This window comes from Streptomyces sp. NPDC020422, assembly GCF_044386705.1.
GTDB lineage: Bacteria > Actinomycetota > Actinomycetes > Streptomycetales > Streptomycetaceae > Streptomyces.
This window is the reverse complement of record NZ_JBIRVJ010000001.1, coordinates 167,190-278,164: the sequence shown is the minus strand read 5'-3', so window position 1 is coordinate 278,164 and position 110,975 is coordinate 167,190. Positions and strand designations below refer to the sequence as shown.

106 protein-coding genes, 1 tRNA gene and 1 pseudogene (2 of these 108 cut by a window edge) are annotated in these 110,975 nt (G+C 73.4%); 61 read left to right on the top strand and 47 right to left on the bottom strand.

The features are described 5' to 3' along the window. The 5 genes from ACH414_RS01305 to ACH414_RS01285 form a co-directional block, all read right to left on the bottom strand. A protein-coding gene (locus ACH414_RS01305; RefSeq protein ID WP_382544673.1) for a dihydrodipicolinate synthase family protein crosses the window boundary here: on the bottom strand, positions 1–504 show its 5' portion. The gene continues 408 nt to the left of window position 1, outside the view; only the first 504 of its 912 coding nucleotides appear in the window; its start codon is at positions 502–504; the stop codon falls past the left edge of the window. Between the two features lie 73 nt (positions 505–577). Further along, positions 578–1,972, bottom strand: a complete 1,395-nt coding sequence (locus ACH414_RS01300; RefSeq protein ID WP_391768087.1) for an NAD(P)/FAD-dependent oxidoreductase — start codon at positions 1,970–1,972, stop codon at positions 578–580. Next, the gene (locus ACH414_RS01295; protein WP_382544678.1) at positions 1,953–2,282 is read right to left on the bottom strand and encodes a (2Fe-2S)-binding protein; all 330 of its coding nucleotides are present in this window, start codon (positions 2,280–2,282) and stop codon (positions 1,953–1,955) included. Before ACH414_RS01295 ends, ACH414_RS01300 begins: the two co-directional genes overlap by 20 nt. A gap of 11 nt (positions 2,283–2,293) precedes the next feature. Continuing rightward, positions 2,294–3,448, bottom strand: coding sequence for an NAD(P)/FAD-dependent oxidoreductase (locus tag ACH414_RS01290; RefSeq protein WP_382544681.1), 1,155 nt, complete (start codon positions 3,446–3,448; stop codon positions 2,294–2,296). 71 nt (positions 3,449–3,519) lie between these two features. Beyond that, positions 3,520–5,886, bottom strand: a complete 2,367-nt coding sequence (locus ACH414_RS01285) for a collagenase (protein WP_391768086.1) — start codon at positions 5,884–5,886, stop codon at positions 3,520–3,522. A 208-nt stretch (positions 5,887–6,094) separates the two neighbouring features. Here ACH414_RS01285 and ACH414_RS01280 point away from each other — a divergent pair, with 208 nt between their 5' ends. The 3 genes from ACH414_RS01280 to ACH414_RS01270 all read left to right on the top strand — a co-directional run bounded on the left by ACH414_RS01280 (position 6,095) and on the right by ACH414_RS01270 (position 9,764). Further along, the gene (locus tag ACH414_RS01280; RefSeq protein ID WP_386561783.1) at positions 6,095–6,841 is read left to right on the top strand and encodes a hypothetical protein; all 747 of its coding nucleotides are present in this window, start codon (positions 6,095–6,097) and stop codon (positions 6,839–6,841) included. Positions 6,842–6,901: 60 nt separating this feature from the next. Continuing rightward, complete coding sequence (locus ACH414_RS01275; RefSeq protein WP_382544689.1) at positions 6,902–7,495, top strand: TetR/AcrR family transcriptional regulator; 594 nt, start codon at positions 6,902–6,904, stop codon at positions 7,493–7,495. Positions 7,496–7,694: 199 nt separating this feature from the next. After that, positions 7,695–9,764, top strand: a complete 2,070-nt coding sequence (locus ACH414_RS01270; RefSeq protein WP_382544692.1) for a discoidin domain-containing protein — start codon at positions 7,695–7,697, stop codon at positions 9,762–9,764. A gap of 62 nt (positions 9,765–9,826) precedes the next feature. Here the strand turns inward: ACH414_RS01270 and ACH414_RS01265 are convergent, their stop codons facing one another. Then, on the bottom strand, positions 9,827–11,110 hold the full coding sequence (locus ACH414_RS01265) for a YncE family protein (protein ID WP_382544695.1): 1,284 nt from the start codon (positions 11,108–11,110) through the stop codon (positions 9,827–9,829). Positions 11,111–11,373: 263 nt separating this feature from the next. Between ACH414_RS01265 and ACH414_RS01260 the strand changes: the two genes are divergently transcribed. The 3 genes from ACH414_RS01260 (at position 11,374) to ACH414_RS01250 (ending at position 16,310) form a co-directional block, all read left to right on the top strand. Next, the gene (locus tag ACH414_RS01260) at positions 11,374–12,600 is read left to right on the top strand and encodes a sensor histidine kinase (protein WP_382544698.1); all 1,227 of its coding nucleotides are present in this window, start codon (positions 11,374–11,376) and stop codon (positions 12,598–12,600) included. Then, positions 12,588–13,229, top strand: a complete 642-nt coding sequence (locus ACH414_RS01255; RefSeq protein ID WP_382544701.1) for a response regulator — start codon at positions 12,588–12,590, stop codon at positions 13,227–13,229. The genes ACH414_RS01260 and ACH414_RS01255 overlap by 13 nt, the downstream gene beginning before the upstream one ends. Positions 13,230–13,379: 150 nt before the next feature. After that, the gene (locus ACH414_RS01250) at positions 13,380–16,310 is read left to right on the top strand and encodes an AAA family ATPase (protein ID WP_398940519.1); all 2,931 of its coding nucleotides are present in this window, start codon (positions 13,380–13,382) and stop codon (positions 16,308–16,310) included. A gap of 58 nt (positions 16,311–16,368) precedes the next feature. Here the strand turns inward: ACH414_RS01250 and ACH414_RS01245 are convergent, their stop codons facing one another. The 4 genes from ACH414_RS01245 to ACH414_RS01230 form a co-directional block, all read right to left on the bottom strand. Next, the gene (locus ACH414_RS01245) at positions 16,369–17,937 is read right to left on the bottom strand and encodes an ATP-binding cassette domain-containing protein (protein WP_398940518.1); all 1,569 of its coding nucleotides are present in this window, start codon (positions 17,935–17,937) and stop codon (positions 16,369–16,371) included. Next, entirely contained in the window at positions 17,934–20,648 is a 2,715-nt protein-coding gene (gene lanKC / locus ACH414_RS01240; RefSeq protein ID WP_382544708.1) for a class III lanthionine synthetase LanKC, read from the bottom strand. The genes ACH414_RS01245 and lanKC overlap by 4 nt, the downstream gene beginning before the upstream one ends. A gap of 113 nt (positions 20,649–20,761) precedes the next feature. Continuing rightward, positions 20,762–20,872, bottom strand: coding sequence for a class III lanthipeptide (locus ACH414_RS01235; protein ID WP_382544711.1), 111 nt, complete (start codon positions 20,870–20,872; stop codon positions 20,762–20,764). A 55-nt stretch (positions 20,873–20,927) separates the two neighbouring features. After that, complete coding sequence (locus ACH414_RS01230) at positions 20,928–21,038, bottom strand: class III lanthipeptide (protein WP_382544714.1); 111 nt, start codon at positions 21,036–21,038, stop codon at positions 20,928–20,930. 213 nt (positions 21,039–21,251) lie between these two features. On the opposite strand from ACH414_RS01230, the gene ACH414_RS01225 reads away from it, so the two are divergent. Both ACH414_RS01225 and ACH414_RS01220 read left to right on the top strand, forming a co-directional pair. Beyond that, entirely contained in the window at positions 21,252–21,746 is a 495-nt protein-coding gene (locus tag ACH414_RS01225) for a GNAT family N-acetyltransferase (RefSeq protein WP_398940517.1), read from the top strand. Positions 21,747–22,083: 337 nt separating this feature from the next. Then, a pseudogene (locus tag ACH414_RS01220) lies at positions 22,084–22,845 on the top strand (collagenase); the annotation flags it as partial. A gap of 45 nt (positions 22,846–22,890) precedes the next feature. Here the strand turns inward: ACH414_RS01220 and ACH414_RS01215 are convergent. Next, on the bottom strand, positions 22,891–23,616 hold the full coding sequence (locus tag ACH414_RS01215; protein ID WP_398940516.1) for a DUF1524 domain-containing protein: 726 nt from the start codon (positions 23,614–23,616) through the stop codon (positions 22,891–22,893). A 92-nt stretch (positions 23,617–23,708) separates the two neighbouring features. On the opposite strand from ACH414_RS01215, the gene ACH414_RS01210 reads away from it, so the two are divergent. After that, complete coding sequence (locus ACH414_RS01210; RefSeq protein WP_382544723.1) at positions 23,709–24,659, top strand: aminoglycoside phosphotransferase family protein; 951 nt, start codon at positions 23,709–23,711, stop codon at positions 24,657–24,659. Positions 24,660–24,796: 137 nt separating this feature from the next. On the opposite strand, the gene ACH414_RS01205 is transcribed toward ACH414_RS01210, so the two are convergent. Together ACH414_RS01205 and ACH414_RS01200 are read right to left on the bottom strand one after the other, a co-directional pair. After that, the gene (locus ACH414_RS01205; RefSeq protein WP_398940515.1) at positions 24,797–25,567 is read right to left on the bottom strand and encodes a DUF2071 domain-containing protein; all 771 of its coding nucleotides are present in this window, start codon (positions 25,565–25,567) and stop codon (positions 24,797–24,799) included. Next, positions 25,564–25,893, bottom strand: coding sequence for a metalloregulator ArsR/SmtB family transcription factor (locus tag ACH414_RS01200; RefSeq protein ID WP_398940514.1), 330 nt, complete (start codon positions 25,891–25,893; stop codon positions 25,564–25,566). The genes ACH414_RS01205 and ACH414_RS01200 overlap by 4 nt, the downstream gene beginning before the upstream one ends. Before the next feature lie 175 nt (positions 25,894–26,068). Here ACH414_RS01200 and ACH414_RS01195 point away from each other — a divergent pair, with 175 nt between their 5' ends. After that, positions 26,069–26,659, top strand: coding sequence for a cysteine hydrolase family protein (locus ACH414_RS01195; RefSeq protein ID WP_382544731.1), 591 nt, complete (start codon positions 26,069–26,071; stop codon positions 26,657–26,659). Between the two features lie 69 nt (positions 26,660–26,728). Here ACH414_RS01195 and ACH414_RS01190 read toward each other — a convergent pair whose 3' ends face one another. Continuing rightward, on the bottom strand, positions 26,729–27,910 hold the full coding sequence (locus ACH414_RS01190; RefSeq protein WP_398940513.1) for an alpha/beta hydrolase family protein: 1,182 nt from the start codon (positions 27,908–27,910) through the stop codon (positions 26,729–26,731). Positions 27,911–28,045: 135 nt separating this feature from the next. On the opposite strand from ACH414_RS01190, the gene ACH414_RS01185 reads away from it, so the two are divergent. After that, on the top strand, positions 28,046–28,786 hold the full coding sequence (locus ACH414_RS01185) for a hypothetical protein (protein WP_398940512.1): 741 nt from the start codon (positions 28,046–28,048) through the stop codon (positions 28,784–28,786). Positions 28,787–28,821: 35 nt separating this feature from the next. On the opposite strand, the gene ACH414_RS01180 is transcribed toward ACH414_RS01185, so the two are convergent. Then, positions 28,822–28,909: transfer RNA gene (locus ACH414_RS01180), tRNA-Leu, on the bottom strand. A 257-nt stretch (positions 28,910–29,166) separates the two neighbouring features. Here ACH414_RS01180 and ACH414_RS01175 point away from each other — a divergent pair. The 10 genes from ACH414_RS01175 (at position 29,167) to ACH414_RS01130 (ending at position 40,978) form a co-directional block, all read left to right on the top strand. Beyond that, entirely contained in the window at positions 29,167–29,370 is a 204-nt protein-coding gene (locus ACH414_RS01175) for a cold-shock protein (protein ID WP_382544740.1), read from the top strand. 86 nt (positions 29,371–29,456) lie between these two features. Continuing rightward, on the top strand, positions 29,457–31,142 hold the full coding sequence (locus tag ACH414_RS01170; protein WP_398940511.1) for a DEAD/DEAH box helicase: 1,686 nt from the start codon (positions 29,457–29,459) through the stop codon (positions 31,140–31,142). A gap of 212 nt (positions 31,143–31,354) precedes the next feature. After that, the gene (locus ACH414_RS01165) at positions 31,355–33,820 is read left to right on the top strand and encodes a GMC family oxidoreductase (protein WP_398940510.1); all 2,466 of its coding nucleotides are present in this window, start codon (positions 31,355–31,357) and stop codon (positions 33,818–33,820) included. Further along, positions 33,817–35,703 (top strand): hypothetical protein, encoded by a 1,887-nt coding sequence (locus ACH414_RS01160; RefSeq protein ID WP_391768070.1) that lies wholly within the window; start codon positions 33,817–33,819, stop codon positions 35,701–35,703. Before ACH414_RS01165 ends, ACH414_RS01160 begins: the two co-directional genes overlap by 4 nt. Before the next feature lie 5 nt (positions 35,704–35,708). Continuing rightward, the gene (locus ACH414_RS01155) at positions 35,709–36,773 is read left to right on the top strand and encodes an esterase/lipase family protein (protein WP_398940509.1); all 1,065 of its coding nucleotides are present in this window, start codon (positions 35,709–35,711) and stop codon (positions 36,771–36,773) included. Then, a complete protein-coding gene (locus ACH414_RS01150) occupies positions 36,770–37,699 on the top strand; it encodes an acetoacetate decarboxylase family protein (protein WP_382544754.1) in 930 nt (309 codons plus the stop codon). The genes ACH414_RS01155 and ACH414_RS01150 overlap by 4 nt, the downstream gene beginning before the upstream one ends. After that, positions 37,696–38,181, top strand: a complete 486-nt coding sequence (locus ACH414_RS01145; protein ID WP_382544757.1) for a hypothetical protein — start codon at positions 37,696–37,698, stop codon at positions 38,179–38,181. The genes ACH414_RS01150 and ACH414_RS01145 overlap by 4 nt, the downstream gene beginning before the upstream one ends. Continuing rightward, positions 38,178–38,591, top strand: a complete 414-nt coding sequence (locus ACH414_RS01140; protein WP_382544760.1) for a hypothetical protein — start codon at positions 38,178–38,180, stop codon at positions 38,589–38,591. Before ACH414_RS01145 ends, ACH414_RS01140 begins: the two co-directional genes overlap by 4 nt. Then, positions 38,588–39,937 (top strand): patatin-like phospholipase family protein, encoded by a 1,350-nt coding sequence (locus tag ACH414_RS01135; protein ID WP_382544763.1) that lies wholly within the window; start codon positions 38,588–38,590, stop codon positions 39,935–39,937. The genes ACH414_RS01140 and ACH414_RS01135 overlap by 4 nt, the downstream gene beginning before the upstream one ends. Positions 39,938–40,075: 138 nt before the next feature. Then, a complete protein-coding gene (locus tag ACH414_RS01130) occupies positions 40,076–40,978 on the top strand; it encodes a hypothetical protein (protein ID WP_382544766.1) in 903 nt (300 codons plus the stop codon). On the opposite strand, the gene ACH414_RS01125 is transcribed toward ACH414_RS01130, so the two are convergent. From ACH414_RS01125 to ACH414_RS01115, 3 genes are all read right to left on the bottom strand, one after another. Further along, positions 40,953–41,411: a hypothetical protein gene (locus ACH414_RS01125; protein WP_398940508.1), complete on the bottom strand. Its 459-nt coding sequence runs from the start codon at positions 41,409–41,411 to the stop codon at positions 40,953–40,955. The genes ACH414_RS01130 and ACH414_RS01125 overlap by 26 nt on opposite strands. A 73-nt stretch (positions 41,412–41,484) precedes the next feature. Further along, the gene (locus ACH414_RS01120; protein WP_386561744.1) at positions 41,485–42,336 is read right to left on the bottom strand and encodes a serine protease; all 852 of its coding nucleotides are present in this window, start codon (positions 42,334–42,336) and stop codon (positions 41,485–41,487) included. 129 nt (positions 42,337–42,465) lie between these two features. Continuing rightward, a complete protein-coding gene (locus tag ACH414_RS01115; RefSeq protein ID WP_398940507.1) occupies positions 42,466–43,020 on the bottom strand; it encodes a helix-turn-helix domain-containing protein in 555 nt (184 codons plus the stop codon). A gap of 193 nt (positions 43,021–43,213) precedes the next feature. Between ACH414_RS01115 and ACH414_RS01110 the strand changes: the two genes are divergently transcribed. Both ACH414_RS01110 and ACH414_RS01105 read left to right on the top strand, forming a co-directional pair. Continuing rightward, the gene (locus ACH414_RS01110; protein WP_398940506.1) at positions 43,214–44,338 is read left to right on the top strand and encodes an aryl-sulfate sulfotransferase; all 1,125 of its coding nucleotides are present in this window, start codon (positions 43,214–43,216) and stop codon (positions 44,336–44,338) included. Further along, on the top strand, positions 44,335–45,681 hold the full coding sequence (locus tag ACH414_RS01105) for a uracil-xanthine permease family protein (protein WP_398940505.1): 1,347 nt from the start codon (positions 44,335–44,337) through the stop codon (positions 45,679–45,681). Before ACH414_RS01110 ends, ACH414_RS01105 begins: the two co-directional genes overlap by 4 nt. A 93-nt stretch (positions 45,682–45,774) precedes the next feature. Here the strand turns inward: ACH414_RS01105 and ACH414_RS01100 are convergent, their stop codons facing one another. Continuing rightward, positions 45,775–47,202, bottom strand: a complete 1,428-nt coding sequence (locus tag ACH414_RS01100; RefSeq protein ID WP_398940504.1) for an APC family permease — start codon at positions 47,200–47,202, stop codon at positions 45,775–45,777. Positions 47,203–47,613: 411 nt separating this feature from the next. Here ACH414_RS01100 and htpX point away from each other — a divergent pair, with 411 nt between their 5' ends. Beyond that, entirely contained in the window at positions 47,614–48,528 is a 915-nt protein-coding gene (gene htpX / locus ACH414_RS01095; protein ID WP_398940503.1) for a zinc metalloprotease HtpX, read from the top strand. An 18-nt stretch (positions 48,529–48,546) separates the two neighbouring features. Continuing rightward, complete coding sequence (locus ACH414_RS01090) at positions 48,547–49,182, top strand: hypothetical protein (RefSeq protein ID WP_398940502.1); 636 nt, start codon at positions 48,547–48,549, stop codon at positions 49,180–49,182. 99 nt (positions 49,183–49,281) lie between these two features. Here ACH414_RS01090 and ACH414_RS01085 read toward each other — a convergent pair whose 3' ends face one another. Continuing rightward, positions 49,282–50,148 (bottom strand): YhjD/YihY/BrkB family envelope integrity protein, encoded by an 867-nt coding sequence (locus tag ACH414_RS01085; protein WP_382544789.1) that lies wholly within the window; start codon positions 50,146–50,148, stop codon positions 49,282–49,284. Between the two features lie 130 nt (positions 50,149–50,278). Between ACH414_RS01085 and ACH414_RS01080 the strand changes: the two genes are divergently transcribed. After that, entirely contained in the window at positions 50,279–50,536 is a 258-nt protein-coding gene (locus ACH414_RS01080) for a lipopolysaccharide assembly protein LapA domain-containing protein (RefSeq protein ID WP_398940501.1), read from the top strand. A 4-nt stretch (positions 50,537–50,540) separates the two neighbouring features. Here ACH414_RS01080 and ACH414_RS01075 read toward each other — a convergent pair whose 3' ends face one another. The 8 genes from ACH414_RS01075 to ACH414_RS01040 all read right to left on the bottom strand — a co-directional run bounded on the left by ACH414_RS01075 (position 50,541) and on the right by ACH414_RS01040 (position 60,090). Beyond that, a complete protein-coding gene (locus tag ACH414_RS01075; RefSeq protein WP_386561734.1) occupies positions 50,541–51,824 on the bottom strand; it encodes a geranylgeranyl reductase family protein in 1,284 nt (427 codons plus the stop codon). 46 nt (positions 51,825–51,870) lie between these two features. Further along, the gene (locus ACH414_RS01070) at positions 51,871–53,322 is read right to left on the bottom strand and encodes a carboxylesterase/lipase family protein (RefSeq protein ID WP_398940500.1); all 1,452 of its coding nucleotides are present in this window, start codon (positions 53,320–53,322) and stop codon (positions 51,871–51,873) included. Further along, entirely contained in the window at positions 53,319–54,344 is a 1,026-nt protein-coding gene (locus ACH414_RS01065) for an alpha/beta hydrolase (RefSeq protein WP_398940499.1), read from the bottom strand. Before ACH414_RS01065 ends, ACH414_RS01070 begins: the two co-directional genes overlap by 4 nt. A gap of 14 nt (positions 54,345–54,358) precedes the next feature. Further along, positions 54,359–55,672, bottom strand: a complete 1,314-nt coding sequence (locus ACH414_RS01060; RefSeq protein WP_398940498.1) for an esterase/lipase family protein — start codon at positions 55,670–55,672, stop codon at positions 54,359–54,361. A 166-nt stretch (positions 55,673–55,838) separates the two neighbouring features. Then, positions 55,839–56,666 carry a hypothetical protein gene (locus ACH414_RS01055; RefSeq protein WP_398940497.1) on the bottom strand — a complete coding sequence of 276 codons (828 nt, stop codon included), beginning with the start codon at positions 56,664–56,666 and terminating at the stop codon, positions 55,839–55,841. 84 nt (positions 56,667–56,750) lie between these two features. Beyond that, entirely contained in the window at positions 56,751–57,428 is a 678-nt protein-coding gene (locus ACH414_RS01050; RefSeq protein ID WP_382544812.1) for a beta-glucanase, read from the bottom strand. A 118-nt stretch (positions 57,429–57,546) separates the two neighbouring features. Then, entirely contained in the window at positions 57,547–58,428 is an 882-nt protein-coding gene (locus tag ACH414_RS01045) for a diacylglycerol/lipid kinase family protein (protein ID WP_382544815.1), read from the bottom strand. Between the two features lie 66 nt (positions 58,429–58,494). Beyond that, positions 58,495–60,090, bottom strand: a complete 1,596-nt coding sequence (locus ACH414_RS01040; protein WP_382544817.1) for an FAD-binding oxidoreductase — start codon at positions 60,088–60,090, stop codon at positions 58,495–58,497. Between the two features lie 74 nt (positions 60,091–60,164). Between ACH414_RS01040 and ACH414_RS01035 the strand changes: the two genes are divergently transcribed. Further along, a complete protein-coding gene (locus ACH414_RS01035) occupies positions 60,165–60,764 on the top strand; it encodes a TetR/AcrR family transcriptional regulator (RefSeq protein ID WP_382544820.1) in 600 nt (199 codons plus the stop codon). Further along, positions 60,761–62,335 (top strand): glycerol-3-phosphate dehydrogenase/oxidase, encoded by a 1,575-nt coding sequence (locus ACH414_RS01030; RefSeq protein ID WP_398940496.1) that lies wholly within the window; start codon positions 60,761–60,763, stop codon positions 62,333–62,335. Before ACH414_RS01035 ends, ACH414_RS01030 begins: the two co-directional genes overlap by 4 nt. Before the next feature lie 4 nt (positions 62,336–62,339). Here ACH414_RS01030 and ACH414_RS01025 read toward each other — a convergent pair whose 3' ends face one another. Continuing rightward, positions 62,340–63,509 carry an alanine--tRNA ligase-related protein gene (locus ACH414_RS01025; RefSeq protein ID WP_398940495.1) on the bottom strand — a complete coding sequence of 390 codons (1,170 nt, stop codon included), beginning with the start codon at positions 63,507–63,509 and terminating at the stop codon, positions 62,340–62,342. A 278-nt stretch (positions 63,510–63,787) separates the two neighbouring features. On the opposite strand from ACH414_RS01025, the gene ACH414_RS01020 reads away from it, so the two are divergent. Beyond that, positions 63,788–64,579: a TIGR01458 family HAD-type hydrolase gene (locus ACH414_RS01020; RefSeq protein WP_398940494.1), complete on the top strand. Its 792-nt coding sequence runs from the start codon at positions 63,788–63,790 to the stop codon at positions 64,577–64,579. 21 nt (positions 64,580–64,600) lie between these two features. On the opposite strand, the gene ACH414_RS01015 is transcribed toward ACH414_RS01020, so the two are convergent. Then, a complete protein-coding gene (locus tag ACH414_RS01015; protein ID WP_398940493.1) occupies positions 64,601–65,806 on the bottom strand; it encodes an aromatic amino acid transaminase in 1,206 nt (401 codons plus the stop codon). Further along, positions 65,799–66,695 carry a DMT family transporter gene (locus ACH414_RS01010; RefSeq protein ID WP_398940492.1) on the bottom strand — a complete coding sequence of 299 codons (897 nt, stop codon included), beginning with the start codon at positions 66,693–66,695 and terminating at the stop codon, positions 65,799–65,801. The genes ACH414_RS01015 and ACH414_RS01010 overlap by 8 nt, the downstream gene beginning before the upstream one ends. A gap of 257 nt (positions 66,696–66,952) precedes the next feature. Here ACH414_RS01010 and ACH414_RS01005 point away from each other — a divergent pair, with 257 nt between their 5' ends. Both ACH414_RS01005 and ACH414_RS01000 read left to right on the top strand, forming a co-directional pair. Beyond that, entirely contained in the window at positions 66,953–67,447 is a 495-nt protein-coding gene (locus tag ACH414_RS01005) for an Lrp/AsnC family transcriptional regulator (protein WP_382544838.1), read from the top strand. Between the two features lie 167 nt (positions 67,448–67,614). Beyond that, positions 67,615–69,366 (top strand): glycoside hydrolase family 35 protein, encoded by a 1,752-nt coding sequence (locus ACH414_RS01000; protein ID WP_398940491.1) that lies wholly within the window; start codon positions 67,615–67,617, stop codon positions 69,364–69,366. 234 nt (positions 69,367–69,600) lie between these two features. Here the strand turns inward: ACH414_RS01000 and ACH414_RS00995 are convergent, their stop codons facing one another. Further along, positions 69,601–70,599: a LacI family DNA-binding transcriptional regulator gene (locus ACH414_RS00995; protein ID WP_398940749.1), complete on the bottom strand. Its 999-nt coding sequence runs from the start codon at positions 70,597–70,599 to the stop codon at positions 69,601–69,603. A 277-nt stretch (positions 70,600–70,876) separates the two neighbouring features. Here ACH414_RS00995 and ACH414_RS00990 point away from each other — a divergent pair, with 277 nt between their 5' ends. The 3 genes from ACH414_RS00990 (at position 70,877) to ACH414_RS00980 (ending at position 74,249) form a co-directional block, all read left to right on the top strand. Beyond that, positions 70,877–71,803 (top strand): carbohydrate ABC transporter permease, encoded by a 927-nt coding sequence (locus ACH414_RS00990; RefSeq protein WP_382544843.1) that lies wholly within the window; start codon positions 70,877–70,879, stop codon positions 71,801–71,803. Positions 71,804–71,807: 4 nt separating this feature from the next. Further along, positions 71,808–72,761: a carbohydrate ABC transporter permease gene (locus tag ACH414_RS00985; RefSeq protein WP_398940490.1), complete on the top strand. Its 954-nt coding sequence runs from the start codon at positions 71,808–71,810 to the stop codon at positions 72,759–72,761. A 147-nt stretch (positions 72,762–72,908) separates the two neighbouring features. Further along, positions 72,909–74,249, top strand: a complete 1,341-nt coding sequence (locus ACH414_RS00980) for an ABC transporter substrate-binding protein (protein WP_398940489.1) — start codon at positions 72,909–72,911, stop codon at positions 74,247–74,249. A 4-nt stretch (positions 74,250–74,253) separates the two neighbouring features. Here ACH414_RS00980 and ACH414_RS00975 read toward each other — a convergent pair whose 3' ends face one another. Next, positions 74,254–74,952, bottom strand: coding sequence for a substrate-binding domain-containing protein (locus ACH414_RS00975; RefSeq protein ID WP_398940488.1), 699 nt, complete (start codon positions 74,950–74,952; stop codon positions 74,254–74,256). A 97-nt stretch (positions 74,953–75,049) separates the two neighbouring features. On the opposite strand from ACH414_RS00975, the gene ACH414_RS00970 reads away from it, so the two are divergent. From ACH414_RS00970 to ACH414_RS00935, 8 genes are all read left to right on the top strand, one after another. Next, positions 75,050–75,817, top strand: coding sequence for an IclR family transcriptional regulator (locus tag ACH414_RS00970; protein ID WP_382544855.1), 768 nt, complete (start codon positions 75,050–75,052; stop codon positions 75,815–75,817). 115 nt (positions 75,818–75,932) lie between these two features. After that, positions 75,933–77,147, top strand: a complete 1,215-nt coding sequence (locus ACH414_RS00965) for a 4-hydroxybenzoate 3-monooxygenase (RefSeq protein ID WP_382544858.1) — start codon at positions 75,933–75,935, stop codon at positions 77,145–77,147. A 24-nt stretch (positions 77,148–77,171) separates the two neighbouring features. Beyond that, entirely contained in the window at positions 77,172–78,197 is a 1,026-nt protein-coding gene (locus ACH414_RS00960) for an amidohydrolase family protein (protein ID WP_398940487.1), read from the top strand. Positions 78,198–78,214: 17 nt separating this feature from the next. Then, the gene (gene ligK, locus ACH414_RS00955) at positions 78,215–78,904 is read left to right on the top strand and encodes a 4-carboxy-4-hydroxy-2-oxoadipate aldolase/oxaloacetate decarboxylase (protein ID WP_382544864.1); all 690 of its coding nucleotides are present in this window, start codon (positions 78,215–78,217) and stop codon (positions 78,902–78,904) included. 17 nt (positions 78,905–78,921) lie between these two features. Next, a complete protein-coding gene (locus ACH414_RS00950; RefSeq protein WP_398940486.1) occupies positions 78,922–79,842 on the top strand; it encodes an amidohydrolase family protein in 921 nt (306 codons plus the stop codon). A 25-nt stretch (positions 79,843–79,867) separates the two neighbouring features. After that, entirely contained in the window at positions 79,868–81,181 is a 1,314-nt protein-coding gene (gene ligA / locus ACH414_RS00945) for a protocatechuate 4,5-dioxygenase subunit alpha (RefSeq protein WP_398940485.1), read from the top strand. Between the two features lie 2 nt (positions 81,182–81,183). After that, entirely contained in the window at positions 81,184–82,158 is a 975-nt protein-coding gene (locus tag ACH414_RS00940; protein ID WP_398940484.1) for a Gfo/Idh/MocA family oxidoreductase, read from the top strand. Continuing rightward, a complete protein-coding gene (locus ACH414_RS00935) occupies positions 82,155–83,168 on the top strand; it encodes an aldo/keto reductase (RefSeq protein ID WP_382544876.1) in 1,014 nt (337 codons plus the stop codon). Before ACH414_RS00940 ends, ACH414_RS00935 begins: the two co-directional genes overlap by 4 nt. Here the strand turns inward: ACH414_RS00935 and ACH414_RS00930 are convergent. The 3 genes from ACH414_RS00930 to ACH414_RS00920 form a co-directional block, all read right to left on the bottom strand. Beyond that, complete coding sequence (locus ACH414_RS00930) at positions 83,111–85,096, bottom strand: helix-turn-helix domain-containing protein (protein WP_398940483.1); 1,986 nt, start codon at positions 85,094–85,096, stop codon at positions 83,111–83,113. The two genes, ACH414_RS00935 and ACH414_RS00930, sit on opposite strands and share 58 nt — an antisense overlap. A 117-nt stretch (positions 85,097–85,213) precedes the next feature. Continuing rightward, complete coding sequence (locus ACH414_RS00925; protein WP_382544882.1) at positions 85,214–86,587, bottom strand: MFS transporter; 1,374 nt, start codon at positions 86,585–86,587, stop codon at positions 85,214–85,216. Between the two features lie 347 nt (positions 86,588–86,934). Beyond that, positions 86,935–87,642, bottom strand: coding sequence for a transferase (locus ACH414_RS00920; protein WP_398940482.1), 708 nt, complete (start codon positions 87,640–87,642; stop codon positions 86,935–86,937). An 88-nt stretch (positions 87,643–87,730) separates the two neighbouring features. Here ACH414_RS00920 and ACH414_RS00915 point away from each other — a divergent pair, with 88 nt between their 5' ends. Then, on the top strand, positions 87,731–88,609 hold the full coding sequence (locus ACH414_RS00915; RefSeq protein WP_386561689.1) for a glycosyltransferase family 2 protein: 879 nt from the start codon (positions 87,731–87,733) through the stop codon (positions 88,607–88,609). Here the strand turns inward: ACH414_RS00915 and ACH414_RS00910 are convergent. Beyond that, the gene (locus ACH414_RS00910) at positions 88,602–89,504 is read right to left on the bottom strand and encodes an NAD-dependent epimerase/dehydratase family protein (protein ID WP_398940481.1); all 903 of its coding nucleotides are present in this window, start codon (positions 89,502–89,504) and stop codon (positions 88,602–88,604) included. The genes ACH414_RS00915 and ACH414_RS00910 overlap by 8 nt on opposite strands. 463 nt (positions 89,505–89,967) lie before the next feature. Continuing rightward, positions 89,968–90,507, bottom strand: coding sequence for a hypothetical protein (locus ACH414_RS00905; protein WP_398940480.1), 540 nt, complete (start codon positions 90,505–90,507; stop codon positions 89,968–89,970). A gap of 139 nt (positions 90,508–90,646) precedes the next feature. Here ACH414_RS00905 and ACH414_RS00900 point away from each other — a divergent pair, with 139 nt between their 5' ends. Continuing rightward, complete coding sequence (locus ACH414_RS00900; protein WP_398940479.1) at positions 90,647–92,014, top strand: helix-turn-helix domain-containing protein; 1,368 nt, start codon at positions 90,647–90,649, stop codon at positions 92,012–92,014. On the opposite strand, the gene ACH414_RS00895 is transcribed toward ACH414_RS00900, so the two are convergent. Beyond that, complete coding sequence (locus ACH414_RS00895) at positions 91,974–92,513, bottom strand: NUDIX hydrolase (protein ID WP_398940478.1); 540 nt, start codon at positions 92,511–92,513, stop codon at positions 91,974–91,976. The two genes, ACH414_RS00900 and ACH414_RS00895, sit on opposite strands and share 41 nt — an antisense overlap. 673 nt (positions 92,514–93,186) lie before the next feature. Between ACH414_RS00895 and ACH414_RS00890 the strand changes: the two genes are divergently transcribed. Next, entirely contained in the window at positions 93,187–94,938 is a 1,752-nt protein-coding gene (locus ACH414_RS00890; RefSeq protein WP_398940477.1) for a choice-of-anchor A family protein, read from the top strand. A gap of 51 nt (positions 94,939–94,989) precedes the next feature. On the opposite strand, the gene ACH414_RS00885 is transcribed toward ACH414_RS00890, so the two are convergent. Continuing rightward, positions 94,990–95,586, bottom strand: a complete 597-nt coding sequence (locus ACH414_RS00885; RefSeq protein WP_398940476.1) for a DM13 domain-containing protein — start codon at positions 95,584–95,586, stop codon at positions 94,990–94,992. A 127-nt stretch (positions 95,587–95,713) separates the two neighbouring features. Then, positions 95,714–97,123, bottom strand: a complete 1,410-nt coding sequence (locus tag ACH414_RS00880; RefSeq protein ID WP_386561677.1) for a vanadium-dependent haloperoxidase — start codon at positions 97,121–97,123, stop codon at positions 95,714–95,716. A gap of 228 nt (positions 97,124–97,351) precedes the next feature. Here ACH414_RS00880 and ACH414_RS00875 point away from each other — a divergent pair, with 228 nt between their 5' ends. Then, positions 97,352–97,525 (top strand): CsbD family protein, encoded by a 174-nt coding sequence (locus ACH414_RS00875; RefSeq protein ID WP_382544896.1) that lies wholly within the window; start codon positions 97,352–97,354, stop codon positions 97,523–97,525. Between the two features lie 98 nt (positions 97,526–97,623). Here the strand turns inward: ACH414_RS00875 and ACH414_RS00870 are convergent, their stop codons facing one another. Beyond that, entirely contained in the window at positions 97,624–98,664 is a 1,041-nt protein-coding gene (locus ACH414_RS00870) for an SRPBCC family protein (protein WP_398940475.1), read from the bottom strand. Between the two features lie 3 nt (positions 98,665–98,667). Continuing rightward, positions 98,668–99,723: a histone protein gene (locus ACH414_RS00865; RefSeq protein ID WP_398940474.1), complete on the bottom strand. Its 1,056-nt coding sequence runs from the start codon at positions 99,721–99,723 to the stop codon at positions 98,668–98,670. Positions 99,724–99,925: 202 nt separating this feature from the next. Between ACH414_RS00865 and ACH414_RS00860 the strand changes: the two genes are divergently transcribed. The 8 genes from ACH414_RS00860 to ACH414_RS00825 are packed head-to-tail and all read left to right on the top strand — an operon-like array spanning position 99,926 to position 103,731. Then, positions 99,926–100,234, top strand: coding sequence for a gas vesicle protein (locus tag ACH414_RS00860; protein WP_382544905.1), 309 nt, complete (start codon positions 99,926–99,928; stop codon positions 100,232–100,234). Between the two features lie 29 nt (positions 100,235–100,263). Further along, the gene (locus tag ACH414_RS00855) at positions 100,264–100,737 is read left to right on the top strand and encodes a gas vesicle structural protein GvpA (RefSeq protein WP_391768040.1); all 474 of its coding nucleotides are present in this window, start codon (positions 100,264–100,266) and stop codon (positions 100,735–100,737) included. 3 nt (positions 100,738–100,740) lie between these two features. Beyond that, positions 100,741–101,451, top strand: coding sequence for a GvpL/GvpF family gas vesicle protein (locus ACH414_RS00850; RefSeq protein ID WP_383162128.1), 711 nt, complete (start codon positions 100,741–100,743; stop codon positions 101,449–101,451). A gap of 45 nt (positions 101,452–101,496) precedes the next feature. After that, entirely contained in the window at positions 101,497–101,745 is a 249-nt protein-coding gene (locus ACH414_RS00845) for a gas vesicle protein GvpG (protein ID WP_382544914.1), read from the top strand. An 18-nt stretch (positions 101,746–101,763) separates the two neighbouring features. Then, complete coding sequence (locus ACH414_RS00840; RefSeq protein WP_386561667.1) at positions 101,764–102,204, top strand: gas vesicle protein; 441 nt, start codon at positions 101,764–101,766, stop codon at positions 102,202–102,204. Further along, a complete protein-coding gene (locus ACH414_RS00835) occupies positions 102,201–103,049 on the top strand; it encodes a GvpL/GvpF family gas vesicle protein (RefSeq protein ID WP_398940473.1) in 849 nt (282 codons plus the stop codon). The genes ACH414_RS00840 and ACH414_RS00835 overlap by 4 nt, the downstream gene beginning before the upstream one ends. Then, positions 103,046–103,255 carry a gas vesicle protein gene (locus tag ACH414_RS00830; protein WP_386561663.1) on the top strand — a complete coding sequence of 70 codons (210 nt, stop codon included), beginning with the start codon at positions 103,046–103,048 and terminating at the stop codon, positions 103,253–103,255. The genes ACH414_RS00835 and ACH414_RS00830 overlap by 4 nt, the downstream gene beginning before the upstream one ends. Beyond that, the gene (locus ACH414_RS00825) at positions 103,252–103,731 is read left to right on the top strand and encodes a gas vesicle protein K (protein ID WP_398940472.1); all 480 of its coding nucleotides are present in this window, start codon (positions 103,252–103,254) and stop codon (positions 103,729–103,731) included. Before ACH414_RS00830 ends, ACH414_RS00825 begins: the two co-directional genes overlap by 4 nt. Before the next feature lie 15 nt (positions 103,732–103,746). On the opposite strand, the gene ACH414_RS00820 is transcribed toward ACH414_RS00825, so the two are convergent. The 4 genes from ACH414_RS00820 to ACH414_RS00805 all read right to left on the bottom strand — a co-directional run bounded on the left by ACH414_RS00820 (position 103,747) and on the right by ACH414_RS00805 (position 105,741). After that, complete coding sequence (locus ACH414_RS00820) at positions 103,747–104,007, bottom strand: GlsB/YeaQ/YmgE family stress response membrane protein (RefSeq protein ID WP_382544923.1); 261 nt, start codon at positions 104,005–104,007, stop codon at positions 103,747–103,749. 49 nt (positions 104,008–104,056) lie between these two features. After that, complete coding sequence (locus tag ACH414_RS00815; protein ID WP_382544926.1) at positions 104,057–104,227, bottom strand: hypothetical protein; 171 nt, start codon at positions 104,225–104,227, stop codon at positions 104,057–104,059. A gap of 315 nt (positions 104,228–104,542) precedes the next feature. Further along, positions 104,543–105,382, bottom strand: coding sequence for an STAS domain-containing protein (locus ACH414_RS00810; RefSeq protein WP_398940471.1), 840 nt, complete (start codon positions 105,380–105,382; stop codon positions 104,543–104,545). Then, positions 105,379–105,741 carry an AsnC family transcriptional regulator gene (locus tag ACH414_RS00805; RefSeq protein WP_382544932.1) on the bottom strand — a complete coding sequence of 121 codons (363 nt, stop codon included), beginning with the start codon at positions 105,739–105,741 and terminating at the stop codon, positions 105,379–105,381. Before ACH414_RS00805 ends, ACH414_RS00810 begins: the two co-directional genes overlap by 4 nt. A 199-nt stretch (positions 105,742–105,940) precedes the next feature. Here ACH414_RS00805 and ACH414_RS00800 point away from each other — a divergent pair, with 199 nt between their 5' ends. From ACH414_RS00800 to ACH414_RS00770, 7 genes are all read left to right on the top strand, one after another. Next, positions 105,941–106,117: a hypothetical protein gene (locus tag ACH414_RS00800; RefSeq protein ID WP_382544935.1), complete on the top strand. Its 177-nt coding sequence runs from the start codon at positions 105,941–105,943 to the stop codon at positions 106,115–106,117. A gap of 8 nt (positions 106,118–106,125) precedes the next feature. Continuing rightward, complete coding sequence (locus ACH414_RS00795) at positions 106,126–107,247, top strand: glycosyltransferase family 1 protein (protein WP_398940470.1); 1,122 nt, start codon at positions 106,126–106,128, stop codon at positions 107,245–107,247. Next, entirely contained in the window at positions 107,244–108,317 is a 1,074-nt protein-coding gene (locus ACH414_RS00790) for a glycosyltransferase family 4 protein (protein ID WP_382544941.1), read from the top strand. The genes ACH414_RS00795 and ACH414_RS00790 overlap by 4 nt, the downstream gene beginning before the upstream one ends. Next, the gene (locus ACH414_RS00785) at positions 108,314–109,312 is read left to right on the top strand and encodes a glycosyltransferase (RefSeq protein WP_391768034.1); all 999 of its coding nucleotides are present in this window, start codon (positions 108,314–108,316) and stop codon (positions 109,310–109,312) included. Before ACH414_RS00790 ends, ACH414_RS00785 begins: the two co-directional genes overlap by 4 nt. Beyond that, positions 109,309–110,181 (top strand): galactosyltransferase-related protein, encoded by an 873-nt coding sequence (locus ACH414_RS00780; RefSeq protein ID WP_398940469.1) that lies wholly within the window; start codon positions 109,309–109,311, stop codon positions 110,179–110,181. Before ACH414_RS00785 ends, ACH414_RS00780 begins: the two co-directional genes overlap by 4 nt. 63 nt (positions 110,182–110,244) lie before the next feature. Continuing rightward, on the top strand, positions 110,245–110,874 hold the full coding sequence (locus ACH414_RS00775) for a flavodoxin family protein (RefSeq protein ID WP_382544950.1): 630 nt from the start codon (positions 110,245–110,247) through the stop codon (positions 110,872–110,874). Positions 110,875–110,910: 36 nt separating this feature from the next. Next, positions 110,911–110,975, top strand: partial view of an SDR family oxidoreductase gene (locus ACH414_RS00770; protein WP_382544953.1) — the 5' end (the start) only. Its footprint extends 829 nt past the window's final position; the window shows 65 of its 894 coding nt (coding positions 1–65); the start codon lies at positions 110,911–110,913; the stop codon falls past the right edge of the window.

Here is a 110,975-nt window from a genome sequence, read left to right as displayed (position 1 = left end):
CACGATGTCGCCGTCGGCGTGCAGCCGGGCGAGCAGTCGGGGGGTCAGGTCGACCTTGGTGTCGATGGGGTTGTTGTACGCCACGATCGGCAGTCCCGCCCTGGCGACCTCGGCGTAGTGGGCCCGTACGGCCGCCTCGTCGGCGCGGAAGGCGTTCGGCGGGAGCAGCAGCACCGAGCCGGCGCCGGCCTCGGCCGCCTGCTCCGCCCAGCGCCGCGACTCGGCGCTGCCGTACGCGGCGACGCCGGGCATCACCCGGGCCCCGTCGCCGGCGGCCTCGACGGCGGTGCGGACCACACGGGCGCGCTCCTCGTCGGTCAGGGTCTGGTACTCGCCCAGGGAGCCGTTGGGGACGACACCGTCGCAGCCGTTGTCGATGAGCCAGCGGACGTGGGCGGCGTAGGCGTCGTGGTCGACGGACAGGTCCTCGCGCAGCGGCAGGGCGGTGGCGACCATGATGCCGCGCCAGGGGCGGGCGGGGGTCCAGGCGGTGCTGTTGGTCATCAGGGGCTCCTTTGTAGTGTGTGACATTTTACTGACTGGTGCGGGGCGGCCACAAGGGGGCCGCGGCACGGGATCAGGCGTTCTCGGAAGGAAGTTCGGCGAGCTGCCGCAGCGGGACCGGGCAGGCCAGCGGTCTGCGGTCCGGGGTCGCGCCCGTACCGCACAGGGCCGCCACCCCCGGTCCGCACATCCGGCCCTGGCACCAGCCCATGCCGGCCCGGGTCAGCAGCTTGACCGTGCGCGGGTCGCGGGCGCCCAGCTCGTCCACGGCCTCGCGGATGTGGTGCGCCGTGACCTCCTCGCAGCGGCAGACGTCCGTGTCCTGCCGGAGCCAGGCCGTCCAGCCGGGACCGGGGCGGTGCGCCGCGCCCATCGCGTCCGCGAAGGCCCGCAGCCGGTCGCGGGTCCTGCGGTGCCGTGCCGTGGTCGCGCCCGGCACCGCCTTGCCCAGGCTCATGGCGATCGAGTGGGCCGCCAGCTCCCCCTCGGTCAGGGCGAGTTGCGCCCCGCCGATGCCGCCGGTCTCGCCGGCCGCCCAGATGCCGGGCACGGAGGTGCGCTGGTCGCGGGCGAGGGCGAGCGCCACCGTGCCGTCGGCGGCCGTGCGGGTGGCACAGCCCAGGCCGGTGGCGAGGGACAGTTCCGGGACCAGGCCGTGGCCGACGGCCACCGCGTCGCACGGGATCCGGCGGGCGGTACCGGCGACGGGGCGCCAGTCGCGGTCGAGCCGGGCGATCGTGACGGCCTCGACCCGGTCGGTTCCGTGCGCCTCGACCACGGCGTGCCGGGTGAGCGGGCGCACCTGGTGCCGGGCCAGCGCGGCCCCGTAGCGGGCGCCCTCGACCAGCTTCGCCGGGTTGCGCAGGAGCGCCCCGGCGCTGCGCGCGTACGCGCCGTACGCCCCGGCCTCGACCACCGCGGGGACGCGGGCCCCGGCGGCGGCCAGGGTGGCCGCGACGGCGAGCAGCAGCGGGCCGCTGCCCGCGACGACGACGCGGCGGCCGGGCAGCACCAGGCCGCTCTTCAGCATGGCCTGCGCTCCGCCGGCCCCCACGACCCCGGGCAGGGTCCAGCCGGGGAAGGGCAGTTGCCGCTCGTACGCGCCGGTGGCGAGGAGGACGGTGCGGGCGTGGACGACGGTCGGGGCGGCGTCGTCGCCGCGGGCGTGGAGGGTCCAGCCCGGTCCGTTCGGCAGGACCGTCCAGACCTGGGTCTGCGGACGGTGGTCGATCCGGCCGCTGCCGCGCAGGCGCTCCTCGCGGGAGGCGAAGGCCCGCCAGTCGTGGTGCAGGGCCTCCGGGCGCTCGGCGCCCAGCTCCGGGGCGGGGCTGCGGTAGAACTGGCCGCCGGGGTGCCGGCCCGCGTCCAGCAGGACGACCGAGAGGCCGAGGTCGGCGGCGGTCACGGCGGCGGCGAGCCCCGCGGGGCCCGCGCCGACGACCGCGAGATCAGCAGCCGAGTTCGGCACGGCCGGTTCCCTCCTGGGTGGTGATGGTGTCGCCCGGGCGCGCCGGGATCAGACAGGCCCGCTGGTTGGGGCTGCCGTTGACGGTGACCAGGCAGTCGAAGCACTGGCCGATGCCGCAGAAGACGCCCCTGGGTGCGCCCGTCCCGCGGGTGGTGCGCCAGGACACGATTCCCGCGGCCCACAGCACCGCCGCGACGGACTGGCCCGCCTGGGCGGGGAGTTCGCGCCCGTCGAAGGTGACGGTGTGGGTGGCGGTGGGCGCGCCGCCCACCACGTCACGCGGGGTGGCCGGGGTTCGCTCGGTGCTCATCGGGGTGCTCCTCATGCCTCCGCCTCGTCCGGGAAGTCGCGGTCCGGGCGGAACGGGGTCGGGTCCATGGCGGGCGGCTCTCCCGTGAGGGCCGCCGCGACGAGCGCGCCCGTCGCGGGGGCCAGGCCGATGCCCGCGCCCTCGTGGCCGCAGGCGTGGTGCAGGCCGGGGACGCGGGGGTCGGCGCCGATGGCCGGGAGGTGGTCGGGGAGGTAGGGGCGGAAGCCGTGGTAGACGCGCTGCACCTCGACCTCGGCGAGGACCGGGAAGAGCGCCTGGGCCTGGGCGGCGAGGCGGCGCAGGGCCTCCGTGGACAGCGAGCGGTCGAAGCCGACGCGTTCCCGGGTGGCGCCGATGAGCACGGGACCCGCCGGGGTCCCCTCGACGACGCCGGAGGACTGCAGGGCGGCGGAGTCGCTCGCCACGTCGGCCACGTAGTCGGCCGCGTAGACCTTGTGGCGCACGATGCGGGGCAGCGGCTCGGTGACGAGGACGAAGCCCCGGCGGGGCAGGACGGGCAGGTGCGCGCCGGCCAGCCGCGCGACCTCGCCGCCCCAGGTGCCCGCCGCGTTGACCACGGCACGGGTGAGGAGTTCGCGGCGGGGGGTGCGTACGCCCCGGACGGCGCCCGAGGAGTCGGTGAGGATCTCCGTGACCCGCTCGCCGAGGTGGCAGGGGACGCGGGCCGCCTGCAGCAGGCGGGCGGCGGCCTTGGCGGGCTGGACCTGGGCGTCCTGCGGGTAGTGGAAGGCGCCGGCCATGCCGGGCGCCAGGTGCGGTTCGAAGGAGGCGAGCCGGTCGGCCGGCACCTCCGTGTTCCGTACGCCCGCGGCCCGTTGGCCCTCCGCGAAGACGCGGAGGGCCTTGAGGGTGGTCTCGTCGGGCGCCACGACGAGACCGCCCTTGGGCTCGTACTCGGTGTCCGGCAGTTCGCCGGCCAGCTCGCGCCAGAGTCTTGTGGACAGCAGCGCGAGGTCGAGCTCGGGGCCCGCCTCCTTGTCGGAGACGAGCAGGTTTCCTTCCCCGGCGCCCGTGGTGCCGCCCGCGACGGGACCGCGGTCGACGACGGCGACGGAGAGGCCGGAGCGGGCCGCGTAGTAGGCGCAGGCGGCTCCGACGACGCCGGCACCGATGATCACGGCGTCCAGGGAGTGTCTCTTGGGCACGACAGTAATATGTCACATTCTTCAGGCGGTGCCCAGGCCCTCGGGGGCCCGGGCACCGGAGGGGCGATCGGCTAGCTGCGGAGCGGGCCTTCACAGGTGAAGGAGGACGTGCCCGCGACCCTCGTGGACCAGATCTCCACCGGGCCGAAGGAGCAGTTCATGTCGGCGAGGTTGTTCGAGGCGGCGCCGGCGCGGTCGAGGATGAAGTAGTCGACCGTCTCGGACATGTCCTTGAAGACCCGGTCCGGGTTGTTCGCGTCCGCCAGGTTGGCGGTGATCCGCCCCGTACAGACGAAGCGCTTCTTGCCGGGGTCGCCGTTCTCCACGCAGTCGGGGTTGTTGTAGGTGGCGGTGGCGAAGGCGGAGCGGACCGCCGCGGCGGAGCTGTCGCGGAGCTGCTCGTTGGGCGTGTAGGCGGTGTTGGGCACGTAGAGCTTGTCGACCTGGGCGATCTGGGTGTCCAGGAAGCGGTTGTAGGCCGCCTGGAGGCCGGGGTCGGCGCTCATCCGCTCGCGCCAGGCGTCGAAGCCGGCCACGTCGTTCGCGCGCAGGTTCGCGTACATCTCGCGCAGCAGGGCCGGGCGCTCGGTCCACAGGAACTCGAAGAACGTGCCCGCGTAGTTGTAGAAGCGGAAGCCGTCGCCGTCGTACGTGGCGTGCAGCAGCTGGCGGACGCTCATCCGCGGGCCGCCGCCGGCGGTGTCGTTGATGATGCCGCGGACCAGGGACTTGCGGACGGCGATGCCGTTGTCGCGGGTGGCGCCGTCGAAGAACTCCGCGGTGCCCTCGTCCATCGCCGTGGTGCGGTCGTTCTGGTACCAGGGGCCCTCGCCGAAGAAGCCGGGGACCGCCCAGCGCCCGTTGAGGTAGTGGGTGTACTCGTGCCGGAAGAGCTCTTCCAGGGTGAGGCTGGAGTCCTGCGGGACGCGGCGCTGGTAGGTGTAGAAGGTGGCGCCGTTCTCGATGTAGATGCCGCCGTTGTTGGTGCCGTACCCGGTCAGGATCGGGTGGTAGTTCTCGTAGTCGGCGCGGGAGGCGTAGAGCACGATGTTGAGCGTGCCGTTGGGGTCGCCGGCGAGCGGCTGCTCGGTGCCGAGGACGCGGTGGTACTGCGCCTTGACCTGCTTGCTCGCGTAGTAGAGCTGGTCGACGGTGGCCCGGTCGAGGGCGGTGCGGACCTTGATGCCGCCGTTGTCGTACGTGTACGTGTAGGGGAACAGCTTCTTCTCGATGTCGGCCTTGCAGACGTGGTAGGGCGCGCAGGCCTCGTAGAAGTTGAGCCAGGAGACGATCTTGGCCCACTGTTCGCTGCCGGAGCCCCAGTCGGCCTCGACGGAGCCCACCAGGCCGCCGAGGTCGGCGACGACGCCGTCCCTCAGGCCGTCGATCTGGCCGAAGCGGCCGTACTCGCCGAGCGCGTCGCGGGCCACCCAGGCGTTGGCCGTGCCCTTGAGGTGGGTGTAGCGGGCGAAGGACTTGAACACGGCGCGGTAGGCCGGGTCCGCCTTGGCGGCGGCCTGGAAGGCCGCGTCCTGGTTGCCCGGGTACACGCCCAGGTAGTTCACGGAGAGCGCGGCGAGGGCCGCGCCCGCCCAGGTGGCGTCCTTGTTGGTGGCGGTGTGCGCCGCGTCCATGGTGGCGAGCACCTTGACGATGAGGCCGAGCTGGTGCTGGCGCAGACCCGGGGCGCTGCCGGCGTAGAGGGCCTCGCGCAGCGTGCGGGCGTTGGAGGCGGTGACGTCGAAGGTGCGGGCGGCACTGCCGAAGGCGGCTATGGCCTGGCGCATCGCGTCGACGGTGGGCGCGTCGGTGACGTCGATCTCGGTGCGCGAGTAGTCGTGGTACGCCACGGCGTGCAGATAGGTGAACATCTCCTCCAGGTGGGAGGAGTTCCTGCCGTCGTGCGCCGCGGACAGGGCGGCGATGCGCCGGGACACGGCCTGGACGTGGGCGTCGGACATGACGGGGGCGAGCCGGGCGTCCCAGGTCCAGATCAGTCCGCGCAGGCAGCCGTCGGCGGTGACGGCCGGGTCGGCGAGGAAGTCGGCGAACTGCTCGGGCGACAGGCCGGTGATGCCGTCGAGGGTGCAGGGGACGCCGGAGGCGAGGGTGGGGGCCTCGGCGGCGCGGGCCGCCGACAGCCCGGCGGTCTTCGCCGTGCTCTTCGCGGGGCCCGGGACGCGGGCCTGGGCGCCGGTGCCACCGGGGGCGGGGGCCGGGGCGGGCTTGTGCGGCTTGGCGTCGGCGAGGTGGTCGACCTCGTCGAAGGGGTTCGCGCCGGTCGCGGGTCCCGCGGCGAAGGCGGCGGGCAGGGCCGCCGGGCGCCCGGGGGCGGCGGCGGGGGCCGCCTGGCCGACCGCCTGGCCGGCGGAGGCGACGAGGGCCACCGCCACGGCGGTGGAGAGAAGGGCGGAACGCACGGCTCTGTGCTGGGTCACGTGGGGGCTCCTGGTCGGGGAGGGCGTGAGGGGTCGTCGCGGCCAAGGTCCCCGGCTCACTAGGGACTTGACGGAGTACCGTCACCGCGTGAGCTGTAACATAGTAATGTGAAATTGCACTGACAAGACCTGTGCACCCATCAGTTCCCCGGCTTGCCCGGAGGTGTCGTTCGCCGGCGGGGCGCGCGCGGGCCCCTAGGCTCGCCGCGTGAGTGAGGGCGAACGGTCCGGCGCGGAGCGCGTGATGCTGATGGCGGCCCTGTTCGCCATCCCCGTCCTGAAGCTGTCCTGGACCCTCGGCGGCGGCAGCGCCGCCCGGGACGCGCTGGGCACCATGGGCCCCGAGAACTGGCTGGACGTCATGAGCGGGATGTTCCTCCTCGAACCGCTCCTGTCGACCGTGCTCGGCGTGGCCGCCGCCCGCACCTTCTACGTCTACCTCGGCGACCGCGGCCGCGGCCCCGCCCACCCCGGGCGGAGCTTCGCGGCGGCGGCCGGCGCGGCGGCGATCGTGCCGGGCGCGCTGGCGCTCGCCATCGGCTCGCTCAACGGCTGGGCGTGGGGGCTGACCGCCGGCGCCCTCGCCTACGCGCTGCGGCTCGGCGCCGTCCTCGACTTCCGCGCCGGACGGTACGCGGCCGGCCACCGGCGCCTGCGCACCCCCGGACCGCTGCGGCGGACGGCGGACGCGGCCTGGGCCGCGGGCCTCCTGCTCACCCTCGTCGTCCTGCCCTGCGCCGCCCTGGCGGCGGCGCTGGACGGCAGGTCCTGGACCGGCGTGGTGCGGTGCGACGTGAACACCGGCTCCGGCCCCGTCCGCACCCGCCTGATCGAGCTGGAGCGCGAGGGCGACGGCGTGGTCGGCTGGGCCGTCGCGGCCGGCGGCGTGGTCAACGGCGTCGACTGCGCGGGCGACGAGGACGACGTGATCCGCGAGCCCTGGTGGCGCGCCTGAGATCGCCGGGCCCGGCGGTTACCCTGTCGGCCCTGACGGGAGCCGATACGAGGAGGAACCATGGCGCGGATGCCGTCGGCCGAACGGCGCCGGCAGCTGGTCGAGGCGGCGGTGCGGGCGATGGCCAGGGACGGCGTGGCGCGTACGACGACCCGCTCCATCTGCGCCGAGGCGGGGGTGTCGCTGAGCGTCTTCCACTACTGCTTCGACTCCAAGCAGGCGCTCCTGGAGGCCACCATCGAGTCGATCACGGGCAACTTCGTCGCCCGTGTGATGTCCGCGGTGGAGCCCAAGGAGACCCTGCACGAGACGGTCCGGGGTGCGCTCGGGACGTACTGGGACCACGTCACGGCCCACCCGGCCGAGCACATGCTGACCTACGAGCTCACCCAGTACGCCCTGCGCGAGGAGGGGTTCGAGCATCTGGCCCGGGCACAGTACGAGCAGTACGTGGCCTCGGGGGCCGCCCTGATCGAGCAGGTCTGCGCGGTGTGCGGGGTCGAGCCGCGGATGCCGCTGCCCCTGCTCGCGCATCTGCTCGCGGCGATGATCGACGGCCTGACCCTGCAGTTCCTCGTGCTCGGCGACGACCGGGCCGCGGCGGCGCTGCTGGACGCGACGGCGGAGCAGCTGGTGGGGCTGCTCGGGGGCTGACCGGGGGCCGCTCGGCGGCCGGACGGGGGGCCGGGCACGGGGCCCGGCGGCCCTGACACATCATCAACAGGTCATTTGACCCGGACCCTTGACTCACTCGGCGATCCTCGCGATCCTCGGGCCGAAGCCGTTGTTACCGCAAGAAACACCCGGCGGCCCCAGCCCGGTACCCCCCTCATGACCGAAGGCATCGCTGACCATGAATCGACCAACAACGCGCAGAGCGGGCGGGCGGTTCGCCCTCGTCTCGCTCTTCATCGCCCTGGCCACCGTCGTCTTCGGTGCGGGGCCGGTCCCCGCGGCCGACGCCGGCGGTTCGTGGTGGGAACCCACCGCCCGCCCGGGCCCCGACTCCCAGATCAACGTCACCGGCGCGCCGTTCAAGGGCACCGACGCCCAGGGCAAGGTGCGCGGCTTCGTCGACGCGCACAACCACCTCATGTCCAACGAGGGCTTCGGCGGCCGCATGATCTGCGGCCGGACCTTCTCCGAGGCGGGCGTCGCCGACGCGCTCAAGGACTGTCCCGAGCACTACCCGGACGGCTCCGGCGCCCTCTTCGAGCACCTCACGGGGGGTGACAACGGCAAGCACGACCCGGTCGGCTGGCCCACCTTCAAGGACTGGCCCGCCCACAACTCCCTGAGCCACCAGCAGAACTACTACGCCTGGGTCGAGCGGGCCTGGCGCGGCGGCCAGCGGGTGCTGGTCAACGACCTGGTCACCAACGGGCTGATCTGCTCGCTGCTGCCCCGGGACCGCGGCTGCGACGAGATGGACGCGATCCGCCTGGAGGCCCGCAAGACCTACGAGATGCAGGCCTACATCGACAAGATGTACGGCGGCGCCGGCAAGGGCTGGTTCCGGATCGTCACCGACTCCGCCCAGGCCCGCTCGGTCATCGAGCAGGGCAAGCTCGCGGTCGTGCTCGGCGTGGAGACCTCGGAGCCCTTCGGCTGCAAGATGATCCTCGACGTGGCCCAGTGCGACAAGGCGGCCATCGACAAGGGCCTCGACGAGCTCTACTCGCTCGGCGTGCGCAGCATGTTCCTCTGCCACAAGTTCGACAACGCGCTGTGCGGCGTGCGTTTCGACAGCGGCACCACGGGCGTGGCCGTCAACATCGGCCAGTTCCTCTCCACCGGCACCTTCTGGGCCACGGAGAAGTGCGCGGGGCCGCAGCACGACAACCCGATCGGCCTGGTGGCGCCCGCCGCGATGGCCGAGAAGCTGCCGCCCGGGGTGAGCGTCCCCTCGTACGCCTCGGACGCGCGGTGCAACACCCGCGGACTGACCCGGCTCGGCGAGTACGCCGTGAAGGGCCTGATGCAGCGCGGCATGATGCTGGAGCTCGACCACATGAGCGTCAAGGCGGCGGGCCGCGCGCTCGACATGCTGGAGGCCGAGGAGTACCCGGGTGTCATCTCCAGCCACAGCTGGATGGACATGGACTGGACCGAGCGGGTCTACCGGCTCGGCGGGTTCGTCGCCGAGTACATGCACGGCGCCCAGGGCTTCGTCGGCGAGGCCGCGCAGAAGGCCGAGCTGCGCAGGAAGTACGGGGTCGGGCTCGGCTACGGCACCGACATGAACGGCGTCGGCGGCTGGCCGGCCCCGGGCGGGGCGGACGCCCCGAACGCGGTCACGTACCCCTTCCGCACCTTCGACGGGGGCTCGGTCGTCGACCGGCAGGTCACCGGCGAGCGCACCTGGGACCTCAACACCGACGGCGCCGCGCACAACGGCCTGGTCCCGGACTGGATCGAGCAGATCCGGCTGACCCCCGGCGGCCCGGGGGTGGTGGACGAGCTGTCGCACGGGGCGGAGTCGTACCTGACCACCTGGAAGGCGACCGAGAAGCACGAGCTCGGGGTCGACCTGGCGGCGGGGCGCCCGGCCTCCGCCTCCAGCACCCAGTGGTGGAACCCGTTCGTGAACTACTCCCCCGGCCTGACCGTCGACGGCGACACCGGCACCCGCTGGGCCAGCGAGTGGTCGGACGACCAGTGGCTGCAGGTGGACCTGGGCGAGGTGCGCCGGGTGGGCAGGGTGACCCTCGACTGGGAGGCCGCGTACGCCCGGGCGTACCGGATCGAGCTGTCCCAGGACGGCTCGGCCTGGCACGACGCCTGGTCCACGGAGGCCGGTGACGGCGGCTACGACACGGCGGAGTTCGCCTCGGAGCCCGCCCGTTACGTGCGGATCCACGGGGTCAGGCGGGCCACCGGCTGGGGCTATTCGCTCTACGAGGTGACGGTCAACCGCTCCTAGACCGGGAGCGTCGCACGAAGGGGCCCGCCGGACCGCGTCCGGCGGGCCCCGCTCGTGCCGGCTCAGCCGGCGGCGGGGCCGGTCCAGTCGGCGGGAACGCGGGCGAGCCTGACCCGCTGGGGGTGGTCGCCCACGTCCACGGTGGCCACCCGGCGGCCGGTGGCGAAGTCGATGGCGGTGACCCGGTCGGCGCCGCTCTCGGAGATGACGCAGGACCTGCCGTCGCCGCTCACGGTGGCCCAGTAGGGCTTGCTGGCCTCGACGAGCGGGCCCTGCTGGAGGGTGGCCCGGTCGACGACGGTCGCGTAGTCGTCCATCGTGCCCGCGACGCACAGCTTGGCGCCGTCGGGGCTCATGGACAGGCCGTGGTGGCGCGAGTCGTTGACCCAGGTGGTGCGGTCGGGGTCGGTGGCCGGGTTGCCCGGCAGGACCTTGGCCCGGGTGATGCGGTCGGCGGCCACGTCGTACTCCAGGAAGCCGTTGTAGAAGGAGACCTGGAAGTAGAGCTTCTTCTCGTCGGGGGTGAAGACCAGCGGGCGCACGGCGTCGGAGAGGTCCCCGCGGCCGAAGGCGTCGAGGCGCTCGCGCATGTCGATGACCCGGACGGTCTCGAAGGTGCGTGCGTCGACGACGGTGATCTTCCGGTCGCCCTTGGTCCAGTCGAGCCAGGGGGCGTCGAGGGCGGTGGTGACCTCGCCGATCGACATGTTCCACAGCTTTCCGTCGGCGGTGAAGACGTTCTCGTGGGGCTTGTCGCCGGTCTTGAAGGAGCCGACCTGGCGGCCGGTGAGGATGTCGAGGACGTGCACGGTGTTCGCGGTGGAGGCGGAGACGGCGACGCGGGTGCCGTCGGGCGAGACCGCCATGTGGTCGGAGCGGTAACCGGCCACCGGGAAACGCCAGTTGATCGCCCCGGTGCGCAGGTCGATCGAGACGACGTCGGCGAAGCTGGGCCGCGAGACGACCATCGCGGAGCCGTCGGGGGTGGCGTACATGTCGTCGACGAACTGGTCGTGCCCCTCGCCGGGGCCGCTGCGCACGCCGAGGAAGTAGGCGAGCCTGATCGGGTCGAGGTGGATCTCGCGCAGCCGCTCCTCGCGGTCGGGGATCACGTTCACCCGACCGATGCGCGCGAAGTCGCCACGGGAGGCGATGACATCGGCGGTGCCGTCCCAGTTGTTCCCGACGAACATCACCTCGCGCAGCGCCGCGGCGCCCGCCTGCTCCGGCGGCGCGGCGGCACCGGTGCCGCCGACGGCCGCCAGCAGGGCGAGGGCGGCGGCGAGGGCCGTGCCGAGCCCGCGGCGGGGCCGGTGGTGGGGGCGTGGCCGGTGGGGAGAGGGCATGGGGGTTCCTTCTTCCGGATCGGAGAGGGGGGACTTACCCGAGGTAACCATGGACATGCCACGCCCAACAAGCCCTGGGAAGAGGCCGGTTACCCCCGAGTAAGACCCTGGCCCGAGGGCCTCGCACAGCTCCCGCACACGACCTTCACGCCGCCCACAAAACGGCTGGTAGAAGCCCTGTCGGCTGGATCTCGCTCAGGCAGAATGCGGGGCGAAGGCGACGGTAGCGGGCGCGGAGGGGCGTGGTCTTGCCGGTGGGGTCCTTGGCGATCGAGCGGATACGAGTGCTGCGGCGGGCGACCGGAGTGGGCTCGGGGCTCCAACGCGCGCAGTCCTTCCTGATTCTGGCCACGCTCCTCTACCGGGGGAGCCATCTCACGGTCGGCGTGCTCGCGGTCGCCCAGCACCGTCAGGACCATCCCGCGCAGTACCTCGGGCTCGCCGCGGCCCTGGGGCTGAGCCTCCTGCTGTACGGGGCGGCGCTCACCCGCGGCTGGTTCGACCCGCGCCACGTCTGGGCGGACGTGCTGGTCACCGGCTGTCTGCTGCCCCTGGCGCTGTACGCCTGGGGCGGGGTGCGGGAGACCCCCGCGCTCGGCTGGGCGATGCTGCTCGGCGGCTCGGCCAGCGGCGTGGTGTCGGTGGCGCTCCCCCGGCTGCAGGCGCTCACGGCGCTCGCCCTGCTCGTCGGCACCCATCTGATCGGCTATCACCTGGTGGGCGCCAGTCGGGCCGTGCTCGGCGGCCACGTCAACTCGCTGCTGTCCTCCGCCGTGATGACCTGGGTCTTCTGGTGGTACCTGCGCCGGCAGGGCCGGCTGCTCGACGAGGCCAACGCGCGGGCGCTGGCCGCCGAGACGCAGAAGGCGCGGTACGCCGAGCGCCTCCAGCACCACCGGGCCCTGCACGACACCGTTCTGGCCACCCTCACCACCCTCGCGGCCGGCGGCATCGACGCCAACGCCCCGGAGGTGCGCGAGCGGTGCGCCAAGGAGGCCGCGTATCTGCGCCGGCTGATCCAGCAGACCGCCGACGAGGTCCACCATCCCGAGATGGGCGCCGCCCTCGAAGAGGCGGTCAGCTCCGTGGAGAGCCTCCAGCTGAAGGTCACCGCCCAGTACCACGAGCTGCCCGCGGTCCCCCCTGAGGTCGCGGCGGCGTTCGCCGACGCGGCGCGGGAGGCCCTCAACAACGTACGGCGGCACGCGGGCACCGGACACGCCTACCTCACCGCCGTCGGAGCCGCCGGGCCCGGGGGTTGCGACGGCACCGAAGGCAGCGCCGACGGCTCCGACGGGGACCCGGGCGGGCCCCGGGGCGCCGTCGTGACCGTGGTCGACCGGGGGCCCGGCTTCGACCCCGAGCGCGTGACACCCGGGCTCGGGCTGCGCCGCTCGGTGCACGGCCGGATGGCCGAGGTCGGCGGCCGCGCCACCGTCGACAGCGCCCCCGGCGAGGGCGTGCGGGTGGAGCTGAGATGGCCCGGGTGATCACCGTCGCCGTCGTCGACGACGACCGGATGCTCATCGACGGCATGCGCTCCTGGCTGGGCCAGGTCCCCGAACTGCGGGTGGTGGCGACGGCGTCGACCGTCGGCGAACTCCTCACCTCGGGCCCGCACCTCCCGCCCGACATCGTCCTCCTCGACCTGCTGCTCCGGGACGGCTCGGTGCCCGCCGACAACATCCGGCACGTGCTGCGCTCCGGCAGCCGGGTCCTGATGATCAGCACCGTCCCCGACCGGACCCGGATCATCGAGGCGGTGCGGGCGGGCGCCGACGGCTACCTCACCAAGGACAACGACCTGCCGACCCTGGTCGCGGCGATCAAGGACGTCGTGGCCGGGCACGGCGCCCACTCCCCCGAACTCGCCTTCGCCTGCGCGCACGACAACAGCCCCTCCCGGCCGCGGCTCTCCCCCAGAGAACGTCAGATCCTGGTCGATTACGCCTCCGGAATGACCCTGAAATCGGCCGCGCGCCGGGCCGGGATCACGGTGCACACGGCCAAGGACTACCTGGACCGGGTCAAGGCCAAATACCAGCAGGCGGGCCGCCCCGCGTACACGAAGATCGACCTCGCGGTACGGGTCCGCGAGGACAGCATCGACGGGGTCTGAGCACGGGCGGGGGCCCCGCAAGCCCCCCAAACGGACGGCTGCAGGGGGCAGGGCCCCCCTTCCTAGGGTCGAGCCCGGCAGACGCGGCCGATCGCCACGGCGCCGGCCGCGTTCCGAACTCCCTCTTCCCTCACCCCCCTGGAGAGGCAGATGACGAATCCGTACGCCTGTACCACCCCGGTCCCGGACCACGCCCCCCTGCACGGAGGCCATCTCGTGGGCCGGGGAACCGAGATGGGGCGGATCGCGGACGCGCTGGCAGCCGCCCGGACCGGGCGCGGCGGGACGGTGGTCGTCACCGGCGAGCCGGGCGTCGGCAAGACCCGGCTGGCCGCCGAGGCGATCGCGGCGGCCCGGGACGCGGGCATGGCCACGGCCCGTGGCCGGGCCGGCACGGTGGGTGCCACCGTCCCCTACCGGCCGCTGGTGGAGGTGCTGCTCGCGCTCCACCGCGCCGAGCCGGCGCCGGGCCCCGAGGCACCGGGCCCCGACGCCCTGGGCCCCTACGGACCGGTCCTCGCCCGGCTGCTGTCCGACCCGCGGGGCGCGGACGTGTCCGCCGACTCGCCCCTGCTGGTCGCCGAGGCGGTGCTGCGGCTGATCGCCGTCGTCGGCCGGGGCCGGGGCTGTCTGCTCGTCCTCGACGACCTGCACGAGGCCGATGCGGGGACCCTCGCGGTCGTCGAGTACCTCCTCGACAACCTCGGCCACCTGCCGGCCCTGCTGCTGCTCACCGCCGAGCGCGGCCCCTGCGGCGCCGTCGCGCTCGCGGCCCGGGCCCGCCAGGACGGGGTCGCCGTCGTCGTCGACCTGGCGCCGCTGGGCAGCTCGGCGGTACGCCGGCTCGTCGCCGCCGAACTGGGGGTCGCCCCCGAGGAGGTGAGCCCCGCGCTCGTCCAGCGCGCGGCGACCGGCGGCGCGGGGCTGCCCTTCGTGGCCAAGGAGCTCATCCACGGCCTCGGCGGCCTCGCCGCGAACCTGCGGCTGCGCGCCGCGCGCCTCGGCCCCCGCGGCGGGGAACTCCTCGACCTGGCGGCCCAGTTGGGCCCCCGCTTCCCGCTCCCGGTGCTGCGGGAGGCGATCGGCTGCGCCGAGGCCGAGCTGTCCGGCCTGCTGGGCGCCGCGACCGCCGCCTCGCTCGTCGTCCCGGACGGCCCCGGCACGGACTGGTACGCCTTCCGGTATCCGCTGGCGGCCGAGGCGTTACGGGAGACCCTCGGCCCCGTCGAACACGCCGGGTACGCCCGGCGCGCGGCCCGTGCCCTCACCGCGCTGCACCCCGGTCTGCCCGGCGCCTGGTGCGCCCGCGCGGCGGAACTCCACGAGCGCGCGGGCGACACCGCCGAGGCCGTCCGCCGCTATACCGAGGCGGCCCGGCGGGCGACCGCCGACGGCGCCCCCGACCATGCCCTCGACCTGCTCACCAGGGCCCACCGCCTGTCCGACCCGGACGCCGCCCCGGAGCCCCACGCGACGCTCCTCGAAGAGCTCCTGGACACGGTCGCGTGCTCGGGCCGGCTGGAGCGGCTGCCGTGGGAGCCCGGCCCGACCGTGCCGGAGGCGGAGCCCTGGCCGGCCGGGGGATGCGCGGTCCCCGCGGGACTCGCCCTGCCCGCCGCCCGGCGCGCGGGCCTGCACGCCAGGCTCGCCGAGATCCAGGTCCTGGCCGGACGGCCGCGGGAGGGGCTGCGGGAGCTCGATCTGGCCCGGCGCCTGGTCGGCGACGACGACGAGGCCGTCGCCCGCGTGGAGCTCGCGGCGGCGGCCGTGGAGCCGGGGCGGCTCGCGCCCGAACGGCTGCGCACCGCCGAGGAGTCGGCCCGGCGGGCCGTCGAGGCGGCCCACCGCGCCGGCCGTCCCGAGCTGGCCTGCCGGGCCCTGCTCGCCCTGGCGCGACTGGTGGGCGAACACGACGGGACGGCCGCGCCGGCCCGTCTGGAGGAGGCCCGCGCGCTCGCCGAGGCGCACCGCCTCCCCGAACTGCGGCTCTCCGCCGACCTCGGCCTGGCCCGCTTCGAGGCGCGCCGTGACGGGCGGATGGCGCCGGTGGAGCGGGCCAGGGCCGAGGCCCTGCGGGCGGGGCTGCTGCCGATCGCGCACGAGGCGGGGGTGGAGCTGGCCCTCGACCGGGTGCGGCGCTGCGCGTTCGACGCCGCCGGGGAGCTGGTCCACGAGGGGATCGCCGACGCGTCCCGGCTGGGCCTGGGCCGGGCGCTGTCCCGGTGGCGGCTCGCCGACGCGGTGCGGTGGGCCCACCAGGGACGGCGCGCCGAGCTGGGCGAGGCGCTGGGGCGGCTCGCCCCGCTGATGGAGGCGGCGCCGGGGGTGCGGCCGATGGCGTACGGGCTCGCCCGGGCGTTCTGCTCGCTCCTGGAGGAGGACCACGAGGCCGCGGAGCGGGAGTTCGCCCAGGCCCTCGCGTACGACGCGGAGAATCCGGCGACCGGCGAGTTCGGCCGCCACGGTGTCGTCCTGCTGCTGGGGGTGCTGGCCGGGCGCATGGGGTGGCGGCACCACGCGGGCGTCGCGGCGGCGAGCGCGGCCGGCGCGCGCTGGAACCGCCCGTTCGTGGGCCTCGCGCAGGCCGTGCTGCTCGGCCGGGAGGGCCGTCCCGGCGAGGCGACGGCGGCCGCCGCGCTCGCGCTCGACGCGGCCGGGCCCTACCCGGTGATCCGCCACCTGTGTCTGCGGCTGGTGGCGCGTGCGGCGTACGAGGACGGCTGGGGCACGCCGGTGGAGTGGCTGCGCGAGGCCGAGGAGTACTTCCACGGCGCCGCCCTGCCGGCCCCGGCGGGCGCCTGCCGTGCCCTGCTGCGCGGGATGGGCGCGCCGGTCCGGCAGCGGCGGTCGGGGGCCGATCGGGTGCCGCCGGGGCTGCGCCGCTGTGGCATCACCGTGCGGGAGTTCGAGGTGGCGAGACTCCTGGCGGAACGATTCGGCAACCGTGACATCGCGGGTCGGCTGCACATCTCCCCCCGCACCGTGGAGAAGCACGTCTCGAGCCTGCTGCAGAAGACCGGCCACCCGACCCGGGCGGCCTTCGCCTCGGCGGCCCGTGAGCTGGTGGTCGGCCCGGCCTGACAGGACGGGGCGGGCGGGTCACCCGACCCGCCCGCCCCTCACCGGTCGCGCCTTCCCGTCACGCCCGGCTGACCACGTTCCCCGGCACGTCCGCCACCGCCAGGTTCACCACCCGGTCGAAGCCGCTGTCGAGGTCCTCGTCACCGTGGTGCACGACCAGCAGGGCGCGGCCCTCGGTGCGCTCGCGCAGCATGTGCAGGACCAGGGCGCGGCCGGCGTCGTCCAGGTTGGCGAAGGGCTCGTCGGCGAGGTAGACGTCGGCGTCCTCGCCGAGGAGCGCGGCCACGCCGAGGCGCTGGCGCTGGCCGGAGGAGAGCTCCGAGGGGAGCTGGTCGGCGAGGTCGTCCAGGCCCATGGCGGTGCGCAGCCGCTGGTCGGTGACGAGCTCGCGCACGGGCAGCGGCGGCAGATGGACCGGGGAGGTCAGGCTGGCGACCCGGGGCGGCAGGGTGACCGTGCCGCTGTCCGGGGCCAGGGTCCCGGCGACGATGTGCAACAGGGTCGTCTTGCCGCAGCCGTTGGGGCCGCGGAGCAGCACGCGCTCGCCGGGCCGGAGGCCGAAGTCGGGGATCGCCACGGAGGTGGCGCTCTCGCCCTCCCCGTCGGCGCCGCCCTCGGCTCCGTACCGGACGCGCGCGCCGCGGACCAGGACGAGGGGGCCCTCGTCGTGGTACGGGGCCGTCTCGGCGCCGCGCAGGCTCTCGATCCGCTTGAGGACGGCCGTGTTGCGGCGGGTCTGCGGGATCATGTTGACGAGGTCGAAGATGCCGTTGACGGCCCGCCACAGCGAGTTGACGAAGGCGAGGAAGCTGCCGAAGGACATCCGGCCGCTGAAGACGAAGAAGGCTCCGATGACCATCGACGCCGTGTCCGACAGGTTCATCACCAGGTCGCTGAGCGTCCGCTGCCGCTGGGCGAGGCGGTAGTTGGCGTAGGTGAGGCCGAGGAAGCCGCGCAGCGCCTCCTGGTTGGCGGCGCGGGCCCCGGGCAGGAGCGACCGCAGCCCGCGCAGGGCGTGGAAGGCCTCCAGGGTGCGGGTGAGGGTGTTGACGTACCGCGCCTCGGCCTCGCGCTCGGGGTCGGTGTTCTTCTCGATCCTCCGGGCCAGGTCGTTGCTGACGAGGACCAGCGGCGGAATGATCACCAGCAGGATGAGGCTGGCCTGCCAGGACAGGTAGAGCAGGACGCCGAGGAAGACGACGGAGGCGCAGGCCTGGCGGGCGATGCGGATGCAGACGTCGACGGCCGGCAGCACGCCCTCGCGGACGTCGTTGTGGATGCGGCTGACGTAGGAGGCGTTGCCCTCCTCGGACACCTTCCGCCCGTCGAGACCGAGGGTGCGGCCGAGGAGTTCCGTCTCCAGGCGGAGGACGAAGGCGTTCTCGAACCGCTTGCGCCACAGGCCGAGCCCGTAGCCGGAGAGGTTGAGGGTCAGGCCGAGGAGCAGGTAGCAGCCGCCGAGGAAGAGGAACCTGCGGAAGTCCGCGGTGAGGATCGCCTGGTCGAACAGGGCCTTGAGCAGCAGCGGGTGCAGCAGGGCCTCGGTCCCGCCGAAGAGGGCCTCGCCGACGAGGATCCCGACGAAGGGGCGCTGGTGGCCGCGCAGGGTGCGCCAGATCTGCTTCACCGGGACGTCCCGTCGTGCCGGTCGAGCTCGTCGAGGAGGAAGTCCGCCGTGCCTCCGTGGTTGGCGCGGTGCAGCACCCGCAGCACGCCGGCGGAGCCCGTGAGGTAGTCGGTGGAGCAGCGCAGCAGGCCCTCGCCGGGGACGCCGAGCGGGGTGACGCCGTCGCGGCGGGGCACCTCGAAACGGGCGGCGGGTTCGAAGAGGAACACGTCGCGGACGAAGTCGAGCTGGCGCAGGGCCGTCTCGCGGTAGGAGTCGTCGCCGGTGATCCGCGCGGCGTCGAAGAGGGCGTCGGCGATCCCGCTCATCCCGAAGGAGTAGCCGGGGAGCACGGAGTGGCCGACGTCGAGGGCGCGCAGCACGTTCCGCGCCGAGTCGAGGTCGCCGTAGCGCAGCAGCACCTGCGCCACGCCCGCGGATCCCACCTCGATGTACGGCTCCATGGTCCCTTCGTGCTCGAACATGATCAGGCCGCTGTCCTCCAGGGGCCGGGCGTGGGCCATCTCCCAGGCGAGCGCGTCCCGGCCGAGTTCGAGGTAGCGCTGTTCGCCGGTGACCTGGTGCATCCGGAGGAGGAACATCGCCACGCCGGCCTGCCCGAAGCCGAGCCCGGTCAGCGGGCCCTCCTCCGAGAAGTCGTTGAGCCAGTAGGCGCGCCGGCCGTCCCGCTGGACGGTGTCGAGGAGGACGCGGGCGCAGTCCTTCGCCGCGGCCAGGTCGCCCGGGTCTCCGCCGCGCAGGTAGAAGCGCAGGTTGGTCATGCCGATGCCGGACAGGCCGTAGTAGAAGGTGTGGTCGGCGGTCTCGGTGGCGCGTCGGTTGGCGTGGCCGAGGAGCTCCTTGGCCTGGCGGCCGAGGCCGAGCGACTCGGCGGACCAGGCGATGCCGGCGAGGCCGCTCATGAGGCCGTCGGGGTAGGCGTCCAGCTCGATCCTGGTCAGCTGCTGGCGCAGCCAGTCGCGCCACTCGTGCCGGATGGGGACCCCGGAGGCGTTCAGCGCCCACAGCACGCCGCTCGCGCCGAAGCCGAGGCTGAGCGGGTTGGTGACGTGCGCGAACGGGTCGACGGGGAAGAGCGTGGCCCGGTCGGTGTCCGCGGCGGCCTCGACGAAGGCGGCGACGCCGGCCTCCGTCTCGCGCAGCCCGGGCAGCTCCGCGACCGGCCGGAGCGGACGCACGGACGCGACCTGCGCGAGCAGCTCCGCCTCCTGTGCGTCGAGGATCTCGACGACGTCCGCCAGGCTGACCCGGGCGGCGGCGAGGTCGGTGACCAGCCGGTGGACCCGCTCGGGCCAGCCCAGGCCGTCGAAGAAGGTCTTGTACGTGTCGAGGACGTCCTCGCGCAGGTACGACATGGCCGCGATCGGGAAGACGAAGTACGCCATCGTCGAGGCGAGGGAGAAGAGGTCGCCCTCGACGCCGGCGGCCTTGAAGCCGCGGCGGGAGAGGCTGAAGCCGGGGGTGTAGAGCTCGACGGGCTGGTCGAGTCCCGCGTCGGCGGGCTGCGCGGCGGTGCCCTCGACGAGCCGGCAGGTCTCCAGGTCGACGATGGTCACGTCGTAGGTCTCCGGGTCGATCAGCAGGTTCGCCGGAGTGAAGTCGCCGAGGACGACGCCGCGTTCGTGCGCGGCGCCGATGGCGCGGGCGAGGCCGCGGAAGACGGTGATGAAGATGCGGAGGAACTCGCGGGAGCGCGCGGGGTCGAAGCCGGGCCGGGCGAGCGGGTTGTGTTCGAGCAGCACGGAGCGGATGTCGGTGCGGTCGACGAACTCCTCCGCGATGTAGTGGTGTTCCCAGTGCCGGAAGCGGGCGATCGGGTCCGGGTAGGCCTCGACGTCGGCGAGCCGGTTGAGGAACATCCACTCGCGGCCGAGCATGTCGACGGCGTCGTAGCCGCGGCGCGGGTTGAGGTTGGTGTGCGGGCGGGCCTCCTTGAGGACCACCCTGCGGTCGTCGTCCAGGGTGTCCTCGGCGGTGTACACGCCGCCGCTGTTGGAGAACTGGAGGGCTCCGGTGACGCGGAAGCGGCCGCCGAGAAGGCCCTCCCCCTCGGCCTCCTCGGCGGGCTTCCAGTCGGTGAACGGCCAGGGCACCCACCAGGGGTGGGTGTTCCCGACCCGCCGGTCGTCGGCTTCGGGCTGACCGTCGGGCCCCAGGATGTGCGGGATCTTGCGCCCGAGGATGTCGACGGTGTGGGTGGACAGGAGCTGGCCGTAGCGGAAGTACAGCGACTTGCTGTCCCGATAGCGCAGGTCGGAGAGCACGTACGCGCCCTCCGCCCCCTCCAGGAGGCGGGCCAGGTCGGCGAGGCACGTCCTGAATTCGTCCTCGTCGCGCGGGTAGACGGTGAGCAGCTTGCCCCCGCTCCCCCGGGACATGGCCTTGGAGTTGAGCATCTCGTAGACGTTGAGGTCGAGCGCGATCTTGAAGTCGATCTCCCGGCTGACCAGGTGGCCGATCACCGTCGCCGCGACCTCCCGCACCTGGCGGTGGCCGGCCGACACGTGGATCTTCCAGCCCTGCTGCGGCAGGTCGGGGTTGTGCCGATGGCTCCACCAGATTCCGCTGCGTACGAAACGCGCCCGGGTCCGCTCGTCGAGGTCGGCCAGGAAGTGGTCCTTCCTCGGCTTGTAGTACACGTCGAGCGGGTCGAAGAAGAGGGTGTCGTTCCAGGCGAAGAGAAAGCGGTGGACCCATCGTTGGTCGCGCATGTCAGCCTCTGTGGTCGTCGAGGTGCCGCCGACGGCAGCGGCAGGGCGATGTGGCCACGGTCCGGGCGGGGGACGTTCCGCCCCCGCCCGGACCGTGCCGGCCGTGCTGGTGACTACTCCTGATCGTTCTTGCAGCAGTCCGCGGCGCTGCTCGTGAGGGAGCAGGTTCCCGCCTGGGCGGCGGTGGTACGGGGCTGCAGGTTCTGGAGTTTGAGGACGCTCATGTCGTCTCCTCAGTGTCGTGAGCGCGGGACCGGAGCGAACCGGCCGCGCCGGCGATTACTGCGGGTCGTTCTTGCAGCAGTCCGAGCCGGAGCTGGTGAGGGAGATGCTCGCGGCCTTGCTGGAGGTGGTGCGGGGCTGCAGGTTCTGGAGCTTGAGGACGCTCATGTCGTCTCCTCCTGGTCGTGTGCGCGGGGTGCGCACGCTGTGGGTTTCCGTCTGCCGTTCGGCGCCGAGCGACATGCGCAAGTCAACGCGATCCGTCCGGAGGGCACATGGGAGCTCGGACCCCATAATTCCGGCGCGCGTCCCCCAGGAAAGGCGGGTGCCCGGCCGGCGGGAATGGTGGTGGTACGGGGTCGGCGCGGCACACTGGGACGCATGGTGCTGCTGCGTGAGGTCACGACCGCCGACTGGCCCCTGTGGCGGGACGCCCGCCTGGCCGCGCTGGCGGACTCCCCGGAGGCGTTCAAGGCGAGCCTGGCCGACTGGCCGCACGGCGGGGAGGAGCGCTGGCGTGCCCGGCTGGCGGCGCCCGGATCGTACGGTGTGGTCGCGCTGCTCGACGGGCGGGCCGTGGGGATGGCGGCGGGCCTGGTGGTGGCCGACGGCGCCCACGAGCTGCGCTCGGTGTGGGTCGGCCCCCGGGCCCGCGGCCGGGGCGTCGGGGACCGCCTGATCGCCGCGGTCGAGGCGTGGGCGGTCCGTTCGGGCGCGGGAAGCCTGCGACTGGGCGTGATCCCCGGCAACACCCCGGCGATCGCCCTGTACTCCCGCCACGGCTTCACCCCCGCGGGCCGGCCCGGCGGGCTGCTGCCCGGCGGGCGCACCCGGGAGTTGCTGATGGTGAAGGCGCTGGGGGCGGGGACGGCCTAGGCCGGACGCGGCCTGGGACAGGTGATGACGAAGGCCCCGGAAGCGGATCGCTTCCGGGGCCTTTCCTGCGCATCTCATTGAAAAGCCATGTGACATGTGCCATTTTACAGCGCAGCCCGTCGTCGACGGGGTCCAACTCCCCTCCCCAGGAGTCGTCTTGCGCATCATGGCCCTCGCCACCGCCCTGCTCATAGCGGCCGCCGCAGCCTCCCCCGCCCAGGCGGCGCAGGCCCCCCAGGGCGAACCCAAGCCCGACCACGTCTTCGCGGACCCGGGCCTGCGCCCGGCCCACGGCCAGGTCCAGGGCGCTCCCGGAGCGCCCGCGGCGAGCGGCGGCAGGCTGGAGTCGCGGATCCTGCCGATCGTCTTCGACTGCAGCCCGTCGCTGCGGATCCGGGCCCAGGAGATGACGCAGGCGCAGCTGACGGCGACCTGCGCGAGCCTGGCCGCCCAGGACGCCTTCTTCCACGGCGTGGTCAAGGACTCGGGCCCGGTCGCGAACGACCACAACACCACGCTGGAAGTCGACGTCTTCAACTCCAGCGCCGACTACAAGACCTACGCCGGCCGGATCTACGGCATCGACACCGACAACGGCGGCATGTACCTGGAGGGCGACCCCGCCAAGTCCGGCAACCAGCCGCGGTTCATCTGCTACGAGCGCACCGACGTCAGCCCCGGCTGGCAGATCTGGAACCTCAACCACGAGTACACGCACTACCTCGACGGCCGCTTCGACATGTACGGCGACTTCGGCGCCGGTCAGACCACCCCCACCGTGTGGTGGGTCGAGGGCCTCGCGGAGTACGTCTCCTACTCGTACCGCGGCGTCCCCTACACCAACGCGCTCGCCGAGGCCGGCAAGCACACGTACTCCCTGCGCACGCTGTTCGACACGACCTACGACAACAGCGACGTCAGCCGCACCTACAACTGGGGCTACCTCGCCGCCCGTTACATGGTCGAGCGGCACCCGGACGACGTGGCCGCCGTGCTCGGCCACTACCGCGGCGGCAACTGGGCCGCCGCGCGCGCCCACCTCACCTCGCTGGACTACGAGAGCGACTGGAACGCCTGGCTGACGGCCGTGGCGGCGGGCGCCTGACCCGCACCACGGACGGCGCGCCGCGGCGCTCCCTCGGCGTCAGTTCCCGCAGGTGGCCAGCATCCGCCCCAGGGTGCTCTTCTCGGCCGCCGTCACCGAGAGCCCGTACACGGACTTGACCGAGGTCCAGGACCGGGCGTACGTGCACCAGTACGCCCGGGACGGCGGCTGCCACTCGTCGGGGCCCTGGTCGCCCTTGGAGCGGTTGGAGACGGCGGAGACGGCGATCAGCTGCGGGTGGGCGAGGTCGTTGGCGAAGGCCCTGCGCTTCTCCTGGGTCCAGGTGTTCGCGCCGGAACGCCAGGCCTCGGCCAGCGGCACGGTGTGGTCGACGTCCAGACCGGACGCCCTCGTGAAGGTCCTCCCGTCGTAGACGCTGGTCCAGCGGCCCGCGACGGCACGGCACTCGGCGTCCCGCCGCACACCCGTGCCGTCGCGTTCGAGGACGGCCTCGCGGGTGTTGCAGCTGTCGCCCTGTTCGGCCCAGTGGGGAAAGCGGTCGCGGCTGTAGCCGGTCATCGAGCCGCGGCGCTTGACCTTCAGCGCGGCGAGCTGGGTGCGGGCCTGCGCCGCGGTCGGCAGGCCCGGGAGCGTGCCGTCGCCGGCCGCCGGTGCGCCGCCCCGGCCCGCGGCGGACGCCGACGGCCTCCCCTTGGCGTCGCCGGGGGCGTGCGGGGTGCCGGCGCCCCCGCCCGAGCAGCCCGCGAGGGCGAGCAGGGCCGCCACCACCGATCCCGATATGCGCAGCCGCTTCTGACGCCCCATGAGCCGGACCCACCCCTCCGCCTGACATTCGTACGCTCGGCAGCGTACGACGTGCGGGCCGCGGCGCACCGCCCGGCGCGTAGGGTGCCCGGATGATCGTGATTCCCGAGGAGTTCGTACGGAGCACCGTCGCGCGCGAGGGCGGGCCGGGGGCCGAGTGGACGGCCCGGCTGCCCGGGCTCGTCGCCGAACTCCTCGACCGCTGGGGCTGCGAGCCGGACGGAGCGGTGCTGCACGGGGGCGTCGGGGTGATCGTGCCCGTACGGCGTCCCGCCGCGGATCCGGAGGGGCGGCGGGCCGTGCTCAAGGTGTCGTTCCCGCACCCGGGCAACGTGCACGAGCCCGACGCCTTCGCCGTGTGGGGCGGCCGGGGTGCGGTGCACCTGCACGAGCGGGACGACGAGCGCTTCGCGATGCTCCTGGAGCGGGTCGGCACCTCGACCCTGGAGGAACTCGCGGACGGCGACGAGGCGGCCCGGGTCGCGGGCCTGCTCGGGCGCCGGCTGGCCGTCCCCGCGCCGCCCGGGCTGCCCCGGCTGAGCGAGCGGGCCGGGCAGTGGGAGGAGGAGCTGCGGCGGGACGCCGGGGAGCTCGCTCACACGATGCCGCGCCGTGTGGTGGACGCCGCGGTGGCGACCGTACGGGAGCTGGGCCGGGTGCAGCCGGACACCCTCGTCCACGGCGACCTGCACGCCCGGAACGTGCTGCGGGCCGAGCGCGAACCGTGGCTCGCGGTCGACCCCAAGGGGTACGCCGGTGATCCCGCGTACGACGCCGGGACGTTCCTGAAGACGCGTGCGCCGCGCTTCCTGGGGGCCGGGGATCCGCGCGCGGCCGCCTTCCGCGTGATGGACGTGTACGCGGAGGCCGCCGGGCTCGATCCCGAACGCGTCCGGCGCTGGGCGCAGTTGCACGTGGTGCAGGCCGCGTTCTGGGGGCGCAGGCACGGGCTGCGGATCGCGCGCGGCGGGGCGGAGCTCGACGGGCTGATGCTCTTCGCGGACCGGTTCGCGGAACTGCTGACCGACCCACGGGACTGCTGACCGACCCACGGGACTGCTGACCGACCCACGGGACTGCTGACCGACCCGCGGAACTGCTGACCGACCCGCTCCAGCCGAGGACCGCTCCTTCGCCGGCCGGTTCGGCGACCCCTGCCCGTAGCCCGGCGCGCTCGGTGTCAGCCGGCGCAGGTCAGGGCGTCCGGCGCCGCCGCCCGCACCGCCCCCGACGTCGTCATCGCGGGAAGCGGCCGCCAGTGGACCGGGACGTCGCGCATGACGAGGACCGAGTCGAGCGTCGCGCTGCCCGGCGGGAAGCGCTCGGGGTCGTCGAAGTAGCTGGACCGGGCGGCGGTGACGCGGCCCGGATCGATGCGCCACGCGTCCGTGCGCAGCTGCATGCCGTCCAGGAAGGCGCCGGAGCTCGTCGCCGAGTAGCCCTTGCTTCCGTTGCGGAAGAAGGCGGAGGCCTCGTCGAGGTCGGCGAACAGCTCGCTGCCCTCCAGCCGTTCGGTGACCTCGGCGGTGACGTCGACGCGGGTGTCCCCGTCGCGCGTCGCGTAGGCCACGCGGAGCACCTCGGGGGTCTCCCGGACCTCGAAGTCGGCGTGGCTGTGCTCGCCGGGGAAGATCCGGCCGCCGGCCCACTGGTTGACGCGCGAGGCGGTGTCGCGGCGCGGGATGTAGACCCCGGTCTCCACGCCGTCCGGGCCGTCCCACTCGACGGCGATGCGGTGGGCGGCGTTCTCGCTGCGCAGCCCGACGGCGGCGGGCGCCCAGGCGGGCCGCACCGAACCGAGCCGCAGCAGGCAGATGCCGGCGACGGCGTGGCCACGGACCAGCTGCGGGCGCAGCGGAGCGGGGAGCAGGGGAGCGACGGCTTCGGGGTCGACGCGGTAGTTGACGAGGAGGCGCCGTTCGATGACGGAGGCGAGGCGCGGGGGTTTCATGCGTCCTTCTTCCAAGTGGTGTGGCGCAGGACGATCTGCTCGGGGCACACGGCGCTGAGGAAGCGCCCGACGCTGGTGGCCAGCCGGTCCTCGACGAGCGAGTAGAGGATGCGGTTGCCGTCGCGCCGCTCGGCGACGAGTCCGGCGCCCTTGAGCACGCCGAGGTGGCGGGAGATGGACGGGGCGCTGATGGCGAAGCGGCCGGCGATCTCGCCCGCGGCGAGTTCTCCGGCGCCGCGGAGGTCTTCGAGGATCTGCCGCCGGGTGGGATCGGCGAGGGCGCGGAACACCCCCGCGTCGGCGTCTGGTTCGCGTGGTTCGCTCACGGGATCTTTTTAGCACCTTGGCTAAGTAGCTAACAACGCATCCCGAGCCCGATGTCCGGATCTGCAAGTCACATGACATTGCCGACACGCAGGGCGCCTCCCTAGCGTGGAGACATGCCGCCGGGCCCTCGCCCGGACCGGCTCCCACCTGCACGTTCCCTGCGAAAGGCCCGCCATGCCCCGCACCACCCTGCGTGAACTCAACGGCTTCGACGAGACCCCCGCCTCGCTCGCCGACGCCACGCTGCTCCTGATCGACTACCAGAACACCTACACGCGCGGCGTGATGGAGCTCGACGGCTGGGAGGCGGCCCTCGACTCCGCCGCCGACCTGCTGGCCAGGGCCCGGGCGGCGGGCGCGAAGGTCGTGCACGTCGTCAACGACGGGGGCGAGGGCACCCCGTACGACATCCGCGCGGAGATCGGGCGGATCCACCCCCGGGTGGCCCCCGTCGAGGGCGAGGCCGTCGTGGTGAAGACCGTGCCGGACGCGTTCGTCGGCACGGACCTGGCCGAGCGGCTCGACGCGGCCGGCACCAAGGACCTCGTCGTCGCCGGCTTCATGACCCACATGTGCGTCGCCTTCACGACCGCGGCGGCGTTCCTGCGCGGCGACCGCCCGACCGTCGTCGCCGACGCCTGCGCCACCCGGCCGCTGGCGACCGCCGCCGGCGAGGTGTCCGCCGAGCAGCTGCACCGGGGCGCGCTCGCGACCATCGGGGACCTGTACGGGACCGTCGTCCCGACCGGTGCCTCGCTGGCCTGAGCGGCGCCGCACACGGGTCCGGGGGCGGCGCGGGGGACCGCCCCCGGACCCGTCCGTGCGGGCCCCGGATCAGGGCTGGTTGAACCGCACCTCGGGGTACAGCGGGCTCGGCCCCGCGAGCAGCCGCCGCTCCTCGCCCCGCAGGCTCCGGTCGAAGAACGCGGCGACGTACGCCCGGGTGACGGCGAGCGCCCGGTCCGCCGGGATGTCCCCCGCGGGCAGGCCGAAGTGACGCTGCAGCACCGGGCCGTCGGAGAAGGAGAAGTGGTCGGTCCCGGCCACCGTGAGCCAGCGCTTCCAGCCGCCGAGCACCGGCCAGGTGGCGTCCCAGGTCGTGTCGACGCCGCCGGGCCGGTGCGTCTCGTCGTCGGTGCCGAGCAGCAGGAACGGACGCCCGCCGAGCCCCTTCGCGGGCAGGGTGTCCCAGAACGAGCCGTCCATGTTGACCCCGGCGTCGATCCGGCGGTCGCCGAGCATCGCCTTCGCGGCGGCGGCGCCGCCGATGGAGTGCCCCGCCATGCCGATCCTGCTCCGGTCGATCGCCGCCGCGTACCGCCACGCGGCGCGCGGGCCGGTCAGCCGGTCGAGGAGGAAGCGCACGTCCGCCGCACGGGCGGCGGTGACGACACTGCCGTGCGTCCCGCCCTCCAGGGCCGTGCAGGCCACACAGGTGAGGACGCGCCCGTCGGGCAGTTCGGTGCCCGAGGTCTCGTAGGCGTGGTCGACGGACGCGACGACATAGCCGCGCGAGGCCAGCTCCACGGCCAGGCTGGTGAGGGTGAAGCGCGGGACGCCGAAGCCGGGCGAGAGCAGCACCAGCGGGTGCCGCCCGGGCGCGGGGCGCAGGTCCCGCTCGCTGTACGTGCCCATGCCGGCCAGGGCGCGGGCGGCGGCGGGGTCCTCGACCTGCACGCCCCGCAGCAGCAGTCGGGCCTCGTTCTCGGTCGCGTACGGGGCGGGGGCGCCGTGCCCCCTGCGGGCCGCCGGGTAATGGAGCGTCACCATGAGCTCGCGGCCGTCGGCCGAGGGCACCCAGGGGTCCTTGCGGGACCGGTCGACGAGATGGAGGACGGAGCTGCCCACGCGCTCCGTGCCGGTGGGGGCGGGCAGTTGGAGCGGAGCGGGGGCCGGATCGGCCGCGGCGGACGCCGTGACGGCGGGTGCGGCGGCGGAGGCGGGCAGGGCGGTCGCGGGTAAGGCGACGGCACAGGCGAGGAGGGCGGCCGTGGCCGCCCGCGTCAGTGTGATCATGGGGGTGACGCTATGTCGGCGGGCCTGGGGTACACGTCCCCCCACGGTCGTAACGCGAAGGCGGGGGCGTACCCCGGAAGTCTGACGCTTCCGCGTACGCTCGGGCCGCTGCCCCCCATGCGACGAGGAGGAACCATGAACGCCCACGACGGAGGACGGCAGCAGCTGGACGCGGCCAGCGTTCTCAACGCGCGCACGACGCTCGTCCAGCTCCTGGCCCGCGCGGGCGTCTACTCCGGCGACGCGGAGGAGCTGATCGGGCTCGTCGAGGCCGGTGCGCTCGCCCTCGCCCGCCAGGAGGTCGAGGCCCTCGGGCGCGAGGCGCCGCAGGAGAAGGGCGAGCCGTACGGGTCGGGCTGGCTCGACGGGGCCCGGTCCCTCGCCGACGGCCTGGACCGGATCGCCGAGGAGGCCCTGCGGCGGGCCGTCGCCGCCGGGGTGCCGGACCGCTCGGCGGACGACCGGCCGCCCGTCGGCCGGATGGAGCTGGAGCGGGCGAAGGTGGCGGTGCTGCCGCTGTACCTGTCCTTCACCGATGTGTCCGACCTCGACCCCGAGGCCACCGACCAGGTGCTCAAGGCCCTGCTCGCCACCCTGACCTCCCGGCAGCGGGCCGGCTACCCCGGGCGCCTCACCGATTTCGCCACGACCCACCGCCCGCGTCTGGAGCGCCTCTACGAGGAGTACGGGCCGGGCAGCGCCATCGCGATCCACGGCCGCTACTCCCTGGTCCACTCCCCCACCAGCATCGCCGTCCTGGAACGCCTCGCCGACGACCCGGCCCCGCTGCGGGACGAGTGGGACGCCGCCGAGCTGCCGCCGGCCTGGCTGGACGGCCTCACGACGGCCTGGGAGCGGTCGGGAACCGGCGGGTGAAAACAGAAGAACCCCAGGTCGACTGGGGTTCTTCGTGGTGTCCGAGGGGGGACTTGAACCCCCACGCCCGATAAAGGGCACTAGCACCTCAAGCTAGCGCGTCTGCCATTCCGCCACCCGGACAGGTGTGCCGCCGACGCGGTGTCCCGCGGCGACGTAGATCAATCTACCAGGCGTTCGGAGGGCCTTTCACCCACGTTTCCCGTGGTCAGCCCGGTCGGGCCGGCCATCCCCCTCGCGGCCCCACCTGTGTTAGGCTGGGCGCGTTGCAGTTGTGGTACCCATGAACCTCTTGCGTCTGACGGGAATACTTCTCCTCAGGCGCATTTTGTTTTTCCGGCATCTCCGGATGGGGCCTCTGCCTACAGAAGGAGAAGGTCATGGCACAGGGAACCGTGAAGTGGTTCAACTCGGAAAAGGGCTTCGGCTTCATCGAGCAGGACGGCGGCGGCCCGGACGTCTTCGCCCACTACTCGAACATCGCCACGTCGGGCTTCCGTGAGCTCCTCGAGGGCCAGCGGGTTTCCTTCGACGTCACGCAGGGCCAGAAGGGCCCGCAGGCGGAGAACATCGTCCCCGCCTGATCGACGGACGATATCTGCTCGCCGGGGTCCGCACCGATTCGGTGCGGACCCCGGCGTTGCGCTGTTTCCAGGAAGGTAGCCCCCGCATGTCCCGCAGGCCCCAGAAGCCGAACCGGCGCGCCAAGTCGACCACTCCCTCCGCGGCGCCGCCGAGGGAGTTCCGGCTGCCGGAGAGCACGACCCCCGCACTCCCTCCCGTCGCCGACTTCGCCGACCTCGACATGCCCGCGGCGCTGCTGAAGACGCTCACCGCGCAGGGTGTCACCGCGCCCTTCCCCATCCAGGCCGCCACGCTGCCGGACTCGCTCGCCGGGCGCGACCTGCTCGGCCGGGGGCGCACGGGCTCGGGCAAGACGCTCGCGTTCGGTCTCGCGCTGCTCGCGCGCACCGCCGGGCTGCGGGCCGAGCCGAAGGCTCCCCTCGCGCTGGTGATGGTGCCCACCCGTGAGCTCGCCCAGCAGGTGACGGACTCGCTCACCCCGTACGCGACCGCGGTCAACCTCCGACTGACCACCGTGGTCGGCGGACTGTCCGTGACCAAGCAGGCGGGCGCGCTGCGGCGCGGCGCCGAGGTGCTGGTGGCGACCCCGGGCCGGCTCAACGACCTCGTGGAGCGCGGGGACTGCGTGCTCGACCAGGTGCGGATCACGGTCCTCGACGAGGCCGACCAGATGACCGACATGGGCTTCCTGCCGCAGATCACCAAGCTGATCCAGCGGGTGCGGCCGGGCGGTCAGCACATGCTGTTCTCGGCGACCCTGGACGGCAACATCGACCGGCTGGTCCAGCGCTTCCTGAGCGACCCCGTCGTGCACTCCACGGACCCGTCCGCGGCCTCGGTGACCGCGATGGAGCACCACGTGCTGCACGTCCCGGACGAGACCGACAAGAAGGCCGTCACGACGCGCATCGCGGCGCGCGACGGCCGGGTCATCCTCTTCATCGACACCAAGCGGGCCGCGGACCGGCTCGCCAAGCGCCTGCTGACCGCCGGTGTCGCGGCGGCCGCCCTGCACGGCGGCCGTTCGCAGAACCAGCGGACCCGCACCCTGGACCAGTTCAAGAACGGCCAGGTGACCGCGCTGGTCGCCACGAACGTCGCGGCCCGGGGCATACACATCGACGACCTCGACCTCGTGGTGAACGTCGATCCGCCGACCGACCACAAGGACTACCTCCACCGGGGCGGCCGGACCGCCCGCGCCGGCACCTCGGGCAGCGTGGTCACGCTGGTCCTGCCGGAGCAGAAGCGCGAGGTCGCCCAGCTGATGACGCACGCCGGCATCAGCCCCCGGACCACCCGCGTCACCTCGGGCGACCCGCAGCTGACGGAGATCACCGGCGCCCGCGAGCCCTCCGGCGTCCCGGTCACCCTGGAGGTCCCCGCGCCCACGCCGCCGAAGGCCGGGCGCCCGGCCCGCAGGTCCGGCCCGAGGTCCTCCGCCAGGGCCGGCGGCACGGGCGAGGCGCCGAAGAACCGCGCCACCAGCGGTCCGAAGAGCGGCACCGCGTCCACCGACGAGCCCGGCACCCGGTCCCGCCGTCGCCGCCCCGCAGGCGGTTCCGGCGCGGCGACCGGCGCGGCGCCCCGTTCCGCCGGACGTTCGGCCGCCGGCGGCGGCCAGGGCGGCGGCCAGGCCGGCGAGCGCCGGGCCGGCGGCCGCGGCTCCGGCCGGGGTGCGTCCTCCGGCGGCGCCGGCGGCGGCTCCGGTGCCGCCCGCGGCCGCGGCGACTCCGCCCGCAGGGGCGGCCGACGCGGCGCCGCGAGCTGAGACACGGCGGCTCCCGTCGAAGCTCCCGGCGGTACGGGTCCTCCCCCGGGGTCACCCGTATCGCCGGGAGCTTCGTGCTTCACCGGCCCGACCAGCGGACTCCCCGACCCGACCCGTCCCCCGGACGCCCCGCCCGCTTGGTGCGGTCGAGCGCGAGAGCCTAGCGTCGATAAGGGACGAAATGTCCTGAGTCGCCCGTAAGGGGATCGCCGATGAGGCACGAAGCCGATGCCGACCTGACGGCCGAGGTCGCTGCCGAAACGCAGGGCGGAACGCAGACCGGAAGGCGGGGCGGAACACCCGCCGAGGTGGACGTCGTCGTGGTCGGCTCCGGCTTCGGCGGTTCGGTCGCGGCCCACCAGCTCGCCGAGGGCGGCCTCTCCGTCCTCGTCCTGGAGCGGGGCCGGCCCTATCCGCCGGGGAGCTTCCCCCGGACGCCCGCGGGGACGGCCCGCAACTTCTGGGACCCCAGCGAGGGACTGCACGGACTGTTCGACATCTGGTCCTTCCGCGGCCTTGAGGGCGTGGTCTCCAGCGGGCTCGGCGGCGGCTCGCTGATCTACGCCAACGTGCTGCTGCGCAAGGACGAGAAGTGGTTCGTCCACGAGTCGCCGCTGCCGGGCGGCGGGTACGAGAACTGGCCGATCGGACGGGGCGACCTCGACCCGCACTACGAGCGGGTCGAGCGGATGCTCGGCGCCACCCCGTACCCGTACGAGGACACCCCCAAGACCGTCGCCCTGCGCGAGGCCGCCGTCCGGCTGCGTCTGGACCTGTCCCGGCCGCCGCTCGCCGTCTCCTTCGCCTCCCCGCCCGACGCTCCCCCGGTGCCCGGCGCCCCGCTCCCCGAGCCGGCGTACGGCAACATCCACGGCCTGCCCCGGGAGACCTGCCGGCTGACCGGCGAATGCGACGTCGGCTGCAACTACGGCGCCAAGAACACCCTCGACCACACCTATCTGTCCGCCGCCCGCCACCTCGGCGCCGAGATCCGCACCCGCTGCGAGGTGCGCGGCTTCGCCCCGCGGCCCGGCGGCGGCTACGAGGTGCGGTACGTCGTCCACGACCCGGCCAGGGAGGGCCACCGCACCGCCACCGACCGGCTGCCGCTCCACACCGTCCGCTGCCGGCGGCTCGTCCTCGCGGCCGGCTCCTTCGGCACGACGTTCCTGCTGCTGCGTAACCGCGCCGCGCTGCCCGGGCTCGGTTCGGCCCTCGGCACCCGCTTCAGCGGCAACGGGGACCTGCTCGGCCTGGTGCTCGACGCGGCCGGCGGCGCGGCCGGGACGGGACCGCGGCACCTGGACGGCAGCAGGGGACCCGTGATCACCAGCGCCATCCGGGTCGGCGACGAGCTCGACGGCGACGGTTCGACCGGGCGCGGCCACTACGTCGAGGACGCCGGCTACCCGGCCTTCGTGGCCTGGCTCGCCGAGTCGGCGCAGCTGCCGGGCAGCGCCCGCCGCGCCGTCGGCTTCGGTCTGGACCGGCTCCGCTCCCGGCTGGGCCGCGGTCCGCGGAGCAACATCAGCGGGCGGCTCGCGCAGCTCCTCGGCCCCGGGGCGTTCTCCGACTCGGCGCTTCCGCTGCTCGGCATGGGCCGGGACGTCCCGGACGGCCGGATGAGCCTGCGCCGGGGCTATCTGGACGTCGACTGGACGACGCTCACCTCGCGCGGCTACTTCGAGCGGGTGCGCCGGACCATGGGGGACGTGGCCGAGGCGCTCGGCGGCGTCTTCCACGACAACCCGCTGTGGTGGACGCGCCGGGTGATCACCGTCCATCCGCTCGGCGGCGCGCCGATGGGCCGCCATCCGGGCGAGGGCGTCTGCGACGCGTACGGCGAGGTCTTCGGGCATCCGGGGCTCTACGTCCTCGACGGCGCGGTGCTGCCGGGCCCGGTGGGTGCCAACCCCTCGCTGACCATCGCCGCCTTCGCCGACCGCGCCTGCCGCCGGATCCTGGAGATGCACGTCAGGCGCCCGGCGACGGCGACGGCGGCCGGCACGCCGGCCGCCGCGGCGGCGTCGGCTCCGGCGGCCGCGGGCGGCGAGCGGCCCACCAGTCTGTCCTTCACCGAGGAGATGAAGGGGCATCTGGCGCTCGGTGTCGCCGACCCCGAGGAGGGGCAGGCGCTCGGCCGGACGCGGGACCAGCGGATGATGTTCCGCCTCACGATCACGGCGGACGACGTCGACCGCTTCGTCGCGGACCCCCGGCACCGGGCCGGGGCGGTCGGACACGTGGAGTGCGACCTCCTCGGCGGGCGGCTGCCGGTGGAGGCGGGCTGGTTCAACCTGTTCACCCGCGACGGCGACCCCACCCGGCGCCGGATGCTGTACCGGCTGCACCTGCGCGACCCGGGCGGCAATCCGCTCACGCTCGTCGGCCGCAAGGAGGTGCACGACGACCCCGGCTTCGACGTCTGGAGCGACACCTCGACGCTGTACGTCCGGGTGCTGTCCGGGCATGTCGCCGAGGGCGGCGACGCCGGGGCCACGGTGCTCGGCGCGGGCGTCCTCGTCATCCTGAAGGCCGACTTCGTCAAGCAGCTGACCACGTTCCGGGCCTCGGGCCCGCATCCCGCACGGGCCCTGGAGGGCTTCGGGCGCCTGTTCCTGGGCGAGTTGTGGGGCGTGTACGGCGCGCACCTCGCATCGGCCGGTGAGTCCGCGTGAGGGTGCGCGAGCTGCGCGGGCACGCCGACGAGCTCGGCTTCACCCCGCAGGAGCCGGTGCGGTGGCTGGCCCCCAGGGAACTGGCGCGGACGGCTGTCAAGGTGGTCCTCGCGGCCGTCTTCGCCGGCTACGCCGACAAGCGCGAGTTCCAGGGGGTGCTGGACGCCGAGCTGCTGGAGGCCCCGCCCGGCGCGGCCGGGGCGGGAGGGCTGTGGTTCGACTTCGTGGCGGACGTCGGCGACGGTTTCGACGCGACGGCCTCGGTGGCGTGGGCGCTGGCGCAGGCGGAGCTCCCGGTCGCTCCCGCGGGGGCGGGCGCCGGGGCGCGGCCGCTGCGGCTGCCGCGTGGCTCCCTGCTGGTCCTCGGCGGCGACGAGGTGTACCCGACGGCTTCGGCGCAGGGCTACGAGGACCGGATGAAGGGTCCGTACCGCGCCGCCCTGCCCGCGGCGGCGGACCCGCCGCTGCTGGTCGCGCTGCCGGGGAACCACGACTGGTACGACGGGCTCACCGCCTTCCTGCGGATGTTCACGCAGGGGCGGGCGCTCGGCGGCTGGCAGACCCGGCAGCGGCGCAGCTACTTCTGTGTGCGGCTGCCCGAGGGGTGGTGGCTGGCGGGTCTGGACAGCCAGCTCGGCACGTACTTCGACGACCCGCAGCTGCGCTACTTCGAGGAGCACCTGTCGGCGAACCTGCGGCCAGGCGACGGGGTGATCGTCTGCTCGGCCGAGCCGACCTGGCTGAAGAGCGCGACCGGGGAACCCGACGCGTTCAACGCCCTGCACTGGTTCGACCGGAACGTGGTCCGCCACCGTGTCGACCGGGACTCCGGGGAGCGCAGGCCGACGGGCGCGTCCGTGCGCCTGTGGCTGACCGGCGACCGCCACCATTACGCGCGGTACGCCGAGCGCCTGCCGGGCGAGCCGCCCGGTGAGCCGGGCGCCGACCCTCGGCGGCGCCAGATGGTGACGTGCGGGCTCGGCGGCGCGTATCTGGCGGCGACCCACCGGCTGCCGCCGGTGCTGCCGCTGCCTCCGTTCGGGGCGCGGCTGCGCGACAAGGACGATCCGCCGGTGGAGTTCGCCCGGATGGCCGCCACCTACCCGGACGCCGCCGAGTCCCGGCGGCTCGCGCGGGGCATCGCGGTGCCGTGGTCGGGGCGCTGGCTGCCGTGGCGCAATCCGGGCTTCGCGCCGCTGTGCGCGGGCGTGCACGCCGTGCTCTTCCTTCTGCTGAGCTTCCTCTTCGCCCTGGCGCGGGGGGTGACGAGGCCCGTCGACGCCGTGCGCCGGGCCGGTGTCGGCGACTTCTGGGGCTTCGGCGGGGTGTGTCTGGGCGTGGCCGGGGCGTTGCTGCTGCTCGGGTTCCTCGGCCGGCTGCTGCGGCGGCGGAGGGCCTCGCCGCCCTCGCGGGCGGCGGTCGCGGCGCTGTCGCAGACCGTGGTGGCGCTGGCGGCGCTGGCCGTCACCGTGGCGCTGCCCTTCCCGGCGTCGTGGCACGGCTGGGTCGTGCTGCTGGTGTGTCTGGGCGTGGCCGGTGTGGTCGGCGCGGTGGTGGGCTCGGGCGTCTTCGCGCTGTGGGTGCTGTCCGCGCGCGGGGGCGAGGTGGCGGAGTGGCAGATGTCCGGCCAGTCCATCGAGGACCACAAGGGCTTCCTGCGTCTGCACATCGCGCCGGGCGGCGATCTGACCGTCCATCCGTTGGCCATGGCGGCGGTCTGCCGTGACTGGGAGCTGCGGGACGACCCGACGGGCGGGCTGTACCGGAGGGCCGAGGGCTCGCCGGGGGCGCGGAGCCTGGTGGCGGCGAAACGGCCGGTGCCCGTCGAGGAGCCGGTGGTGCGGCTGATCGAGGACCCCTTCGTGATCTCCCGGGGAGCGTGAACGCCATGACCGAGACCTCCGGAGCGCAGCCCGCTGCGACGACCCGCCGTGACCATGTGACGGAGGTCAGGCCGCTCACCGCGCTGGACGGACGCCCGCTGACCCTGGTGCACGTACGGGGGCGGCGTCCGGCCCACCGCGGTCCGGTGCTCGTGGTGCACGGGGCGGGCGTGCGGGCCGAGCTCTTCCGGCCCCCGCTGCGCCGCACCTTCGTGGACGCCCTGGTGGACGAGGGCTGGGACGTCTGGCTGCTGAACTGGCGGGCGTCGATCGACCTCGATCCGGTGCCGTGGACGCTCGACCAGGCCGCCGCGTACGACCACCCGGCGGCGGTGGCGCACGTGCTGGCGGCGACGGGCGCGGACCGGCTCAAGGCCGTGGTGCACTGCCAGGGTTCGACGTCCTTCATGATGGCGCTGTCGGCCGGGCTGCTCCCCCAGGTGGAGACGGTGGTCAGCAACGCGGTGTCGCTGCATCCGGTGGTGCCCCGGCTCTCGACGTTCAAGCTCGCCCGTCTGGCCCCCGTCGTCGCGCGGGTGATGCCGTCCCTCTCGCCGGCCTGGGGCGACCGGCCGGCCGGGCCGCTGTCCCGGCTCATGGTGTGGTTCGTGCGGGCCACGCATCCGGAGTGCCGGAACTCGGTGTGCCGCATGGTGAGTTTCACGTACGGCAGCGGCTGGCCGGCGCTGTGGTCCCACGCGAACCTCGACGAGGCGACGCACGAGTGGATCCGCGGCGAGTTCGCCGAGGTCCCGATGACGTTCTTCGCGCAGATGAACCGGTGCGTCAGGGCCGGGCAGCTGGTGGCGGCGGAGCACATCGAGGGGCTGCCGAGGGCGTTCGCCGAGCGGGCGCCGCGGACCGACGCGCGGATCGTGCTGCTCGCGGGCGAGGACAACCTCTGTTTCCTGGCCGAGAGCCAGCAGCGCACCTACGACTTCCTGAACGCGCACCGGCCCGGCCGTGACACCTTGCACCTGCTTCCCGGCTACGGGCACCTCGACGTCTTCCTGGGCCGCCGCGCGGCGACCGACACCTACCCCCTGATCCTCGAGGAGCTCGCCCGATGAACCGGATCCTGGACCTCGCCCGGCTGGGTCTCGCGGCCCTGCCGTCACCGGTGCCGCGCCGGCAGCGCCGGCTCGCCGGGCGGCACGCCCTGGTCGACGGCATCCCCTTCGAACTGCCCGTCGACTCGGTCGACACCCCCGCCCTGATGGCCGGCTTCCCCGTCGACCTGCGGGCGGCCGCCCGGCTGCTGCCCGGCGGCGAGCTGCACCCGGTGGCGCTGCCCGGCGGCAAGGGCCTGCTCGTCATCACGGTGGTCAACTACCTGCGGACGGACATCGGGCGCTACATCGAGTTCTCGATCGCCCTGGCCTGCACGCACGGCCCGAGACCGGCGCCGCCGCTGCTGCCGGGGCTGCTGCGCGGGGCCTTCCACACCGGGCAGTACGTGGTGGACCTGCCGGTGAGCAGCGAGATCTCGGTCAAGGGCGGCAAGGGCATCTGGGGGATGCCGAAGCACCAGGCCAGTCTCGACTTCAAGGTGGGCGAGTCCACGATCTCCAGTCAGTACGAGGTCGGCGGGCGGCTCGGGATGTACGTGGAGATCGACCGGCCGCCGGCGACCGCGCTGCCGCTGAAGTCGGCGGCGGTCAACTACTGCGCGTTCCGCGGGATGCTGATGAAGTCGACGATCTATCTCGACGGCAGGGCCGACCTCGCGGTCGGCCGGCGGGCGCGGGCCCGGCTCGTCCTCGGCGACGCGCCCCAGGTGGCCGCGCTGCACGACCTGGACATCGCGGACGACCCGCTCTTCACCCTGTATCTGACCTCGGCGCAGGGGGTGCTGGACGACCACTTCGAGTGCTGGTTCCTCACCAGCGAGGAGCCGGGGCGTACGTACGGCGAGGCATTGGACAGCGTGGTCGGGCTGGGTCTGTCGCAGGACTGGCCGGCGCCGCCGCGCCTGGACGTGGGAGCGCACCCGTGAAAGAGGCACTGCTGCTGGTGAACGCGCTGTACTTCCTCTTCGGCGCGACGATGTACATGGGCACGATGTGGGTGCTGAGGTTCTTCCTCTATCCCACCTGGCGCACCCTCACGCCGCAGAACGTCGGGGACCACTTCGGCATCCCGACCACGCTCGCGACCAGGTTCTTCACGGTGGTCGTGCCGCTGATGTTCGTCTCCGGGATCGTCCTGGTGTGGAGCGAGTGGGGCGAGTGGTACGTGGTCCTGTCCGCGGTCTGCCTGGCGGGCATCATCGTGCTCACCTATGTCGGGCAGCAGATCATCATCCCGATCAACAAGAGGATCAGGGCCGGGGACTTCGACGGTCCGGCCGGGCTCACGCCCTTGCTGGTGCGCTGGATGCACCTCAACGACATCCGCTTCGTCGGTTCGACGATCACGTGGGCCGCGATCGTCTGGTACGTCGTCGCCAAGGGCGATCTGCTGGGAGCCCTGGAGTGAGCGTGCTGCCTCCGTATGTGCGGCGGGACGTGCTGCGCGCGGTCCTCCTGGCGATCGGGGCGATCACGGTGCTGACGGGCATCGTGCAGCTGTGCGCGCCGGGGCCGGTGCTCGATGTGCTGTCGGTGGAGTCGACGGGCACCAGCCGCCATCTCTTCGCCACGGTGGGCATGTTCATGATCGTCGTGGGCGGTCTGCTCGTGCAGGCGCTGCTGACCCCGGCCCCGCCCTTCTACGTGCTGCTGTGGACGGGGCTGCAGAAGTTCGGCGCCTTCGCCCTGGTGGGCATCGGGGTCATCCGGGACCTGTTCGGCGCGATCGCGCTCCTCGTGGCCTTCTTCGACCTGGCCACGGCCGTGCTGTGCTGGTTGATGGCCCGCCGGCTTCGGACCCCGGCGGTGACCGGGTGACCCGGCGCTCCCTGGTCCTCGCGGGCGGCGGGATGCGCGTCGCCTGGCAGACCGGCGTGGTGCGGGCGCTGCGGGAGCACGGCCTCTCCTTCGACCACGTCGACGGCACCTCGGGCGGCATCATGACCACCGGCATGGTGCTCTCCGGGCAGGATCCAGCGGAGATGGGCCGGCGCTGGTCCGAGCTGGACCTACGGGACTTCGGCTCGTTGCTGCCGCTCACCGACTACCTCAAGGGGCCCTGGGCCCTGCCCGCCCTCGGCGACGCGGACGGCGTGGTCCGCAAGGTGCTGCCCGCGCTCGGCGTCGACGTGGCGGCCATCCGCTCCTCGGCGGTGGCGGGCACCTTCAACGTGGCCGACTTCGCCACCAAGACCTGCGTGGCCGTGCCGCACACCGAGATCGACCTGGAGCTGATGGCCGCGGGCATGTCCCTGCCGCTGTTCGTCCCACCGCTGCGCCGCGGGCCGCGGGTCTGGACCGACGCGGTGTGGATCAAGGACGCCAACCTGACGGAGGCGCTGCGCCGCGGGGCCGACGAGGTGTGGCTCGTGTGGTGCATCGGGAACACCCCGTACTGGGGCGAAGGACCGCTCGAACAGTACGTCCACATGATCGAGATGAGCGCCGGCGGAGCGCTCTTCGCCGAACTTCAGGCCGCGGCGGCGGCCCACCGTCCGTTCACCCTCCATGTGGTCAGACCGCGTCACCCGCTCCCCCTGGACCCGGAGTTCCTGGCCGGCCGGATCTCCGCCGACACCCTCGTGGCGATGGGCTACCGCGACGCGTGGGAGTACCTCGCCTCCGCCGTCCCGACGGGAGTGCCGAAGGACCCGGGGTGCACGGCGATGCGGGAGCCGGTGCGCGGGGTGCGCTTCCGGGAGCGGCTGCGCGGGCGGACGGCGGGCGGCGCGGACCTGCTCCTCGACGTCACCGTCGAGCTCCCGCTGCCCCCGGACGGCACCCCCTCCCCCGGCGCGCGCCTGGCCGGGCACGTCGACCACGAGCCGTGGGGCGGCCGGGTGCTGCTCGCCGACGGCCGGGTCGAGGCGGCCGGGACGGGCCTGGACTACGTGGCGCGGGTCAATCTGTCGGGCACCTGGCGGGAGCTGCGGGCCCACCGCGAGCTGGCCGACGACCGGGGCCCCGACCTGTGGTCCGACGCCCGCGAGGCGGCCTTCCACGCCGGCGACGGCACGGCGGCGACCCTGCGCCTGGGGCTGCGCGAGGCCGCCCGCACCCTGGGCTCGATGGAGCCGTACGGCGCCCATGGCTTCCGCGACCGGGCGGAGGCCTTGGGGGAACTGGCCAGAGTGGGCTGGCGGCGGGCCCTGACCCGGGGCTGACCGAGCGCACACCTCACCCGTTCGGCGTAACCGAACGCTCCCCCGGAAGGCCCCCTTTCGGATACTGGTGACCGGGCGGAGTTCCGCGGGCGTGTGCGCCAGCCTCTCCGTACTCCGATTCGAGGGAGTCGCGGGATCATGACGGTGACCGGTGCGGCGAATGTCGAGATCTCGTTCCGCGAGGGCCTGACGGACGCGGAGCGGCGTTACGCGCAACGCTCGGTCGCCGCCTTCGTGGAGCACTCCCTGGCGGAGGCGGCCCGGGCGCGCGCGGCCGAGGCCGCCCTGACCGAGCTGGCGGACACGCTGAACGGACCGCTGCGCAGGCTGGTCGAGGACGACGCGGCCGCCGTGGAGGCGGCCGGGAGACTGCGGACCGAGCACGTGCTGCGCCCACGGGCGACGGACGAGCTGCAAGGGGACGCCGAGGCCGCCGAGCTCTTCGCACCGCGCCCGCCGGCGAACGCGCGGTCCCTGGACTTCTTCCCGCCCTACGACTTCGTCTGGTCCTGGCACGACGGGGCCGGCCATCCGCCGCACGGGCAGATCCTCAGCTGGCGCACGGGGGCGGTCGGCCTGGACGCCCGGTCGGGCTCGCTCGCCGACGGGGCCCCGGGACTCGTCGCCGCACACGCCGGCGTCGGAGTGGTCCTCCCCTCGACGAACCCGGGGAAGCTGAAGTACCCCCATGCCGTCCTCGACCCCGGGCGGTACTCCTACGCGGTGAAGACCGTCGGGCTCGGTGGCAACGCCACCTCCGAGGGCGGCTTCGACCTGGCCGTGTTCGAGAACGGCCGCTTCCTCGTCAACGCCTTCAGCCAGCTGTGGCGCGCGCGGATCAGCGGCAACGAGGAGCGCACGGGCGGCGACGGTCCCCGGCCGATGACGGGACCCGACGTCCAGTTCTTCATGAACCCGGGAGCCGTCTACACGTTCCACGCGGGGATCTGGGTGGTCACCGACCGCTCGACGGGCCTCGGCGCGGCGGCGGCGCAGTCCCTCCTGCAGGGCACCGTCAACCGGATGTGGATGTTCGGCTGAGTTCCGCGAGCGCGCCCACGGGGCAGCCGAACAGCTCCGTGAGCACCTGCCGTTGCCGGTCCGTCAGGGCGGCGACGAAGACGACGGCGCCGGCCCCCGCCGCCTCGCGCGCGCGGGCCGCCTCCCGCGCCTTCCCTGCGCTGAGCAGGGTCCGCGAGGAGTAGGGCAGGGCCATATTCCGCGCCCCGCCGGCCGATACCCCGCGGCGCTGCACGATCCGGCCGACGACCCGTGCGCCGAGCGCCGTCAGCTCAGCGGCCGCCGCGTCCATACGGGCGGCGAAGTCCTTCTCCTTCGCGGAGAAGTACCCGACGAGCAGGACATCGGCCCCCGCCACCGTGAGGCCCGCGGGGCGCCGGCGGCCCGGTCCCGGTGCCGCGCCGGGGGCGCCCCGGCGGGCCGGGCGGCGGTCGTGTCCTCGGGGTGTGCGCACGGGGCACACGCTAGCCGCAGGTCCGTCCGCGGCGGTACGCGGTTTCCGCGCACCGCCGCGTCCGTGGGGGGCGTTACGGCTTGGGCAGGACGCAGCCCGGGCGGTTCAGGTCGATCACGTTGCCGGGGCCGACGCAGGGGACGATCGTGTAGGTCTCCTGGGCGTAGTTGATGCCCTGGCGGACCGTCACGGCGCCGTTCGCGTCGACCTCGCACGGGTTGTTGACGGTGCAGCTCTGGCCGTCCTCGTTGCCCGTGTTGTTGACGGCGACGACCTTGCCGGTGGTGGTGTCGATGACGGGCGAGCCGGAGGTGCCGCCGATGGTGTTGCAGGAGGAGGTGTAGCGGACCGAGTCCTTCCAGGTCCAGTCACCCTCCTTCAGGCGGTAGACGAAGCCGTCCACGTTGCAGCTGTAGATCCGCTTCCAGTACCCGGAGACGACCTTGATCGACGAACCCTGCACCGGGTGGGCGTCGTTGAGGGTCAGGGCGCTGATGCCGTAGAGGCTCTGGATCTGCGCGTAGGTCTTGCCGACCTGGTAGATCGAGATGTCCGTGTCGGTCATCGTGGCGTACGCGATCTTGCTCGCGCGCAGCGTGGCGACCTTGGTGCCGGCCGAGTTGAGCAGCGAGAACGAGCGGGTGGAGCGCTGGTCCTTGACGACCACGCCGGGCCCCGGCATGCCGGTCTCCAGGCAGTGCCCGTTGGAGAGGACGAGCGCGGGGTCGTTCGGCGTGGAGGCGGGCATGCGGACGAGCGAGCCGGAACAGTTGCTGAGCGCGACCGTGCCGGCGAAGTCGACGGCGACGGCCGCCGTGGCCTGGTCACGGTGGGCGGCGGCCGGGGGCGCGGAGGCCACGGCCGGGGCGGCGGCCGCTCCGGTCAGGAGCAGCGCGAGCAGGGCGCCGACGAGAGGCTTCTTCATGTGGGGGTTCCCCTCCGATGACATGCAACCGAAGATCCTCCGGTTGTCATGAGCATTCTTAGAACCTCCGCCCCAACCCACAAGAGGGCATGCGGAATCGAGCCACCGAGGCCGTGACCCCCGGCAGCCTCAGGCCCCGAGCACCTCCACGTGGTCCCCCACCGCCACCACCAGGACCCGGGTCCCCGCCGCGGTGGTGCGCCAGCGGTGCCTGACCCCGCCGGACAGCAGCAGGGTGTCCCCGCGCCCCAGCCGGTGGAGCCGGCCGTCGGCCTCCACCTCCACGGAGCCGTCCGCCACGTACAGCAGCTCGTCGTTGCGGTGCCGGAACTCGCGGTCCGCCTCCTGCTCCCCGGTGAACTCCAGCGCGTGCAGCTGATGCCGGCCGCGCACCACCGGCCGGACCCGGGCCCCCTCGCTCAGGCCGCTGTCGTCGCCCGCGCGCACCACCTCGACCGTACGGGTCTCGTCGGAGGCGGCGAGCAGCTGGACCGCCGTCGTGTCGAGGGCGTCCGCGATCCGCTGCAGCGAGCGCATGCTGGGCCGCGCCCGGTCGTTCTCGATCTGGCTGAGGAACGGCGAGGAGAGGCCGCTGCGCCCCGCGACCTCGGCGAGCGTCAGCTCCAGTGCACGGCGCCTGCGGCGCACGGCCGACCCGACCCGCGGCGCGTTCGCACCCTCCATGACCCCTCCGCCTTCCCCGCCCCACGGCGCCGACGGCGCCGTTCCTGCTGCGTGACGGCACCTTACGCCGCCCGGGCCGACACCCCCGAGACGGTTTCGTACTCCCGACACACGCCCGTCACACAACACCTCTACCTTCAAAGTCGATTGCTCTCATCAAAGAAACTTTGACGCCCTGGAGGCGAGCCCCGCCATGCCCGTGATCGACCAGAACTCCCGACGTCGGCGCCCGACCGGCCTCATCGCCCTCGACGAGGAGGCCGCCTCCCCCGGCTACACCCTCTACGCCCCGCTCACCGGAACCGGCCAGGTGTACCTCGTCGACCTGCACGGCCGCACCGTCCACCAGTGGGACCTCCCCTACCGCCCCGGCCGCCACGCCCGGCTGCTCGCCGACGGCACCCTCGCCTACAACGGAGTGCTCCCCGGCGAGGAGGCGCTCTTCCCGATGTGGCACAAGTACCGGGGCGGCGTCATGCTCCACGCGGCCCCCGACGGCACCGTGCTGCGCGAGCACCGCGACCCGTTCCAGCACCACGACGCCCACCACCTCGACGACGGACGCGTCCTCTACACCGCCCTCGAACCCCTCGACGGCGCACAGGCCGCCGCCGTACGGGGCGGCGTCCCCGGCTCCGAGGCGGCCGGCGGGCTGGTGTGGGCCGACACCATCCGCGAGATCGGCCCGGACGGCGAACTCCTGTGGTCCTGGCGGGCCGCGGACCACCTGGACCGCGAGGCCTTCCCGCTGCACGAGGCGTACGCCCGTGAGCACTGGCCGCTGATCAACAGCGTCACCCCGCTGCGCGACGGCAACATCCTCGCCAGTCTTCGCAGTGTCTCCGCCGTCGTCGTCATCAGCCGCGCCACCGGCGAGATCCTCTGGCGCAGCGGCCCGGGCACCGTCAGCCAGCAGCACGCCCCCACCGAGCTCGACGACGGCCGGCTGCTCGTCTTCGACAACGGCGTCTTCCGGCCCGGCAACGACGTCCCGTACTCCCGCGTGATCGAGATCGACCGGGCCGGCGGCGACGTCGTCTGGGAGTACCACGACCCGGCCCGCGAGTTCTTCTTCGCGCCCTTCATGGGATCCGCGCAGCGCCTGCCGAACGGCAACACGCTCGTCACCGACTCCCCGTCGGGGCGCCTCTTCGAGGTGACGAAGGACGGCTACCTGTGCTGGGAGTACGTCGTCCCGCACTTCGCCGGCTACCGGGAGAGCGAGGTCCGGGGGCTCTTCCCCGCCGAGCCCAACGCCGTCTTCCGGGCCTACCGCTACACCGCCGAGGAGATCCCCTGGCTGGAGGTGACGGCATGACGACCGCCACCGCCCACCGGGACGCGACCGAGGCCGTCGACGCCCCCGTCCCGGCGCGCCGCCTGCTGCCGCTGGCCGCACAGCACGTGCTGGCGATGATCGCCGCGCCCGTCTCCACCGTCTTCCTCGTCGCCGGCACCCTGCGGCTGTCCCCCGGCGCCGCCGCCTCGCTGCTCAGCGCCGTCCTGCTGCTGTGCGGCGCGGGCGCCCTGCTGCAGTCCCTGGGCGTCTGGCGGATCGGCGGGCGACTGCCGTTCGTCATGCTGCCCGGCGGCGCCGCGACCGCGCTGTTCCTCCAGATCGCCCAGGACCACGGGGCGCCCACCGCGGCCGGATCCGTCCTGCTGGCCGGAGCCCTGCTGATGGCCGTGCTGCCCCTGTACGGGCGGGTGGTGCGCCTCTTCCCGCCCCTGGTCATGGGCGTGACCGTGCTGCTCATCGGGATCGCGATGATCCGCGTCGCCGCCCGGCTCGTCACCGGCCCCGACGGCACCGGCGAACCGCGCGCGGTGCTGCTGGCCGCCCTCACCGTCGCCGCGACGGTCGCCGCGTACGTGTTCCTGCGCGGCGTCTGGCGGCAGACCGCGGTCCTCACCGGCATGGCCACCGGAACGCTGGTCGCCGTCGTCACCGGCCTCGGCACCTTCGCCCCCGCGGCGGGCCACGGCTTCGCCCTGCCCGCCCTCCTCCCGTACGGCACACCGCGCTTCGACCTGATCGCCGCCCTGCCGCTGCTGCTGTTCAGCCTCACCACGCTGGCCGAGATCACCGGCCAGACCGTGCTGAACAGCGAGACGGTCGGCCGCACCCCGGACCCGGGCCGCGACGTCCCCAGGGTCGCGCGCGCCGACGCCCTGGTCTCCCTGGCCGGCGGCCTGTTCGGCACGTCCCTGATGGTCACCAGCGCCGAGAACATCGGCATCGGCCGGCTCACCGGGGTCCGCAGCCGCTTCGTCACCGCCGCGGCGGGCGTGCTCCTGATCGTCCTCGGCGTGGCCACCCCCGTCTCCCGCGCCCTCGCCGGCATCCCGGAGGCGGTCGTGGGCGGCTCCGCACTCGTCGTCTACGCCGTGATCGCGGTCATGGGCGTCGAGATGCTCCGCCGCGCGGACCTCTCCGGCACCGGCACCGGCTCCCTGACGGCCGCGCTCGCCCTGACGGTGGGCCTGCTGCCGCTGCTCAGCCCGGACCTGTACGCGGGATTCCCCGGCTGGGCCCGCACCGTCCTGGGCAGCGGCGTCGTCGCCGGCACCCTGACCGCGGTCCTCCTCAGCGCCCTCCTCGGCCGTCTCGACCGGCCGGGGCGGGCCCGGAAGGGCCCCGCGGAGCCGGCCACACCGTGAGGTCCGGCGCCGTCCGGCCGGCCCGACAGGACGCGGGCCGGGGCGGCAGCCGCCGCCCCGGCCCGCGGGGTCTCCCTCGGATCACCGGGAAGGTCAGACGAGCGCGTGCCCGTCCTCGTGCTGCTCCTCGTGCTCGTCCTCGGGGATGCTCACCAGCCAGCGGGTGTCGCGCCGCGGGCGCAGGTACAGGGCCCAGTAGAGGGTGGCCGCCGCGGTGATGCCGCCGGTCCACAGCAGGTACTCGGTCTCCTGCATGGTGAGGACGTACGCGAGGACGCCGATCAGCAGCACCGGCACGACCGGCCACAGCGGCATGCGCCACGCCGCGACGTGGCGGTGCGCGCCCCGGCGGCTGAACAGCGCGGCGACCGCGACCAGGATGTACATGCCGGTGACGGAGACGCCGGTGACGCCGTACAGGGTGTCGAGGTTGACGAAGCACAGGGCCGCGCCGGGCACGCCCACGGCGAGGGTGGCGACCCACGGGGAGCCGAAGCGGCCGAGGCGGGAGAGGGCGTTGTTGACGGGCTGCGGCCAGGCCTTGTCGCGGGCGGAGGCGAACAGCACGCGGGAGTTCTGGATGACCATGACGATGCCGGCGTTGACGATGGCCAGGGCGACGCAGAGGCTGATGAAGGTGCCGACGGCGGAGTTCGACCAGGCGGTGATCATGCCGCTGATGTCGCCGCCGGTCAGCGTCTGGAGGTCGCCGGCGCCGAGGGTGATCGCGACGACGGGCACCAGGATGACGGCGGTCGAGATGGCCAGGGTGGCGAGCACGGTGCGGGCCACGGTGCGGCGCGGGTTCTCCAGCTCCTCGGAGAGGTAGACGGCCGTCGAGAAGCCCTGGGTGACGAAGAGGGCGATGGCGAGGCCGGAGACGACCATGGCGCCGGTGACCAGCGAGTGCGTACCGCCCGCGGGGGCGACCTCGCCGTGCAGCAGGGAGCCGACGCCCCGCTCGGAGTGCGCGAAGCCGAGGACGGCCACGATGCCCGCGGCGACGACCTCCAGGACGAGGAAGATGCCGGTGATCCAGGCGTTGGCCCGCAGGTCGAGCAGGCCGGCGAGGGTCGCGAGGAGCATCACGCCGGCGCCGGCGAGCGGGGCCGGGATGTGCACCAGGGGCGCGAGGTAGTCGGCGGTCCCCATCGCGATCACCGGTGGCACGATCATCACCACCAGCAGGGACAGGACGAACACCAGCCAGCCGGCGAGCCGGCCCGCGAGGGTGGAGACGATCGCGTACTCGCCGCCCGCGCTCGGGATCAGGGTGCCCAGCTCGGAGTAGCAGAACGCGACGCCGATACAGAGCAGCGAGCCGATGGCGATGGTGAGGGCCGCGAAGGTGCCGACGCCGTCGAAGAGGTCCGGCACGACCACGAAGAGGGTGGAGGCGGGCGTCACGCACGACAGCGTGAGCAGGGTGCCTCCCACGACACCGATGGAACGCTTGAGCTTCTGCGGCACGGGGCCGGTCTGGGGGGCCAGCGCGTGCGGGGCGCTGAGGGTGTCCGTCATCAGGCGGTTCCGATCGGTGCGAGCGGCGTAGTGAACGGGAGCGGTATCGCCTCCGAGGCGTCCGTGGTCAGTGGTTCCGTGGCTCCCGGGCTGAATGGAAGCCCGGGGAGAACCGCAGGTCAATGCCCTACCGGCTGCGGAATCCGTCGTTCCGACCCGCCCCGGCGGCGCTGGGGGACGTGAAGAACGCGATAAGACGGCGTAAACGCTCCGTACGGGAACCGCAGGGGCCGCCCGAGGACTTTTCCCTCGCTTTACCGCCGCCGGGGTCGGCGCTCAGGATGCGGACGAGTCTCCAGGGTGCCACGGAAGCGCCGGGTGGCGGCGGGCCCGGGCACCGCGGGACCGGGCGCACACTGGCAGAGGGGGCGCGTGCGGAACGCGCCCGCAGGCCCGGAAGAAGGTGCCCGGATGTCCGGGACCCCGTCACGCTCGCGCTACGCCCCGGACCGGGGGCTCTCGGCCCGCATGGCGGCCACGATGTTCCTGATCGGGCTGCTGTACGTGGTCTTCGTCGGCGTCCTGCTGGTGCTGCTGCGCGGCTCCTGGCCCGTGATCCTGCTGGTCGCGGGCGGACTGTTCGTCGCGCAGTTCTGGTTCAGCGACCGGATCGCCGCCCTCGGCATGGGCGCGCGGGAGGTCACCCGCGCACAGGCCCCCGAGCTGCACGGCACCGTGGACCGGATCTGCGCACTGGCCGACATGCCGAAGCCGAAGGTCGCCGTCGCCGACAGCGACGTGCCGAACGCGTTCGCCACCGGCCGGGGCGAGCGGACCGCGCTGGTGTGCGTCACCACCGGGCTGCTGCGCCGCCTGGAGCCGGAGGAGCTGGAGGGCGTCCTCGCCCACGAGATGTCCCACGTGGCGCACCGCGACGTCGCGGTGATGACGATCGCCTCGTTCCTCGGGGTACTCGCCGGGATGATGACCCGGGTCGCGCTCTACAGCGGGCTCGGCCGCAGCAGCCGGGACGCCAACGCGGCCGCCGCCGTGATCCTCGTGCCGATCGTGAGCGGGGCCGTGTACGTGCTCGGCTTCCTGCTGACCAGGGTGCTCTCCCGCTACCGCGAGCTGGCCGCCGACCGGGCCGCGGCGCTGCTGACCGGGCGCCCGTCGGCGCTCGCCGCGGCCCTGACCAAGGTGAGCGGGGAGATGGCGCGGATCCCGACCCGGGACCTGCGCAGGGCCGAGCCGTACAACGCCTTCTGGTTCGCGCCCGCCTTCTCGTCGAAGGAGAGCCTGAGCCGGCTGCTGTCCTCGCACCCCACCCTGGAGCAGCGGCTCGACCAGCTGGCCCGGATCTCGGAGCGGCTGGGCCAGGCGTGAGCCCGGTACGGAAGGGACGTGGCCGTCGGAATCCTCGACAGCATCCTCGGACGCGACAGGCCGGTCCGGCCCGACCTGGACCGGCTCTTCGCCCTGCCTTCGGCGGCCCTCACCCTCCAGGCGGGCGCCGGCTTCGTGCCGACGGGCCGGGGGTCGGTCTGCTTCGCGGGGGTGGAGGGCGGGGCCTTCGTCCGGCTGAAGGAGGAGGTGCGGGAGCTGCTCGACGCGGCCTCGGGCGGGCAGGCCGCCCCGGCGTTCTCCAGGGACGCGTACGGGTACACCTGGCTCTCCGCCCGGCGCCCGGCCGACGACCTCGTCGCGCTGGTCAACGATCTGCACGCCGTCAACACGCTGCTGCAGGAGGCGGGCTTCGGCCCCCAGCTGCTCTGCTCCCTGACCGCCTTCCACGCGCCCGCCGCGGAGACCCGGGCCCCGCACGAACTGGCGCTCGTCTACCTCTACAAGCGGGGCACGTTCTATCCGTTCGCTCCGCGCGCGGACGGCGCCGAGCGCCGCGACAACGCCCTGGAACTCCAGGTCAGGGCGCTGCTGGCGGGCGATCTCGCGATCGAGCCGGACCTGGAGCGGTGGTTCCCGCTGTGGGGCGCCCCGGGGCTCGGCACCGACGGCGGACCTGCCTCCGGGGGTGGCTGAGCCCAGCGGGCCGCGGCCGGTCCGGCGTGCCCGAGCGGGTCGGGCGGCGGTCCGGCCGGCGCTTCGCGCGTCCTGACGGGCCCCGCTCGGCAGCCGTCCTCATCGAGGGGCCCCCTCCGCTGCCGGCGGACCCTCGCGCTCCTGTGCCGCGAAGTACCGCCCCAGCGGCGGCTCCTGGGCGAGCACGGCGCCGATCGTGACCGCGAAGGTGAGTGCGGCGCAGACGCCGATCAGCCAGGACAGCATCGTCAGGACGAGGCCGAGCGAACCGTACTCGTCGAGCGCCCTGTTGAGCGCGGCCGGCATGTAGAGCCGGGCCGTGAGGGCGAGGGCCGACGTCGCCGCGGCGGCCAGGAGGGCGCCGGGCAGCAGGGGCAGCCAGCGGACGCGGTTGGCGAGGAGGAGGTGCTGGGTCCAGAGCCAGACGGCCACGCCCACGACGAAGTACGTGGGGACGCCGAGCCACAGGCCGAGTCCGAAGCCGTCGCGGATCGGGGCCTGGAACAGCACCACCAGACACAGCGCCAGGAGCCACACCATCCAGCGCCAGGCCGCGATGCGGGTGCCGGCCTTGGGCAGTCCCCAGGCCCGTTCGCACACCCTCGCCATGGCCCGGCTGAAGCTGGTGGCCGAGATCAGGGCGACGAGTGCGCCGACCGCTCCGGTGGTCTCCCGGAGGCTGTCGGCGGCGGAGGCGTCGAGGACCCGCTGCAGTTGGGCGTCCGACGCTCCGTCGAGCCCGAACATGGCGCGCAGGGACTCCTGCAGCTGCTCGCGCACGCCGTGCGGGGCGAAGGCCGCCAGGGCGAACAGGAGGGGCACCGCGGCCAGGAAGGCCTGGGCCGCGAGCCGGGTGGCGGCGTCGAGGAGGCTGCCGCCCACGAGGCGGCTCGCCACTTCCGAGAGCACCGGGAAGCGGCGCTCGGCCGCGCTCCGGATGCTGCGCGCCCGGGTCGCCAACGACATCCCGTCTCCCTGCCCTTCCCCGAACGGCCCGTCCAGGACATTGGACTCGAAGCCGGGCCGGGCGGCGACCGCGGCCGGGCGACACGGACGCGGACTCGCCCATGGGGGTGAATCTGCCCATACTGGACACATGGCTCGTTACTCCGAGAAGGCGCACGCGCCACCGACTCTGTCGGTCAAGGGACGGGACGTCAGAGTGCGCACCATCGGCTTCCTGGTGCTCGCGGCCCTGGCCGTCTGGTTCATCGCCGCCAACACCGGTTCGGTCACCATCCGCCTGTGGATTCCCGAGGTCACCCTGCCCCTGTGGATCGTCCTGACGGTCACCCTCCTCGCCGGGATGATCCTGGGCATGCTGCTCGCCTACCGCCGCCGCGCCCGCCGCTGACCGGCTATCGCCGCGGTTCGGGGACCAGGCGGAGCAGCCCGTGCAGGATCGCGTCGACCGTGTCGTGCGCCGGTTCGGCGCCGACATGGGTCAGCAGCCGGGCCAGCACGCCGAGCGTGGCCGGCGAGGCCATCACCCGGGGGTGCAGCAGCGGCCGGTAGCCGAACCGGGAGAAGAGCAGGTCCCCGGCGGCGCTGCCGAGCCGGTAGTAGCGCCCCCAACGGCGCCTGATCTCGGCCGGGTACTGCCGCAGCGCGTGTTCCCGGCGCGGCCCGGCCGGGCGGGCGAGCGCCAGGGCGATGGTCTCCGCCGCCACTTCGGCGGCCTCCATGGCCTGGGCGATGCCCTCGCCGCTCCACGGGCTGACCATGCCGGCGCTGTCGCCGACGAGCAGCAGTCCGCGCCGGTACTGCGGGTGCCGGTTGAGGCCCATCGGCAGCGGGGCGCTGCGCAGCGGGGACTCGGCGCTCTCCTCGGAGAGCCCCCATTCCTCGGGCAGTCGGGGCAGCCAGTGCCCGAAGGTCGCCCGCAGGTCCACGGGCCGCTGCCGTCCCTGCCGCTGGGGCAGGGCGCCGAGGCCCACGTTGACGCGTCCGTCGCCCATCGGGAAGACCCATCCGTAGCCCGGCAGGTCGAGTCCGGTGCCGGGGCAGCGCAGGTCGGCCCAGAGCTCCAGATAGGGGTCGTGGCTGCGGGCCTCGCTGCGGTAGTACCGGCGGGCGGCCGCGGCGACGGGCCGCCTGGTGTCCCGTTCGAGCCCCAGGCCGAGGGCCGTGCGCGCCGAGGCGCCGTCGGCCGCGACCACCAACGGGGCCCGGTAGCGCACCGGCCGGCCCTCCGGGCCGTGGTCGGCGGTCACTCCGGTGACCTGTCCGTCCCGGTCGGTCAGGGTGCCCGTCACCTTCACCCCGGTCCGCAGCCGTGCCCCGCCGGCGCTCGCGTGGGCGGCGAGCAGGTCGTCGAAGTCGTGGCGGCTGCGGGTGAGCCCGAAGTCGGGCAGGGCGCCCAGGCGGGGCCAGTCGATCTCCGCCTGATGGCCGGCGCAGACCCAGCGCATGCCCTTGTTCCGCATCCAGCCCGGTGCGTCGATGTCGATGCCCAGCCGCACCAGCTGGTGGACGGCGCGGGGGGTCAGCCCGTCGCCGCACACCTTCTCGCGGGGGAAGCCGCTCTTCTCCAGGAGCAGCACGTCGACACCGGCGCGCGCGAGGTGGGCCGCGGCGGCGGAACCCGCGGGTCCCGCGCCGACGACGATGACCTGGGCTTCCTCGTCACGTGGGGTGATCACTCCCCTACTATGCCCCTCGGCCCCGCCCGGCAGACCCGGAGCGCGCTCAGCGCACGCCCTCCCACAGGAGCCGTTCCCCCGCGCGGGGGTCGGTGACCGGGGCGGGGGTGGTGCTGAACTGCATCGTCGTGCGGTCCGCGCGGTCGTAGGGTGTCCAGCCGGGGCTGCCCGTCTCGGCGAAGGCGACCCACGCCCCGTGCACGGCGTCCGCGAGGGCCTGTGGCGGGTGCGGGCCGAGCAGCGGGGCGTAGGCGGGGTCGTGCAGCCGGTCGAAGACGAAGGGCAGCTCCAGGGCGTGGCAGGCGCCGAGGGTGCCGCCGAACCGGGGGGAGCGCCAGGAGAACTCGTACAGGTAGGAGCCGGGGACGGCCTCGGCGAGCCGGATGGCGGGGACGCGGTAGAACCAGTCCGTCGCCACGGCGGCGAGGAGTTCGCCCGGGGTGGCGTCGGGGCGGGCGGCCCGGTAGACGGGGAGGGCTTCGGCGGGGTCGAGTCCGTAGGCCGCGGTCATGGCGTGGAGCGCGGATTCGGTGACGGTGTCGAGGCCCCGGGTCGGGGCGAGGAAGAGGCGGTACTCGTCCAGGTTGCTGCCGATCAGCAGGTCGATCCCGCAGTCGGGCGGGGGCAGGGCGAGTGCGGGCCGCACCGGTTCGAACGGCATCAGGTTGAGGACCGCCTCGCCCCAGAGCCCGGGGTCCGGCCGGGCGCTCACCTCGGCGCGCAACTCCGCCTGGGCGGCGAGGAGTTCCTCCAGGGGCACGGCGGCGAAGCCGTCCGCGGTCGGGGCGGTTCCCAGGGTGCGCGCCAGGTGGGCGGTGATGCGCGCGGCCGAGGCGGGGCGCAGGAAGTGGTGGCAGGCGCCGGACTGCAGGACGGCCCTGCGGAACAGGCCGCGGGCGGCCGGTTCGGTCAGGAGGGTGCCGATGCTCATGGCGCCGGCCGACTCGCCGAAGACCGTCACCCGGTCGGGGTGGCCGCCGAAGGAGGCGATGTTCTCCCGGATCCAGCGCAGGGCGGCGATCTGGTCGAGCAGGCCGCGGTTGTCGGGGCGGCCCGGCAGGTGCAGGAAACCGTCCGCCGCCAGCCGGTAGTTGAGGGTGACGCAGACGACGCCGTCGCGGGCGAAGGCGCTTCCGTCGTACGCGGAGACCGAGCCGGCTCCGTTGGTGAACGCCCCGCCGTGCAGCCAGACCATCACCGGCAGGCCGCCGTCCGGCCCCGGCGCCGGGGTCCAGATGTTGAGGTTGAGGCACTCCTCGCCCCGGGTGGTGTCGTCCGGGATGAGGGTGTCGAAGGGCGGGAGGTAGGGGGCGTGCGGCGGGGTCGGTCCGTGCGCGGTGGCCTCGCGCACGCCCGTCCAGGGCTCGGGCGGGGCGGGGGCCCGAAACCGCCGGGCGCCGAAGGGCGGTGCCGCGTAGGGGATGCCGAGGAAGGCGGTCACGCCGTCGGGCAGGGCGCGGCCGCGGACCGCGCCCTGCCGGGTGGTGCACACGGTCATGCCGACAGGACCTCGATCAGCGCCTTGCCGAACTCCTCGGGGCGTTCGATGTGGACGGCGTGCCCGGCGTCGGCGACCGCGACCTCGCGGACGGTTCCGCCGGCCGCCGCGTACCGGTCCAGGACGTGCCGGGTCTGCGCCAGCATCGGCTGCGCCGGGGTGCCCGGCCATCCCGGTACGGCGCCGATCGCGCCGAGGTGCGCCAGGTCGAACAGGGAGGTGTCGGAGACGATGACGTCGTCCTCGCCGCGTATCCACAGCACCGGCGGCTTGGGGTCGACCAGGTGCAGGTCGTCGACGCGGAAGTGGGTGGGGGCCAGGCAGTTGAGCACCCCGCGGCCGCCGGGTGCGAAGCCGGGCCAGGCCTCGGAGGGCGTGCTGTCGCCCGGGTAGTGGGCGTCACCGGTGCGGGTGCTGAGCATGGCCTCGACGTAGGCGTCCTCGTGCTCGGGGCGCAGCGGCGGCTTGACGTAGCAGCCGGCGAGGACGGAGCGCGGCGAGACCGGGGTGTCCTCGCCGCGGTCGCCCTCGGCGAGCAGCCGCACGAAGTCCGGGTTGGCCGTGCCGCCGCCCGACCCGGCGCCGTCAGGGGAGTTGAGGGTGCCGTCCGCGCCGTGCGTGCCGCCGAATCCGTAGGGGGAGACCGGGCTGACGAGGGTGAGGGAGCGCACCGCGCCGGGGTGGTCGCGCAGGTACTGCATGACCACCCCGCCGCCCATGGACCAGCCGACGAGGTGGGCCCGCTCGATGCCGAGGGCGTCGAGGAGGGCGGCGAGGTCGTCGGCGTAGTCCCGCAGGCCGCGGGTGGCGTCGACGGGCAGCGGATCGGTGCCGCCGAAGCCGCGCAGGTCGACGGCGAGGGGGCGGTAGGCGGCCGGCAGCGTGGGCAGGGTGGTGTGCCAGAACACCGAGGAGGAGACGTTGCCGTGGACGAAGACGACGGCCTCGCCCTCGTCCCTGAGGTCGGTGATCTGCTGGGTCAGCCGCTCGGTGCGGACACGGCGGGTGCGGAGGGTGTTCATGGTGATCCGATCCTTCAGGACAGCCAGGTGGCGACCTGGGCGGCGGCCGTGGGGTGCCAGCCCAGTTCGAGGTGGTTGGCGGCCGCGACGGTGGCCTTGCCGCCGACGGTGGGGATGCCGGTGGTGTCGAGGGCGCTGGCGGTGAACACGACGCCGTCGCTGGGTCCCCGGTTCTCGTTGAAGATCCCGACGATGTCGGCGGATCCGCCGGCCAGCAGATAGGTGGTGACGGAGGCGGGCACCCCGGCGCTGTGCAGCGGCGCGATGAGCGAACCCGCGTCGATGGCGGCCTGGATGCCGCTGCCCGCGGTGTAGAAGCCCTGGCCGCCGTAGTAGGTCGTGTACCAGTCCTGGGCGGCGCCGTCGACTCCGTACACCCCGTCCCAGCGGGCCAGCATCTGGCGCTGGCCCGGGTAGTTGTCGTAACCGCCGGAGGGGGTCATGGAGAACTCGGGGCGGGCGGTGTACGTCCCGTAGCAGGTCATGTGGGAGTGCGGGGAGGGCGCGTTGACCTGGCCGCCGCAGGCGGGCCAGATGGAGAAGTCGTGGGCCCAGCCGTGGGCGTAGGGGTAGTCGTAGCCGCCGTTGGGGCCGCCGAGGGTGATCAGGCGGCGTACGTCACCGGCGTACGCGCGGCCCCAGCTCGGCTTCACGGACGACACGTACGCCCGGGTCGACATCTCGCCCTTGCTCCAGCCGACCAGGTCGACCTTGTCGACGCCCAGCTTGGCCTTGATGACGGCGATGGCGTCGCCGACGATCTGCGCCTGCATGAGGTTGTCGCCCTGCTTGTGCGCGAAGCCGACGGCGAAGACGCGGTGGCCGCGCTCGGCGAGGTACTGCATCAGTCCGGTGGACGGGCAGGTGGCGGCGCCGCAGCCGTAGCCGCCCGACTCCCCGGGGTTGGCCCAGGCGCGGTCCGCGGTGTCGTTGGCGCCGTGCACGAGGAGGACGGGGGTGGTGCGGCCGCCGGTGTTCCAGCCGGGGGCCGAGTAGAGCAGGAACCGTCCCGAGGAGGGCCGCGAGACTCCCCCGAAGTACGTCACGCGCTTGCCGTCCTGGTCGCCGCGCCCGTCCGGCGGGAAGCCCTCGGTGCGGAAGCCGCCGGTCGAGTCGGCGTACCGCTCGACGCGCTCCCAGCCGTTGCTCACGGTCCCGGCCCCGTAGCTCGCCTCGAGACTCAGGTACGCGGGTGGTGTCGCGGCCACCGCCTGCCCGCTCCCGGCGGCGGGCGGCACGACCAGCAGGGCCGCGACGACACCGGCCACCGCCCCGGCCCGGGCTCCCCAGGCCCGCCACCCGCTCCTTCGTCCGCGTCTGTCGCCCATCCGCCGGCCCCCTCCCCCGGTCATGCGCTCCTGGCGCGCCTACCCGATGCGTCCCGGCACCGGGTGTGCACACGCTAGGCGGGCGGGGTGGCGAGGGGGCATGTAGGTGGACCACACAATGGGGGGTGTGCGCATGGTGGTCGGGCGGGGCCGAGGGGTGGGCGTCTCACCACCGCCACCACCACACGGGCCGGTGCCCCGTCGTGGTGCGCCACTCCGCGCACGCCGCCTCCCACGCGGCGTCGGCCCGCAGGAGGCGCTCGTCCTCGCGCTGGGCCTCGACCAGCTCCTCGTGTGCCTCCCGGGCGGCGAGGACCTTCTCCTCCGTGTCGGCCCGGGTCCGCTCGATCTCCCGCGTGATCCCGTCGGCTTCCTGCCGACGGCGCGCGTGGGCGGCCGTCTCCTTCCTCGCCTGGTTGTGGAGACGGTCCGCGAAGGCGTGGACGTCGGCCTCCTTGTACCGCTGCCGCGGGAACGTCGCGGACAGCCGGGTGCCGTCCGGCCGGCTGAAGCGGATGAAGATGTTGTCCTGCAACGCATAGGGGTCGATGACGAGTCCGGCCAGCGGCAGGGTCGCCTCGACCTCCGCCGGTCCGCCCCGCTCGGCGGCCCCGTCCTCGGCCTCTCCCGTCTCCTTGAGCACCAGCACCACGCGCTCATGGAGCCAGAGCCGCCCCACGGCCGGTTCGAGTGCGGCGCCGTCCCGCTCCCGCAGCAGGTCGTCCCGTCGCTTCTCCAGCTCCCGGCGCCGCCGGTCCCCCCGCTCGGATATCTCGTCGACGCGCCGCTCGGCGCGGGCCGCCTCCTCCCGGTGCGAGCCCTCTATGCGTCGTTTGGCCCGCCGAGCGGCGTCCAGCGCCCTGCGCTGCTTCCCGTACGCCGATCCGAACGCGTACTCCCAGGTGGAGGGCCGGCAGGGGTAGAGGAGGAACCGCCGCACCACCGCGAGGAATCCGACGCCCGCGACCACCGACAACACGACGAAGACGTCCACCCGAGCTCCCCTCCCAGCCGATGCCCCACGGCCAGTCTCCGGCCTGCCGGGCCGTCCCGCGCCCCCTTCGGGGAAACCGCCCGTTCACCAGCCCCCGGACCGGAACACCCGCAGCTCCTGCACCTCGTAGGACATCTCCGTCGTGTCGGCGTCGGGGGCCGGGTGGTAGCGGCCCGCGCAGACGGACAGGTTGACGATCAGGGCGGCGTGCCAGGCGTGGCCCACGCCGCGGTGGTCGGCGAAGATCTCCTCGCCGTCGAGGTGCCAGACGACCGAGCGGGCGCCGAACTCGACGCGGAGGCCGATCGTGGCGCCGGGGCGTACGGCCGGCGAGCGGTGGTAGTGGTAGGTGCCGCGGACGTGGTTGGAGAGTTCGAGGAGGTCGGGGTTGTCGGGGTGGTACTCGAAGACGTCGACCTCCTGGCCGCCGTCGCGCCAGGTCCAGATCGCCGGCCAGGCCCCCGTCTCCTCGGGGAGCCGCACCCGTGCCTCCAGCGCGTCCCCCGTGCGGACCTCGAAGCCCTGGGGGCTGCCCTCCGTCGTCAGCAGGCCGGTGTCCCACAGGCCGTCGCGGCGGCGGGTGGCGCGGAAGAGGCCCGTGCGGCTGTAGGCCGGGTCCTCGACGAGGTGGTCGAGTTTGTTGTCGCCGGGGTTGACCGGGCCTCCGTTCGGATAGGCCCAGCTGCGGCCCGCGACCCATTGGTCGAACGAGCCGAAGTCCGCGGTGAAGACCGGCTCTTGGACCGGTGGCCAGGTGGACATGCGCGCTCCTCACGTCGGCGGGCGGTCGTGCTGCCGTCGGAGTTGTGCCCACCCGGGCCGTCTCGATGCGGAATCCGCCGCTCCTGTCAGGAACTCGCCATCCGTCGCCGGGGACCGCTCAGGCCAGGACCCGCAGCGCGGCGGGCCGCACCCGGAGGGTCACCGGCAGGACCGCGTCCACCTCGCCGTCCGCGCCGTACGGCAGCGGGCGGTCGGCCTCGATCCTGATCTCCTTGCCGCGCAGGATCTCGACCTCGGGGCGCCGCACGTGCGCGCCCGTCTTCAGCTCGTTCATCATGGCGAAGAAGAGACGTTTCGGTGCCTTCTTGACGACCACGACGTCGAGCAGCCCGTCGTCCACGCGCGCGTCCGGAGCGATCTTCCTGCCGAAGCCGTAGAAGCCGGAGTTGGCCGCGACGACCGTGTAGCCGGTGCGCTCGTGGAGCACCCCGTCGATCGTGATCCGGTACGCGGCGGGCTTCCAGGCCAGGACCGCGCGCAGACCGCCCGCGTAGTACGAGGCCGCGCCGCGCAGCAGGCGGGAGGCGTTGGCGTGCCGGTTGGCCACCGCGTCGACGCCCGCGTAGACGCTGCCGAGGATGCAGGTCCGCGGGTGCGCGGCGGACTCCACCTCTATGGTGTCGACGGCCCGCGGCTCGCCGTCGAGCAGCACCTTCGCGAGGCCGGGGGCGTCGGTGGGAAGTCCCAGGGCGCGGGCGAAGTCGTTGCCGCGTCCGGCCGGGACCAGGCCGAAGACGCTGTCCGTGCCGCTGAGCGCGCCGCCGACGGTGCCGGCCATGCCGTCACCGCCGACCGCGAGCACGACGTGCCCCTGCGCCCCCGCCTCCCGGGCGAGCTCCCGGGCGTGTTCCAGGCTGCGGCTGTACACGGTCTCGAGACCCGCGCCCGCCTCCCGCAGCAGCCGGGCCAGCGGGAGCAGGCCCGCCGTGCCGCTGGAACCCCCTGCGGTGGGGTTGACGACGGCGGTGAACTGTCGCATGGATCTGGCCTCCGACGGCAGAAGAAGGGTTCGGGAGGTGCGGGAGGAGGTGCGGGAGCTCCGGCGTCAGCGGAGCGGGATGAGGACGCCGGGGCTCAGCACGCCGGACGGGTCGACCTCGCCCTTGACGGCCTGCAGCATACGGATGCCGAGCGGGCCGATCTCCTCGGCGTACCAGTCGCGGTGGTCGGTGCCCACGCCGTGGTGGTGGCTGATGGTGCCGCCGGCCGCGAGGATCGCGTCGTTGGCCGCCCGCTTCACCGGCGCCCAGTGCGCGACGGCGTCCTCGCCCTGCGCGGAGACGACGGTGAAGTAGAGCGAGGCGCCGTTCTCGTACGTGTGCGAGATGTGGCACATGACGAGCGGCGGGGTGCCGGCCTCGGTGAGGGTGCTCGTCAGCGCGTCGCGCACCGCCGTGTACAGGTCGGGGATGGCGGACCAGAAGGCGGCCGTCTCCAGCGTCTCGGCGAAGGCGCCGGCGTCGAGCAGCGCGTCGCGCAGGTAGGGGGCGTTGTAGCGGCCGTGCTCCCACTTGTCGCCGGCTTCCTCGCCGATGAACTCGCCGTCGCAGGCGAGCAGGACCTCGCGGGCGGCTGCGCGGCGGGCCGCGGTCTCCTCCTCGGTGCCCTCGAAGCCGACGATGGCCATACAGCCCGGGTTCTGCGGGAGTTCGGTGCTGCCGATGGCGTCGGGCTGGGCGAGGCCGATGAAGGTCTCCGACTCGTCGGACAGGCGCAGCACGGTGGGGCGCGGGCCGTCCTGGGCGAGCCGGCGCAGGGCCGCCGTGCCCGCGGCGAAGGAGGCGAAGCGCCAGCCCTCGTAGACGCGCTTCTGCGGCAGCGGCCGGACGCGTACGGTCACCGACGTGATCACGCCGAGGACGCCTTCGGAGCCGAGGATGAGCTGGCGCAGGTCGGGGCCGGCCGCGGAGCGCGGGGCCCGGCCGCTCCACAGCGTGCCTTCGGGGGTGGCGACGCGCACGCCGAGGACCATCTCGTCGAAGCGGCCGTAGCCGGCCGAGGCCTGGCCGCTGGAGCGGGCCGCGGCGAAGCCGCCGACGGTGGCCCACTCGAAGGACTGCGGGAAGTGGCCGAGCGTCCAGCCCCGTTCGTTGAGGAGCGCCTCGGCCTGCGGGCCGCGCAGACCGGGCTGGAGCGTCGCGGTGCGCGAGACCTCGTCGAGGGAGAGGAGCTGGTCGAGCCGGCGCAGGTCGAGGGCGACGAAGGGGCGCTTGGTGGTGGGCGCGAGGCCGCCGACGACGGAGGTGCCGCCGCCGAACGGGACGGCGGACAGGCCGTGGGCCGCGCAGACGCGCAGCACGGCGAGGACCTCCTCGTGGCTGCCGGGCAGGACGACGGCGGCCGGGATGTCGTCGACCTCGCCGGCGCGGATGCGCAGCAGGTCGGGGGTCGACTTGCCGCGGGTGTGCCGGATGCGGCTCTCGGCGTCGTCCCGTACGCCGTCGGGCGCGGCGACGGCGGCGCGCAGCGCGTCGCTCGCCTCGTCGGTCAGGGCCGGGGCGGGCACCTCGATGTCGGCGAGGGCGGACGGGCCGCTCTCGCGCGGGGTGACGCCGAGCAGGTCACGCAGCAGGCCGGTCACCGACTCGGGCAGGGGCGCCGCCTTGGCCGGGTCGCCCCAGCCGCTCCACAACATGTCCACTTCGAGAGGTTCCTCACGGTCTGTTTCACGGACGGCGCTGCCAATCGGCCCGCGCTGGCATTACACTGTGACAGATGACGCCCATTCGTCACAACCATGCGGACGCAGATCCCGTGCTCGACGCCGCACGCGACTGCGTGCTCGCCGTCGGCGTACGGCGGACCACCCTCACCGACATCGCCCGCCGCGCGGGCGTGTCGCGGATGACCCTCTACCGGCGCTGGCCCGATGTGCGCAGCCTGGTCGGCGACCTGATGACCCGTGAGTGGATCGCCGTCGCCGCCGACGCCATGCCGGCCGGCGACGACGACCGGCCCGAGCGGGAGCGGATCGTCGAGGGGCTCGTCGCGGGAGCCGCGGCGTTCCGGGCCCACCCGCTCTTCCACAAGATCCTCGACGTCGACCCCGAGCTGCTGCTGCCGTACATCCTCGACCGCCGCGGCGCCAGCCAGGACGCCCTCCTCGGGCTGCTGCACACGGCGCTGGAGGACGGTCACGAGGACGGCTCCGTGCGCCGCGTGCGACCGGACCTGCAGGCGCGGTCGCTGCTGCTCGTCGTCCAGTCCTTCACTCTCTCGCTGCGCACCATGACCGACGAGACCGATCCCGAACTGAGCGAAGCCGCCTTCCTCGACGAGCTGCGCACCCTGCTGGAGAGGACCCTCACCCCATGAACCCCACGAGCAGCCCCGCCCTGCGCGGTTCCTCCCTCGACGCCGGGCGGCGCCGGCGCGAACTGGCCCGGCTCGCCGAAGGCGACGCCGGTGCCGTGGTCGACGTGCTGGTCGTCGGGCTCGGTGCCACCGGGGCCGGAGCCGCGCTCGACGCGGCCACCCGCGGGCTCACCGTCGCCGCGATCGACGCCCACGACCTCGCGTTCGGCACCTCCCGCTGGAGCTCCAAGCTGATCCACGGCGGGCTGCGCTACCTCGCCTCCGGACAGCTCGACGTCGCCCACGAGAGCGCCGTCGAGCGGGGCATCCTCATGGAGCGCACCGCCCCCCACCTGGTGCGCGCCCAGCCCTTCGTGCTGCCCCTCACCCCGCTCGTCGGCCCCGCCCAGGCCGCGCTCGCCCGCGCCGGCTTCTTCGCGGGCGACCTGCTCCGGGTCGGCGCCCGCACCTCGCGCCGCACGCTGCCCCGGCCTCGGGCGCTCTCCGCCGTCGAGACCCGGCACCTCGCCCCCGCCCTGCGCCCGGTCGGGCTGCGCGGCGGACTGCTCTCCTGGGACGGACGGCTCACCGACGACGCGCGCCTGGTCACCGCCGTCGCCCGCACCGCAGCCGCCCACGGCGCCCGCGTCCTCACCCGCGCCCGCGCCCTGGAGCTCCACGGCGACGGAGCCCTGGTCCGCGACGAGACCACCGGCGAGGAGCTGCGCATCCGCGCCCGTGCGGTCGTCAACGCGGCCGGCGTCTGGGCGGGCGGCCTCGTCGACGACGTACGCCTGCGGCCCTCGCGCGGCACCCATCTGGTGCTGCGCTCGGAGACCCTCGGCCGCCTCTCGGCCGGACTGCACATCCCGATCCCCGGCGAGACCAACCGCTTCGTCCTGGTACTGCCCCAGGGCGACGGACGGGTGTACGTGGGCCTCACCGACGAGCCCGTCGACGGCGAGGTCCCCGACGTGCCGGAGGTCCCCGAGACCGACATCGGCTTCCTCCTCGACGTGCTGGGCTCCGCCCTCGACGTCACCGTCCACCGCTCCGACGTGGTCGGGGCGTTCGCGGGCCTGCGGCCGCTGCTCGACACCCGGGACTCGGAGGGCCGCACCGCCGACATCTCGCGCAAGCACGCCGTGCTCACCTCGCCCGACGGCGTCGTCACCGTCGTCGGCGGCAAGCTGACCACGTACCGCCGCATGGCCCAGGACGCCGTCGACGCCGCCGTGGCCGCCCGCAGCCTGACCGCGGGCCCGTGCCGCACCGCGTCCGTCCCCCTGGTCGGCGCCGCCGCGCCGCGGACCCTCGCCGGGCTCGACGTACCGGCACGGCTCGTGCAGCGCTACGGCGCCGAGGCCCCGGCGGTGCACGCGCTGGGCGTCGCGGACCCCGCGCTCGCCGAACCGGTCGTGCCCGGCCACCCCGTCACCGGCGCCGAACTGCTGTGGGCCGTCCGCCACGAGGGCGCCCTCGACACCGCCGACCTCCTCGACCGGCGCACCCGCATCGGCCTGGTCCCCCAGGACCGTGCCGTCGCCGAGGCGGCGGCCCGCGAGGCGCTGGACCGGGCGGCGCTGGTGTAGCCGGTCACGGGGTGCTCCGCAGCGACTCGACGAGGTCGCGCGGCAGGCCGTGCGTGTCGTGGAGGTAGTGGAAGTCCTCCTCGTCGAGCGGGCCCTGGAAGCGGGGGCGGGCCAACACCCGCCGCCCGCGCTCCAGCAGCCTGAGGAACCGCCGTTCCTCGTCGAGCAGCAGCCGGCGCACCTCGCCGGGGTCCATGTCCTGCCGGAAGTGGTCCAGGGTGTGCTCGACCGGCTCGCCGGGCAGGTCGCCGAGGGTGCGCGAGGGCTCGTCGCGCACCAGCACGGTGAGCACCCGGCGCAGCAGCCGGCGCAGGACGTAGCCCCGGCCCGTGTTGCCCGGGCGCACCCCGTCGCCGAGGACGACGACGGCCGAGCGCAGGTGGTCGTAGACCAGGCGCCGGTCCCGCTCGTCGAGCGTCCACAGGGCGGGCAGCTGCCGCCGCCACGGCTCGAAGACGTCGCTGTCGTACACCGACGTCTCGCCCTGCAGCAGGGTGGCGAGCCGTTCGAGGCCGAGTCCGGTGTCGACGTTGCGCTGCGGCAGCGGGCGCAGGGTGCCGTCGTCGAGCCGGCGGTGACGCATCATCACGTGGTTCCACACCTCCACCCACCGCTGGTCCCCGGTGGGCGTGGAGCGCGGCGGGCCCTCCCCGCTCCACAGGAAGATCTCCGAGTCGGGCCCGCAGGGTCCGGTCGGGCCGTTGGACCACCAGTTGTTCTCCACGGTGAGCTCCACGGGCACACCGCGGCTCCGCCAGAACTCCAGCGAGGGCGTGTCGGGGCCGGTCTGCCCGTCGCCGCCGAAGACGGTGGCGTGCAACCGGCCGGGGTCGATCCCGAGCCCCTCGGTGAGCAGCCCGTACCCCCAGTCGAGGCTCACCGGGCCCTCGTAGTCGCCGAGCGACCAGGTGCCGAGCATCTCGAAGACGGTCAGATGGGTGGAGTCGCCGACCTCGTCGAGGTCGGTCGTCCGCAGACAGCGCTGGGCGTTGACGAGCCGCCTGCCCAGGGGGTGGGGCCGCCCCTCCAGGTACGGGGTGAGGGGGTGCATGCCGGAGGTGGTGAACAGCACGGGGTCGCCGGGCGGTGGCAGCAGGGTCGAGCCGGTGATGCGGCGGTGGCCGCGGTCCTCGAAGTACTCGACGAACCTTCGGGTGAGGTCTTCGGACTTCATGGGGTGACTCCTTCGCGTCGCAAGGGAGGCACCGGAGAACGGGACCGGCGGGATCGTCGCACCGGGCGCACGACGCCACGGACCACCGGCGGGCCGCTTTCCGGTCGCCGGTGGGAAGGGGGGGAGAAGGTCAGGCGGCGGCAACCGGCGAGCTGGTCGCTCGCGCGGTCGCGGTGGATCGGCCGATGACGTTCATACGGACGACCCTAACGCGCGGCTGGCCGGGCCGCCCGGGCTTTTCCGCGCGGCGCCGCGGGCCCGGGGCTACCGTCGGGGGCATGGAGCGAATCCGAGCCGCCCTGCTCGACATCGACGGCGTCCTCACCGTGTCCTGGAAGCCCCTGCCGGGGGCGGTCCGGGCGCTGGAGCAGGTGCGGGAGGCGGGGCTCAAGGTGGCGCTGGTCACCAACAACACGTCACGGACGCGGCAGAGCATCGCCGAGCGGCTCGGCGGGCTCGGGTTCGACGTGGACGGCGGGGACGTCCTGACCGCGCCCGCGGCGACGGCGGCGTATCTGCGCCGGCACTTCCCGGGCGCGCGCTGTCTGCTGCTCAACAGCGGGGACGTGCGGGACGACCTGGGCGGCGTCACGCTCGTCGAGGAGGGAGCGGGCGACGTGGACGTCGTCGTGCTCGGCGGTGCGGGACCGGAGTTCGGCTACGAGGCGCTGAACCGGGTCTTCCGGCACCTGGGGCGCGGGGCGCGGCTGGTGGCGATGCACCGGAACCTGTACTGGCGCACCGAGGGCGGACTGGATCTGGACACGGGGGCCTTCCTGGCGGGTCTGGAGAAGGCCGCCCGGGTGGAGGCGGAGGTGACGGGCAAGCCGGCGCCCGCGTTCTTCGCGAGCGCCCTGGAGCACCTGGGCGTGGACGCCGCCGAGGCCGTGATGGTCGGCGACGACATCGAGTCCGATGTGCTGGCCGCCCAGCGCTCCGGCATCACCGGTGTGCTGGTGCGGACGGGGAAGTACCTCCCCGAGACGCACCGTGCCGCCTCGGGGACGCCCGACCACGTCCTCGACTCCTTCGCCGACCTGCCCGCCCTGCTGGGCACCACCGGTTCCTAGGCGGAGAGCGCAGGGGAACGCTCAGCCGGAGCGGGCGACGCTCGGCGACCGCAGGGCGTCGGCGATGCCCTGGGCCAGGAACGGGATCCGGTCCGCGGGGACGCCCGCGATGTTGACGCGTCCGGCGGTCGTGCCGTAGATGCCGGACCGGCGGCGCATCCGGCGCATCCCGTCCGCGGTGAGGGGCAGCATCGAGAACATGCCCTTCTGCCGGGCCAGGGAGCGCGCCTCCTCCTCGTGCCCGAGGGCGCGGAGGCCGTCGACGAGGCCGGTCCTGTTGGCGGTGATCCGGTGGCGCATCGCGGCGAGTTCGGCGAGCCACTCGGTCCGCAGGTGCTCGTCCTCCAGGATGGTGGCGACGATCGCGGCGCCGTGGTCGGGCGGCATCGAGTACAGGGTGCGGGCGGCGTTCTGCAGGGCGGTCTCGACGTGCCGCAGGGTCCGGTGGGACGAGCCCACGACGAGGGCGCACCCGGTGCGGTCGCTGTAGAGGCCGAAGTTCTTCGAGCAGCTGACGGCGATCAGCACCTCGGGGAGGCGTTCGGCCAGCATCCGGGTCGGCGCCAGGTCGGCGGCGAGGCCGTCGCCGAGGCCGTGGTAGGCGAGGTCGACGAAGGGGACCCAGCCGTTCGCCGCGGACAGTGCGGCGAGCTCCTCCCAGGTGCCGAAGGAGTGGTCCACTCCGGTGGGGTTGTGGCAGCACCCCTGCAGCAGGACGACGTCGCCGCGGCGTGCGCCGCGCAGGTCGTCGAGCAGGCCGCCGGTGTCCGGCCGGGCCGCGGCGTCGAGCCAGCGGTACGTCCGGACGGTGAGGCCCGCGCCTTCCAGGATGGGGCGGTGGTTGACGTACGCGGGGTCGCTGATCCACACGGTGGCGCCCGGGCGCGTCTGCTGGACGAGGTCGGCGAGGAGCCGCAGGGCCCCGGTGCCCGCCACGGTCTGGACGGCCGTCGCGCGGGCGGTCAGCTCGTCGGAGCCCAGTACGAGCGCACGCATCGCGCGGTTGAAGGCGGTGTTGCCCGAGAGGCCGAGGTACTCCTTGGTGCCGGAACGTTCCGCCAGCTGTATCTCGGCCTCCCTGACCGCCGCCATGACCGGGGTGGTCCCGGAGGGGTCGCGGTAGACGCCGAGGACGAGGTCGAGGCGCTCGGGGCGCGGGTCGGCGGCGAACTCGGCCGCCAGGTCCCACAGCGGGTCCACGGGCGGGGCGGGAAGAAGCTCAAGCATCGGTGGGGACCTCGGTTCGGGGGCGTCGGTTGGCGAGGGCGACGCCGAGGGTGATCAGGGGGACGCCGACCACGACGGGCAGGGTCGGCGACTCGTGCAGCAGCGGCACGGCGAACAGGACGACGGCGACCGGGCTGAGGCTGCCGACGACCGAGCTGCGTTCCGGTCCGAGCCGGCGGATGGCGAACGCGTAGAGCAGACCGGCGCAGAGGCCGACGCCCAGGCCCTGGACGACGAGGAACAGCGCGATGTCGGAGCCGGCCGCCCGGGCCAGGCCGGTGGGCAGGACGCCGGTCAGGGTCAGCAGCGCGATGACCGCGAAGGACGGCAGGCACAGCAGGCCGATCGATCCGACGGGGTCGAACTCCACCTCGCGCAGCCCCACCGTGTACAGCGCCCACAGGCCGCTGGCGACGAGCAGCGTGCCCGTGCCGAGCAGCACATCGGCGTCGAGGGCCGCGGTGTGGCGCCAGACCAGGGCCACGACCCCGGCCACGATGAGGGCGAGGCCGGCGGCCTGCGTACCGCGCGGCGCGCGCTTCCCTCCGGCGACCATCAGGGCGGAGACGAACAGCGGGACCATGCCGGGCACGATCGCCCCGACGAAGGCGGCCGAGGTCAGCGATCCGCCGTACATGGCGGCGAGGAAGAACGGCACCCCCGCACCGCAGACGATCTTGAACGCGGGTCCGGGCCGCACCGCGGCCAACAGGCGCCTGCGCCGCCACAGGGCGGGCGCGAGGACCACGAGGGGCACGCCGAAGCGCAGCAGGGCGGCGTCGGCCGGCAGCAGCGTGGAGGTGCTGAGAGCACGGGCGCTGAGGGCGAACGCGGCCCAGATGGCGACGGTGAGCCCCAGCGCCACCATGCCCACGCCCTGAGGGGACAAGCCCCGAGGGGACAAGCCGCGACGGGGCAGGCCCCGGTGGCGGACGGCGGAGGGGTCGCGTACCCCTGGCGCCCGTGCCGATTCCGACGCGACCGGCTCTGTTGCGACCACCGACGATTCCCTCCCGCTCCACGCACCGGGCGCACCGAAAGCCGGTGTCGCCCCGATGAGCAACGCTAGAGCTTTCGCCGGGGCAGACGATTGCCAGTTCTGCCCCCCGGACATAGCGTGAGAGCAGAATCTGCCAAGGAGTGACGATGGACGCCGTGGACTTCCAGATCATCCACGAGTTGCAGGCCGACGGCCGGCTGACCAACCAGGACCTCGCCGACCGGATCCGCCTTTCCCCCTCCCCCTGTCTGCGCCGGGTGCGGCGCCTGGAGGAGTCGGGCCTGATCAGCGGCTACACGGCCACCGTGGACCAGGTCGCGTTCGGCCTGCCGATCACCGTCTTCGTACGGATCAGGCTGGAGCGCCACACCGCCGAGGCGGTGAACGCCTTCGAGGAGCACATCGGCCTGATCGACCACATCCAGGACTGCTATCTGATGGCGGGCAGCAGCGACTACCTGCTGCGGGTCGTCATCGAGAGCCTGGAGGCGTACGAGGCCCTCGTGCGCACCCGGATCCACGCCATCCCCGGCATCGCGTCGATCGAGTCGAGCTTCGCCTTCGGCAGCGTCAAGCAGTCCCGGGTGTACCCCCGGCCGGGCCTCCCGGCGCGACCGCGGAGCGACCGCGCCGGAACGTGAGGCGGTGGGCACCGGGAGTCGGGCGTCAGGACGGTGCCGTCGGCGCCCCGCCGGCGGATCGCCGGCCGGGCGAGGCTTGCCATGACGAGTATGTTTACGCAAACATACCCGGGTGGGGCGCGCCTCGCGTCCCGGACCCCGCCCCCGAGCCCAGGAGCACCACGCTCATGCCCGTTCTCCGGACAGACCAGGCCGGCTTCCTGCTCGACGGGCGGCCCTTCCGGCTGCTGTCCGGCGGACTGCACTACTTCCGGGTCCACCCCGAGCAGTGGGCGGACCGGCTGCGCAAGGCCAGGCTCATGGGCCTGAACACCGTCGAGACGTACGTCCCCTGGAACCTGCACCAGCCGCGGCCCGACCGCTTCGTCCTCGACGGCGGGCTCGACCTGCCCCGCTTCGTCGATCTGGCCGCCGCCGAGGGCCTGTTCGTGCTGCTGCGTCCGGGGCCGTACATCTGCGCCGAGTGGGAGGGGGGCGGGCTGCCCTCCTGGCTGCTCGCCGAGCCCGACATCGGGCTGCGCACCCGCGACCCGCGCTTCCTCGCGGCCGTGGACGCCTACTTCGACCGGCTGCTCACCCCCCTCCTGCCCCGGCTGGCCTCGAACGGCGGCCCGGTCCTGGCCGTGCAGGTGGAGAACGAGTACGGCGCCTTCGGCGACGACACCGCGTACCTGGAGCACCTCGCCGACTCGCTGCGCCGCTGCGGCGTCGACGTCCCGCTCTTCACCTGCGACCAGCCCGTCGACCTGGAGCGCGGGGCGCTCCCCGGCGTCCTCGCCACCGCGAACTTCGGCAGCCGCTCCGCCGGGCACCTCGCCGAACTGCGCGCGAAGCGCCCGGAAGGGCCGCTGATGACCTCGGAGTTCTGGATCGGCTGGTTCGACCGCTGGGGCGCCCGCCATGTGGTCCGCGATCCCGCCGAGGCCGCCCGGGAGCTCGACGAGCTGCTCGCCACCGGCGCCTCGGTCAACCTCTACATGTTCCACGGGGGCACCAACTTCGGCTTCGCCAACGGCGCCAACGACAAGCACACCTACCGCCCCACCGTCACGTCGTACGACTACGACTCCCCGCTCGACGAGGCCGGCGACCCGACGCCGAAGTACACCGCCTTCCGCGAGGTCATCGCCGCGTACGCGCCCGTGCCCGACGAGCCCGTCCCGGCGCCCGGCCGCAAGCTGGCCGTCCCGGCCGTCCGGCTCGCCGAGAGCGCCGGGCTGCTCGACCACGCCGCCGCGCTCGCGCCCGGCGTCGAGTCCCGCCGCCCGCTCACCATGGAGCAGCTGGAGCAGGACTTCGGCTTCGTCCTCTACGAGACCGTGCTGCCGGTGGCCGGCCCGGCGCTGCTCGAGATCGAGCAGGTGCGCGACCGCGCCCAGGTCTTCGTCGACGGACAACCCGTGGGCGTGCTGGAGCGGGAGAAGCACGAGCGCGCCCTCGCCTTCCACGCGTCCCGGGCCGGCGCGCGGCTCCGGATCCTGGTCGAGAACCAGGGCCGGGTGAACTACGGGCAGGGCATCCACGACCGCAAGGGGCTGCTCGGCGAGGTCCTCCTCGACGGCGCGGAGCTCGTCGGCTGGACGAACCGTCCGCTGCGGCTGGCCACCCCGGACGGCATCCCGTTCTCCCCCACGGCGGGCACGCCCGTCGGCCCGACGCTCCACCGCGGCACCTTCGAGGTGGGCGAGCCGGCCGACACCTTCCTGCACCTGGACGGCTGGACCAAGGGCAACGCGTGGGTCAACGGCTTCCCGCTCGGCCGCTACTGGTCCCGCGGCCCGCAGCGCTCGCTGTACGTCCCGGCGCCCGTCCTGCGCGCCGGGACGAACGAGGTCGTGGTCCTGGAGCTGCACGCGGGCCCCCGGGCGCTCACGGTCGACTTCCGCGAGACGGCCGACCTCGGTCCCACCGAGGAGTGACCTGCCGAGTGCCCGGTGCGGGGCGCCGGCCGGACCGGCGCCCCGCCCCTCGCCCCGGCCGCCGCGCTCGCCCCCCGGTCGGTGTTCACGCCGACGTCCCCGCGACACGGCGGTGCGCGCGCGGACGGCCCCGGTCCGCGTCAGCCCGGGGCCCCGGCAGGGCGCGCGCGGACGACCCCGGTCCACGTCAGCCCGGGGTCCCGGCGGGGCGCGCGCAGACGATCCCGGTCCACGTCAGCCCGGGGTCACGGCGGGGCGCGGGCCCGTCGTGCTGGCCCGTTCCACCAGGCGGGTCGGCACGAGCCGGACGCCGGTGACCGTCTCGCCGCGCAGCTCCCGCAGCGCGGCCTCGACGCACAACTCCCCGACCTGCGCGAAGTCCTGATGGACGGTGGTCAGCGGCGGGATGAAGGAGGCCGCCTCGGCGACGTCGTCGAAGCCGACGACGCTGATGTCCTCGGGCACCCGTACGCCCCGCTCGTGGAAGGCGCGCAGCACGCCGAGGGCCATCTGGTCGTTGGCGACGAAGACCGCCGTGCAGCCGGCCTCCTCGGCGAGCGCGAGCCCTGCCTCGTAACCGGACTCGGGCGTCCAGTCCCCGCGCAGCAGCGGGGGCACCTTCCGCCCCTCCTCGCGCAGCGAGACCTCCCAGGCCTCCGCGCGCCGGCCGGCGGCGAAGGACTCCTCGGGCCCGGCCACGTGCCACACCGTCTCGTGTCCGAGGTCCAGCAGGTGCCGTACGGCGACGCGGGCGCCCTGCCGCTGGTCGGTGTCCACGACGGGGAAGCGTCCCGTCGCGTCGGAGTCCACCACGACCACCTTGACGTGCGGCGGAAGTCTGAGCGCGGCGGTGTCGAGGAGGCGCACCTCCATGATGAGGACGACGGCGTCGACGGCGAGTTCGTCGAGCCGGGTGAAGGCCCCGCGCACACCGTCCTGGGTCGGCGCGTCCAGCGGGATGAGGGTGACGGCGTATCCCGCGCGGGAGGCGGAGCCCGCGATGGCCTCCAGGGTGCGCACGTTGCCGGTGCTGGACAGGCCCATGGTGATGACGCCGATGGCGCGGAAGTCGCCGCGTTTGAGGGCGCGGGCGGCGCTGTTGGGCCGGTAGCCGAGCTCCTTCATCGCGTCGAGGACCTTCTGCCGGGTGCCCTCGACCACGGCCGGGTCGCCGTTGGAGACCCGGGAGACGGTCTGCGAGGAGACCCCCGCGAGCTGGGCGACGTCCGCCATGGAGACGCGCCGCGGCCGTCCCCTCACCGCGCGTCGGCCGCCGGCGCCGCCCGCCGTCGACCGACCGGCCGTGTCCTTCTCCGCCACCCGAATCCCTCCATGTGACCGCTGTTCCGTGCTTGACGCTCCCCAGTGGGAGTGTCACCATCACGCTACCGATGATTACGTAAACATTTCTTGTCGGCCAGCCCCTGCAAGGCCGTTCTCCGGCCCTCGGGCGCGCACTTCTCGCTCCGCTCCTTCGGACCGCTCGGTCACCGACACAAGGACCCACGCCATGACGACCCAGTCGCCGCGCGCCGCGGCCGCCTCGCCGCCCCGGCCACGACCGCGCCTCCGGCCGCGCAAGGAGGCCCTCGTGGGCTGGGGCTTCGCCGGCCCGTTCGTCGCGGTCTTCGGTCTCGTCTTCCTCGCTCCGATCGGGTACGCGCTGTACCTGAGCCTGTTCAGGGACCGGCTCATCGGCGGCACCTCCTTCGTCGGTCTCGACAACTACGGCGAGGCGCTTGCGGACGCCCGGTTCTGGGAGGGGCTGACCCGGGTGGGCCTCTTCCTCCTGGTCCAGGTGCCCATCATGCTGGGCATCGCGCTCCTGGTCGCGCTCGCCGTCGACAGCGGCCGCCTCTACGGAGCGTCCTTCTTCCGCGTGTCGGTCTTCCTGCCGTACGCCGTCCCCGCGGTCGTCGCGGGCCTCATCTGGGGCTTCATGTACGGCACGCGGTTCGGGCTGGTCGGCGACATCGAGGACGCCCTCGGCGTCACCCTCCCCGACCCCCTCTCCCCCTCCCTGGTGCTCGCCTCCATCGGCAACATCGTGACCTGGGAGTACGTCGGATACAACATGCTGATCTTCTACTCGGCGCTCAAGGTCGTGCCCCGCTCCCTCTACGAGGCCGCCGCCATCGACGGGGCCGGGGAGTGGCGCGTGGTGACCTCGGTGAAGCTGCCCGCGATCCGCGGCTCGCTGGCCATCGCCACGATCTTCTCGATCATCGGCAGCTTCCAGCTCTTCAACGAGCCCAGCATCCTGCAGAAGCTCGCGCCGAACGCGATCACCAGCGACTACACCCCCAACGTCTACACCTACTCGCTGTCCTTCTCGGGACAGCAGCACAACTACGCGGCGACCGTCGCGATCGTGATGGGCGTCCTCACCGCGGTCATCGCGTACGCGGTCCAGCTGCGCGGCATGCGGAAGGGCTGAGCCGATGACCACCTCCCTGACCACCGCCCGGGACGGCTCCGCGGGATCGACGGCCGCCCGGAGGCCCGCCGGCACCGGGCCGAAGAGCCGCGGGCGGCGCCTGCGGACACCGCTCGACCCGGGCCCGAGCATCCCGCTGACCCTCGTCACCGGCCTCGTCCTCGTCTACACCCTGCTCCCGCTTGCCTGGCTGGTCGTCAACGCCACCAAGGACCAGGAGGGCCTGCTCGGCTCCTTCGGGCTGTGGTTCGCCGACGACTTCGACCTGTGGGGCAACATCACCCGCACCCTGACCTACGACGACGGTGTCTTCGTCCGCTGGCTGCTCAACACCCTGCTGTACGTCGCCGCCGGCGCGGGCGGCGCCACGGTCCTCGCCGTCCTCGGCGGCTACGCCCTCGCCACGTACGCCTTCCCCGGGCGCAAGGCCGTCTTCGCGGTGGTCATCGGAGCCGTCGCCGTACCCGGCACCGCGCTCGCCGTCCCCACCTTCCTGATGTTCAGCAAGATGGGCCTGACGAACACCCCGTGGGCCGTCGTCATCCCGTCCCTCATCTCCCCCTTCGGGCTCTACCTCATGTGGGTCTTCACCGCCGAGGCCGTGCCGAGGGAGCTCCTGGAGGCCGCCCGCATCGACGGCTCCGGCGAGCTGCGCACCTTCCTCACCATCGCGCTGCCGCTGCTCACGCCCGGCACGGTGACGGTGCTGCTCTTCTCCATGGTCGCGACCTGGAACAACTACTTCCTGCCGCTGATCATGATCAAGGACCCCGACTGGTACCCGCTCACCCTCGGGCTCAACGCCTGGAACGCGCAGGCCCAGACCGCCGGCGGCGAGGCCGTCTTCGACCTCATCGTCACCGGCTCCCTGCTCACGGTCGTCCCCATCGTGGCGGTCTTCCTGCTGCTCCAGCGGTACTGGCAGTCGGGCCTGTCCGCGGGCAGCGTCAAGGAATGACCCGCACGACCGCGCGCACCCGCCCCGCTCGCCCCACCCGCCCTATCCGCCCTATCCGCCCTTCCGCGCTTTTCGCCTGACGCCCACCAGCCCTGCCCCGCTTCTCATGGCTTCTCCCACCCTCATCACCCTCCAGGAGCACATCCCATGCGAACCCACACCCCACGCCGGCTCCTCGGCACCCTCGCCGTGGTCTGCGCGCTCACGCTCTCGGCCACGGCCTGCGGGTCCGACGCCTCGGACGGCGCCTCCGGCGCGACCGGTCCCAAGGACGTCGCGGCCGCACTGGCGAAGGGCGGCAAGGTGACCGTGTGGGCCTGGGAGCCCACCCTGAAGAAGGTGGTGGAGGACTTCGAGAAGAAGTACCCCAAGGTGGACGTCGAGCTGGTCAACGCGGGCACCGGCGACAAGCAGTACACCGCACTGCAGAACGCGATGGCGGCCGGCTCCGGCGCCCCGGACGTGGCCCAGATCGAGTACTACGCCCTCGGCCAGTTCACCATCGGCAAGTCCGTCGAGGACCTCGCCCCCTACGGTGCGCGCAAGCACGCCACGAGCTTCACCCCCGGCCCCTGGAACGCCGTCCACCAGGACGCGTCCATCTACGCCCTCCCGATGGACTCGGGCCCGATGGCGTTCTTCTACAACAAGAAGGTCTTCGACAAGCACCACATCGAGGTCCCCACGACCTGGGACGAGTACGTCGAGGCCGCCCGCACCCTCCACAAGGCCGACCCGAAGGCCTACATCACCAACGACACGGGCGACGCCGGTGCCACCACCAGTCTGATCTGGCAGGCCGGCGGCCACCCGTACAAGACCCGGGGCACCGACGTCACCATCGACTTCACCGACGAGGGCTCCAGGACCTACACGGCCACCTGGCAGAAGCTCCTCGACGAGAAGCTGGTCGCGCCCGTCACCTCCTGGAGCGACGCCTGGTACAAGGGCCTCGCCGACGGCTCCATCGCCACCCTCTCCATCGGCGCCTGGATGCCCGCCAACCTCTCCTCCGGCGTGCCCACCGCCTCCGGCGACTGGCGGGTCGCCCCGCTCCCGCAGTGGAAGGCGGGCGCCAGGGCCAGCGCCGAGAACGGCGGTAGCTCCCTCGCCGTCCCGAAGGCCGCCAAGAACAAGGAACTGGCCTACGCCTTCACCGAGTTCGCCACCACCGGGGCCGGTGCCGCCGGCCGCGTCGCGCAGGGCGCCTTCCCCGCGACCCGCGCCGATCTCGAGTCCAAGGCGTTCCTCGACGCCGAGTTCCCGTACTTCGGCGGGCAGAAGGCCAACCGGATCTTCGCCGAGTCCGCGCGGAACGTCGTCGCCGACTGGAACTACCTGCCCTACCAGGTCTACGCCAACTCGGTCTTCAACGACACCGTCGGCAAGGCCTACGTCTCCGCCACGAAGCTCGACGCCGGCCTGAAGGCCTGGCAGGAGGTCAGCGTGAAGTACGGCGCCGACCAGGGATTCACCGTCAACAAGTAGGCGCTCACCGCTCCCCGGCCGCCCGCATGCCCCTGGCGCGGGCGGCCTTCGCGGCGTCGTCGGAGCCGAGCAGGTCGAGGACGGCGAGGGCCTGGTCCGGCCGGCCGGACGCGGCCAGGACGGCGCCGCCGAACAGGGAGCTGATGGCGGCGGCGCCCGGGAGGGGGCCGACGACGGTGACGCCGGGGAGGTCCATGAGCTCGCTGTGCTGCTGGAAGGCGAGGTCCGCCCGGCCGGCGGCGAGCAGGCTCCCGGCCGGGATGCCCGGCGGGGCCTGGACGAGACGGCCGGCCAGGGCGTCGGTGAGGTCCAGTCGGGCGATCAGCTCGACGAGGGCGGTTCCGCTGGGCCCCGTGGAGTAGGCGACGTGCCGCGCGGCGAGCAGCGCGGCCCGCAGCTCGGCCTCGGTGGCGAGGGCCGGGACGGGCGCGCCTTCCGGGACCGCGGCGACGACCTGCGAGACCCACAACGGGCGGGCCGTGCCGGGCCTGAGGTGCCCTTCCTTCTCCAGCGCGGCGAGTGCTCCGTCGGCGAGCACGAGGAGGTCGGCCGGCACGCCCTCGCGGACCCGTCGGGCGATCTCGACGCCGCCGGCGGACTCGAAGCGCACCGCGAGGCCGTGCGCGCGCCGGAGGTGTTCCGACAGCTCGGCCAGCACGGGCTTCGTCGCCATCGAGGAAAGCCCGGAGATCTCCACGTCCACGTCACATCCTTGGTTGTCCGGCAGGTGGTACGGAGTGTCCGGCAGATGGTACGGCGCCGGGCAGGGCGGCTCAACGGCGGTCTGCGAGACTGGCGGTGTGAGCGATACCCGCAGCACGGCGGCCGGCAAGGTCCTCGAAGTCCTGTCCGCGTTCGACCGCGAGCACCCGTCGCGGACCCTGTCGGAGATCGCCCAGCGCACCGGCCTCGCCCTGAGCACGGCGCACCGGGTGGTCGCGGAGCTGGCGGCGTTCGGCGCGCTGGAGCGCGCGGAGGACGGGTCGTGGCACGTGGGGCTGAGGCTGTGGGAGATCGCCTCGGGGTGTCCGCGCACGCAGATCCTGCGGGATGTGGCGCTGCCGTTCATGCAGGACCTGTACGAGGCCACGCACGAGAACGTCCAGCTGGCCGTGCGCGAGGGCACCGAGCTCGTCTTCGTCGAGCGGATCGCGGGGCACCGCTCGGTGCAGCTCCTGACGATGGTGGGGTCGAGGTTCCCCGTCGGCTCCACCGGCATGGGCCGCGTCCTGCTCGCGCACGCGCCGCGGGACATCCAGGAGGAGGTCCTCGACTCGCCGCACCGCGCCTGGACCCCGCACACCGTCACCGACCCGAAGACGCTGCGGGCGCAGCTGGACCGGATCCGCCGCGAGCAGGTATTCGTGAGCGACCGGCAGCTGTCCGAGGACACGGTCGCGGTCGCCGCCCCCGTGCGGATCGGGCGGTCCGGGCCCGTCAGCGCGGCCCTCGGGATCGTCGTCGCGGCCCGCACGGCGAGCCGGGCGCGGGGCCTTCGCGAGCCGCTGCTGCGGGCGGCGTACGGCATCTCCGAGGAGCTCGGCCGGCGGGCCCGTACCGGGGTCTGACCTGCGGGCGATCTCACGGAGGGCTTCCGCCTGACGGAAACGCCGGCGACCGGGTGCCGGAGCCGGTGCCAACGTTCGGGGTGTTCGGAACGTTCGCAGCCGCTCAGGAGAACCCATGGCCGACGCCCCCGTCGACACCGTCGTCTCGGTACCCGTCGCAGTGATCGGTGCAGGTCCCGCGGGCCTGATGCTGGCGCACCGGCTCGGGCGTGCCGGGGTCGGGACCATCGTGCTGGACACCCGCACCCGCCACGAGATCGAGACGACGCAGCGGGCCGGCATCCTGGAGGCCGACGCGGCCCGCGACCTCGTCGAGACGGGCGTCTCCGACCGGATCCTGCGCGACGGCCACGAGCACGAGGGCCTCGAACTCCGTTTCGGCGGGCGGCCGCACCGCATCCACCTCAAGAAGCTGGTGGGCGAGTCCGTCTGGCTCTATCCGCAGACCGACGTCTTCGTCGACCTGGCCGACGCCCGTGAACGCGACGGCGGCGCCGTCCACTTCGGGATCCGCGACACCGAGGTGCTCGATCTCGCCACCGCCGCACCGCGCGTGCGCTACACCGCTCCGGACGGCGCCCGGCACGAGATCCGGGCCCGGTACGTGGTGGGCGCGGACGGCTCGCGCAGCATGTGCCGCGACCTGGTCCCCGAGGACCGGCGGGTGCGCTACGGCACGGAGTACCCGTTCGCCTGGTTCGGGATCCTCGCCGAAGCCCCCGCGAGTGCGCCCGAGTTGGTCTACGCCCACTCCGAGCACGGCTTCGCGCTGATCAGCCAGCGCACCGAGACCGTCCAGCGGATGTACTTCCAGTGCCGTCCCGACGAGTCGCCCGAGGACTGGCCGGACGACCGCGTCTGGGAGACCCTCCAGGCGCGGGTGGCCGGGCAGGACGGCTTCCGCCTCCACGAGGGTCCGATCGTCGAGAAGACCGTTCTTCGGTTCCGTTCGTTCGTCCAGGAACCGATGCGCTGGGGCTCCATGGCCCTGGCGGGCGACGCCGCGCACACGGTGCCGCCGACCGGCGCCCGCGGGCTCAACCTCGCGCTGCACGACGTGAAGGTGCTCGCGGACGTCCTGCTGAGGGCGCTCGGCAGCGCGGGTGAGGGCGCGCTGGACGCGTACCAGCCGAGCGCCCTCCAGCGGGTGTGGCGGGCCCAGAACTTCTCGTACTGGATGACCCAGCTGCTGCACACGGCGCCCGGCGGCTCGCCGTTCGACCTGCGGCGCCAGCTCGGCGAGCTGGACAACGTGGTCGGCACTCTCTCCGGCCGCACCTATCTCGCCGAGCAGTACACCGGCTGGCCCGGCCGCGCCCACGCCCTCTGACCCCGGACGACCACGAGGCTTCCCATGATCATCGACTGTCACGGCCACTTCACCACCGCCCCCGCGCAGCTGGCGCGGTGGCGCGACCGGCAGATCGCGGCGGCCGAGGGCCGCGGCCCCGTCCCCGACCCCGACGAGCTGCTCATCACCGACGAGGAGCTGCGCGCCGCGATCGAGGGCAACCAGCTGCGGCTGATGGACGAACGCGGCAGCGACCTCACCATCTTCTCGCCGCGCGCCAGCTTCATGGCCCACCACATCGGCGACCTCGCCGTCTCCTCGGTGTGGGCGCGGATCTGCAACGACCTGGTCCACCGGGTCAGCGCCCTCTATCCCGACCGGTTCGCGATGGGCGCCATGCTGCCGCAGTCCCCGGGCGTGGACCCGGCGAGCTGTCTGCCCGAGCTGCGCCGCGCCGTCGAGGAGCTGGGCGCGGTCACCGTCAACCTCAACCCCGACCCCTCGGGCGGCCGTTGGACCGCTCCGCCGCTGACCGACCGCAGCTGGTACCCGCTCTACGAGGCGATGGCGGAGTACGACATCCCCGCGATGATCCACGTCAGCACCTCCTGCAACCCGGCCTTCCACACCACCGGCGCGCACTACCTGAACGCCGACACCACGGCGTTCATGCAGCTGGTCCAGGGCGATCTGTTCGCCGACTTCCCGACGCTGAGGTTCGTCATCCCGCACGGCGGAGGCGCCGTGCCCTACCACTGGGGCCGGTTCCGCGGCCTGGCGATGGCGCTCGGCAGGCCGGAGCCGGAGACGCTGCTCGACAACGTCTTCTTCGACACCTGTGTCTACCACCAGCCCGGTATCGACCTGCTGACCCGGGTGATCCCCAGCCGGTCCGTGCTCTTCGCCAGCGAGATGATCGGCGCGGTCCGCGACCGCGACCCGCGCACCGGCCACCACTTCGACGACACCCGGCGGTACGTCGACGCCGCCGCGCACCTGTCCGACGAGGAGCGCGCCGCCGTCTACTCGGGCAACGCCCTGCGCGTCTACCCCCGGCTCGCCGCCCGCCTCGCCGCGGCCGGCCGCTGACCCAAGGAGAGGGAGCCATGGAACACACCGAGATCGGCGTCGTCCACACGAAGATCGACCGGGCCGACCCCAGGGCCGTCGCGGAGCTGTCGGCGTTCGGCGTCGCCACGATCCACGAGGCGATGGGGCGGGTCGGGCTCATGCGGCCCTGGCTGCGCCCGGTCTATCCGAAGGCCCGGATGTGCGGCACGGCGGTGACCGTGCTCCTCCAGCCCGGCGACAACTGGATGCTGCACGTCGCCGCCGAGCAGATCCGCGACGGGGACGTCGTCGTCGCCGCGTGTACGACCGAGAGCGAGGACGGCTTCTTCGGCGAGCTGCTCGCCACCTCGTTCCGGGCCCGTGGCTGCCGCGGCCTGGTCATCGACGGCGGGGTCCGCGACGTCACCGACCTGGAGGCGATGGACTTCCCCGTGTTCTCCCGCGCGGTCAACGCCAAGGGGACGGTCAAGGCCACCCTCGGCTCGGTCAACGTGCCCGTGGTCTGCGGAAACGCGCTCGTGCGCCCCGGTGACGTGGTCGTCGCGGACGCCGACGGCGTCGTCGTGGTGCCCCGCGAGCGCGCCGCCGAGGTGGCCGCCGCCTCGGCCGCCCGCGAGGCCGCCGAGGAGGGCAAGCGCGCCCAGTTCCGCGCGGGGCGGCTCGGACTCGACCTGTACGGCATGCGCGGTCCGCTCGCCGAGCTCGGCCTGCGGTACGAGGACTGAGGGGACGGGGACCGACGATGACGACGCACTTCGAGAAGACCCCCGGCTGGCTGGACTGGTACGCCGGTCCGAGCCTGCCGCACTTCCGGCTCCCCGAGGGCGCGGTGGACGCGCACTGCCATGTCTTCGGCCCGGGCGAGGAGTTCCCGTACGCCCCCGAGCGCAAGTACACCCCGTGCGACGCCTCCAAGGAGCAGCTCTTCGCCCTCCGCGACCGCCTCGGCTTCGCCCGCAACGTGGTGGTGCAGGCGACCTGCCACGGCGCCGACAACACCGCCATGGTCGACGCCCTGCGCGCCTCCGGCGGGCTGGCCCGGGGCGTGGCGACGCTGCGGTCCGACGTCACCGACGAGCAGGTGCGCGAGCTGCACGAGGCCGGTGTCCGCGGGGTGCGGTTCAACTTCGTGAAGCGTCTGGTGGACGCGGCGCCCGAGCAGGAGCTGCTGGACATCGTCGCGAGGATCGCACCGTACGGCTGGCACGTCGTCGTCTACTTCGAGGCGGCGGACCTCGCCGAGCTGCGGGACTTCTTCCTGTCGATCCCGGTGCCGCTCGTCATCGACCACATGGGCCGGCCGGACACCGCCCAGGACCCGCGGGGGCCCGCGTTCGAGGCCTTCCTTGACCTCATGCGGGCCAGGTCCGACATCTGGTGCAAGGTGACGTGCCCGGAACGCCTCTCGCTGAGCGGTCCGCCGGCCCTCGACGGCGAGCGGGCGGCCTACCGGGACGTCGTCCCCTTCGCCCGCCGGGTGGTCGAGGAGTTCCCCGGCCGGGTGCTGTGGGGCACCGACTGGCCGCACCCCAACCTCACCGACCACATGCCCGACGACGGGCTGCTCGTCGACTTCGTCCCGCACATCGCCCCGACGCCGGAGCTGCGGCACCGGCTGCTCGTGGCCAACCCGATGCGCCTGTACTGGCCGGACGCCGACTGACCCCTCCCTCGATTGGAGCCCCAGCATGTCGCTGGACAAGACCTACAAGCTGGTTCCGGGGACGACCATCTTCGACTCCGAGCAGTCGGCCAAGGGCTACCACCTCAACCAGTTCTGCATGTCGCTGATGACGCGGGAGAACCGCGCGGCCTACCTCGCCGACGAGCGCGCCTACCTGGACGCCTGGCCGCTGCGCGAGGAGCAGAAGCGGGCGCTGCTCGACCGCGACCTCAACGCGGCGATGCGCGAGGGCGGCAACATCTACTTCCTCGCCAAGTGGGGTGCGACGCTGGGATTCTCGTTCCAGCAGATGGCGGGCTCGATGACCGGCATGACCGAGGAGGAGTACCGCGCGATGATGGTCGGCGGCGGCCGATCCGTCGAGGGGAACCGGATCGACCACGCCGTCCTCGAAGCCGCCCACGCCCCCGCCCCGCCGGCGGAGCACGCCGAGATCACCGCCGCCGTCTTCACCTCGCACGTGCCGGCGATCGGCGCGGCGATGGACCACGGAAAGACCGAAGAGCCCTACTGGCAGCCGGTGTTCGCGGGGTACGAGTACTCCAGGGCCTGGCAGCGGGAGAACGTCCCCGACGTCGTCTTCCTGGTCTACAACGACCACGCGAGCGCCTTCGACCAGTCGCTGGTCCCGACCTTCGTGCTCGGCACCGGCGCCTCCTTCCCCGCCGCCGACGAGGGGTACGGACCCCGCCCCGTGCCCGGTGTCGAGGGCCATCCCGAGCTGGCCGCGCATATCGCGCACGCGCTGATCCGGGACGACTTCGACCTCACCCTCGCCAACGAGATGAGCGTCGACCACGGTCTCACCGTCCCGCTGTCGCTGTTGTTCGGCGACCTCGGCGGCGCGGAGTCCTGGCCGTGCAAGGTCATCCCGTTCCACGTCAACGTGGTGCAGTACCCGGTTCCCTCGGGCGCCCGCTGCTTCAGGCTCGGCCAGGCCCTGCGCCGGGCCGTCGAGTCCTACGACCGCCCGCTCAAGGTGCAGGTGTGGGGCACCGGCGGCATGAGCCACCAGCTGCAGGGCCCGCGCGCCGGGCTGATCAACCGCGAGTGGGACAACGCCTTCCTCGACCGCCTCGTGGCGGACCCGGCGGGCCTGGCCGAGGTGCCCCACCTGGAGTACGTCGAGGAGGCCGGCTCCGAGGGCATCGAGCTGGTCATGTGGCTGATCGCCCGGGGGGCGCTGAGCGACGTCGACGGCTCGGGCGAGGTCGAGCTCAAGCACCGCTTCTACCATGTCCCGGCGTCCAACACCGCCGTCGGACACCTGATCCTGGAAAACCGCCCGCGGGCCGCAGCGCCCGCCGTGAAGGAGTGACCATGACTGACGACCGGACCCTGCGGATCGCCCTGGCGGGCGGCGGCGCCTTCGGCGCCAAGCACGCGGCCGCGCTGCAGCGGATCGAGGGCGTCGAGGTGGCCGCCGTGGTGAGCAGCAGCCTCGAACGCGCCCGGAAGTTCGCCGCGGAGCAGGGCGTGGGGCGCCCCGTCGCGACCCTGGACGAGGTGCTCGCGATGGACGACATCGACGCCGTCATCCTCGCCACGCCCACCCAGATGCACGCCGCGCAGACCCTGGCCTGCCTGGAGGCGGGCAAGCACGTGCAGGTCGAGATCCCGCTCGCCGACTCGCTCGGCGACGCCGAGGCCTGCCTCGCGGCGCAGCGCCGCACCGGACTCGTCGCGATGGCGGGCCACACCCGGCGCTTCAACCCCAGCCACCAGTGGGTGCGCCGGCGGATCGAGGCCGGCGAGTTCGGCATCCAGCAGATGGACGTGCAGACGTACTTCTTCCGCCGCGAGAACCTCAACGCCCTCGGTGAGCCGCGGTCCTGGACCGACCACCTGCTCTGGCACCACGCCGCGCACACGGTCGACCTGTTCGCCTACCAGACCGGCTCGCCGATCGTGCAGGCCAACGCCGTCCAGGGCCCGATCCACCCCGAGCTCGGCATCGCGATGGACATGTCCATCCAGCTCCGCGCGGAGAACGGCGCCATCTGCACGCTGTCGCTCTCGTTCAACAACGACGGGCCGCTCGGCACCTTCTTCCGCTACATCGGCGACACCGGCACCTACATCGCCCGGTACGACGACCTCTTCACCGGCAGGGACGAGCCGATCGACGTCAGCGGAGTCGACGTGTCGATGGACGGCATCGAGCTCCAGGACCGCGAGTTCGTCGCCGCGATCCGCGAGGGCCGCGAGCCGAACTCCTCCCTCGCCCAGGTGCTGGCCTGCTACCGCACCCTGGCGGACCTGGAGCGGCAGCTCGACGCCTCCTCCCGCCGATGAGCCCGGCCGCGGGGGCGCCGCGCGGGATCGGGCCGTTCGAGGTCCCGGCGGTCGGCCTGGGCTGTATGAACCTGAGCCACGCCTACGGCGAGCCGGTGTCGCCCGAGGAGGCCGAGCGGCTGCTCCTGACGGCGCTGGACGAGGGCGTCACGCTCTTCGACACCGCCGCCCTCTACGGCTTCGGCGCCAACGAGGAGCTGCTCGGCCGGGTGCTCGCCGCCCATCGCGACCGGATCGTGCTGGCCAGCAAGTGCGGCATGACCGGTGTCGACGGCCGGCGCGTCATCGACGGCAGGCCCGAGACCCTGCGGCGCACCGCCGACGAGGCCCTGGCCCGGCTGCGCACCGACGTCATCGACCTCTACTACCTGCACCGGCTGGACCGGCGGGTCCCGGTGGAGGAGAGCGTCGGGGCACTGGCCGGTCTCGTGGAGGCGGGCAAGGTGCGGGCGATCGGCCTGTCCGAGGTGTCCGCGGCGACCCTGCGCCGCGCGCACGCCGTGCACCCGGTCGCCGCGCTGCAGAACGAGTACAGCCTGTGGTCGCGCAACCCGGAGCGGGGGACGCTGGAGGCGGCCCGTGAACTGGGCGTGGCGCTGGTGGCGTTCAGCCCGCTGGCCCGCGGCTTCCTCACCGCGGAGCCCCCGCGGCTCGACGCCCTTCCGCCGGGGGACATCCGGCGGGCCATGCCCCGATTCGACGAGCGGCACTACCCCGGCAACCTGGTGCTGCGCGAGGAGCTGAGGAAGATCGCCGAGGACGCCGGCCTCAGCCTGCCGCAGCTGGCCCTGGCCTGGGTCGTCTCCCGGGGCCCGCACGTCGTCGCGATCCCCGGCACCCGCTCGGTGGCCCATCTGCGGGAGAACCTGTCCGTCCTCGGTCTCGACGTTCCGGCCGGGGCGCTCGACGCGGCGGGCCGGGTGCTGAACGCCGGGACCGTGCACGGGCCCCGCTACCCGGAGGCCTCGCTCGCCGAGATCGACACCGAGCGCTGCGGCCGGGCGGGCTGAGCGCGGGTCCCCCGGGACAACTGGTGCAGCCGGAGCGCGAGATGGAGCTCCAGGGCGCTGGCGGGCGTGTTCCAGTCGGGGCCCAGGAGCTGCGCGACGCGGTCGAGGCGCTGGACGACGGTGTTGACGTGGACGTGGAGGGCGTCCTTGGCGCGCGAGAGGCTGGCTCCCTGGTCGTAGTAGGCGTGAAGGGTGCGCACCAGTTCGGTGCCGCGCTCGGCGTCGTAGGCGAGGACCGGGCCGAGGACGCGCTGCACGTACGAGCCGACGTCGGCCCGGTCGCCGAGCAGCACCCCGATGAAGCCGAGGTCGGCGATGTCGGCGCCCTCTCCGGTGCGTTCGAGGGCGTGCAGTGCCGACAGGCAGCGCAGCGCCTCGTCGTGCAGGGCGGCGAGGTGGTGCGGCCCCCTGCCGGGTCCGGCCGCGCCCACGGTGACGGGTGCGCCGGTGATGCGTGCGAGGTCGGCGGCGAGGTCGCGGGCGAAGGCGCCGGGGTGTTCGCAGGGCACGAGCAGGACGCTGTGCCCGTGCCGGGCGCCGGCCAGGCCGCCGAGGCCGCGCGCGACCCGGGCGGTCTCCGTGGCGAGCCGGGGGCGCAGGGCGGGCTCGCTGTCGAGGACGGCGATGGCGTGCGGCCGGCCCAGGTCGACGCCCAGGCGGCGGGCGCGCAGGGTGAGGCTGCCCGCGTCCCAGTGGGACGTGGCGGCCGGGCCCGCGAGGAGGTCGTCGAGGAGTTCGCCCCGCACCCGGTCCTCGGTCTCGGCGACCGAGCGGCGGATGAGCAGGAGCATGGCGGTGACGAGCGCCGCGCGTTCGAACAGGCGCCGGTCGGCCTCGGTGAGGTCCTCGCGTCCGGTCAGGACGATGCTGCCCAGCGGTTCGGCACCGGCGAGGACGGCGCAGGTCCACACGCCGTGGGCGTGGACGGCGCGGCCCTCGCCGTGCGCCGGGCCGAGGCCGACGGTGGCGGGGGGCACCGGTGCGGTGCCGACCCGGGCCAGCTCGGTGCCGTCGGTGTCGTGGACGGCCACTCCCCCGCCGAGCAGCGCCGCGATCTCGGCCGCCACCTCGTCGGTGCCGGCGCCGCGCAGGACCAGTCTGGACAGCCGGTCGTGGGCGTCGGACGCCTGGTGCAGGGCCTCGCTGTGGGCGCGGGCCGTCGCGTTGGCGGCTTCGAGCCGGGCGAGGGCGGTGCGGATCTCCTCCAGGCGGCGGGCGCTGTCGATGGCGACGGCGGCGTGGTCGGCGAGCGAGCCGAGCAGGGCGATGGCGTCGGGGGTGAACTCGCGTGGGGTGCGGTCGGCGGCGAAGAGGACGCCGATGATCTCCTCGCCCAGCCGCAGCGGGACGCCGAGGATGCCGCGGAGCCCTTCCTCGGCCACGCCGTCGTCGATGGTGCCGGTGTGCCGGTAGCGCCGGTCGGTGCGGTAGTCCGTGCTGGCGTAGGGGCGGGCGGTCTGCGCGACGAGACCGCCGAGCCCCTCGCCCATGCCGAGGCGCAGCTGCTGGAAGGCCGCGGAGACGGAGCCCTCGGTGACCCGCATGAAGGTGTCCTGCGCGACCGGGTCGTTCAGGGTCAGATAGGCGACGTCGGAGCCGAGCAGGGTGCGGGCCCGGCGCACGATGGCGCGCAGCACGGCGTCGAGGTCCCGCAGGCCTGCCAGGTCGCCCGCGGTGTCGAACAGCGCCACCAGTTCGGCCTCCCGGCGCCGGTGCTGGTCGAGGACCCGCCGTACGGACAGGGCGGCCTCGGTGGCCTCCTCGATGCGTGCGGTGTCCTCGGGGCCCGCTCCGCCGGCCCGTGAGCGCGCGGGCTGGGCGGCGAGCTCCGGTGCCGGGGCGTCGGCGGCGAGCAGGTCGAGCAGGTGGCGCGCGGCCGTCTCGGCGGTCGACGGCGTCGGGGCATCGGCTCGACGGCCGGCGGTCATGGGGCCTCCTCGCGGCCTGGGGGCGGGCGGTGCGTGCTGCGGTGGGGCGTAGGGGCCCGGTCTGCCGTCGTCACCCCCTGGTGACGGCAGACCGGGCGGCTCGCTGGTGCGTCGGTGTCAGGCGGGGTCGCCCGCGGGGACGGTGGGAGCCGCGGCGGGTTCCTCGTCCCTGGAGCGGGTGAGGTCGCGGCCGAGGGTCTCCCGGGTGACGGCGACGGTGAGGGTGGTGATCACGGCGGCGGCGCAGAGGTAGATGCTGATGGGCGTGGAGCTGCCGTAGTCCTTGAGGAGTTCGACCGCGATGATCGGGGCGAGCGCGCCGGCGAGGATCGAGGCGAGCTGGGAGCCCATGGAGGCGCCGGAGTAGCGGACCTTGGTGTCGAACATCTCGGAGATGAACGCGGCCTGCGGTCCGTACATCGCCCCGTGCAGCAGCAGACCGGCGGTGACGGACAGGGTGATCACCCCGAAGTTCTCGGAGTCGACGAGCCCGAAGAAGACGAACGCCCAGACCGCCATGCCCGCGGAGCCGACCAGGGTGACCGGTCGCCGGCCGATGCGGTCGGACAGCGCGCCCCACAGGGGGATGGTGACGAAGTGGACGGCCGAGCCGATCAGGACGGCGTTCAGGGCGGTGCTCTTCGGCAGGCCGAGGTGGGTGGTGACGTACACCAGGAGGAAGGAGGTCAGGATGTAGTACGAGATGTTCTCGCCGAAGCGGGTGCCGATCGCGGACAGGACCTCGCGCCAGCTGCGCCTGAACACGGCGACGACCGGGGCCTGCTCCTTGGCTCCCGCGGCGGCGGCCGCCTCGGCCTTGGCCTGCGCCGCGAGGAAGACCGGGGACTCGGAGACGGAGACGCGGATCCACAGGCCGATCATGACGAGCAGGCCGGAGAGCAGGAACGGGATGCGCCAGCCCCAGGACTGGAAGGCGTCGTCCGACTGCACGGCGGCGAGCAGCGAGAGGACGCCGGTGGCGAGCAGGTTGCCGCCGGGGGCGCCGGCCTGCGGCCACGAGGCCCAGAAGCCGCGGTTCTTGTCGCCGCCGTGCTCGGAGACGATCAGGACGGCCCCGCCCCACTCGCCGCCCAGCGCGAAGCCCTGGACCAGCCGCAGCACCGTCAGCAGGATCGGCGCCCAGACGCCGATGGTGTCGTAGGTGGGCAGCAGACCCATCGCGAAGGTGGCGCCGCCCATCATCAGCAGGCTGAGCACCAGCAGCTTCTTGCGCCCGATCTTGTCCCCGAAGTGCCCGAAGACGATGCCCCCGAGCGGCCGTGCGGCGAACCCGATCGCATAGGTGACGAAGGCGATGAGGGTGCCCACCAGCGGGTCCGCGCTGGGGAAGAACAGCGTGTTGAAGACGAGCGCGGCGGCCGACCCGTACAGGAAGAAGTCGTACCACTCGATGGTGGTGCCGATGAGGCTCGCGGCGACGATGCGCTTGATGGATCCGGAGGACCGGGGAGGGTGTGTTGCGGCGGACATGGGCACCACTTCCGAGCGGGTGACGGGGACGCTTTCGTATCGCCACACCGTAGAAACCCGCTGGTCACACGCGTATGTGGTTGCGCACCATAATTCACGACGCGGGGGTGCGGGCGACCACCATGCGGAGCCGGATGGAGGCGGTCGAGCGCATTTCCCACGGCGGTTCGCGTCGCCCCGGGAGGCTGTCGGACATGGCGGTTTGTGCCCCGGTTTGACGAACGCGGTTCGCACCCCTGGGCTGTCCCGCGCCGTGCTCATCGCCGCGCAGGGCGAACGACGAGCCCGCTTCTGGAACACGGCCTGGCTGTCTTGAGGTTGAGGCGCGGGCCGGGCCCGGGGGCGGCCTACGACCGTGCGCCGGGCTTGATGCCTCTCCGGCTGCGGACGGTCGTGTCAGCCGTGTGCGGAGCCGTGATGATGCTGTCCGGAGGGACGATGCGGGCGGCGAGGGTCACGCCGCTGTTGATGCGGGTTCGTCTGCCGATGGCGATGCCGGGGCCGAGGGCGATGTTGTTGCCGGTCTGCACGCCGTCGCCGATGACGCCGCCGAACTGGGTGGTGCCGCAGCGGTAGAGGCCTTCGGTACCCCGCATGATGACCTCGCGGTCGGGCCTGGTCATGTCGTCGCAGAGGTGGATGGCGGCCACCGTCACCGTCGCCGACAGGTGCGCACCGGCACCGACGAGGGTGCGGTTGACGCCGATGCGGTGACCCAGGACTGCGCTCTCCCCGACGAAGGCGTGAGTGATCTCGCAGTTGAAGCCGACGGAGGCGCCGGCGGCGATGACGGAGCGGTGTCGCACGGTCGTGAACTCGTGGATCTTCGCCCCGGGCCCGATGAGGACGTCGTCGCCGATGATCGCGGTGGGGTGGATCTGGGCGGTGGGGTGGACACGCTCGGCTCCCAGCTCGGTGAGGGCGGCGGAGTGCAGCTCGGGCCAGCAGGCGAGGAAGTCGGCCAGGTCGAGCTTCGAAAGGTCTCCATAGGGGGTGCCGGCCAGACGGCCTTGGACTGCGCTGGTGATGTGGTCGCCGAGGCGGACGGGGAACATGCGGCGCGCTCCTTTCGTGGGAACGGGCGGGGCCTCGGGGCCGCTAGGCTCGCTGGGCCCGGTGTTGACGGACGGACGGAGTGAGGTTGTGGCGCGACCGCGTGTGGGTGTGGCGGTGCTGACGATGGGCACGCGGCCCAAGGAACTGCGGGCGCTGCTCGATTCCGTGGCCGCGCAGGACGAGCAGGCCACCCGTGTGGTCGTGGTCGGCAACGGCGCCGGCTCCCTCGCGGAGCTCCCGGAGGGCGTGCACGGGGTCGAGCTGCCGGAGAACCGCGGGGTGTCCGGGGGGCGGAACGTGGCCATCGAGACTCTCCGCGGTTTCGGCGACGTCGACGTCCTGGTCGACCTGGACGACGACGGTCTGCTCGTCGACACGGACGTCTTCCGCCGCCTCGCCGCCCTCTACGAGGCGGACCCGCGGCTTGGCATCGTCTCCTTCCGGATCGCCGACGAGCACGGGGAGACCCAGCGGCGCCACGTGCCACGCCTCGGCGCGAAGGACCCGATGCGGGGCGGCGAGGTGACCACCTTTCTCGGCGGCGGGCATGGGCTGTCCATGCGGATGCTGGAGGAGGTCGGCGGCTGGCCGGAGGACTTCTTCTTCACCCATGAGGAGACCGACCTCGCCTGGCGCGCCCTCGACGCCGGCTGGAGGGTCCTGTACGAGCCGCAGTTGCTGCTCCAGCACCCGAAGACGAGCCCGGCCCGCCACGCGGTCTACTACCGGATGACGGCCCGCAACCGTGTGTGGCTGGCGAAGCGGAACCTGCCGGCCCCGCTCGTCCCCGTCTACCTCGCCGTGTGGACGGTCCTCACGCTGGTGCGTACGAGGTCCGTGTCGGGGCTGAACGCGTGGTGCGCCGGATTCGTCGAGGGCGTGCGCCGGCCGGGCGGGGCGAGGCGGCCCATGCGCTGGGCCACGGTGTGGCGCATGGGCCGCCTCGGCCGCCCCCCGGTCATCTAGCGGAGGTGACCTGAAACAGCCACGCGGGCAGGGCAGCGGGGGTCTTGCGCAGCCACGCGACGTAGCGCGCGACACCGTCGCCGACAGTGATCTTCGGGGTCCAGCCGAGCACGGCCGCCATCCGGCGCGTGGAGGCGTACCCGCCGAGCGGGTCACCGGGCGGCATCGGCGTTTCCATGAACTGCACGTTCGGGTAGTGGTCGCGGATGAGCTCGGCTACCTGGCGGACGCTGGTCGGCTTACCGGTTCCGATGTTGATCGTCTCGGTGTGGGTCTGCGGCGATACCAGCGCGCGCAGCGTCGCCTCGGCTACATCGTCGACGTGGATCAGATCGCGGACCTGGTGGCCGCCGCCGTTGAGGTACAGCGGCAGGCCCAACGCCGCGCGCGCGGCGAACCAGGCCACCATCCAGGAGTGGGAGTTCGGCTTGATCGTCTGCGGCTCCCCATACACGCTGAAGTACCGCACGACCGTGTACGAGGCGCCGACCGCGCCGAGGGTGAGGGCGGTCTGGGTCTCGCCGAACGCCTTGGTGTTCGCGTAGACGGACACGGGCCGTACCGGCGAGGTCTGCTCGTGGAACTGCGGCACAACCCGTCCGTACACCGACTCCAGCATCTGCCGCATCGTACGCAGCTCGGCGCTGCTCGCCTCGTCGGGGTTGCCGTCGCCGTAGACGCTCGCGGAGGAGACGTACACGAGGCGCTGGACACGTTCGGTAGAGACGACGGCGTCCAAGACGACCTGGAGGCCGGTGATGTTGATGTCGATGGCGGCTCGCGGCGCGCGAGTGCAGGCGGCGACGTCAGCGAGAGCCGCGGCGTGGATCACGTAGTCGCACCCGGCGACGGTGCGGGCGACGAGGGCGGTGTCGCGGATGTCCCCGACGATCATGTCGGGGTCGGTGCCGTCGACGCCGAACAGACGGTAGATGTGCGGGGGGGTAGGCGTCCAGTGTGCAGATCGCGACCGGACGGGCGCCGAGCTCACGCAGGCGGCCGACGATATGGGAACCGATGAGGCCGGCTCCGCCAGTCACGAGGACGGTGCTGCCACGGAGCCGGGCGAGCGGTGAGCGGGTGTCGTGCACGGTGCCTCCTGGAGGGTTGGGCGGAGGTGCGTGGATTGCGGCCGCCGGCTGATCAGGCCCCGCCCGTGGACGGCCGGCGCACGCGTCCACGGGCGGGGAGCCATCAGCGCCGGATCGCCTTCGCCCGGACGGCCTCGTCTATGGCCGCTGGGCAGTCCTTCCACGTCGGGTGCCACCACACGGGCGGATGCGCGCCACTGGCCGCCGTCTCCGAGACGTCCTTGGCCTCACCTTCGATGGGGCACCGGCGGTGGGCGCAGATTCGGGTCATCGCCGGCTCCGGTGCAGCGCGACCCGCGGCGTCGCGATGCCGGACCACAGACGCCCGGTGTCGTGCACCAGGAGCAGGTGGCTATCCGGCTTGTACTGGGTCGCCCCCACCAGGTCGGGGACCACGAGGATCCTGGCGAGGCGGTCCACGCGAGGCGGCACAATCGGCCACTCGCGGCGCCGCGCCGCGCTCGGCGGCATCAAGATGTAGTACCGGCGTCCGCTCCGGTCCATCCACGCGGGCCCGCCGAACAGCGCCAGGGCGAGGAAGGGCATCACCTTCGACAGATCCGCCGTCCCCGCCGCTGCGTGCACGATGTCGGAGTCGACCCGGGCGGCACAGAAGAGGCTGCCGCACTTCATGAGTGCGATGCGCCGACTCCGCCAGTCGTGTCGGGCGTCGTCGACACCCGCCGTCGACAGCAGCAGCCACGACCGGGCCGCCGCCTCTCGCTCCTGCCTCGTGACGATGCTCAATGCTTCGCTCTCAGTGGAGTACATGTCGACCACCATGGCCACGCGTGCGGCAGGCCGCATTGGCCGTCTCCTGAGGAAAACGAATCATGGTCATAGCCGGCTCGTGAACCCGTGGCCATTTGCCCTACGCGCGCTATGAAATCGGTCTTGCCGCAAAGGAGTTACCCCTACCGTGGGAGTGAGCTGCTGGGAGGACTCCATGCCACGACATGACTCGCGGCGAGCGACAGCCCGGACGATCGCCGCACGCGCCGCCGCGGAGCAGTGGACGACATGGCGCCTCGTCTCGGAGATCGCCGCATCCTGCCGCTGTTCCCTTCTCCAGGCCCACCGCCTGAGCCAGGACTGGACACTGAGCGCCGCCTGCGCCCAGCTCGCCGAGCTCGGCGCCAGAGTCAGCGTGCAGCAGCTGTCCGGCTGGGAAACGGGGCGCGCCGGCCGGCCAGGCGAGGAGAACCTGGACCACCTGTGCCGCCTGTTCAAAACCCGACCTGACCGTCTCGGCTACGGGCGGGACTACACCCCCGGCTCCGAGAGCGAGAGGGTCGAGCGCGACGTGGCGCCCGTAGCCGACACCCGCCTTCCTGCGGCCGAGCCGGGTCCCGTCCCCGCCCCCGAGCGCTCTCTCGCGGAAATCCGGCTGAGCGCCGCTGCCCTGCTCCGAGCTCCGGTGTCGGAGACGGAGATCGAGCAGTGGGAACGTCAGACCGGTGAGCGCGGACACGACTACCAGATCCGCCCGCCGTCCGAGATCCTGACGGAAAGCGTCGGCGACTTCTCGGAGGTGAAGCGGCTCCTGGCGCAACGCCTACCGTCCGACGCTCGTACGCGCCTGTGCCGGGTCGCAGCGCAGCTGACGGGGACGATCGGGATGGCGCTCGTCGCGCTTGCCGACCACCGGGAGGCGCGTCAGTGGTACCACCTGGGGCAGATCCTGGCGGAGGAGACCGGCGACCGCGGCCTACGCGCTTGGCTGCTCGCGAGGGAAGCTGTCATCCCCTTCTACTTCGGCGCCCCGGCGGCGGCGCTGTCGCTCGCGGAACGGGCGCGCCTCGTAGCGGGTTCCATAGTGTGCGCCACAGCGGCTTGGGCGCCTGCGCTTGAGGCCCGCACCCTGGCGCGCATGGGCCGGCACCGGGCGGCGCAAGAGGCCATGGCTCTTGCTGAGCGCGCGTTCGAGCGGCTCAGCGACGCTGACACTTCAGACACCGCGTACGGGTACACCGAGCGTCAGCTGGTCTGGCACCGCGGGAGCATGTGGACTGCGCTCGGCAACACTCGCAGGGCGCATCTGGACCGCGCTCTGATCACCATGGACGAGGCGACCTCTCTGGCGGCGGTGGGTGAGGTATCAGTCGCCTGCCGGTCGGCGGAGTCCCTGCTTTTAGGACTCCCCCATGAGCACCTCACGGGCATCATCCAGTCACGCGCCAAAGAGCTGCTGACGTCGATGCCGGCCCGTGCCGCGCACACGGCGCCCGTGCGCGACCTGCGCGAACTCGTCACGGGATCCGTGTACAAGGGCATCAGCGCGGGCGACGGGCAAGTAGTTGGAGGAGCCCGGTGACGGCGACCCCGGCGACGATCTCACGGTCGTCAATCATCCGTTGGATCTGGTCGAGTGGCCGCCACTCGATCGCGTCTGCCTCGTGCGTGTCGACGGGGTCGGCCACTCTCACCCCGTCGCGGGCCAGGAAGACGGTGTGCTCGGCGGTGCACATGCCGCCGATCGGCTGGTTGTAGGCCAGCCTCTCCAGGCTCTTGGCTGACACGCAGTAGCCGGTCTCCTCCAGCACTTCGCGGGCGGCGGCGGCAGCCAGATCCTCACCCTCCTCCACGATGCCGCTCGGAATCTCCCAAGACCAGGTGTCCGTGGCGAAACGGTGGCGCCACATGAGCAGGACCTCGTCGGCGTCGTTGATCAGGACGACAGCGGCGACTGGGGCCAGCTTGATCAAGTGATGCTCGTAGCGCTCACGCCCCGGCGGCTCCACCGCTACGAGGTCGAGGCTTACCCAAGGGCTGCTGTAGACGGGACGGGCGCCGTGCACTGTCCATTCGCTCATGGAGCCACCCTGGCACAGAGCATGATCATGAAGAAGAGGCATGGGCTGGGCAGGATGACGGCTGCGCCAGAGCACGATGCTTGTCACCGCCGACGTGGTGTGACCTGGTCTTCTCCGTGTCACGAGGCAGGACAACGGCAACGAGCACAGCACTGCCACGCACCACTGACCCGGCTCCGCGGCGATCGAGTGGTCTGGCCTCCGGCCCGGGCCGCCCGATCGCCGTTCCACCGCCCGGTTGTGACCCGGCACGCTCCTTGTCGCTGACCGCACTGGAGGTCGCCAAAGGTCGCGGCCGCCGCCTCTGAGGAGTCGGCGGCCGCGACGTGGTCCGTGTGTGCGTGGCGGCGCGGTCGCGTCGGGGTAGGGGGCGCGGCGCCGTGGGGGTGCGGGGCGTCGTGTACTCCGTTCGCGCCTTTCGTTCACACCTCGTGGTGAGGCCCGGTATCCGCCGGCCCAATGTGCGCGCGCACGGGTAGCCCGGCGGGGGTCCTGCACGAAGAGTCGTGCCATGACCAAGCTGACATCCGGGCGCCCTGGGCGCCGTCGGTGGCGAGCCGGTTCCGCCGGCCTCGCCTGCGCCGTTGCTCTGGCCGCCGTGCCCGTCCTCGTCCTCGGGCCGGGGGCCGCCCCGGCGTCCGCGGACACACTTCCCGGAGGGCTGGGTCCGTGCGTGCCCGGCGACTGCCCGGACCCGTTCCCGCCGATCGACAACGACCCGATCGCGGGCCGGGACAACGCGATCAACATCTTCGTCGGCGACGACTACCTCGTCCGGGGCCGGGCGGCCGAGGCGGAGGGGCGGCTCGTGGTCCTGGGCTCCTTCGACATGAACAAGGACGCCGGGGCCAGCGCGGCCTACAACGTCGGCGAGGCCGGCGTCGGATCGAAGGTGCCGCCGCCGGTGGGCGCGGACTGGCTCACCACGGGCGGGAACGTCACCGTCGCGCAGGACCAGCGGCTGCTGGCCGAGGGCGGAGTCGTCCGCCACGCGGGCACGGTCAGCGGCACCGTCGCGGCCACCCTCGTCCAGGACCCGAACGCCACCGCCCCCTACACCGCCCTCCGGGACCGGCTGACCGCCGCGAGCCAGTGCTACGCGCGCGTGGACGGAGCGCCGCGCACCCCCACCGGCAGCGCCGTCAACCAGGGCTACCAGACGCTCTTCACCGGCGACGGAAGCTCACCGCTCCAGGTCTTCAACGTCGACTTCGACCTGGCCGGCCCGAACGGCTCCACACAGGGGATCGTCTTCGCGAACATCCCGGCCGGTGCGACCGTCCTCGTGAACGTCCTCGGTGCCGACCGGACGATCAACACCTACAGCGGTGACATCGCCGACACCGACCCGCTCAACGCCTACCGCGAGCGGCTCCTGTGGAACTTCCCCGACGCCGCCTCGGTGGACCTCGTCGGTTCCGGACAGTTCCAGGGCAGCTTCCTCATCGGCAACCAGACGTCACGCACGACCGTCTCGCTGCCGGGCGTCAACGGGCGCTTCTTCACCACCGGCTCCCTCACCCACACCAGCCCGGCGGGGCGGGCCGGCGGCGAGGAGTTCCACGCCTACCCCTTCAACGGCGACCTGCCGGCCTGCGACGGCACCACCACCGTCTCCGGCGTCGTACGGGTGGAGAAGAAGGACGCGGAGTCCGGCGACGCGCTCCCCGGCGCGCAGTTCCAGCTGTGGAAGGAGTCGAACGGCACGGCCGGCCTGCAGACCGGCGGCGCGACGCCCGACACCCGGGTCGGCGACGTGTGCACCACGGGCGCGGACGGGGTCTGTGCCCGGACGGTCGAGCCCGGGACGTTCTACTGGCAGGAGACGCGGGCACCGGAGGGGTACGACCTGCCGTCGCCGGCGGTCTTCGGGCCGCTGAACCTGACCCCGGAGAACGCCGAGGCGGGGGTGAGCGTCACCGCCCCCAACTCCCGCACCCCGCTCGTGCCCGGCATCGGCTCCGTGCACCTGCTCAAGTCCGACGCCGAGTCCGGTCTGCCGCTGCGCGGCGCGACCTTCGAGCTGTGGAAGGAGACCAACGGGCGGGCCGGGCTCCAGACCTCCGGCGGCTCCCCCGACAGTCGCGTCGGAGCCGCCTGCACCACGAACTTCGCGGGACTGTGCTCCTTCGGCGAGCTGGAGCACGGCACGTACTACCTCCGGGAGACGGCGGTCCCCGACGGATACGTGCTGCCCAGGGACCCGGTGGCGGGACCGTATGTCGTCGGTGACGGCCAGGAGACCGTGGTCGTCCGCCTCGACAACAGCCGCGACGAGAAGCCCGACCCCGGTCCGGAGCCGTGCGAGCCCGGCGGCTACGGCGACGAGGGGTACGGCGAGGAGGGGTACGGCGACGAAGGCGGCAACTGCGCCAGGGCGAGTCGCCGACCGGCGGCCGAGCACCGTGCGCCCGCCCCGCGATGACCGCGCCGCACCCTGCCGTGCGGCGCCCGGCTCCCCGCCGGGAACCGGGCGTCAGGTGCGGGCGAGCGCCGCGGCCCCGAACGAGACGTCGAAGCGGTCGCACCAGATGCTGACGCTCGGGTAGGCCGACCAGTCGAAGCCGGAGGGCAGCGGGTAGTTCTGGTCTCCCCTGTTGCCCTTCAGCCGGGCGAGGTCGAGGTACTTCCCGTCGTCGAAGACGCCCCAGCCCGCCCCGTCCTCCCGCACGGGCGCGTCGCTCAGCCATACGTGCAGGTCCGGGCCGTTGCTCGTGTCCAGGCCCTCGAGGCGGAGCGTCTGGCTGCCGTCCGCGAGCCGGACGATCTTCACCACTCCCGTGGTGGTGTGCTCGTGGCTGACGAGACGGCCCTGGGCGACGGTGACGGGGCCGGCCGGTGGCGGGGCGGCCGGCGCGGAGGGCGGGGCGGCCGACGCGGAGGGCGGGCCGGCCGGCGCGGAGGGCGGGGCGGCCGGCGCCGGGGAGGTCGCGCCCGTGGAGGGCAGCGCCTCGTGGACCGTCTCGTCCACCCACAGCGCCCAGGGCTCGAACCACAGCAGCCCGGCCACCGCCGCCACCAGGCCCACGACGCTCACCGCGCCCCACCACCGCTTCCTCGTACCGCTTCCCACGACGCCCTCCTCCGTGTCCGCTGTGCGCCTTCGTCCGCCATCCAAGGCGACCGGAGGCCCGCGGGACAGCCCCGGCCCGCTGACGAAAGGCTTACGTCATCGGGCCGGGGCCGGTGCGTCCGCAGGCTCAGAGCCTGCGCAGCCTCGTGGTGAAGACATGGTTCGCGATCTTGTCGCCGAGGGTGAGGCCGTCCTCGGCGTCCCACGGGAAGTGCACGCCGAGCCAGATCCTGCTGTACGCGTCCTCGCGGGCCGCGGCGCTGAAGCTGGTGAAGTGGCGGGTCTTGACCGGCGAGCGGGGCTCGTCGGTGGTGATGTCGAAGGCGATGCCGTCCGAGCCGAAGTAGCGCTTCATGATGCCGGCCCAGGACGCGCCGAACGTGGCGTGGCCCGAGGCCCAGGCCGGGAAGCAGGGCGTGACGTTGACGCCGGCCGGGTTCTTCAGGAGCGGCTTCCACTCGGGGTCGAGTCCGCCGTCCCGGATCGCGGAGACCGGCCGCCACAGGTCGATGGGCGTCAGGAACTTCACGTCGCGGACGGCGATGCCGGCGTCGGCCATCGCGATCGAGACCAGGGCGAACAGCTTCGCGTTCTCGTACGTGTTCAGTCCGCGCGCGGTGGCGATCTCGCGGGTGGCCTGGAGCAGCTGCCCCGGGGGCTTGTAGGTGCCGTCGTTGTCGTTGGCCCAGAACCAGGCCGCCGCCTCCTGGTCGGGAGTGCGGTTGATCACCGGGGTCTTCGCGGTCGGCTTGTCGGCGCCGGCCGCGCGGACGGCCTCGACCTGCGCCTTGTACGCGTCGCTCGCCAGCAGCTGCTCGTACGTCCCGTACAGACCGGGGGTGGGCGGCCGGAACTGCGAACCGGAGGTGAGGGCGAAGGGCTTGACCTGGCCCCAGTACGGGGTGACGGCCTGGCTCGCCTGGGCGCAGTTGGGGTCCTGCATGTCGGGGTAGCTCGTCGGCCGCCAGGCGCCCGGCACGTTGTCGGCCACGTAGACGCGGTCGTCGTCCGACCCGTCGCCGTTCCGGGCGTCCGTCATCTGCGTGACCATCTTGCTGACGACGGTCGCGTCGAGGAGGTCGAAGTCGGTGGGCTCGGTGCCGAAGCGTTCCCGGAAGCGGGCGTCGAGGTAGGCGGTCTGGTTCTTGCCGTACAGCCTGAGCAGGATGTTGTAGGCCGTGCGGCCGATGACCCGCTCCTCCTCGTCGGGGCCTTCGATCCAGCCGGCGTACTTCTCGGCGTGGATGTACGGCTCGGAGGTGATCCTGCCCTTCCACTTGAGCTGGTAGGAGCTCTCGGCGTCGTAGATCGCGGCGTTCATCATGGCCGCGGCACGGGACATCGGGCCGGGGCCGCCGCCCTCGCGCCGGACGACGTTCAGCAGGACGTCGTTCCAGTAGTGGACGGGGTCCTTGATGGTCTGGGGCGGCAGGGCCGCCTGCGCGGGCTGCGGCGAGGCGGTCAGCAGCGTCCCGGTGGCTGCCAGGACGGCGGCGACCGCCAGGGCTCTGAACCGGCGTCGAGGGACACGGGCCATGGGGGTGCTCCTTGTGATCACGTCGGCTGCTCACCACGCATCCGGTGGCGCGCGAGATCATGGCGCGCGCCGTGGGCGGACTTGGTCCGTACCGCAGCAGAATGGCCGACCCCGCGTGCCTACATGACCGAATGCCTCGGTGACACCCGGGCATAGGTGACCGTTTTGCAGGTGTTTTCTCCTTTTCTTGGGGTAGCGCACCGATGAGTCTCTTTGGAGGTGACCGGGATGGCCACGGGCAAGAAGGCCAAGAACGTGGGCAAGACCATCAAGGGCAAGACGAAGGAGGCCACCGGAAAGGCCGTCGGCAACGAGAGCCTTGAGATGAAGGGCCGCGCCGAGCAGATCGCCGGCGATGCGAAGCAGACCGGGCAGAAGGCCAAGGACACCCTCAAGCACTGACCGACGACACCCACGACACCGACGACACCCACGACAGGCCGGAAGGCCGGCGGCTCGGCCGCCGGCCTTCCTCCGTGACGCTCCGCCGATTCGGCGTCTCAGCGTCGGCGCCCCGCCGGGACGGGCTCCTCCTCGTCAGCCTCGTCCTCGTCCTCGTCCTCGTCGTCCGCCTCGCCGTCCGCCTCATCGTCCGGCTCGTCGTCGGCGTCTTCCTCGTACTCCTGGTCCTCCTCGTCCTCCTCGTCCTCCTCGTCCTCCTCGCCCTCCTCGCCCTCCTCGCCGGAGTCCCCCTCCTCGGGCTCTTCGCCCTCCTCCCAGTCGTCCTCGGCGGACTCCTCCTCTTCGAGGGCCTCCTCGTGCGTGACGACGACCTCCCCGCCCTCGATCTCCCCGCGCCACCCCTGCGGTTCCTCGTCGGTGAGCGTGACGAAGCGGCCGAAGTGCTTCAGGTCCAGGCGCAGGCGCCGGCCCTGGGCCCGCCACAGATTGCCGGTCTTCTCGAAGAACCCGGCCGGGTAGTACTCGACGACCACGAGGATGCGCGTGAGGGAGGGCGCGAGTTCGTGGAAGCTCACGCATCCGCGCGTGGACCCCTTGGGCCCGTCGGACGTCCAGACGATCCTCTCGTCCGGAATCTGCTCCTGGACGGTGGCTTTCCAGCTGCGGGTGGACGGGCCGACCTTGACCTTCCAGTCGGTGGTCGTGTCATCGCCCTGCGAGACCTGCCGCACCCCCTTGGCGAAGCTGCTGAAGTTCTCGTACTGGGTCCAGTGGTCGTAAGCGGTGCGCAGCGGCACGCCCACGTCGAGGGTCTCGATGATGTTCATCGCCTTGGCGCCGGCCTTGCGGTTCTTCTTCTTGCCGCCGGACCCGGAGCCCGTGACCTTGTCCTTGAGCCCGCTGAACGTGTTGCCGAGCACGGCTTTCACCGGGGAGTCGCCCTTGAGCAGGCGGCCGCCGAGGTCCCCGAGACTGCCGCCGTTCTCGGCCATGTCGTAGAGCCCGTCGGTCACGTCGCCCAGCTTGTCCACCGCCTTGTCGGCGACGCGTTCCGCCTGCGCCGACAGATACGCGGAGGCTTCGTCCAGCAGCCGGTCGAACCCGGAGCGGGTGCCGCCGGCCGCACGTTGGGTGGCCATGGTCTACCTCCCCGTGGTCGACTTGCGGCGGGCCGTCGAGGCCGCGGTGGTCTTCTTCGCCGCCGTCTTCTTCGCCGCCGTCTTCTTCGGTGCCGTCTTCTGGGGCGCCGCCTTCTTCGCCGACGTCCTTCTCGACGCCGTCGGCTTCTGTGCCGCCTTCCTCGGTGCCGCCTTCTTCGCCGCCGTCTTCCGCGCGGCAGGCTTCTTCTCGGCAGGCTTCTTCTCGGCCGGTTTCCTCTGGGCCGGCTTCCTCTCGGCCGGCTTCCTCTCGGCCGGTTTCCTCTCGGCCGGCTTCGCAGCCGTCTTCCTGGGGGCGGCCTTCTTCGCGGCGGCGGTCTGCCGGGCGGGGGCGCTGCGCTTCGCGGCGCTCGTGGCCTTCCTGGCCGACGCCGTCTTCTTGGCCGGGGCGGCCTTGCGGGCCGGGCTGCGTCGCTGAGGCGCCTTGGAGGAAGCGGCGGGCGCGGACCGGCGGGCGGACCGACGACGAGGCGGCGGTTCTGCCTCACCTTCCTCGGCTTCCTCACCCTCCTCGCCTTCCTCCCCTTCCTCGGCTTCCTCGGCTTCCTCGGCTTCCTCGCCCTCCTCGTCCCGCTGGTCCCCCTCGTCCCCTTCGTCCTCCTCGGGCTCCTCCCCCTCCTCGGGTTCCTCCTCGTCCTCGTAGGGTTCGTCGCCGTCCTCGCCCTCCTCCTCGTAGCCGCCTTCCTCGTCCTCGTACTCCTCCTCGTCCTCGCCCTCGTCCTCGTCGTCCCGCCCCAGGGCGAGGGTGTGGTCGCGCAGCGAGTCGGCGAGGTTGGCCATCCCCCGGTTCGCCGTGGCCACGAGGGCCTTGCGCCCGGCGTCGAGCGCCTCTCCCCTGATCTGTTCGCCGAGCTCGGCCACCTGGGGCATCTCGCTCAGCTTCTTCAGCCCCTGGGTCGCGATCTCTCTCGGGTCGAGGCCGAGACGGCGGCCTGCGGCGAAGGTGATCAGGCTCAGGGCGAGGCGCCCCTTCTTCGTCCGCCCCAGTACGTAGCCCCCGGCGACCGCGGCCGCCAGGGCCAGCTTGGTCGTGTCCTCCATGGGCCCTTCCCTTCGCCAGGTGACTCGCCGACGGCTCTCGACGACAGCCACACGCCCCGCTTGCACATCACCACTGGACTGCTCCATGCCGTGCCAGATATGCATGGAATCAACCGAAATCAGAAATAACGTCGTAATTAAGGTGTTTGCGGGCGATCTCTCCGGGCAGGCGTACGGTCCAGTTCCCGAGGGGAGCAAGTCGATGGCCGCAGAGAAGCCGGCCGCACGCAAGCCGGCGACGCGCCGCGGGGCGAAGGGCCCCGCGCAGGCCATGCGCGCGGCGGTGGAACAGCTCTCGACGCTGCTGGGACGCGTCCCCGAGTCGGTCTCCTCCCTGCGGCCGAGTGAGGACGGCTGGGAGGCTCAGGTCGAGGTCCTGGAAGTGGAGCGGGTTCCCGACACCACCAGCATTCTGGCCAGTTACAAGGTCGTCCTCGACAAGGACGGCGACCTCGTCGCGTACGAGCGGACCCGGCGCTACAGCAGGGCGATGATCGACCGGCCGACCTGACCGGGTCGGCCCCATGAAGGGAAGCGGCCATGACCGTGGTGCCGCAGGGCGGAAACAGCCTCAGCAGAAGTGGCGGCGGGGGCACGAGCCTCTACGACGTCCTGGAGTTGATCCTCGACCGCGGTCTCGTGATCGACGTGTTCGTCCGGGTGTCCCTCGTCGGAATCGAGATCCTCAAGATCGACGCACGGATCGTCGTGGCCAGTGTCGACACCTACCTGCGCTTCGCCGAGGCCTGCAACCGCCTCGACCTGGAAGCGGGCCGGAAGGCCCCCGCCCAGCTGACCGATGTCGTCGGGGACGCGGTGGAGAGCGGGGCTCACGGCAAGTCCAAGGGCGCCATCGGCGGCGTCGTGGACGCCGTGACCCAGTCCCTCACCGGCAAGGCCGACGACGAGGAGCAGGAAGAACCCGAAGAGGAACCGGAAGAGGAGCCGGAGGAGCAGGAGGCCCCCCGCCGCCGGCGGCCTGCGCGGCGCTCCGCGCGCCGGGAGAGGGAGTAGACGATGCCTCTCTACGTGTACTCCATCACCGCCGCCGCGCATCCGTGCCGGCTGGACGGGCTGACCGGCGTCGGGGCCGAACCCGCGCCGGTGCGCGTCGTCACCGCCGGACGGCTGCGCGCGGTCGTCTCGGACATCGAGGAGGAGATCCGGCCCAAGCGCCGGGACCTCTCCGCCCACCAGGCGGTGCAGGAGAGACTCATGGCCGACGGGCCGGTCCTTCCGCTGCAGTTCGGTTACACCGCCCCCGACGACCAGGCCGTCGTCCGGGTGCTGGAGGAGCGTGCGGACGCCTACCTGGAGGCCCTGGAGCGGCTGCGGGGCTGTGCCGAGTACCACGTGAGGGCCTCCCGGGACCAGGACGCCCTGCTTCGGGAGATCCTCCGCGACTCGGACCGGGCCCGTTCCCTCAACGACCGGATCCGGGGCGGCGACGCCGACCCCCGGCTGCCGCTGGAGCTGGGGGAGATCGTCGCCGGCGAAGTGCAGCGCCGGCAGGAGAGCCTGTCCGACGAACTGGCCCGGGCGCTGGTCCCGCTCGCACAGGAGCACCGCGCCCACGCTCCGGCCGACGGCGACGTCCTCAATCTCTCCCTCCTGGTCCGCGACGACGACAAGGACGACCTGCTGCGGGCGCAGGCGCGCCTCGCGGAGCAGGCCGAGGGCGTCGAGTTCCGCTTCAGCGGGCCGCTGCCCCCGTACAGCTTCGTGTAGCCCGGTCCGCAGCCGGTCCGGGACCGGTGGCGACGAGGAGGAGAGATGGGGATGCTGACCCAGCTGCTGACCGCGCCGCTGCTGCCCGTGCGCCTGGTGGCGTGGGCGGCGGAGCAGGCCCTGGAGCAGGCCTACGACGTGTACTACGACCCCGCCCCGGTCTACGCGGCCCTGGCCGAGCTGGAGCGCCGGCTGCGGTGCGGGGAGATCGACGAAGCCGAGTTCGACCGCCAGGAGGAGGAACTCCTCGACCGACTCGACGAGATCGCGCTCTTCCGGCAGGGCCGGACGTGACCGAGGAGGCCGGGAACCGTGACTGACCCGATGGCCCACCGGATCGCCCCGCTGCCGTCCCGGGCGGCACCGGCGGCGTACCCGCCGTCCTCGTCGGCCGGACTGGCCGACATCCTCGAACGCGTCCTGGACAAGGGCATCGTGATCGCCGGCGACATCCGCATCAACCTTCTCGACATCGAGCTGCTGACGATCAAACTGCGGATTCTGATCGCGTCCGTGGACAAGGCCAAGGAGATGGGCATCGACTGGTGGGAGCACGATCCGTCGTTGTCCTCGCGCCACGCCGGCGACCCGCTGGCGGAGGAGAACCGCCGCCTGCGCGCCGAGCTGGAGGCGTTGCGCCGCGACCGCCTCGAAGGCGCGGGAGGCGGAGGCGAGCCGGTCGCGGAGGAGCGCCCCGGGCGGGGTGACGCCGGACGCTCCGGCGGGGCCGGACGGGAAGGACCCCCGCCATGACCGGCGAGCCGAGCGTCACCTACGTCTACGCCGTGGTTGCTCCCGCCGCGCGGCTCGACGGACCGCTGGCCGACCTGCGCGGCGTGGGCGACGCGCAGGTCGCCCTCCTCTCCCCCGCCGGCCCGGTGGACGGCCCCGCCTTCGTCATCAGCCGGGTCCCCGCCGCCCGGTGGACGGAGGACGTCCTCAGGTCCCGTTTCGAGGACCTCGCCTGGCTCGAGGAGACCGCCAGGGCCCACCACCACGTCATCCAGGTCCTCATGGAGCACACGAGCGTCCTGCCCCTGCGGCTCGCCACCCTCTACCAGGACGACGAGCGCGCGCTCGCGGCCCTGCGGGAGGAACAGGACGCCTTCGCGGCCCGGCTGGCGCTCCTCGCCCACCACACCGAGTACGGGGTCAAGATCTACGTCGTCCCCGAGGCGGAGGCACCCGACGCTCCCTCCGGCGCCCCGGCCGGGACCGACGCCCTTGCCGCGCCGAGCCCCGGGAAGGCCTACCTGCAAGCCCGCCGGGCCCAACGCCACGCCCGGGAGGAGCACCATCTGCAGGCGGGACGTGCGGCGGACCTGATCGCCGCCGCGGCGGCCCGGTACGCCACCCGGACCGTCCGTCACCCGCCGCAGGCCGGACCGCTCACCCGCCGCGAGAACGGCGAGAACGTCCTCAACGACTCCTATCTCGTCCCGGACGACCGGGCCGAGGACTTCCGCGCCGCGCTCCGTCAGGCGGGCCGGGACCTGCCCGGCATCCGCGTCGAAGTCACCGGCCCCTGGGCGCCGTACTCCTTCGCCACCCCACCGGACCGGCCCACGGAGACGGACCCTCCGGGCGCGCGGCCATGACCGCCGCCGAACGCGACGCACCCCTGCCGGCCCGGCAGGTCGCCCTGGTGGACCTCCTCGACCGGCTCCTCGCCGGCGGGGTCGTCATCACCGGGGACATCGTGCTGTCGATCGCCGACATCGATCTCGTACGCATCTCCCTGCGCGCCCTCATCACCTCCGTCACCGCCACGGACGACCCCTTCGAACCGGGTGACCGGCCATGAACGACGAACTCGGCCCCCTGTCACAGCGCCCCGACCGGGCAGGGCCCGCGGACCCCGCGGATCCCGCACAGCCCGCGCCGCGCCCGGAACCGGCACGGCCCCCCGGGGCGGAAGCGCTCGGTGCCCCCCTGGCCCGGGCCTTCCGACTGCTGCAGGCCCCGCCGGAAGCTCCCGGCGGGGCCCGCCGGGGGGATCCCCCGGCCCATCTCCTGCGCACCGGCCCCGACACCGTCGGCGAGGACCTGCTCAAGCTCGTCCTCACCGTCGTCGAGCTGCTGCGCCAGCTCATCGAACGCCAGGCGCTGCGCCGCGTCGACGCGGGCGGTCTGACCGACGCGCAGGAGGAGGAGCTCGGCGCCACGCTTCTCGCTCTGCACGAGCGCATGAGCGAGCTGTGCGCCGAGCACGGCTACCGCCTCGAGGATCTCGACCTCGACCTCGGGCCGCTCGGCCATCTCATGCCGCCGGGGCGCTGACGAGCCGGCGGGGCGTCAAGTGCGGCGCGCGACGAGGCGGTAGAGCGCGAGGAGGATGACGGATCCGACGATGGCGGCTATCCAGGTGGAGAGCTCGAAGAACCCGTCGACGGAGTCGACGTGGAAGATGACCTTGCCGAGCCATCCGCCGAGAAGGCCGCCGGCGATGCCGATGAGCGTGGTGACGATGATGCCGCCCGGGTCCTTTCCGGGCATCAACATCTTGGCGATGATGCCCGCGAAAAGCCCGAGGAGGATCCAAGCGAGTATGCCCATGATTCCTTCTGTTTCCTTCCTTGTCCGTTGCGTGGAAAGCCGGTCGGGGTCAGGAGAGTCTGTCCTTCGCCTGCTCCTTCAGGTGCCGGGCCTTTCCCCGGGCTTCGAGGGCTCCGCCCTTGGCCGCCAGTTTCTCGTTGCGCATCGCGTGGGCGCTCTTCCTGACGGCCTTGCCTCCCGCTTCCTCCATCTGGGCCTTCGCCTTCTGCCACGTCCCCATGTCCCGTCCTTTCCCCTGCCCCGGGCCCGCAGCGGGCCCTATGTCCAGCGCCGGAGGGGTTTCGGGGTCATCGCGCGCAGACCTCGCCGCAGCGCCATTCGCCCGCCCCACACCATCAGGTGGATTCCCCACTTCGTGAACCGCGCGAAGGTCCGGCACATGAGTGCCCGGGGCGTCCACCGACAGTTCACGGATATCTCCTGGAAATCACCTGTGGTCTTCCACAGCTATCTGCGCTTCTTCGCCGTGAATGCGATTTCAAACATCCACGGCGAGACGGTGTGGAGACCGGGGTGATCGTGGCGGCGCCGTGCGCTAGGGGCTGTCCTGGGGGTCGGGCCGGGATCGGGCCGCGCCGGCTGCCCGGGCGGCCGAGGCGGAGCCCTGGAGGCGGCGCAGCAGCAGGGTGGGGCGGCGGCGGTCGGCGGTCGCGTACCGGTCGTCGAGGAGGTCCAGGAGCCGACGCGGCTGGCCCTGCCAGTTGTAGGTGAGGAACGCGATGCCGGACGCGGTCAGGTAGCGGACGAAGGCGAGGAGGAGGGCGAGGCCCGTCACGTCGAGGAAGGTGAGGTGCCGCATGTCGCACACGACCACGTCGGCGCCCTCCAGGGCGGGCCGGACCGCGTCGAGTGCGGGGCCGGCGTCCATGTCCAGCTCTCCGCTGGGCGTGAGCCGCACGGTCGGTCCGGAGCGCCTGGTGCCGATCGCGAAGTCCGCCGGGGTGCTCGGGACCTCTCGTGCTGCCGCGGGCGGGGGCGGACCCGCGCCGCCGCCCGGCTCCGTGCCCACCGCGAGCACCCGGCGGGTCCCGGACCTGTCGAGCAGGAGGGCCACCGGGGCGCTCAGCGCGCTGAGGACGAGGCTCTTTCCCGAGTCCAGGGCCTGCCGGTTCAGGTCCAGCAGGACGTGCAGCCCGGAGCTGTCGCAGAAGGTGACGGCCGACAGGTCGATGTCGAGTCCCGTGCGGCTGGCCGCCAGGGCCAGGGCCAGGCGCTCGCGGAGGCCGAGGACGTCGGCCGTGTCGACCTCGCCGCTCACGCGCGCCAGTACCCGCCGGGGGCCCGGCACGAAGATGACGGTGGCGACCGAACGGGGCAGGAGGCCGTCGGCGGGTTCCGCCCCGGCGGCGCGCACGCGTCCTGGATGGCGGGTCACGGCCTTGCTCCCTCGACGGTCCCCTCCGCGTCCGTGGCCGGTCGCCCGGCCGCCCCTGCCTGGGGGCCCTGGCCGGCCAGCAGCCGGAGGAGGTCCGCGATCTCGCGCTGTCCCTCGGCCGGGTGGCGGAAGGCGGTGCCGGGCGTCACCTCGTAGTGGTTGCGACGCCCGTTGCGCATCCGGGTGAGATACCCGGCGCCCTCCAGGTCGGTGACGATGGCCTGTGCCGCGCGTTCGGTGATCCGGCAGGTCTCGGCGATGTCCCGCAGCCGCGTCTCCGGGTCGCTCATGATGAGGGCGAGGATCCGGGCGTGGTGGGTGACGAACGTCCAGCTGGTCCGGGACCGCGTCGGCTCCATGCCCGAAATTATATGATTTGCGATTCCGGTTTCACCAGACCGGAATCCGGATTCCGCCAGGCCCCGCCGGCAGCTCCGAAGCGCCCGGACCGGCATGGCCGCGGGCATGGCCACGGGCACCCGGGGTACGCGCCGCAAGGTAGGAAAGCGGCACATCGTAGAGATGCGCGCTATCTACCCACATAAGGAGATGTTGGCCATGGAGGCCCAGGCAGCGGCCCAGTCGGCCACCAGCCGTGCTCCGCTCGACGACGGCATCAGGACCTGTCGGCGCGCCATCGTGCTCCCGCCGGGGCCCGACGGCGCCGAGAGCGAGGGACCGTCTGCCGTGCCGGACGGGAATCCGGACGAGAACATCGTCCGGGGCGAGGACTAGGGCCCGGCATGGCCCCCCGCCCCGCTCAGCAGGCCGCCCCGCACGCGCGGCGGTCCCCCGTCCCCGCGCCCGGCGAGATCCGCGTCGCCTCGGTCCCCGCCGGGCACGTCTACGTCCGGCACGTGCACGCCGCGGACGGCTCCGACGGAGTCGTGCTGCTGCCGGACCCGCGCCCCGACGGCGCTCCCAGCACCTCCCAGCGCTGGTGGCCCCCGGTGATGCTGGACCCCGCCTGGGTCCGCGACCACCACGACAGCTTCGACGTGTACCACCTCCACTTCGGCTTCGACGCGCAGAGCCCGCGGCAACTCGCGGAGCTCGTGGGCGAACTGCGGCGGCACGGCAAGCCGCTGGTGCAGACCGTCCACGACCTCCGCAACCCCCACCACCGAGACCGCCGCGGCCACGACGCCGCCCTCGACGTGCTGGTCCCCGCCGCCGACTGCCTGATCACGCTCACCCCCGGTGCGGCGGCCGAGATCGCGGCCCGCTGGGGCCGCACCGCGCACGTCCTGCCCCACCCCCACGTCGTGGAGGAACCGGAACTCTCCGGCCCACGGGCCTCACGCCCCGGCTTCGTCATCGGGGTGCACGCCAAGAGCCTGCGGCCCAACATGGCGCCGCTGCCGGTCGTCCGTGCGCTCGCGGCGATCACGGCGGAGCTGCCGGACGCGCGGCTGCGGGTGGACATCCACACCGACACGCACGACCCCGCCGCGCACGCGCACGCTCCCGACGTGGTCGCGGGGCTGACCGAGCTGGCCGCCGCGGGGGCGGTGGACCTGCGGGTCCACGACTACTTCGACGACGACGCGCTGTGGGCCTATCTGCGCTCCCTGGACCTCTCGGTGCTCCCCTACACCTTCGGCACCCACTCGGGCTGGCTGGAGGCCTGCTACGACCTCGGCACCGCGGTGGCCGCCCCCGACTGCGGCTACTACGCCGAGCAGCGCCCCTGCCACCTCTACCGGCACGGTCCCGACGGCCTCGACGTACGGTCGCTCGACGCCGCCGTGCGCCAGGCGCACGCCCGCCGCCCGGCGCCCCGCGCCCACCCGCCCGTCCGGGAGGGCGAACGCGCGGCCCTGGCCGCGGCGCACCGCGCGCTCTACGAACGCTGCCTCACGTGAGCCGCCCCCTGCGCATCGCCCTCATCGCCTCGGCGCGCTTCCCCATCCGGGAGCCCTTCGCCGGCGGCCTCGAAGCCCACACCTGGGCGCTCGCCTCCGCCCTGAGCCGGCGGGGGCACCGTATCTCCCTGTTCGCGGCCGCCGGATCCGACCCGGACCTGGGCGTGCGCGAACTGGCCGTGCACACCCCGCGGCTGAGCTCCGCGGCGCGCACGGACCTCAGCATGACCGACCCCTCCGCGATGCACGAGCACCACGCCTACCTGCGGCTCATGCTCGACCTCGCCCGCGGTGAGGGCGGCTCGGCGTACGACCTCGTCCACAACAACAGCCTCCACTACCTCCCCGTCGCCATGGCGCCGGCCGTGCCCGCACCGGTCGTCACCACCCTGCACACCCCGCCCACCCCCTGGCTGGAGTCGGCGATCCAGACCGACCCGACGGGCTGCGGCTCCTTCACGGCCGTCAGCGACCACACGGCGCGCTCCTGGCAGCCGCTGGTGCGCTGCGCGCAGGTGGTGCACAACGGGATCGACCTGCGGCTGTGGCCCGCCGGAGCCGGCGGCGGCGGTCTGGTGTGGTCCGGGCGGATCGTGCCCGAGAAGGGCCCCGACCTGGCCATCGCCGCCGCGGCCGAGGCGGGGCTCCCGCTGACGCTCGCGGGGCCCGTCGCCGACGCCGGCTACTTCCGCGACCGCGTGGCGCCCCGGCTCGGCGGCGGGATCCGGTACGCGGGCCATCTGGCCCGCGGGGAGCTGGCCGCGCTGGTCGGCTCGGCGCGGGCCACCCTGGTGACCCCCTGCTGGGACGAACCGTACGGGCTGGTCGTCGCCGAGTCCCTGGCCTGCGGCACGCCGGTGGTCGGCTTCGACCGCGGCGCCCTCGCCGAGATCCTCACCCCCGACTGCGGCCGGCTCGTCCCGTATCCCGACGTCTCGGCCCTGGCCGCGGCGGTCCACGAGACGACGGCGCTGAGCCGACGCGCGTGCCGGGAGCGGGCGGAGGCCTTCTGCTCCCTGGGCCGGATGACCGACCGCTACGAGGCCCTGTACGAGGAGCTGCTGCCGTGATCGGCTACTACGTCCACCACCACGGGCTCGGGCACCTGCACCGCGCCCTGTGCATCGCCCGGCACACCCGCTGCCCCGTCACCGGCCTGTCCAGCCTGGAGCGGCCGGCCGACTGGCCGGGGCCGTGGATCCGCCTCCCGCTCGACACGGGCGGCCCCGCCGCCGTCGACGCCCGCGCCCAGGGGCGGCTGCACTGGGCGCCCCTCTTCCACGACGGCTACACCGAGCGCATGGCCACCCTCGCCGGATGGCTGGGGCGGACCCGGCCCGCGCTGCTGGTCAGCGACGTCTCCGTCGAGGTCGCGTGCCTGGCCCGGCTGATGGGGGTGCCCGTGGTCGTCACGGCCATGCGCGGTGAGCGCCTGGACGCCGCCCACCGGCTCGGTCACGACCTCGCGCTGCGTCTGCTCGCGCCCTGGCCGGCCACCGTCCCCGAACCCGGCTGGCCCGCGCACTGGTACGACAAGACCGTCTATGCGACGGCGTTCTCCCGGGACGACGGCCGCATTCCCACGCCGCCCCCGCGAGACGGGACCCGGCGGGTGCTGCTCATGCTCGGAGCGGGCGGCAGCGGCATCGCCGGGGAACAGGTGCGGGCGGCCCGGGCGGCGACACCGCACTGGCGGTGGGACCTGCTCGGCGGGCCGGGCGGCGACTGGTCCGCGGACCCGTGGCCGCGGATCTGCGCCGCCGACGTGGTCGTCACCCACGGCGGCCAGAACGCCGTCGCCGAGTGCGCGGCCGCCCGTCGCCCCACCGTCGTCCTGCCCCAGGACCGTCCCTTCGGCGAACAGCACGCCACCGGCCGGGCGCTGCGCGACGCCGGGCTGGCCGTGGTGCGCGAGGAGTGGCCCCGGCCGGACGAGTGGCCGTCGCTGCTCGAAGAGGCGGCGGCCCTCGACGGCGAAGCCTGGGCCGGCTGGGCCCCCGGCGACGGCGCCGAGCGCGCGGCCCGGGCCCTCGACGCGCTGGCAGGCGCGGCGGGGGCGTCATGAGCGGCCCGAACCGGGGGGCCTCGGCGCCCCCGCCGCACGTGGCGGTGATCACCCTCGTGGCCGGCCGCCACCGGCACCTCGCCCTCCAGCAGTCCGCGCTCGCCCGGGCCGACCGCCGCCCCGACAGCTACGTGGTGGCCACGATGGACGATCCCGCCGCCGGGGCGATCGCCGCCGGCGGCAGCCCGGCGGCCACCGTCGTGCCCGTGGCCGTGCCGCTGCCCGGCCGCCTCCCGCTGGCCGCCGCCCGCAACGCGGGAGCCCGGCGCGCCCTCGCCCTGGGCGCGGACGTCCTGGTCTTCCTCGACGTCGACTGCGTCCCGGGCCGGGAGAGCGTGGGGCGGTACGCCGAGGCGGCCGCCGACGGGCTGCTGCTGTGCGGGACCGTCGCCTACCTCCCTCCCCCGCCGGCCGGCGGCTACCGGCTCGCCCGCCTGCCGGAGCTGGCCGCCCCGCACCCGGGCCGGCCCGCACCGCGACCGGGCCGGCTGCTGCGCGGGGGCGATCCGGATCTGTTCTGGTCCCTGTCGTTCGCCCTGACCGCGGCCACCTGGCGGCGGATCGGCGGGTTCTGCGAGGAGTACACCGGGTACGGCGGCGAGGACACGGACTTCGCCCGGCTCGCCCACCGTGCCGGGGTGGACCTGTGCTGGCTCGGCGGTGCGCCCGCGTACCACCAGCACCACCCCGTGGAGGACCCGCCGGTGGGGCACCTCGACGACATCCTGCGCAACGGCGCCCTCTTCCGGCGCCGGTGGGGATGGTGGCCGATGGAGGGCTGGCTGCGCGCGTTCGCCCGGAGGGGACTGGTCCGCTTCGATCCCGCGACCGGCGCCTGGGAGGCCACGCACGCGGCGGCACGTCCGTGACCGGCCGGCTCCTCGGTCCGACCAGGGCCGGATACGACAGGGCCGGCGGGGTAGCCGGAACATATGGACACCACCACCGAAACCACCCCGCTGCGCGCCGTCGCGCTGGTCTGCACGCTGTCGCCTTCGCCGAAGCCGTCCAGCTCGCAGCTGCTGGCGGAGCAGACCATGGCCGCCCTCGCCGATCACGGCGTCACCGGAAAGGTGATCCGGATCGCCGACCACGACGTCAGGCCGGGCGTCGGGATCGACATGGGGGACGGCGACGCCTGGCCGGGGATCCGCGACACGATCCTGGGCTGCGACATCCTGGTCCTGTCCACGCCCATCTGGCTCGGCCACCCGTCCAGCGTCGCCCAGCGGGTCCTGGAACGTCTGGACGCCGAACTCGGCGAGAGCGACGCCGAGGGCCGCATGCTCACCTACGGCAAGGCCGCCGCGGTCTGTGTCGTCGGCAACGAGGACGGCGCCCACCATGTGAGCGCCGAGCTCTTCCAGGGCCTCAACGACGTCGGTTTCTCCCTCGCCCCGAACGCCGTCACGTACTGGGTCGGCGAGGCGATGCAGGGCACCGACTACCAGGACCTCGACAAGACGCCCGAGAAGACCGCCGCGACCACCAGGACGCTCGCCGCGAACACCGCGCACCTCGCGCGCCGCCTCAAGGCCGCCCCCTATCCGCCCTCTTCCTGACCGTCACCGCACCCGACCGACCGGAAGGAGACCACGATGCCCTCCCACGAGCAGGCCCCCCTCACCGATCCGGTGGGACTCCACCCCCGTCCGCCGTTCCC

Bases quoted from the DNA above. Each gene is read 5' to 3' on its own strand.
- ACH414_RS01295 (WP_382544678.1), bottom strand. From the start codon at position 2,282: ATGAGCACCGAGCGAACCCCGGCCACCCCGCGTGACGTGGTGGGCGGC.
- ACH414_RS01275 (WP_382544689.1), top strand. From the start codon at position 6,902: ATGGCGCGGATGCCGTCGGCCGAACGGCGCCGGCAGCTGGTCGAGGCG.
- ACH414_RS01270 (WP_382544692.1), top strand. From the start codon at position 7,695: ATGAATCGACCAACAACGCGCAGAGCGGGCGGGCGGTTCGCCCTCGTC.
- ACH414_RS01265 (WP_382544695.1), bottom strand. From the start codon at position 11,110: ATGCCCTCTCCCCACCGGCCACGCCCCCACCACCGGCCCCGCCGCGGG.
- ACH414_RS01255 (WP_382544701.1), top strand. From the start codon at position 12,588: ATGGCCCGGGTGATCACCGTCGCCGTCGTCGACGACGACCGGATGCTC.
- ACH414_RS01250 (WP_398940519.1), top strand. From the start codon at position 13,380: ATGACGAATCCGTACGCCTGTACCACCCCGGTCCCGGACCACGCCCCC.
- lanKC (WP_382544708.1), bottom strand. From the start codon at position 20,648: ATGCGCGACCAACGATGGGTCCACCGCTTTCTCTTCGCCTGGAACGAC.
- ACH414_RS01235 (WP_382544711.1), bottom strand. From the start codon at position 20,872: ATGAGCGTCCTCAAACTCCAGAACCTGCAGCCCCGTACCACCGCCGCC.
- ACH414_RS01230 (WP_382544714.1), bottom strand. From the start codon at position 21,038: ATGAGCGTCCTCAAGCTCCAGAACCTGCAGCCCCGCACCACCTCCAGC.
- ACH414_RS01225 (WP_398940517.1), top strand. From the start codon at position 21,252: ATGGTGCTGCTGCGTGAGGTCACGACCGCCGACTGGCCCCTGTGGCGG.
- ACH414_RS01215 (WP_398940516.1), bottom strand. From the start codon at position 23,616: ATGGGGCGTCAGAAGCGGCTGCGCATATCGGGATCGGTGGTGGCGGCC.
- ACH414_RS01210 (WP_382544723.1), top strand. From the start codon at position 23,709: ATGATCGTGATTCCCGAGGAGTTCGTACGGAGCACCGTCGCGCGCGAG.
- ACH414_RS01205 (WP_398940515.1), bottom strand. From the start codon at position 25,567: ATGAAACCCCCGCGCCTCGCCTCCGTCATCGAACGGCGCCTCCTCGTC.
- ACH414_RS01195 (WP_382544731.1), top strand. From the start codon at position 26,069: ATGCCCCGCACCACCCTGCGTGAACTCAACGGCTTCGACGAGACCCCC.
- ACH414_RS01190 (WP_398940513.1), bottom strand. From the start codon at position 27,910: ATGATCACACTGACGCGGGCGGCCACGGCCGCCCTCCTCGCCTGTGCC.
- ACH414_RS01185 (WP_398940512.1), top strand. From the start codon at position 28,046: ATGAACGCCCACGACGGAGGACGGCAGCAGCTGGACGCGGCCAGCGTT.
- ACH414_RS01175 (WP_382544740.1), top strand. From the start codon at position 29,167: ATGGCACAGGGAACCGTGAAGTGGTTCAACTCGGAAAAGGGCTTCGGC.
- ACH414_RS01170 (WP_398940511.1), top strand. From the start codon at position 29,457: ATGTCCCGCAGGCCCCAGAAGCCGAACCGGCGCGCCAAGTCGACCACT.
- ACH414_RS01165 (WP_398940510.1), top strand. From the start codon at position 31,355: ATGAGGCACGAAGCCGATGCCGACCTGACGGCCGAGGTCGCTGCCGAA.
- ACH414_RS01155 (WP_398940509.1), top strand. From the start codon at position 35,709: ATGACCGAGACCTCCGGAGCGCAGCCCGCTGCGACGACCCGCCGTGAC.
- ACH414_RS01150 (WP_382544754.1), top strand. From the start codon at position 36,770: ATGAACCGGATCCTGGACCTCGCCCGGCTGGGTCTCGCGGCCCTGCCG.
- ACH414_RS01130 (WP_382544766.1), top strand. From the start codon at position 40,076: ATGACGGTGACCGGTGCGGCGAATGTCGAGATCTCGTTCCGCGAGGGC.
- ACH414_RS01120 (WP_386561744.1), bottom strand. From the start codon at position 42,336: ATGAAGAAGCCTCTCGTCGGCGCCCTGCTCGCGCTGCTCCTGACCGGA.
- ACH414_RS01115 (WP_398940507.1), bottom strand. From the start codon at position 43,020: ATGGAGGGTGCGAACGCGCCGCGGGTCGGGTCGGCCGTGCGCCGCAGG.
- ACH414_RS01110 (WP_398940506.1), top strand. From the start codon at position 43,214: ATGCCCGTGATCGACCAGAACTCCCGACGTCGGCGCCCGACCGGCCTC.
- ACH414_RS01105 (WP_398940505.1), top strand. From the start codon at position 44,335: ATGACGACCGCCACCGCCCACCGGGACGCGACCGAGGCCGTCGACGCC.
- ACH414_RS01100 (WP_398940504.1), bottom strand. From the start codon at position 47,202: ATGACGGACACCCTCAGCGCCCCGCACGCGCTGGCCCCCCAGACCGGC.
- htpX (WP_398940503.1), top strand. From the start codon at position 47,614: ATGTCCGGGACCCCGTCACGCTCGCGCTACGCCCCGGACCGGGGGCTC.
- ACH414_RS01085 (WP_382544789.1), bottom strand. From the start codon at position 50,148: ATGTCGTTGGCGACCCGGGCGCGCAGCATCCGGAGCGCGGCCGAGCGC.
- ACH414_RS01080 (WP_398940501.1), top strand. From the start codon at position 50,279: ATGGCTCGTTACTCCGAGAAGGCGCACGCGCCACCGACTCTGTCGGTC.
- ACH414_RS01070 (WP_398940500.1), bottom strand. From the start codon at position 53,322: ATGACCGTGTGCACCACCCGGCAGGGCGCGGTCCGCGGCCGCGCCCTG.
- ACH414_RS01065 (WP_398940499.1), bottom strand. From the start codon at position 54,344: ATGAACACCCTCCGCACCCGCCGTGTCCGCACCGAGCGGCTGACCCAG.
- ACH414_RS01060 (WP_398940498.1), bottom strand. From the start codon at position 55,672: ATGGGCGACAGACGCGGACGAAGGAGCGGGTGGCGGGCCTGGGGAGCC.
- ACH414_RS01050 (WP_382544812.1), bottom strand. From the start codon at position 57,428: ATGTCCACCTGGCCACCGGTCCAAGAGCCGGTCTTCACCGCGGACTTC.
- ACH414_RS01045 (WP_382544815.1), bottom strand. From the start codon at position 58,428: ATGCGACAGTTCACCGCCGTCGTCAACCCCACCGCAGGGGGTTCCAGC.
- ACH414_RS01035 (WP_382544820.1), top strand. From the start codon at position 60,165: ATGACGCCCATTCGTCACAACCATGCGGACGCAGATCCCGTGCTCGAC.
- ACH414_RS01030 (WP_398940496.1), top strand. From the start codon at position 60,761: ATGAACCCCACGAGCAGCCCCGCCCTGCGCGGTTCCTCCCTCGACGCC.
- ACH414_RS01025 (WP_398940495.1), bottom strand. From the start codon at position 63,509: ATGAAGTCCGAAGACCTCACCCGAAGGTTCGTCGAGTACTTCGAGGAC.
- ACH414_RS01020 (WP_398940494.1), top strand. From the start codon at position 63,788: ATGGAGCGAATCCGAGCCGCCCTGCTCGACATCGACGGCGTCCTCACC.
- ACH414_RS01015 (WP_398940493.1), bottom strand. From the start codon at position 65,806: ATGCTTGAGCTTCTTCCCGCCCCGCCCGTGGACCCGCTGTGGGACCTG.
- ACH414_RS01005 (WP_382544838.1), top strand. From the start codon at position 66,953: ATGGACGCCGTGGACTTCCAGATCATCCACGAGTTGCAGGCCGACGGC.
- ACH414_RS01000 (WP_398940491.1), top strand. From the start codon at position 67,615: ATGCCCGTTCTCCGGACAGACCAGGCCGGCTTCCTGCTCGACGGGCGG.
- ACH414_RS00995 (WP_398940749.1), bottom strand. From the start codon at position 70,599: ATGGCGGACGTCGCCCAGCTCGCGGGGGTCTCCTCGCAGACCGTCTCC.
- ACH414_RS00990 (WP_382544843.1), top strand. From the start codon at position 70,877: ATGACGACCCAGTCGCCGCGCGCCGCGGCCGCCTCGCCGCCCCGGCCA.
- ACH414_RS00985 (WP_398940490.1), top strand. From the start codon at position 71,808: ATGACCACCTCCCTGACCACCGCCCGGGACGGCTCCGCGGGATCGACG.
- ACH414_RS00980 (WP_398940489.1), top strand. From the start codon at position 72,909: ATGCGAACCCACACCCCACGCCGGCTCCTCGGCACCCTCGCCGTGGTC.
- ACH414_RS00965 (WP_382544858.1), top strand. From the start codon at position 75,933: ATGGCCGACGCCCCCGTCGACACCGTCGTCTCGGTACCCGTCGCAGTG.
- ACH414_RS00960 (WP_398940487.1), top strand. From the start codon at position 77,172: ATGATCATCGACTGTCACGGCCACTTCACCACCGCCCCCGCGCAGCTG.
- ligK (WP_382544864.1), top strand. From the start codon at position 78,215: ATGGAACACACCGAGATCGGCGTCGTCCACACGAAGATCGACCGGGCC.
- ACH414_RS00950 (WP_398940486.1), top strand. From the start codon at position 78,922: ATGACGACGCACTTCGAGAAGACCCCCGGCTGGCTGGACTGGTACGCC.
- ligA (WP_398940485.1), top strand. From the start codon at position 79,868: ATGTCGCTGGACAAGACCTACAAGCTGGTTCCGGGGACGACCATCTTC.
- ACH414_RS00940 (WP_398940484.1), top strand. From the start codon at position 81,184: ATGACTGACGACCGGACCCTGCGGATCGCCCTGGCGGGCGGCGGCGCC.
- ACH414_RS00935 (WP_382544876.1), top strand. From the start codon at position 82,155: ATGAGCCCGGCCGCGGGGGCGCCGCGCGGGATCGGGCCGTTCGAGGTC.
- ACH414_RS00930 (WP_398940483.1), bottom strand. From the start codon at position 85,096: ATGACCGCCGGCCGTCGAGCCGATGCCCCGACGCCGTCGACCGCCGAG.
- ACH414_RS00925 (WP_382544882.1), bottom strand. From the start codon at position 86,587: ATGTCCGCCGCAACACACCCTCCCCGGTCCTCCGGATCCATCAAGCGC.
- ACH414_RS00920 (WP_398940482.1), bottom strand. From the start codon at position 87,642: ATGTTCCCCGTCCGCCTCGGCGACCACATCACCAGCGCAGTCCAAGGC.
- ACH414_RS00910 (WP_398940481.1), bottom strand. From the start codon at position 89,504: ATGATCGTCGGGGACATCCGCGACACCGCCCTCGTCGCCCGCACCGTC.
- ACH414_RS00905 (WP_398940480.1), bottom strand. From the start codon at position 90,507: ATGCGGCCTGCCGCACGCGTGGCCATGGTGGTCGACATGTACTCCACT.
- ACH414_RS00900 (WP_398940479.1), top strand. From the start codon at position 90,647: ATGCCACGACATGACTCGCGGCGAGCGACAGCCCGGACGATCGCCGCA.
- ACH414_RS00895 (WP_398940478.1), bottom strand. From the start codon at position 92,513: ATGAGCGAATGGACAGTGCACGGCGCCCGTCCCGTCTACAGCAGCCCT.
- ACH414_RS00880 (WP_386561677.1), bottom strand. From the start codon at position 97,123: ATGGCCCGTGTCCCTCGACGCCGGTTCAGAGCCCTGGCGGTCGCCGCC.
- ACH414_RS00875 (WP_382544896.1), top strand. From the start codon at position 97,352: ATGGCCACGGGCAAGAAGGCCAAGAACGTGGGCAAGACCATCAAGGGC.
- ACH414_RS00870 (WP_398940475.1), bottom strand. From the start codon at position 98,664: ATGGCCACCCAACGTGCGGCCGGCGGCACCCGCTCCGGGTTCGACCGG.
- ACH414_RS00865 (WP_398940474.1), bottom strand. From the start codon at position 99,723: ATGGAGGACACGACCAAGCTGGCCCTGGCGGCCGCGGTCGCCGGGGGC.
- ACH414_RS00860 (WP_382544905.1), top strand. From the start codon at position 99,926: ATGGCCGCAGAGAAGCCGGCCGCACGCAAGCCGGCGACGCGCCGCGGG.
- ACH414_RS00855 (WP_391768040.1), top strand. From the start codon at position 100,264: ATGACCGTGGTGCCGCAGGGCGGAAACAGCCTCAGCAGAAGTGGCGGC.
- ACH414_RS00850 (WP_383162128.1), top strand. From the start codon at position 100,741: ATGCCTCTCTACGTGTACTCCATCACCGCCGCCGCGCATCCGTGCCGG.
- ACH414_RS00845 (WP_382544914.1), top strand. From the start codon at position 101,497: ATGGGGATGCTGACCCAGCTGCTGACCGCGCCGCTGCTGCCCGTGCGC.
- ACH414_RS00835 (WP_398940473.1), top strand. From the start codon at position 102,201: ATGACCGGCGAGCCGAGCGTCACCTACGTCTACGCCGTGGTTGCTCCC.
- ACH414_RS00830 (WP_386561663.1), top strand. From the start codon at position 103,046: ATGACCGCCGCCGAACGCGACGCACCCCTGCCGGCCCGGCAGGTCGCC.
- ACH414_RS00825 (WP_398940472.1), top strand. From the start codon at position 103,252: ATGAACGACGAACTCGGCCCCCTGTCACAGCGCCCCGACCGGGCAGGG.
- ACH414_RS00820 (WP_382544923.1), bottom strand. From the start codon at position 104,007: ATGGGCATACTCGCTTGGATCCTCCTCGGGCTTTTCGCGGGCATCATC.
- ACH414_RS00815 (WP_382544926.1), bottom strand. From the start codon at position 104,227: ATGGGGACGTGGCAGAAGGCGAAGGCCCAGATGGAGGAAGCGGGAGGC.
- ACH414_RS00805 (WP_382544932.1), bottom strand. From the start codon at position 105,741: ATGGAGCCGACGCGGTCCCGGACCAGCTGGACGTTCGTCACCCACCAC.
- ACH414_RS00800 (WP_382544935.1), top strand. From the start codon at position 105,941: ATGGAGGCCCAGGCAGCGGCCCAGTCGGCCACCAGCCGTGCTCCGCTC.
- ACH414_RS00795 (WP_398940470.1), top strand. From the start codon at position 106,126: ATGGCCCCCCGCCCCGCTCAGCAGGCCGCCCCGCACGCGCGGCGGTCC.
- ACH414_RS00780 (WP_398940469.1), top strand. From the start codon at position 109,309: ATGAGCGGCCCGAACCGGGGGGCCTCGGCGCCCCCGCCGCACGTGGCG.
- ACH414_RS00775 (WP_382544950.1), top strand. From the start codon at position 110,245: ATGGACACCACCACCGAAACCACCCCGCTGCGCGCCGTCGCGCTGGTC.